Source organism: Legionella maceachernii (assembly GCF_900167045.1).
Classification (GTDB): domain Bacteria; phylum Pseudomonadota; class Gammaproteobacteria; order Legionellales; family Legionellaceae; genus Tatlockia; species Tatlockia maceachernii.
In genome coordinates, this window is record NZ_FUXJ01000007.1 from 1 (window position 1) to 115,343 (window position 115,343).

A 115,343-nucleotide genomic window follows, 5' to 3' on the forward strand; every position below is an offset into this window, starting at 1 on the left:
TAAAATGTCTGACGTGATTTCTGTTTGTGATAGAGAAGCCGATATTTTTGAATACATTCAGTATAAGTTAGACCATGCTCAACGTTTTATTGTTCGAGCGAGTCATAATCAAAAACTAGAGGAAGCAACGGTTATTTATTTCAGGTTTTATCGTCAGCAGTAACCTTGTGTACTTACACTATTGAAGTGGCTCAAAAAGCAAATAGAAAGAAACGCCAAGCGACCCTTGAGTTAAAAACAACAGCCGTTACTTTCTCGCCTTCTGAGCGAAGAGCCAAAGGACGTGTATTAAAACCAATCACTTTAAATGTAGTAATCGCTAAAGAAAAAAAGCATCTGAAAGCGATTGTCTTGAATGGATTCTATTAACAACAGAAGCTACCACAACATTAGAGTGCACCCGCAAAATAACGCGATATTATGAAATGAGATGGCGCATTGAGGATTTCACAATGCATGGAAATCTGGGGTTGGTGCTGAAGAGCAGCGCATGCAATCGATTGAAAATTTAGAGAAAATGATGGTCATTCTCTCCTTTGTAGCCATTCGATTACTCCAATTAAAAGAGTATTTGGAATACCCAACTACTCTAGACATCAATGATAGCAGTACTTATTGTGATGAATTGCTCTCTGATGCTGAATGGAAAGTCTTATGGAATAGTGTTGAAAGAACATCATTACCTGAAAAAATACCTACCGTTGCTTAGGCTTATAAAGCAATAGCCAAGTTAGGTGGTTGGACTGACTCTAAAAGGACTGGAAAAGCAGCTTGGTCTCCTATATGGAAAGAATAGTTCCGCTTACAGGAACGAGTAGAAGGGCTTAGAATACCTACCGAGTTGATGGAGATGTGATCAAGAGACAGCTTAAATGGGAAAGAGCCATAATTTTGGAATTTAACTTTTTGACATAACTTATTGATTCTCGTGGTGGCCAGAGGCAGAATCGAACTGCCGACACGAGGGTTTTCAGTCACCAATCAGTATTTAATTAATTGATTTTATAATAAATTTTATCGCAGGAAAACACTACAAATGGCATAGGATGTATAACTGTGTCGTACTCAAATACGCAAATTCCACACAAGGATTTTTATGAAATCTTTTAGAGACCCATCATTCAATTTGAATTATACCCAAATTTTGAGTACAATTAATTTATACAAGACCTTGGTGTAAAGAAGTGAATATTTACACGGTGGTAATTACTAAAAATGCTAAGCGCGATTTACAGAAAGTACCGTCCTATATTGCTTTAAAACTAGCAGCCTGGATTGAAGCAGTTTCACATGATGGTTTGCTGGAAGTGAGAAAAATACCTGGTTTTCATGATGAACCATTGAAAGGTAATAGGGTAGGGCAACGCTCGATTCGTTTAAGTAAAGCATACCGAGCCATATATGAAATAGATAACAATGGTGAAATGGAAATCGTGCAAATATTAGAGGTAAATAAACATGACTACTAAACAATCAACAGAGTCAATCGATTTCTTGGAATCATTAGCTAGTAAAAAACTTACTCTTGGGAGTTTCCTTCTGGCGATTCGACAGGGGGAAGAGCAAACCCAAGTAGAGTTTGCGCAAACCTTAGGTATATCTCGTCAAAATTTGTGCGACATTGAACATAATCGCAGGTTTGTAAGCCCCAAAATGGCCGCTGAATTTGCAGACAAATTAGGGTATTCCAAAAAGCAATTTGTACGACTTTGTCTGCAAGATATACTCGATAGAGATGGCTTATCATTAACTGTAGAGGTGGAGAGTGCTGCATAAAAATGCGTATATTTATGATGATAATTACAGAGTACACTAGAGAAAAACTGAAAGAAAGCGCTTATTACCTCGTTTCTTAGACATGATAAATGAGGCTTAAACGTAGTCCTTTTCAAACTTTGAATACCTTGGGAAATACCTTATTTAAATGGAAAGAGGAAGTCGCTAGAATGCTGCGGTTTACTAAAAACAATGGAATAACCGAAGGCTTTCATCGAAAAATGAAACTCATTCAACGTAGAGCCTATGGATTTAAAAACTTTGAAAATTATAGAACACGCGTTAGGGTGCTCTGTGGCTGATTAAAGATGCCCCCGGAAATGGGAAAGACCCAAAATAATGGAATAACTGAAGGCTTTCATCGAAAAATGAAACTTATTCAACGTAGAGCCTATGGATTTAGAAACTTTGAAAATTATAGAACGCGTGTTAGGGTGCTCTGTGGCTGATTAAAGATGCCCCCGGAAATGGGAAAGACCCCGATTGTAACTTATTGATTTTACTGAGTTCTCATGGTGGCCAGAGGCAGAATCGAACTGCTGACACGAGGATTTTCAGTTCTAATTTAAATGCTTTTAACCTCTCTCATTAAATCTTAAATTCCTTTAATACCTTTAAAATCAAGTATATTGGCTCCTATTCAGGTTTTTATATTTTTATTAGGTTTTAAATAATCTGTCTACATGGTGTCTACATGGGAATTAATCCTCAGTTCTCTCTGGAGAAGAGCATGGAAAATAATAAATCAGTGAAACTCACCAAATCAGTGGTTGATAAAATCAAACCTGAAGAAGGAAAAGATCAGGTATTTTATCGAGATGAGCAATTGAAGGGTTTTGCATTACGAGTTACCTCAGCTGGTGTAAAAAGTTTTGTTGTAGAAACTCGCATAGATAATAAGGTTAAACGCATCACTCTTGGTAAATATGGCCAGATCACTGCAGAAGAAGCGCGCAAACAGGCGAAGCATTTATTCGGTCAGATTGCAAAAGGGGACAATCTGTCGCTGAGAGAAAGGTAAATAAAATTAAATCCCTTACTTTGCAGGAAGTGTTTAACGATTACCTTAAAGCGCGTAAGGATTTAAAAGCACTGACTATCAAGGATTATCAGGGCATTTTAAAGCAAGTGATGCCTGATTGGCTTGGAAAACCGCTTATTAATATCACAAGAGAAATGATTGCTAAACGCCATGCAGAATATGGCCAAACGAATAGTAAGGCACGTGCAAATTATGCGATGCGGGTTTTACGGGCAATTTTCAATTTCGCTGTTCATGAATATCAGCTGGAAGATGGCCAACCCATTATTGCTATTAATCCGGTTGAGTATTTATCTCATGCGCGCAGTTGGTACAGGGTCGACCGTAAAAATAGTGTGATCAAAAATCACCAATTAATAGCATGGTATGAAGGATTAACAAAGCTCGGTGAACAGGAAGATTATCCTCAAGCAATGATGTGGAAAGATTACTTCCTGTTAATTTTATTTACTGGCTTGAGAAGAATGGAAGCAGCCTCATTACGTTGGTCAGACCTTGATTTCAAAGCGAAGACTTTTACTGTGCAAGATACGAAAAACAGGGAAGTACATACTTTGCCTATGACTGGTTTTCTTTATGAATTATTTCAAAGAAGAAAACAATTTAAATTTACTGAGTTTGTTTTTCCGGCACCGAGCAAAACTGGTCATTTGATGGAGCCTAGAAAGGCAATGCTTAAAGTGGCTGAATTATCTGGCGTAACTTTTACTGTGCATGATTTAAGGCGTACTTTTGCCACCACGGCAGAAAGCCTGGATTTACCAGCGTATGCTTTAAAGCGATTATTAAATCATAAAATGAATAATGATGTGACAGCTGGATATATTATGCGAGATGTAGAGCGATTAAGAAAACCATTGCAGCTAATTTCAGATTTTTTGCTGAAGCAAATGGGAGTAGAATTCGATTCAAAAGTGGGATGTGATCAACTCGCGGATAGCTGGTTATAAATTGGGATGAATCTTATGAAACCTTTGCGTATTTTTATTAGCAGTGTGCAAAAGGAACTTGCGGAAGACCGCATAGCTCTCCGTAATTGGTTAAATAACGATCCGCTTATGCGAAGATTTTTCGAACCATTTTTATTTGAAGATCTTCCGGCAGTTGATCGCAGTGCAGATAAAATTTACTTAGGAGAGGTTGCTGATAGTGATCTATATATTGGCATATTTGGAAATGATTATGGCTATGAAGACGCTAATGGAATCTCACCTACTGAATATGAATTCAATGAAGCTACAGCTCGTCAGAAGAACCGTTTGATTTTTATTAAAGGCTCTGATGATCAAAAGCGACATCCCAAGATGCAAGTACTAATAAGAAGGGTTGGAAACGAATTAGTTCGCCGTCGATATGATTCGATACCTGAGCTTATCAGTAATGTTTATGCTGCTTTAATTCAGTATTTAGAAGATCAAGAATTAATTCGTAATGGGCCATTTGATTCTTCACCTTGTCGTAATGCTACTATTAATGATCTTGATGAAGAGAGAATGGCCGCCTTTATACGCCATGCTCGTCAAGCACGTGGTTTTCCTTTATTAGAAGGTGCAACTGCATTTGAGTTACTCACCCATTTAAATTTATTGGATAATACCCGACCAACACACGCAGCTGTCCTACTGTTTGGGAAACAGCCTCAGCGATTTCTACTTTCTTCGGAAGTAAAATGTGCTCATTATCATGGAATAGAGGTTGCAAAACCTATTCCTTCTTATCAAGTTTATAAGGGAACGGTGTTTGATTTAGTCGATCAAGCAGTAGATTTTGTTTTGTCCAAAATTAATTTGTGGGTAGGTACAAGAGAATCGGGTACTCAAATTCCAGTAAAGTATGAAATTCCACGAGAAGTGATTGGGGAAGCAATTGTGAATGCTGTAGCACATCGTGATTACACTAGCAACGGCAGTGTACAAGTTATGCTATTTGCTGATCGGTTGGAGGTATGGAATCCTGGGACTTTGCCCGCTTCACTCACATTGGAAAAGCTACGTCATCCTCATGGTTCAGTGCCTCATAACCCATTATTAACAGAACCTCTGTACTTAACGAAATACATCGAACGCATGGGTACAGGTACTGGAGACATGATCCGTCGATGTCGTGAAGTTGGCTTACCAGAACCACAATTTTCTATTTCTGATGGGTTTTTAACTACTATCTGGCGTACAGCTAAAATAACAACTTTTCAGGTTACCGGGGAAGTTACCGGGGAAGTTACCGGGGAAGTTACCGGGGAAGTTACCGGGGAAGTCGAGCGTGTTCTATTAGTGGTAGAAGGGAAGATGAAACGCTCGGAAATTCAAGAAGCGCTTGGATTACGACATCAAGATCATTTTAGGCATGCTTACTTACTTCCCGCCTTAGAAGCAAACTGTATCGCAATGACCGTTCCAAATAAACCTAAAAGTAGCCAACAAAAATATTATCTTACAGATAAAGGGATTGAATTGAAGGCTGAATTATTAAAAAAGAAAAATTCATAAAGAGTTATATTAAAAATTTACTGGGACAATTGGGATAAATGGGACAGCCACATGAGCATTGAGTTTTAGATGTCCCAATGCAAAAAATTCAATTGGGACAAAGTTAACCCGCAGAGTGCTTTGTTAATAATTAATAACAATCAGTTCACATCAGGGCAAGCTACAATTCTTATTTGTACATTTTTCAAAAAATAAACGATAATAACACTAACAAAACCCGTCAAGGCTATGTTCATCTGAATACCCTCAAACCGACGGGTTACTTTTTTGAGATATTCAATAGAAATAGCATACTGGGTTGTATCGTTTGTTTATTCCGAAAAATCCAGACTGTTATCCCGAATTATCCAAGATCTTATTCCGAAATTTCCAGTTTATACAGTTAAATTAAAGTTGCATTGAATTACTGGTTTATATTTTTTTCTATTCAGTAACAAGCTATAAAAAAATCTGGGGGACACATAGGAAAAATTCAAACAGAGAAAATTTTCAGTATCAATTAATATCAAATAATATCAATGAGTTACGCAATTTTTAAAGCGCTTGACACTCTTTTAAAATCTAAGTAATACTGCGTTTGAGCTGTAATTTTTTATAGGATTGACCTCTTATAAAAGTAAAGGAAAATGAATATCAAAAGACTTTTTCCCTTAAGGGAACCGGCCGGAAAGTCAACTGATATTCATCGAGCAGGACGCCATTCTGTCGGCATTAAGCTGAATGAAAATCATTTGATGAGGGTTCCATATGAATAACAAACAAACGCGTTTACAACTGCTAAATGAATTTGACTCCGCACCACATACCGCATTGTTTAATCAGCAAACTTTAGCTGCCGTTTTAGATTGCTCTACTCAACTTTTAGAGCGTAATCGTTGGGAAGGAAAAGGAATTCCTTTTCTTAAAATTGGCCGTAAAGTTTTGTATCGCAAAAGTGATGTATTGTCTTTTCTACAGCAGCAGAAAGTCTATCGCTCTACGAGTGACGAAGGGCAGTTCCTTTCATTAGTCACCGAATAAAATAGATCGTTCAGGGGAAGATAAAGTTTATCTCTTTCATGAACTCTGCTGGAGAAAAGAGTCATGCTGCAAAATCAAATTATTAAATTAAAAAGCAAAAATGGTAATGACCCTATTATCTGTGAATACGCTGGGGGTTGCTTTAAATTAAATGAGCAGGGCGTGTCTTTTCTTGGAAAAGACAAAGAAGGCAATTCAATGGCACCACGCTGGATTTGTTCTCCCTTGTATGTGGTAGCTAAAACGCGTGATGCTAAAAGTGGCGAGTGGGGTCGGTTACTCGAATGGCAGGATGATGATGGAGTTATTCATCAATGGGCAATGCCTTTAGCTTTATTGCAGGGTGATGCCTCCGAGATCAGACGAGAGTTGGCAAGTCTTGGTTTAACTATCTCACCCAATAGAATTTGCCGGGATTTGCTAACGACCTATTTGCAGGTTTTTCCTGTAGAAGATCGCGCTCGTTGTGTGGATAAACTGGGATGGTATGAAGATAGTTTTATCACTGCTTCACAAACGATTGGTCATTCTTCCGAGAAAATCGTTTTTCAAAATAGGCATGCGGTTGAATCTGCAATGTCTGTATCCGGTACTGTTGAAGATTGGCGAGAATCAATAAGCCAGCTTGCCTCGGGCAATTCTCGGTTAATTTTTGCTATCTCTGCGGCGTTTGCTCCCGCTTTGGCAAAGATTGCGGGTGAGGATTCAGGAGGATTTCATTTCAGAGGCGCTTCCTCAAGTGGTAAAAGTACCGCGTTAAAAGTGGCTGCTTCGGTTTGGGGTAATCCTCAGGCTTATTGTCGATTATGGCGGAGTACAGCTAATGGTCTTGAGGGATTGGCTGCCTTGCATAATGATGGTCTTTTAATTCTCGATGAATTAAGCCAGTTGGATCCCAAAGAAGCAGGGGAGGCAGCCTATTTATTGGCAAATGGTCAAGGTAAAACACGCGCTTCTCGTCAAGGGACAGTCAAACCATCCTCTCGCTGGTCATTATTCTTTCTCTCTGCCGGAGAAGAGTCTTTAATGTCTTTAATGGCAAAAGCGGGGCAGAAAGCCAACGCAGGACAAGAAATCAGGCTAGCTGATATTGAAGCCGATGCTGGGTTTCACATGGGCATTTTTGAAACAATTCATAATCAGCTTAGTCCAGCTACTATGGCGTTATCTTTAAAAGAATACACCAGCAAGTATTATGGTGCTGTGGGCATGGCATGGTTGCAAAAGGTTGTTGCAAATCAACGAACCATTGCAACAAACATTGCTGATGCGATACAAGAATTTGTGAATAGTGTTGTTTTGCCAAATTCAGCAGGGCAAATTATCCGAGTCGCTCGCCGTTTTGCATTGGTCGCTGTTGCAGGCGAGCTAGCAAGCCAATATGAGTTAACCGGGTGGGATAAAGGAGAGTCTTTCAATGCCGCGTACAAATGTTATGGAGCATGGTTGGAGCATTTTGGCATTGAGGGTAATCGAGAAGACAGAGCGATATTAGCTCAGATCCGAGCGTTTTTTGAGTCTCATGGTGCCAGTCGATTTGATAATATAAGAACACCAAACAATGAGCGAATTCAGAATCGTGCTGGATTTTTTTATACCGATGATGCGGGTTATCGCGTGTATATGGTATTAACAGAAGTATTTAAAAAAGAACTATGTCAGGGATTTGAGCCACGAACAGTAGTACGGGTATTAATGAATGAAGGCTGGTTAAAGCCAGCAGCAGATGGAATGCCTACTCATAAGCCTCGAATCAGAGGAGTAGGAACACCTCGATTATATGTGTTTACGGATAAAATCTGGGGAGGGGAATAAGCTCTTCGAGAATCAGAAAATTTGTCCCATTCTTTTTAAGTTGTGGGACTTATTGGGACGATTTTAGCTCCGTATTTACCGGCTTGTTCCTGTGTCCCAATTGTCCCAGGAGGATGGCATTTCACCCATGGTATAAAGATCATCTATCATTTTACGAATCAAAAGCACGTTGTTTTCTTACTTTGTAACTGACTTGATTGGCTAGTTTGAAATATTGATTTGAAGTCTGTCTTAAGCTGTATTTTCTTCGTGTCATCCGAAATAAATCTATTTGCCCTGTCTTTGGTTTAGTGTTGGTCGAGCGGCTCACTCAAAGATGAAACCTGGCTAATGCCATAAAGCTCGAAGCAGGGGGCAAATCAATCGTTATAAGGCAAACGATCTCGCCGATTTACAACAGTTTTTTGGGGGTATTTCCTCCTTGTTTGATGATTAATAGAAACGACAAGACAATGGGTCTTGTCACACAAGTCCATGGTCAAATTGAGATAAATTGACTTAAACTCCCGAGGGAGTTGCCCTGTCGGATGACAGAGATTCCTAAGGGTTTCCCGACTGTACGTCCAGCCACAGGGTTAGGGAATGAAGTGGCTTTGCATAAGACATCGGTTGATGTTTCACCGGAATTTCGCCGGCTCTTCAGTTATGTTTGATTCCAAATTAGCAAAGCAGTCGTTGCTTCGCAAGGGTTTTTAGAAGGAATTTTGTCCAATCCCGATTGGCGGGATCGGACAAAATGGCCAAATGCGTTGATTTTACGCGGTAAAATCAAGATGGTTTTTCTGCGTCACTGCAGGAAAATTGCAGTGACGCAAAGAAATATTAATATTGTTTGATAAATAAAAAATAAAGCTAAAATGTAGGGTTACAAAGTTAGAGTTAATACTTTTTTCAGTTACCTCGGCTCCATCTAAAAGAAATTCACGATAAAAAATATTTGAGATGCTACTTGGTAACCTCGGCGTTGTCCTTAGCATTTGCTTTGAGTTGAAGGGAGCTCATTGTGTTATGGCAATATTGAACTTAAATATTGATAAAGATATGATGATTTACTGCAAGACCAGTTAGCTTGTTGAATATAAGATTTTTTAACTTCAAAATCGGATATGGGTATGTCAATTTATTTTAAAATGGTACAAACGATTTTGTTTTTCTATTTAATGGGCTTCACACTAACAAATTATAGTCAAAACGCAGAAACCAAATGTAGTATCAATGAAAGTTGCAAAGAATGTTGCTATAAAGAATATTCTTTTTGTACAATTCTTCCGGATGCAATTGGAGCGTTAGCAGCAACTCATAGTTCTCATGAAGATATCAGAAATTTTTTAGAGGATAAATTAGCGAATTCTAATTTTCTAGGTATAAAAATAAGTGGGAGACCCATTTTAGATATTTTAAATGTAAATGGTATTTATTATGTTGATATAAAGGATAAAAGTAATTTTAGAATAACTTTAAGAGATTTATGCGCAAAAATAAATACTAAGTGTACGCTAAGATGTGTAGCTTAAAAAAGTTTTTTAAAAAAAGAGGAGAGTTTTTACGTTCTTTCGTAGGATCATTTTTAGCAATATTTCTTGCAGCTTTTTTCAATTATTATTTCTTAAATAAATTTGAGGTAAATAAGAACTTATATAATTTCATTAATCTTTACGAAAAGAATTATGAGAAATTAATTGATTGTAAAGAGCTAATTAAGCAAAACACCCAAGCATTAACAAAAAATCTTTATTTAAACAATTCAAATATTTTATTTAGCATTAACCAATTTAAAAATACAGTTAATAATTGTATGGCGTCTCTTGTTTCGATGAAGCTTATCTCAAAACAATTACAAATAAATTATTCGGGCTTAACTTGTACATTAACAGTTATTAAAAATTATAATGAAAGTATAAAATCAGAAATAGAGAAATTTTTAAAAGATAGTAGAGATAATCCTCTTGAAACTATTGAGGCAAAATATCTAGACCTGTTCGCTGTTAATTGGGATAAGTGCCTAAATAAGTTTAATACTGATTTTGAAGATATCAATTCTTTCAATAATTGAGCTATACGTTTTTAATTAATCAATTCGCTTATTAAGATTGAGATTCCTCATTTGTCTTTTTACCCTGAGGATTTATTTTATAATAGTTTAAATATTGATAGCATATTTTTTCATGTGTATCGATAGTATCTTCTCTAAATGGTAGGCAAAATGACATTTCTCTAGCCCACATGTAAAAGCCTTTTATCTGCTCTATAAGATTTTCAGGATTATAGTTTGAATCAAACCACGTAAGCCATCTTGTGCTAAAAGGTTTCTGGTTTACTGGCGAAAAAGCTCTGGCGGATTTATGTACATAGATTCCGAAGGGCGGAGCTTTATTTTCTGATGAATATGCTTGTGTCATTGGTAATCCAAAAAGAAGCGAGCTTTTATATTCAGGCGGTATATGGGGCGATTGTATATCCCTTCCATGACCTAAAGGACCATAAGCTATGCAGGCTCTGATTATGGATTGGTATAAATGTTTATTTTTTTGTCCTTCGTTAATAAAATCGTTCGTGAGAGATTTAAAAACACTTTGTAAAAAATTTCTCAGAATATCTTGATCTCCTGTAGTTATAAAAGCCCCATCCATCACGGGATAAAGTGAAATTCCTTCGATTTTTGAATTAGATAGACAAAGGTGAAATTGACAGATTTTTATAGTACAAGTTGTCGGGGATCTATCCATTAAAGATTTCGTACCCATTAAATCCAGCCAGCAAACATATTCGTTATTTAAACTTGGAAGTTGATTCTTTGGCAGATAATTTTGAACCATAATTTATTAATAGAAGATAAGGTATGTTTAATTTTAGTCTAAATTTTTATTTAAATAGGTTCACCTTTGAAATGCGTCCTTAATAGAATTACAGATTCAGAGATAGTCTATGTAGCTAACTAAATGCTCCGTAATTGGGAAAGGCTCTATGCTTTATTTATCCGCTAATTAAAGTGAAATGGATAGTATTGAGGTGATTATGACGAAACCACTACCTAACAATGACTTTCGGGCAACAAGATATATTCTTGAGCCTGATGAATTTGCACTCTCCAATGATTCTCCCGACCCATCTACAAGTGATAAAATAGATTCTTCAACGTGGTCAGGTATAGTGGATTTACCTGATGATGTTGCGATACGCACTTCAGATCATCACGGTACTAATATCCGAAATCTTTATACTCTTTGGGGGGACTGGCTCAACTCTTTGGGCAAACTCAGAAACCATGATGAATTATTCAGTTGTATGCTAGATGCCTCAGATTGTTTTCAATGCGCTACATTTGAATTACTTCATGGATTTTATCGATCGTCTATATCAAATCTTCGTACCGGTCTTGAGCTTGTTATGATTGGTACTTTTGGAAATCTTTATCCAACCAATATTAATTATATAGAGTGGAAGAATGATAGTTATGAGCTTGGCTATTCATATTGTCGGAAAAAGCTGGAAAAAAAATATGAAAATCAAAAAATAGAATGGATGTTTAAGGATGGTGCTCTCTTACATCTAACATACAAGGAGTTGTGTAAATATACACATTCTCGTCCAAATGCCAGTGATGCAGCATTATGGAGCAGTAATGGTCCAATATATGATAAGGATGCATTTGCAAAAACATATGAATTTTTTTTATTAGTATATTCTGTGGCGTATTTACTAGTGAAAGTTGCTAGACCAAATTTTTCAAAACCTAAAAGATGTAAGATCCTTTTTAAATCGCAGTCTGACAGGCTACGAGCATTTAATTTGCTTTTCAATTAAAGAATTAACAATGAGATTCCACTAGAGCTTATGATTTTAGGAGTTTTGAAATTTATTTGTTTGTCTACATTGCGTCTACATGGAAATTCTGACCTTCTCGCGGATTCACCATAACTTATTGATTTATATGGTGGCCAGAGGCAGAATCGAACTGCCGACACGAGGATTTTCAGTCCTCTGCTCTACCGACTGAGCTATCTGGCCGCGAGAGGTTGCTATTAAACTCCGAGAATGGTTTTGAGTCAAGCGGAGTTTATGACTTTTTTATAAAAAATTATTTGGAGTTTGAAGGGTGGATTATTGATGATCTAACCGGCTTTATTTTATACTTAATTTACGGCATTTTCTCAGCAGAAAACTCGATTTGGAAGTCCCATTAGTATTAAATAAAGACATAAGATAAACTTATCACCCCCCTCTCTTTTAATGGGTGATTTATGGAAATGAATACACAAGTAACGATCGTCGGTGCTGGGCCTGTGGGTTTGAGTATGGCAATTGGTTTGGCTCGGATGGGTATTCAATGTGTTGTTATAGAAAAACATCCCTCGACAACCAATCATCCTAAAGCGCGTGGGGTAAATACCAGAACCATGGAAATTTTTAAGCTGTGGGGATTGGAAAAAGCATTGCGCCAGTATGAACTTCCTTTAGAGGCGCATCGATTTATTTGGTTGGAGTCGTTTCAGGGTAAAGAATTAGCCCGTATAAGCGCAAAGGCTCGACCTTCTTCTGCGAGCCCAACCTCCACTGCCTTAATATCTCAAGATTGGGTGGAGCACGAATTGCTTGTTGCTACTCAACAATACCCAGGCATTCATTGTTTGTTTAATACCACCATGCTTGATTTCCATCAAGATGCTAATGGTGTACGGACGACTGTTTGTGATAACACAACCGGCAACCAATTAATAATCAATTCGAAATTTTTAATAGGGGCTGATGGTGCTGCCAGTCCTATCCGTAAGGCGTTAAATATTGCAATGGAGGGAGAAGATAACCTTGGGAAGTTTTGCAATATTTATTGTGAGATGGATTTAGGGAAGTATGTGGAAGATCGCCCGAGTGTAGGGTTCATGTTTACCCGTAGGGATTTGATGGGAACCTTCATCTTGGCAAAAGACGGTGCGAAAAAATGGCTCATTGGAGTGCGTTATGACGGAAATCCAGCGCTTTCCAAAGAGCATTTTACGGACGATTTTTGCGTCGAATTTGTCAAACGGGTGGTCGGCGATGACTCAGTCCACGTTTCATTAATTAATAAGTCCTTTTGGACAATGGCGGCACTGGTTGCTCAAACTTATCGCCAAGGCCGAGTTTTCTTAGCTGGCGATGCGGCACATCGGTTGCCTCCTACTGGCGGTTTAGGGATGAACACGGGTGTCCAAGATGCTCATAATTTGGCATGGAAATTAGCTTTGGTATTACAGGGGCACGCTGAAGATACTTTGTTGAATACCTATTATGAAGAGCGAGCGCCTATTGCGGTTACCAATATTAACTGGAGCACGAAAAATGCGAAGCGATTTACGACTATTTTTACCGCTCTTTATGAAGAAGATTACGCCACAATGAATCGCGCATTGGAAGAGCAAAATGAACACTTAAATCAGATTGCTTTAGATATCGGTTTTCATTATGAACAAGGCGCTTTAATACCTGAGCAGGGCTCTTTTGCTATCACAAAAAATGACCAATATATCCCTTCCACTTTTCCGGGTAGTCGTGCACCGCATTATGTGTTGTATCGAAAGGATAAGCCTTTATCGACTTTGGATTTATTTGACGGATCTTTCATTCTTTTAAGTAGCGATAGCAACTCAACTTGGCATGAGGCTGCCTTAACGATAAAAACTTTTCCCCTAAAAAGCTATCGTATTGGCATCCAGGGGGAACTGCAAGATAAGGAAAATCAATGGCTTAAAATGTATGAAATCAATGAGATGGGGGCTGTTCTTATACGTCCAGATGGGCATGTTGCTTGGCGATCGAGAGGAGAAGTTGCGAATGCGGACTATTGCCTAAGGGAGGTATTAAGAAAAATGGATTGTGTGGTTTAGTGAGTGTTTCTGAATAACCTTCGTTTGATTCGTATAGCCTACGCTGTAGTCTTAGTCCCCATTCCTATGGCCTGGCTTGACTGCCTGCGAATTACGAAATTTCTCACTCTCTCTGTGGATCTCGCGGACAAGCCGCGTACACAAGGATAATGAGATTCCCTTATTTCTCTTGCTGATAAGCAACGGCAATTTGAGCCCCTAAAACGGCATTGCTTTTAATGAGTTCAATATTGGCTTGCAAACTCTGGCCTGCTGTCAGTTGGGCTACTCGTTGCAATAAGAAAGGGGTGATGGCCTTGCCATTAAGATTTCGGGCTTCCTTTTGCGCTTGTTTAATGATGGGCATGATTTGTTCATCGGGTATTTCAGCTGCTTTTGGAATAGGGTTTGCGATGACAATTCCATTATTAAGGCCTAATTGATATTGATAATGCATGAGGTTAGCCACTTCTTTAGGGGTATCTAAACGGTGGAGTAGGGGAATGCCGCTGGACTGACTAAAGAAAGCAGGAAATTCATCGGTGCGATAACCAATCACCGCAACACCATAAGTTTCTAACACTTCTAAGGTTTTGGGTAAATCCAATATAGACTTTGCGCCTGAACACACTACGGTCACAGGTGTTGAGCTTAATTCGAACAAATCAGCAGAGATATCAAAACTTTCGCCGACGTGGTGGTGTACCCCCCCGATCCCGCCTGTTACGAACAGAGGCAATCCGGCTAAATGTGCGCAAAACATTGTTGCAGCGACTGTGGTGCTAGCGGTTAGCTTTTTACTGAGTGCAAAAGCAATATCTCTTCGCGACGCTTTAATGACTTCCGAAGAATTGGCGATGGCTTCCATAACCTTATCATCAACACCAATATGAATTTTGCCTTCGTATAATGCGATGGTCGCGGGTACTGCACCGTTTTCGCGAATGAGTTGCTCGACCCCTTTCGCTGTGGCCAAATTATCAGGATAAGGCATTCCATGCGAGATGATGGTGGATTCAAGTGCCACGATGGGTCGCTGCTTTTTAATTGCCTCTGCAACTTCTTCGCCTAGGTGCAACAGTTCATGGACCATTTTATTTGCCTCATTCTTTAGGAACAAAACCGGCTGGTGTTGATGAACCTTCTCCAAAAAAATACTTTTTCATTTCTTCATGGAGAAATTCTCGTGCTTTAGGATCGATCAAACTAAGCCGATATTCATTAATAAGCATTGTTTGATGAGCCAACCACATTTTCCATGCTTGTTTGGAGACTTGGTTAAAAATTTTTTCACCTAAAGGCCCGGGAAAGGGGGCTGCCTCTAAGCCTTCGGCTTCTTGCTTTAATTTAGAACAAAAAACGTGTCTTGCCATGCTATACCTTAAGTCAAAAAAAAAAATCATAATTCATGATTATGCGATAATGAAATCCCTAAAGCTAGGTCATTTTATCTTGAGTATGCTAATCAGCACGGCATTTGGACTGCTGAGCCAAAATAATATGTTGTGAAAGTAATTGTTCTTGTTCTTTGTCCATTTCTTCGAATTGTACCGCAGTATGGTACTGATTTTCATTATAATATTGGCTATAAACTACTGAGGCATTTAATAGAATTGGAATCATCTTGGGTTTAGTGTAGATGATGATTTTCATGTGTGTTTTTTCTTTAATGCGTTCTTTTGTTTTGAATGCCATACCCCCCAAACTAAGGTTAATTTTGCGCAAATGAATTTTTTCACCAATCATAAGATGGCGAGCCAAGTATTCAATCTTTGCATTGATTAAATTCAAGTAATGAGCTAGTGCTGGTTCATGCACAGCAAGCGCTTGAGTGAGCTTAGAGATTTCATAATCGATGCTTTGAAAGTATTGGGTTGTTTCAAGATAGCGCTTACCACTTTGCCCCAAAAGTTCTTCAGTGATGAGCTTATCAGAATAAAGTTCGCCGGGTTCTACCAATTTATAATCAAAATAAACTTGATCTTCGATGCGGAAATGTTGACGTCTTTCATGTATTGGCATGTTTACTCCATAAATTCCATTTTAAGGGGTACCTGCTTACTAACGCATTTTACTAAAAAGATCTTACTACTCTAGCAGTTTATATCCTTAACTATAGACATAGATTTGCATTATTGGTAAAAAAAAAGCAAATTTTATAGCCACTTACTGAGAAGGTAGAGAGTGTATAAATGCAGGGGATAATAAAGATAAAAAAAATGACGAATACGAGGAATTTTCACGTCAATCTGCATTGCTAAAAAAATAATAATTAAGCTGACAAGCGCCCAATGATTACCATTGATATTATCAAGAAGCAGGTAGGCCGCAATGCAAGCTAAAAGGCGCAGTAAGGAGGGTTTTTTACAGTAGAACCAAACAGCGATGCAGAAGAAAACGCCTATCCAGCTGTATTCAACAAAAAGTCCGCCGAGTAAAAAAATAAAGACAGCGAAAATCCGATTTCGATTTCCTCCTAATTCTAAACAGTACAGGGTTGCGGTGGCTACCCCTAGCGTAAACAGGATGTTCAAAGGCCAAATGTATTGCAAATGACGCATGGCAATATACGCTGGAGTTGCAATTATGCCAAAAATGACTAAGCGAACTAAAACCCGGGTATAAAGTCCGCGAGAAAGAGCGTCTGGTCGAGCAAGATTATAGGCAAAAATAAACGCAAACAGAGGCATGGCAAGTCTGCCGATACAGTATAGGGTTTGAATCGAAGACCCGTAAAAAAAGCGATTGAGATGATCAAGAGTCATAGAGACTAAGCCTATCCATTTGACCAGCTCCATACTACCGCTGCTGATTTTAACTGGAGGATGATTATTCATTTTTTCCCAATTTAGGTTATCGCCCAATATGTCCTCTCCAACCCAACCAGTCGTTTAGTAGAAATTAATGGTACCCTTAATAAATGCGTTTATGGAATAAGTGATTGGAAAAATTTATCTGCGAACTAGAATCTATAATTAATAAGTCAAGGAAAATTGGATGTGAGTCTCCCTTCGTATTCAATAGGATATAGACATGTCGTCGAAAGCAACAATTCAAAAACAAAATTATGAGCGTGTCGCCTGTATTTTCCAAGGGGGAGGTTCCTTGGGCGCGTATCAGGTAGGGGCTTTTAAGGCGATCATCGAGCGGGGGTATAAACCCAATTTTTACGCGGGTGTTTCTATGGGAGCGATAAATTGCGCCATTATTGCAGGTAATCCACCTGAAAAACAATATGAACAATTAATCGCATTTTGGGGATCCCTTTCACCGCGCCTTTGGTCTATCAGCATGAGTAGCATCGAGGAGATTGACTTCTTAAATTACTTTTACAATCAAACCAGTGCACTGCACGCGCTGTGTTATGGCGTGGAAGGATTTTTTAAACCCCGTATTATTCCGCCTTTGGATTGGTTGTCCTACTCCTTGGATGAGTTGAGTTATTACGATATTTCTCCTTTGAAGAGCACGCTTGAAAAATTTGTTGATTTTGACCGGATTAATTCAAAAGAATTGGTATTATGCCTTGGTGCTGTAAAGGCTTCATCCGGTGAAGTCGTTTATTTTAATAATCAGGAAATTCGAATAGAACCTGAGCATGTCATAGCCAGTTGCTCTTTGCCCCCAAGCTTTCCCGCAATAAAAATTGAGGATGAATACTATTGGGATGGTGGGGTTTTTGCCAACACGCCTCTTTTTGCTGTAGTTGATCTTGAACCTTGTGTCGATACGCTTTGTTTTGCAGTGGATTGTTTCAGTTTGTCTGGCGAATACCCGCAGAACATGGAGCAATTACGTTTGCGCATAAAAAATATTCAAGCCGCTAGCCGTACGCGCCGTCTCACTGAGGCGCTCACTCGCCGAAGAAATTTGCAAAAAGTGATTAAATTTTTGGGAGAAAAGCTCCCTTTAGAAACTAAGCGGGAGCCTTATATTCAAAAATTATTGAAACTGGGAGAGGATAAACGATTAAGCGTTGTGCATCTTATTCATGCAGGCTTATCCAATGATAATACAACTCGAAGTTATAATTTTTCTCCCGCTGCAATCAGAAATCGTATCCTGGCCGGCTATAAAGAAGCAATTGCTGTGCTTAAAGATCCTCAATGGGAAAATATGCCCACAGGAAATGTACCGCCTATTAATTATGGTTTTTGTGCTGAATATTTTGGCGAAAAAAAGAAAAAATCGGACTTGAAATAGAGCGGCATTAAGTTGTTGGCGATACCCCGCATGACGAGTAATGATTGAGCTTCTAAGACGAATCTTGTCCTGTAATGGGAGTTTAATCGCAGTAGGATTCTAGTAACATTCACGGTGAGAATTACAGGCTTCGACGTTTTTACACACCGGAATGTCCTATTTTGGTCGGTACATTAATTCATTTTGGGTTATTCATTAAAATGCTCATGAACATTTCACATCAAAATATCTGCTAAAATTTTAGATGATATTTGTAGTTGGTGATGTGAGATGGAAAATTATCCGATCGACACTCTCGATAAAAATATTCTCAATGCCTTAATAAAGAATGCGCGTACTCCCTATGCAGAATTAGCCAAAAGCTTTGATGTAAGTCCAGGAACTATCCATGTGAGAATAGAAAAAATGAAACACGCGGGCATCATTACAGGAGTGTATGCTCAAGTTGATCCAAAGCAATTAGGCTATGATGTGTGTTGTTTCATTGGTATTATTTTAAAAAGGGCAAAAGACTATCCCTCCGTGCTGGCTAAATTGAAAAACATGGATGAAGTGGTAGAAGCTTATTACACGACAGGTTCTTACAGTGTTTTTATTAAAGTCATGTGTCGCTCAATTGATGCGCTGCAAAAAGTTCTGATTAATAAGATTCAAGCAATCGAGGAAATTCAATCCACGGAAACGTTAATCTCTTTAGAAAATCCCATTTTGCGCACAATTACGGCATAAATTGATTTTAAGAAGTCTTGCGTTTAATCCTCTTTTACTAAGAAAAAATAAATGAAGTCAAGACTGGTTTTTTATTATTTATTTGTTAAGATAGTCAACCCGATAGTCATTTCCATTATCGATAGAGCCTGTGGATATCTTTCTCAACTAAAACGTTTTCGAGTTGCTCCTATTTTTTCCATAAATTCAAATGTTCCTTACTCAACAAGAGGTTAATGCGTTTATTTGCAATTTTAGTCAAATCCTTTTATCCACAAATTCGGTGGATAACTCTGTGTATACACTGTCAAATAGCTTATAAAAAAAGGAGGTGACTGAAATGTTTAGGATTTCTACATTGCTCTTTTAAATTAAAGCGATTGAGATTTTATATGAGTCATCCAATCCAAAATTTGAGGCCATAGTTGTTGGTGAGCGAGCGGAGAAACAAGAGGACCTAAATGCTGAAGCATTGGGCCGCAATCGGCTTGATAGACGAGCATTTCGAGGGGTTGCGTTTGAGCAGATTGAAGGCCTTTAATCAATGAGTCAGGAGGGACAACACCGCCAATAGGGTTAATAATAGCCAAAGTAGGAGAGCGTAATTGGGCCAGACTGGTATAGCGGTTGCCGATTTTAAGATTGCCTTTAAGAAAGGCGTTTTTACGAAAAAGCTGCTCCACAATGTCTTCAAAAAGGTGCCAGGGTAAAGAAGATTCATCATGGGCCCAACGATTAACATGGATATGAATTTCCAATGCTTTAGGATTGAATGAACAAGCGACTAAATCAGATAACGTTTGAAAATGAAAAATTTCCGGTGCTGCGGCTAAACATAAGAGATTAATGAATGTGCCTGGGACCGCATTCCCCGCCAAAGAGTGAAATATTTTCACATCAGGAATTTTTGCTATAGCCTTCGCCAAAGGCCCTCCCTCTTCACCAAAAGCAAGAGGAGAGTCCACTAACACTAAAGCATACACTTTCTCGGGAAACAAAGTAGCAAAAATGGTTGCAAAGGTACCTCCTAAGGAATGACCTAATAATATGGGCGCTTGGCAATGGGTGTTGACTTTAATTGCTTCGACAGCAGCCAGCGGCAAAAGCTGAGCATATTCCTTTAAACCAAAGTCTTGTTGAGGAGGAGTAGTCCACTCCAAGAGAAAAACTTGCCTGCTTTGCTCTAGGCAGCGACGTATCACGCTGACATCGGGAATGAGATCCCAAATATAGGCGCGCTTAAAGGGGGCTGGAATGATAAGAATAGGAGAGCCGGATGTCTTTTTCCCCTCATATTTTCTAAGCCTTGCTCCCTCAAAAGTCGCAATAATTTGATAAGGGGCTTCATGGGGTCCAAAGCCCATGCTGTCTAAAATATTTCCAAAATGGCGTCGCGCATCATCAATCCATTCCATTTTAAGTTCCCTAATTTAGCGTCATTCTTGCTTTATGCATCCGCTGAGCGTGAATAGCAGCGGTTTCTTTTATCAATCCTATTTATTAAAAATATCACATCTCTAAATCCTTTGAGAAAGAAATTTTCCACAGAATCTGTGGATAACTGTGTGCATTGCCTGATAATGACTGTGTGGATTATCGGATCGGCTTGCTTATATATTCGAAAAATGAATTAGCTATATCTTGCCAAGCGGAATTTAACTACAATAGATCTTTTACAAATTACATTCCTTATGTTTAAGCCACTGGCACTTTATATTGGATTACGCTATACCCGAGCAAAAAAACGAAATCATTTCGTTTCCTTCATTTCGTTAAGCTCCATGTTAGGGATTGGGCTTGGCGTCATGGTATTAATTACTGTGCTCTCGGTCATGAATGGTTTTGATGACGAAATTCATAAGCGCTTTTTTGGAATGGCGCCAGAGATTACGGTAAGTGGTCGAGATGGTAAAATTGTCGATTGGCAGCCGCTACTCAATGAGCTTAAACACACCCCAGGGGTGATCGCTGTTGCACCCTACATTGGTGGACAAGGCTTGCTTACTCACGAAGGCCAGGTATTACCTATTGTACTCACGGGGGTTGATCCCGAACAAGAACAAGCCATAACGCACATACAAGATAAGTTACTGATGGGGGATATTGCTGATTTGCAGCATTTTGGCATTCTCCTTGGCCGTAACCTTGCTGACAGCTTAGGGGTTATGGTAGGGGACAAAGTGACCATCATGATTCCTCAAGCAACAATCACCCCAACTGGAATGATTCCCCGTTTTAAACGCTTTACGGTGGCTGGAGTATTCTCCGCAGGGACTGGGTTTAATTTTGATGCAAAACTTGCTTTCATTAATTTGGCTGATGCCCAAAAACTCATGCAACTAGGGGATGCAGTAACTGGGCTAAAAATGAAAATTACTAATATTTATGATGCGCCTAAACTCTCAGAACACTTAGCTGCTCGCTTGGGTGAACAATATGAAGTGGGTAACTGGACACAGCAATTTGGTCCTTTCTTTCACGCGGTTAAAATGGAAAAGACCATGATGTTTTTGATATTGCTATTAATTATTGCTGTGGCTGCTTTCAATTTAGTTTCCTCTTTAGTGATGGTGGTGAATGATAAGCAATCTGAAATCGCTATTTTAAGAACGATTGGTGCCACACCATCCACGATTCTTTGGATATTTATTGTGCAAGGAATGATGGTAGGAATAGTTGGAACTCTATTGGGGTTAATTGGTGGAATTATTTTGGCCTCGAATGCGACCTCCATCGTTAATTTTCTGCAGTCTATCTTCCATACTCAACTCCTTTCCTCAAACGTGTATTTTGTCGATTATTTACCCTCAAAAATCATGATGAGTGATTTAGGGAAAATTTGTGTTGCTGCTTTATTAATGAGTTTTATTGCGACCATTTATCCGGCTTGGCGTGCCTCAAAAACCGTGATAGCGGAGGCTTTGCACTATGAGTGATCTTATTTTTGATTGTCAAAATCTAGGTAAAACCTATCATGACGGGACTGAAGCAGTTGAGGTATTGAAAGGCATTAATTTTACCATTCGCCGTGGGGAGCGTATTGCTATTATTGGGCCTTCTGGATCGGGAAAAAGCACCTTATTGCATTTGTTGGGGGGGTTGGATAGACCGAGCACTGGAAGATTATTAATTCAAGATGTCAACTGGCAAGCACTCTCCGAAAAACAACGATGTAAGCTGCGCAATAAAGAATTAGGATTTGTCTATCAATTTCACCATTTATTACCTGAGTTCACTGCTTTGGAAAATGTGTGCATGCCGTTACTATTGGCAAATAAATCCGTTGCTGAAGCCCAAAAACAGGCGAAAATGGTCTTAGACCAAGTTGGCTTAGCGCACCGTTTAGGACATAAGCCTGCACAACTTTCAGGCGGAGAGCGCCAACGCGTTGCTATCGCTAGAGCTTTAGTGCATGAACCTCGGTGTGTTTTGGCGGATGAACCCACAGGCAATTTAGATAATGCCACTGCGTTAAAAGTGTTTGATCTTATGCTTGGTTTGAATGAACACTTAAAAACAGCGCTGGTTATTGTGACCCACGATCAACAATTAGCCGCACGCATGGATAAAACATTAACCATTCAAGACGGGTATCTGACTTAGCTTAAGTAGGTTGAGTAAATGCAGGATACCATAAACACAGATAGTCTAAAGAGTGTAAAAAGAGATACAGTCTTAGAATAGGAAGATGAAATACAGCAGAAATTGTAGTGAGGTAGCCTGGGTGTTTGCACCCGGGCTACAGGCTAATTTGGATTAAGGGATTTAATAATCCGCATGACCGGGAGTCCGTGGGAAAGGTATCACATCACGCACATTGCTAACTCCGGTAACGTAACTGATTAATCGCTCAAATCCTAAACCAAAACCGGCGTGCGGAACTGTGCCATAGCGACGCAAATCCCTGTACCATTGATAACTTTCTTTATTTAAATTGCATTCATCCATGCGTTTATCAAGAATTTCTAGGCGTTCTTCGCGTTGGCTACCGCCAATAATTTCTCCGATTCCGGGGGCTAATACATCCATCGCGGCAACTGTTTTTCCATCCTCATTTAAGCGCATATAAAATCCTTTAATGTCTTTGGGGTAGTCGGTAAGAATAACTGGTTTTTTGCAAAGTTCTTCTGCGAGGTAGCGCTCGTGTTCTGATTGCAAATCGAGTCCCCAGCTCACTGGAAATTCAAATTGATGATCAGCATTCTCCAGCGCTTTAATGGCATCAGTGTAAGACATGATTTCAAAATCAGAGGCAACGATGTGTTCTAGGCGCTCGATACACCCCGGTGCCACAAATTGATTGAAGAAATTCATGTCATCCGCGCGCTCTTCTAAAACGGTTTTACAAAGATGACGCAGCATGGTTTGGCTGAGTTCGCAAATGTCGTTCAAGGTCGCAAAAGCGACTTCAGGTTCAATCATCCAGAATTCGGCTAAATGCCTGCTTGTATTCGAATTTTCGGCACGAAAAGTAGGGCCAAATGTGTACACTTTTGACATTGCCAAACAATAGGCTTCCACATTTAATTGGCCTGAAACCGTCAGGAATGCTTCGCGTCCAAAGAAATCTCGAGAGAAATCAATTTGGCCTTGTGGTGTTTTAGGAATATTAAATAGATCGAGAGTGCTGACTCGAAACATTTCACCCGCCCCTTCGCAATCGCTTGAGGTGATAATGGGGGTATGAATCCAAAAATAGCCTCGTTCACTGAAAAACTGGTGTACTGCCTGAGCCAAACAGTGACGAATGCGAGTGACTGCGCTGATAGTATTAGTCCGTGGACGTAAGTGTGCAACCTCGCGCAAAAACTCAAGGGTATGGCGCTTTGCTTGAATGGGATAACTGTCAGGATTTTCCACCCAGCCAACCACCTCAATTGTCTCAGCTTGAATTTCAAACGACTGACCTTTACCTTGTGATAAAACGAGTTTACCTGACGCGATAATGGCGCACCCTGTAGTGAGTTTAAGGATTTCTTGGTGGTAATTGGACAAATGTTCAGTGGCTATAATTTGAATGGGCGCAAAACAAGAGCCATCATGTAAGCTAATAAACGATAAACCTGCCTTTGAATCTCGACGCGTTTTAATCCAGCCGCGCACGGTGACTGTTTCATCAACAGGAATTTCACCCTCTAAGCATTGTTTTACTGTGTAGACCTCTGTCATGATGTACTCCAAAATAAGCTGCTGTATTTATACCTAAGATACTTCCTGGGTATTATTACATATAATGTAAACAGGGGATAAAACTTTGGATAATACACCAAATAAAATCAATGGGGGAACATATGCTGCGGAGAGTTAAATTATTTTTTATGATTATGCTGCCGGTTTACTCATTTGCTGAAGATACTGAATTAAAATTATACCGTCCTTTTGCAGATGGCACTCCAGTGGTGATTAAAGAAGTAATTCCCGGGCAATGCTGGCAGCAATCTCAGCGCATCAGAAGAGAAGATGCTTGGCGCTGTGTTGCTGCTAACAAAGTTTATGATCCTTGTTTCGTGAAAGAGTACGGATCCCATAAAGAGGCGGTATGCCCTCAGTCCCCCTGGGTTGGGGAGAGTGTGCAAATTAATTTGTCCACACCGGTAGATAATAGTCAAAATGTCCCGTTGGATATGGCTGAAGCTTATCCTTGGGCTGTTGAATTAACGACGGGTGAAAAATGCCAGGCAGTGGATGATGGAGCAGTTTATGATGGGATGAAAGTACATTATCAATGTAATAGTCAAACACTTTTGATTGGAAGCGTACAACGCTGCGAAGCAAAATGGAGTATTTTACAGCGAAATGCCAGTGGAATCTCCACTGCATTAGTGGCAAAAGCCTGGTTCTAATATACTAAAAAATAGATCAGATTAAATCGACTATAATTGAATTAAGGGCAGTTCGTTTAAGGAAAAACAAATGAACGAAATTCATCTTCATTCTCTCATCCTAGCCCAGATTATCGGGCTCTATTTATTAATCATGGCCATTATTATGCTAATGAGACGAGGGCCGTACCTTGCGTTTGTCGAAAAACTCCAGCCTTCTTCTGGGGTTATTATTATGACCTCTTCATTGGCGCTTATTATCGGACTATTTTTAATTGTGATTCACAATCGCTGGACATTTGCGCCTGACGTTGTCATTACAATTTTAGGGTGGTTGATAACGATTAAATCCATTTTATGGTTAGCTATCCCTGAGAAAATGGTCACTTATGTGAGAGCAGCTTATGAAACGAACTGGTATTATTTTATCGTAGCTCTGATCGCTATTATTGCTATTTTTCTTATAACCATAGGCTTCTATCCTTTTATGAAGTAATTGCGAAGTAATCCGCTGGAATTTATTTTAAATAGTGATTGATTTGATGTGACCAAGCTGCGTAATAAACAGTGGTTCTAATTTATCCAGAGTATAGGTATAATCGCCCGCTTTTTTAAGCGGAAATTCAGATGGGAAAAAATACGTATCCAGCGCCTTATAAAGGTCAAAGTCAATCTATTTCTCCTAAGGAAATAATCAATCAAGCTAAAAAGGCATTTAAAAAAGCGAATTATGCAGAGGCAATTAGGCTCATTCAACTTCTCTCCGAAGAAGAAATAAAGAAGCATAGATTAGCCTCTAAAATTCAAGAAATTACCTTTCAAATTTCCAAAAAAATTGAGAAATTTCCGGTTAATCAAGTTTCTGGTACAGAGTTAAGTTGTGGTGAAATAGTCAGAAATGCGATTTGTACAGCTGGATATCAATCCCGCTTTTCCTCGCTACAAGCACAACATCAACAGAAGTTAAAAGCGGATTTTAAAGAACAAGTTTCCTGGGTTATCGAGCTCATTCAATTTATAGGTGAGAACTATAGGTCGGACAGCGCATTGCCTCCATTTATTGACCCGAGATTTTATGGGGATTCGGAAAAAGCGAAGCAATTACGATTTAATCAAATTGGCAGCTACGTATTTTCTCTTTTAAAAGAGTGGCGAAATGATTTTAGCAAACTTGTTGATCAGTTAGGTGTTAAAGTTTTTGCTGATGCCCCCACTGATATTGTTCTAAACGATGCAAAAGTCATTTTAAGAATGATGTTTGAATGCATTTACCATTTTCCACGCGCAGAAAGAGGAAAATTAATTAAGTATTTACCTTGGGGAGAAAATTCCTGGTATTTATTTGATTTTTGTGGGGCCTTGGTTATTGGCCGCGAGCAGCAAGGTTCAAAAATAAATGAAATAACTCTCCTCCCCTATGATTTTGAGGGGGACATTAAAAAACAACGGCTATTGCTTAAATTACAAGAATCAGTAACTGAGTATAGAAGCACAGTAAACCATGCGCTTGGCGATATTATTCGAAGTGATCTACCTATGCTGCACGATTTTTTCGTAAAAATTCATGCGCATTTAACGACCCCAAGTATGTCGATAAGCCCCATGCCAGATCTGAAGTACATGCGCACATTAATATGGTACGGAAAACAAACATTCAATGCATTAAAGCTTCTCGCTGTATTACCTTTCAATGAAGAAAATTGCATTTATGCAAACGAAATTTTAATGGAGCTTAGTACCGCCGCGGCGCAGCCGCTTGATTTACCTACGGGTGCTTTAAAAGAAAAAACAGGTCAAGATGGCCCCAGGAAAAATAGCCAAACTGCTATGCAAATACTTAGACCTTCTGTGCGCGAAAAATTTCAAAATGCTTGTCAAAACCGCCGCTTGTATCTTGGATTACTAAAAGATAGCAGTCAACTTACTCCCCATATGCGTTTACAACTTCCTCAAGAAATGGAGTATTCAGCTTTCACTTCATTAAATAGCTGCTTATCCTTATTACGGAAAATCCAGCTGACCGGTGAAATTTTTCTTCCTAGGAATTGGGGGCACCATTTAAAAACATTAAGTATCATTAATCCTGAATGCCTCTCAAAAATAAGAAATGGGCTTTGCCATGTCGAAGATTGGGATTATTTCCATGTCGCAGTATTGGTTGAAAATAGTCCTCATCTACTTAATCAGATTTATGAGGAGTTAAAGCAATTTAAACGTGCTGTGTATGAGCTTATTGTTGAAAGGCAAGGCCAGTTTAAGAATTGGGAAAAAATAGATACTAGTTCTGGATACAATAATTGGGCAAAAGAAATGGATTTGTATTGGCAAACGATTATCAGCTATTACAACCAAACTAAAAAGGATTTTACCCACTACTCTCCTAAGATCCCTTTGCTTGATGAGAAGGACTGCAAGGTGCTTTATGAAACGCTTACCCCAGCACATCCTCATTTTGAGCAGGTTAAAGCAGTTGTTGAGGGCAATATACCTTATGCGATCCCAGCCGACTTAACTCTGGGAATGGAGAAGGGAAGACGGCGAAAAGTAGACAAGTACTTAAAGAAAGCAGAAAAAAATTACCGGGAACATAAAAAAGAAGCCGTAAAGCAACACATGCAAGAGACTCAGAAGAACAAGAAGGAAATAAAAGCTAAACGCCAAGCCGCGATGGAAACCTATTTTCCGCTGTTGAATGCCTGGAGTGAGTTATATTATATGGCGGAAAGTGATCAGCCTCAAAACGTACCAGTGTCAGTTTTAGTGCAAACGACTATGGATAAATTGCTTAATCGTTTGGAATTATTGTTTTCGTTATTGGCAGAAAATGAGATTGACGTTACTCAATTCACCAAAGAAAAATTTCAACTGTTTCTTTTTGATTATATTAATGAAAATTTGAATTTTTCACTCAGTACTGGTTATTTGCTAGGGCAAATTATTTCTTTTATCAATAAGTTATCCTCTATAGTGGATTTGCAAGACATCAGTCCGCAACTTAAAGAGAGGCTGCCGGATTTAGTCGCCTTGCGTAATGCATTGGAGCATACTGATCCTATTCTAGAAAGCTCTGAGATTTCTTATTTCCAGATGGCAAGTAAAATACCCCAGCTTACGGCCTACGTGTTAGGAGAAATTATTTTCGACTACCATCAGCCAATTAGAGCTTTTGCAGCTAAAAAAAGGGTTGAAAATCCTGCTGTTGTTTCTGACTGTTCTGCCGCTGCGTCATCGGATTTAAGTGTCCCAACTTCCTCTAGTAGCGGTTTGTCGGGCGAGCGGCAGAGACAAACGAATGCTTTGCGATTATCAGGATTGACTTTATTTGACGCCGACAAGAAAGGAAAAAACGAGGGAGCGGTGCAAGAGGCTCAGCAAAATACTGCTGATAAATCTCCGCCCATAATCCGTTTTGGGTTCTTTGATTCCACTAAACAGGAAACGGAGATCCTCGACAAGGCTCTGTCTATTTTAACAATCAATGCTTTTTTTAAGGGGTAACACGATTGATGGTATGTTGGGCCTTGTTCAGCAAGGTCTTCATACCTTGTTGGACTTAGCCCAATCTATAATTAATTGATTAGGGGAAGGTTATTTTTCCGTGGCAGGCGCTGCTGCTTTAAACGGCTCTAGGGAGCAGCAATGGGAATAAATCTCATTAATTACGGGGTAGTTTTCCATGGAAAAGTTAAAACGATGCGCATTAAACACTTGAGGGATGAGACAGACATCAGCCATACTCACTTCATTACCATAGCATACTTTATTTTTGTGAGGCATGTCTTGGAGGCGGTTTTCCAATGCGTCAAAGCCTAATTTTAGCCAATGATGGTACCAATCAATAATTTGTTGCTCATTCGCATCTAATTCGCCGCGTAAACGCTCTAAAACCCGTAAATTGTTCAGAGGATGAATATCACAAGCGATAGCCAAGGCCATGCTTCGCACCTGTGCCCGCCCAAGAGGGGTCGGAGGCAATAGGGGGGGCGTGGGGCAGATTTCTTCGAGATATTCGATGATAGCCAAAGATTGACTAATGATATGGCCATTTTCATTTAAGGTAGGAACCAACCCTTGAGGGTTCAGTTGAAGATAATCCGGGTGATGCTGTTCTCCACCATTGTTGATGAGATGAACTGCCAACGTGTCATAACTGATGTTTTTAACATTGAGTGCAATGCGTACGCGGTAACTGGCTGATGAACGATAATAGTCGTAGAGTTTCACTTTGAACCTTTATAGTTAGTCAACGTTTGCTTAATAGCGCCGAAATACGATTGTCCTTCTGGACTTAGCATTTCGATACGAATACTGTCCCCATAATGCATAAATTCTGTTTTGGGTTTTCCTTCATCGAGAATTTCAAGCATCCGTTTTTCGGCAATACATGAAGAGCCTTTGCTGCGATCGCGATTGGAAACGGTTCCAGAACCAATAATAGTGCCGGCGGCTAAATGGCGAGTTTTCGCTGCATGAGCAATTAACTCGGGGAAAGAAAAAGTCATGTCGACGCCGGCATTGGGTTGACCGAATAATTGATCGTTTAAATAACTTAATAAGGGTAGATGTACACGCTGGCCGTCCCAGTGCTTTTCTAATTCATCGGGAGTAATGGCCACGGGTGAAAAACTGCTGGCAGGTTTGGATTGAAAAAAACCGAATCCTCTCGCAAGCTCACCTGGGATTAAGTTACGAAGCGACACGTCATTGACTAGCATGAACAATTTAATGTGCTGAGCAGCTTTTTTGCTGTCTATACCCATCGGTACATCATCGGTGATGATTGCAATTTCAGCTTCAAAATCGACCCCGTAGGCTTCATCAGCAATTTCGATGGGGTCATGAGGACCTAAAAACCCATCCGATCCTCCTTGGTACATTAAAGGAGTGGTCCAAAAATCGGCAGGCATCTCTGCACCACGCGTTTTTCTGACTAACTCCACATGATTAACATAGGCACTTCCATCAGCCCATTGATAAGCACGTGGCAGCGGAGCTGATGTTTTTTTTGTATCAAAAGGGAAGCTGTTGGCTATCGAATTTTGATTTAACGCAAGATAGACTTCGTTTAAGCGTGCTTCGACAGTACCCCAATGGTCCAAAGCCTCTTGCAACGTTTTGGCAATATACTCAACTTTTGTCGCCTTGGTTAAATCACGATTCACTACACAAAGTTCACCATCGCGATTTCCTATTGATTTTAAACTGGCTAATTTCATATTCGATCTCTCAATGTGCTTCGTGTAAAGTGCCTCGTTTGATTTGATCACGCTCAATAGCTTCAAACAAAGCTTGGAAATTCCCCTCACCAAATCCCTGATTTCCCTGACGTTGAATGATTTCAAAAAACACAGGGCCGAACAGGTTTTCAGTGAAAATCTGTAACAACAATCCTCCTTTTGGATCTTTATCTCCATCGATTAAAATCCGCTCTTGCTGCAGTTTAGCAAGAGGCTCTTTATGCCAGGGTATGCGTTGATCAATCATTTCGTAATAAGTATCCGGAACATCGAGGAATGCAACCCCATGGTTTCGTAATGTGTTGACTGTGGTGTAGATATCATCGGTATTCAGCGCGACATGTTGAATCCCTTCGCCGTGATAGTCATGCAAGAATTCTTCAATTTGGGATTTGTCGTCCTTTGATTCATTCAGTGGAATTTTAATTTTCCCACAAGGACTTGCCAAAGCTCTACTGATGAGCCCAGTCATCTGGCCAACAATATTAAAGAAGCGAATTTCATGGAAATTGAAAATGGACTCATAAAAACGCGCCCATTTATCCATGTTTCCGCGATAAACATTATGGGTTAAGTGATCAATAAAAGTCAGGCCGTAGCCTCGTTTTTCTTGAGCATAAACTTGTGCTGTTTGCCAGTGTGTGGCAAAGGGCTGATGGCTTTCATCAACAAAATAGATGACACTTCCGCCAATGGCTTGTATACCAAGAAGCCCATGATGAGCATGATGACAATCTTGAAAAGGAGTTGCACCGTGGCTTATGGCATGGTTATAAGCGTGTTGGGCGTCTTTTACACGAAAACCCATCGCGCAAGCCCCAGGTCCGTGAATTTTAGCATGTTCTTGCGCTTGGCAATTAGACGCTGCATTCACAATAAATTGGATACCTCCTTGTTGATAAAGGGTAATATCCTGGATTTTGTGTTGGGCGATTTTATGAAAGCCCATATCGGTAAATTGCTTATCGAGTAGGCTTTTGTCGGGGCCTGAGAACTCCAAAAACGCAAATCCGTCTAATCCACAAGGATTTTTAGCAGCACTTTCATTCATCGACTCACTCCTGTTGGTCTTTAGCGTATACTCGCCGTTTGTATTCAGTGTTAGGTCTAATTTATCCGTAAGCTAAAGACGTGGTTTGACTAGAAACAATCCATCCGCGATGGGTAAAAGACTCACATCAACCCGTTTGTCTGCCTTAATTAAGGCATTCAAGCGACGAATTTCGCGAGTTTGTCCACCCGTCTCCTGTTCATCAATTACTTTACCATCCCAAAAAATGTTGTCTACGGCAATGAGACCTTGAGGACTAATTAATTGCAGGGATAACTCATAATAATTCACATAATTCGTTTTATCCGCATCAATGAAGATAAAGTCAAAACGCTGGTTATAACCCTCTTTCAATAAATGATGGAGGGTATCGAGTGCAGGGCCTAAACGTAAATTAATCTTCTTTTCTTGCTTCGCTTCATGCCAAAAAGGGTGGGCTACTGAAGTCCATTCCGTATTAATATCACAAGTAATAAGTTCGCCGTCATCAGGCAAAGCCAAAGCCATGGCTAGGGCGCTATAGCCAGTAAACGTGCCTAATTCCAAAACCTTTTTTGCATTGATAAGGCGAATGAGAAACTGCATAAATTGCGCTTGCTCGGGTGCAACTTGCATGTTGGCAAGCGGAAGCTTTGCTGTTTCATCACGGAGCGCTTTCAAAACAGGATGTTCACGCAGAGAGACATCAAGCATATAATCGTAAAGCGCTGGAGTGAGACTTAAATGTTTCATTGAGGATGCCTTTTAATTTTATGCGCTAATGGCTTAAAATCACGATTAACGCTTTTATTTTATCCTAATGGACCGGTTGTAAGCCTAATTTTTCTTGAGCTAGGGTATCAGCAATTTCACTTGCTGGACGATTTTCACGCATTGAGCGAGAAAAAATAGCTAACAAGGAAGTGTGAATACCATCGATTTGATGATTCACTAATTGTTCAGGCGTATGTAAGTATTTGTTAGCAGCATAAATTAAGCCACCTGCGTTGATCACGTAATCGGCCGCATAAAGAATTCCCTTTTCGTGCAACAGTTGGCCATGGTAAGTATGAGCGAGCTGATTATTTGCAGCGCCTGCAATAATCGGCGTTTGTAATTGGCCTATTGTACGATCATTAATGATTGCGCCTAAAGCACAGGGTGCGAACACATCACAAGACACTTTATGAATGGATTCAGTGGACACCGCCTCAGCACCAAACTCTTTTACAGCGCGCTCGACCAGAGCAGGGTTGATGTCAGCAACAGTTAATTTAGCGCCTAATTCGTGAAGATGGCTCGCCAGTAAATAACCGACATGGCCTAAGCCTTGTAAGGCAATGTGAAGCCCCTCTAATTTATTTTTGCCCAATTTAAATTCAACAGCAGCTTGGATGCCCCTTAAAACCCCTTTCGCTGTGGATGGGGAAGGATCACCATTATGGCTTGATAGACTAGCAACGTACGGTGTATGTTGAGCAATGATGTCCATGTCGCTTAATTGTGTACCACTATCCAAAGCAGTGATATAACGACCGTTTAATTCATTAACAAATTTCCCAAAAGCATGCAAGTAAGCCTCTCGGTCAAACGGTTTGTTAGGTTTGATCACGACCGCTTTACCTCCTCCTAGAGGAAGATTAACCGAAGCAGCTTTATAGCTCATGCCTCTTGCCAAACGCATTGCATCATAAATGGCGCTCGTTGTATTTGGGTATTCAATAAAGCGACAACCTCCTAGAGCTGGACCTAATTTCGTACTATGAATGGCAATTATGGCCTTCATACCTGTTTCTGGATCCACTTTAAAATGCAGATCACCAAACCCATGCACCAGTGCATAATCAAGAAAATCATCTTGAACAGTGAGTGCTTCGTTTGGTTTTATTTGATTAACGGACATCATTGATAGTGCTCCAGTGAAATTGCATCCCACATGTTATAAATCCATTCCGAATCGAAAGCAATGTCGTTAAAGTAAAATTAACGCATCCATCCTATTATTAAGTTAAGCATAAAAGCTCTCGCTTTGTTCAGATAAGCCCTTGCTATAAGTGGAAAGCCAGTAAAGGCTAGTGTAAACTGCCTTTAATTGAATACCCTGGAGATACGTAATGAGAAAACTGGCTGCAATGGTAGTTGTGGCGGCGTTAAGCCCATTAGCAAATGCTGCTAATTTACCTCATAAGGTGATGCTGGATAAGGTGGTCTTTCAAGTTTCCGCTAAGCAGTGGGTTACAACCCAATCTGCATTGCTAACCGTGAACATCAATGCCACCTTGACGAATGCTGATCTAGTAAAAACACGTGCGGAGATAATGAGTAATTTAAATAAAATTGCTACAGGCCAATGGCAATTAACGCAATTTGATCGATCGCAAGACAGTTCAGGGCTGGAGAAACTGTTTGTTGCAGCGCAAGCAAGAGTGCCGCAAGCAGGCTTGACAGACATTTATCAAAATGCAAAAAACGTGAGTAAACCAGGCGCGACTTATGAGATCAATGGCGTTGAGTTTAAACCCAGCCTAGAAGAGTTTCAGCAGGTTAGAGCACAATTGCGGGATTATTTATACCAGCAGATTAATGGCGAATTAAATCGATTGGATAAAACCTACACGAATCAAAACTACAGTGTACATCGTATTTATTTCTTCGAAGGCGATCAAGTTATGCCCATGGCAAAAGCATATCAGCCACGGGCATTAAACACCATGGCGATGGAGGCTGTTTCTGCCCCGGCTCCTGCGTTAACGGTAAGTAACGAATTAGTAATGAATGCAATAGTCGAACTTGCTTCCAATCGACAAGAGGAAAATCCAAGTGCAAACACTTGAACGAATCATCGGTCATCGAGGTGCTTCTGCTTACGCACCTGAGAATACTATTGCTGCTTTTGACAGAGCCTTCGCAATGGGATGTCGTTATTTAGAATTCGATGTGATGCTGAGTGCGGATGGCGAGCCTTTTGTCTTTCATGATGAGTCCTTAAAGCGCACCACCAATGGTAAAGGCGAAATAGGTTTGGTGACTGCCGAGTATTTACAAAGCTTGGATGCAGGGAAATGGTTTTCCAGGCGTTTTCTCGGGGAAAAAATTCCTCATTTACGGGATGTATTGCAGTGGCTAACGTTTTCTGATGTGAAAGCGAATATCGAAATAAAACCTTACCCAGGTACTTCCGAGCAAACAACCGTTGCAGTGCTTTCTCACATTAATCGGTATTGGCCACAGTCCAAGCCCTTGCCGTTAGTCTCCAGCTTTGATCTTGCTGCCTTGACTCTATGTCATAGTTTATCGCCCGAAATGCCGCTAGGCTTACTTCTCGATGAGTGGGACAAAGATTGGTTGGTAAAAGCAAAAGAATTGCAATGTTATTCGGTGCATTTTAATAAACGAGCCCTTACTGCCGCTCGTGTTCAACAAATTAAAGAGCAAGGCTATGTGCTTTGTGTCTACACTGTGAATCGCAAGCGCCAAGCTAAAAAACTTTTTGACTGGGGAGTCGATGCTGTGTTCAGTGATTACCCTGATCTATTGTCATGAACCATTTAATTGGCCTGTGCCGTTTCAGGCGGATTATCTTTTTATTTTGCCTACTATTTTTTACTCTCACAGTGCAAGGAAAACCCATTGAAATTGTTCTATGGCATTCATTCGCCGGGCATTTAGGGGAAGAAATGAATCGGCTTGCGGCTGATTTTAATCGTACTCAACCGCTGTATGTCGTAAAACCGGTCTACAAAGGGGAGTACATTGAATCACTAACTAGTTTTGCTGCGGCTTTTCGAGCTAAGCAACCCCCTGGACTGATACAGGTTTTTGAGGTGGGCACGGCAACAATGCTGTACCCTAAAGGAATCATAAAGCCTGTTGAAACGCTTATGCAAGAGCAGAATTTATCTTTACCGAAAGAAGATTTTTTACCTGCAGTGCGCGCTTTTTACAGTGACGAAAATCGCTTACTTGCCATGCCTTTTAATACCTCAATTCCGGTTATTTTTTATAATGTTGATGCGGTGGAGAAAGCGGGGTATAACGCAAATGCCTTCCCTCAAACTTGGGATGAGCTGGAAATTTTAGCGGGTAAACTCAGGAAAGCAGGGCATCCTTGTGCCTACACAAGTGCTTACCCAGGTTGGATTCAAATCGAGTCGTTCTTAGCGATTCATGGATTGGCAATGATTGAAACCAATCCAATACGAGCTGTTTATAATAATAAAGCGATAGTTAATCATCTTGAGCGCCTGAAAAGATGGCAAAAGAAGCACTATTTTGAATACGGGGGAAGGGCGAGCGATGCAACTGTATTATTTACTAGCGGTCGCTGTCCGCTATTTAGTCAATCTTCAGGAAGTCATAACAGCTTAGCCGAGTTGGTGACGTTTCGTTTAGGGCTTGCAGTCTTACCACTGGATACCCAAATCAGTAAAATCCGTCATAACGATGTGGCTGGAGGTGCTGCGCTTTGGGCTGTTGCTGGACAATCTCCTCTTGTTTATCGCGGAATAGCTCAATTTTTTTCTTATCTTGCTCAACCCGAAGTGCAGTATCGTTGGCATCAGCGAACGGGCTATTTGCCATTAGGGACTAAGGGTATCTATTCTTTTCCGAATGAAGTCAATTATCCTATCTTGGCTCTCGCTCAAGCCGATTTAGGTAAGCAGCGCGATGACCAAGTACGCCTTCATATTGGTCCGCAGAATCAAATCAGAACGATTAATGATGAAGCGTTGGAAGCGATATTTGCTGGTCTTAAGACGCCTCAACAAGCGATGAATGAGGCTGTGAAACGAGCTAACTATGCGTTATTGCGTTTTGCTCGTAATACAGGTAAAGAGTAAAAGTAAATGGATAAGATATCCCCATTAAATCGTTGAGCGTAGCGGAATAAAAATGCGTAAGTACCTAGGGCGAATAAAAAGTTTAGCGTTCTCATTGTTTGTGAATAAGAGCGTGGGTGCACGATCGTTAGTCATTCGTGAAGGCAAGGTTTTGCTAATAAAACACACTTATGGCTTAGGATGGTATACAATTGGTGGTGCTGTCGACCGAGGGGAAACCCCTGTACAAGCAATACAAAGAGAGCTTTTGGAAGAGGTAGGGATCACGTGCTTAGCCTTGCCTAAACTGTTTGGTGTTTATCATAGTAACCATGAAAAACGCGATGATTACATTGTGTTTTATTTGGTTGAACAATTTGAAAAAAAGCCCGTTCGTTCTTTCGAAATTCTCGATGAGCAGTGGTTTGATTTAAAGAACTTACCTCAAGAGGTCACCCCTGCTACAAAACGAAGAATCGAAGAATACATGGGCAAACGAGCGATTGATGAACGTTGGTAAATGCACGAGTTATCGCAATTAAACGATCAACTATGCTGTATAAGCTTTTGCTGCCTCTACGACTCCATTGATGGCTGTCGACGTAACAGGAGCTTCTCTAAAAAAGCCAAACGCAGAGAGAGCACCTGCCGCAGCGCCACAGGTACCACTAACAGTAAGTAAAGTAACTGCAGCAGCAGAGCCCGTAGCGATACCAGTCAGCAAAGCGAAGGGTCCAGTCCATACACCCGCTGCACATCCTAGCGTAAAACCAATTACGAAAGCAAAAAAAGTGACAAGAGCCGCCGCTACGATCGCATCAATTGCTTTTTTGAGTTTTGAGGGTTCGTCTTTTAAAATGTCATGGCAATTTTTCGCAAACTTTTCGATTGCAGCGCCTCTTCTAGCAATGTCCTCTTCTTTTAAGCCATTTAGTAGTAGATTCCGTGCTTCTTCGCCCAACCTGTCAAATTGCTCTGTGGATAAATTCAATTCTTCAGCGATTAAAATAAACTGATCCAAGGCTTGATAAAGTAGCGAATTCGTAGGTAAAGTGTTTCTTGCTTTAAGGAGTAGGCAAGTTTGAGGCACCTTTTTAGCCACAATCGACTCAGCCCATGGGAAAAAATCAGCCAATGCATTGTCATCCTGTGAAACGGTAGTATATCCAGCAAATCCTTCAATAATTTCTCTATCGAGTTGACCCTGAATTGTATTGTGGATAGCAGCAATTTTTTCCTCAGCCCCTTCACATAAGTCTTTTTTGGTTCCTACTAAAATTAAGGGCGCTTTAGGGTTACATTTTCGAAATTTAATGATTTCTTTTTTAATCTCTTGTTCATTTTCTTCTTTGGTCAAATCCACACAATAAATACCTAGATTTGCGGGTTTGTAATAGGTAGGAAGAGTCGCTCCCTGTGATTGAGTATCATGCATGATCCATGTATCCCAGGCAGGCGAATTACTTGTTCTAGCGATGTGAACATATTCAAAAGGATCTGTCTTTAACTGAGAATGAGCTGTATTAGAAGAAGCGGATTCAGTAGCCCTCTTAGGTTTTATTTGGTGAATAAAGGTTGATTTACCTGCTTGTTTGGCACCGAATACAACAACACTAATAGTCATAAAAATACTAAATTAACAAATTTAGGGCATTATAAGGCATTGCTATTTCAAAAAACAAGAATAAGATTAACCCTTATTTGTATCAGTACGTCAAGTCCTCATGCATGGGAACAAATCCTTTTGTTCTTGAATGGGATGTCACTAAATAAAGAATCGATTGGTATCAAAATCTTTTTCTTGTGGATTCTCCGCACCCTCAGAGGTGGATGGATGTGTTGAAGGGAGCTGGGAAGCTGCTTCAGGCAGTGGGTTAAAATTGAAAGAATGCCTCGTGCTTGCTTGATGTCCACTATGATGTGTTGTCGCCGAGGTTTCCATTCGTTCAGGTGTGTTTTCTGGCGCATTTGTAAAAGCAAATTGCGCAGCAGCGGCTTCAGCAAGAGGGAAAAAGCGGAGTGGATACCCTGTGTTTGCAAAGGAGCGGTTTTCAGCATATTGACTTGCTGTTTCTGTTACATCAGGAATAGGGTTGATGACTTCTGAGCTGTCTTGATTGGTTGGGTGAGTGGTTGTTGCCTCGAAAGAGACTGGCGGCCAAGTAGGAAATCGTTGTTGTTCTGTTGCCCTGCTTCGCTCCTGTTCTTCAATCATAGGATAAGGTTCTCGCACGGGCAATCCTTCATCCGCTTTAAGCGCATCTTCTCGCTGTTCGTGAGGGGGAGAAAAAAAGAGTCGAGTTCTTTTGGTGGTGGATAATTTCCTTTTTTCCGCCTGCCCTCTTTCTTCAGCATGATTATTGAATTTTCGCTTACCTATTTGCATTTCCTTTTCAAGGCTGGATTCTTCAGCACGAGGTAATGGAGAGTCTTTTTCGGCTACTTCTCTCTCATGCGATTTCTGCCTTCCTCGCGCAAAGCCTTCTTTATAAGCACAATCATAGATCGCTTTTAGATGGCTTCTTATCTTTCGATCTGTGACCAGTTGAATATAAGCTTTCAAAGAACGTAGATCTTCGGGTAGATCTGTTCTTTTGGGAAGTGACTCATTTTTTAAGCCAAAAGCGATGCCTTTAGCTAGGCCAGTGGCTTTTACTTGAAGCTCCAATTTTTCGGCTGCAGTAGCAGGGCTCGTCTTTAAATTTTTTTCTAACTCCACTTCAATTTCTAATTGTTTTGTTATTCGCGTGAGCTTTGATTCCTTGGCAAAGTCTAGGATTTTTTTAATATCAAGTGGAGGGCGACATAAAATATAATCGTTGTAATGGAGGACATCTCTAATTAACCCTAGATAAGGGCGTCTCTTGCTCATCATTTCAAAAATAGATTCTTGCAAGTCAACATAGGGGAGCAAAAGATTATGCATGACTGAATTTACAGGTAAGCTGCAAATAATGGGCATGCGATCATATCCGAAGGCTGTATTAACCAATTCATGGGCATTAACGCCCGGTTTAGATAATATTTCATGGATAAGCTTGGTATCCTTTTTTTGAATGGCAACCTTAAAAATACGGCCGTTAACCTTTGCTCCGCTGTTTAATAAGAGAGTAATGCAACTGTCTCTCCAGAAGTCTGGGTTTTCGCGAATTGCTGTTTCAAGAAGCGTTAGTCCTGTAAAGCAAAGTCTATTGATATCTCCAACATCTAAAACGAGTAATCGTTCCAGTAGGGTTGATTCTTTAGTCACTACGATATCTCTTAACAATAAAAGATCAATCGGCTCCTTTCTTTCTTCTATAGCCCGCATGAGCATCTCGCCTACTTGAGAAAGACTGGTGAATACAGCTTGATCTTGAGGTCGCCGCTCGTCCTTTAAATCCCTAACCGCATAGCATAACGCCGACATGGCCGGTTGGGGATTTGCCTTTTGAGTCAATAAAAATTCCACAAGTTTGGGGTGGTGAGAAGTTGCTGCTGTTGATAACAGTGTACTCTTATCAGTTTGCAATTCGTCGTCAATATCAATGAACTGTTTTTCTAAAGCATATTTGATAATGTTCTTTTGACCTTGCTCTGCAGCGGCATGCATGGCTGTTTTAATTATTGAATTAAACTCTTTTTTTATTTGTTCGTACGCTTCAGTTGCTTCTATTTCTTTTTTTAAGGCCTCATCTGCATGATCTGGTTCTTCAAGCGAGGCTCGAGTTTGCTGAGCTGCAACTAAGGTTTGTTCTGCTTGGATTAGTTTTTGATAGAGTGCATGAACCTGCGGTTTAAAAACAGAAAAGACGCCATGACGTGCGGCAAGCGTGATACGACAGGGTAAATTCTTTGCTGCCTCGACGATTTTAGCGGAGTGTTCTTTTTCTGCGCCTAAGACGCGGCTTGTTTTTTCACGATGGTGGGCAATAAAATTATCCAATCCATGCAGCATTCGCATCTGCCCGCTTTTAGTTAGAGCGACAGATAGCTGGTTATACCCTTCAGTGATTGCGCTATTTTCCGGATAGTCTAAAAGATCGTTTAACAGAGCAAGATGGCCAAATTCGGCAGCAAGTAAGGTTGCTGTTTTTCCAGTTATCACCTCAGGTGAATTAAGAAGTGTAGGTAAATTCAAAATAATTTTATCGCGTTGGTTGCATCGCACAGCCCAATAAAATGGGATCATGAGAGCAACCCACCAGTCTGTTTGCTGGCCTACTTCTTTGACAAGGTTGTTAAGTCGCTGGTCGATTGATTGTGAATCTTGCTCCTGTTCGTTGCTCGGGACAGTCCGGACTGTTTCAGATAAATGATAAAAATAATCTAAGATATCTTGCCGGCCCAATCGGGCTGCTGTTTTGACTAAGATAAAATCGTTTTCCTTTAAGTTATTAAAGGTAAGGTTAGTTTCACGTAGTTGATCAAGATTACCTGTTGCAATGAAAAAAATAATCCTTTTAATTTCTGATGGATAATCACTATAATGCTCTAAGTACGATGTAATAAAAGCTTCTTTCCAATTAAACTCAATGGGCACCGAATGGGGTATTTCTTCGGGAAAATAGGTTCTGAATAATACTTTCCAGGGATAATTCTCATTCGCTAGGTAAGAAAATTTACGATCAACAAACTGTGCTCGAATAAGTGATTGAGGATCCAAATAGGCGAGGATGGCTACCCATATTTCTTCTGGCAATTCTATTGTTAGTTCTGAATCCAAACGATTTTCGTCTTTTTCTCTCATAAAGCTACCTTCCAAATCAATAAACGCATTAAATTATCTTTTTGCTTTAAAAAAATACAGTGAATTTTTTTAATTTTGATATTCCCAATTGGAAGTTTGTCGTCCTAACGGAGTGAGGGATCTCAGGTATTGTCGTCCTAAGCGAAGCGAAGGATCTCCTTGTTGGAGTTATTGCCAAGAGTTGGGAGGTCCTTCGCGTTGCTCAGGATGACAGTGGTGTTGTCGTCCTGAGTGAAGAGAGGGATCTCCTTGGGGGGTTATTGCCAAGAGTTGGGAGGTCCTTCGCGTTGCTCAGGATGACAGTTGTGTTGTCGTCCTGAGCGAAGCGAAGGATCTCCTTGGTGGGGTTAGTGCCAAGAGTCGGGAGGTCCTTCGCGTTGCTCAGGATGACGGTGGTGTTGTCGTCCTGAGCGAAGCGAAGGATCTCCTTGATTGGGTTAGTGTCAAGATTCGGGAGGTCCTTCGCTTCGCTCAGGATGAGGGTGGTGTTGTCGTCCTGAGCGAAGCGAAGGATCTTCTTGGTGGAGTTACTGCCAAGAGTTGGGAGGTCCTTCGCGTTGCTCAGGATGACAGTGGTGTTGTCGTCCCGAACGTAGTGAGGGATCTCCTTGGTGGGGTTATTGCCAAGAGTCGGGAGGTCCTTCGCGTTGCTCAGGATGACCGCTTTATTGGATACGTTAGAGAGGTTTCATAAATGAATGCAGATCGGGCTTCTGTTGCAAGCGATATTGGTATACTGCATAAAAAGCAATGATGTTTTTTAAATAATTACGGGTTTCATGCCAGGGTAAAGTATCTATCCAAATATCCATTTCTTTCGGAGGATGGTTTTTAAGCCAATAATTCACTTGAGTAGGGCCAGCATTATAAGCAGCAGCAACAAGAACTGGATGCTGATTATAGCGACGGATTAATTGCTTTAAATAAGCAACGCCAATGTTAATGTTTTTCTGCGAAGAAAAAAGTTCATCTTTATTGCCATAAGCAATTTTCTCATGTTTCGCTACAACGCTTGCAGTGGTCGGCATGACTTGCATTAAACCACGAGCACCCGCGGGTGAAACCACATCTTCACGAAAACCGCTTTCTTGACGAATAATGGCATAGATGAGCTCAGGGGAGACATGGTAGCTTTTTGCGAATTCCTTTACAGCGTTATAATGAATAATAGGAAACCGAAGTGAAAGCTGATTGTTCAACTCTTCGGTATTACTAAGATAGACGGATTTTCCATACCATTTGAGCGTCGTGGCTACCCAATAGATAAGTGCGCATTTTTCTTCTTTTGGAAGCTCACTAATGAAATCATTTAATAACCTTGACGCTTGTAAGGACTGTTTACTGAAATAAAGGGATTTAATGTAATCAGTAAAAGACTGATAAGGCTTTAGCACAGCTACATCATCCACTGGTCTTTCATTTTCAAAATTAGGTGTTTTATTTAAACGCAGGCTTGCTAAAAAACCGTAATAATGTCGATTCTTGGCGATGGTTTGATAAATATCTCTCGCTTTTACTGATTCTCCTTTCGCCTCCAAAGCACGAGCTAGCCAGTACTGCCAACAGGGTTTTTCTTTATCGGGTGAGTGATTGACTAGGTGTTCAACTTGGTCCCATTGCTGATTTTTAAGAGCAAAACGAATTTGCCAATCGAGGATGGCTTCGTTATAAAAAATGGGTTTTATTTTAGAAAACCAGAAGGGCTCATCATCATGGCCTCGCATTGCTTTATAGAGAACAAGATGAATAAGGAAAGACTGCTGCTGCGCTTCATTAAGGAATTGCTTGGTTTTAGCATCCTGCCAGTAGCGAATTGCTTGATTCATATTGCTGGAAATCATGCGTTTTAAGCCAAATAGATAGAAATAATCACGCAGTTCGCCAGGTTCAAGTTGAGCGATATGTGTAGGATTTTGATAAATGCTTGTTAATAATTGCTCGTCTTGAAGTCGAGGCTGCTTGTATTGTTTTAACAAATAACGTGCTAAACCAAGATTGCGCTTTTCTAAGGCGAGAATAATCCGTTGAGTAATTAAATGCTCATCAAAATTATCCATTTTTATCATGATGTCAAAAAGCACATTGCAGGGAGGAGGTTGGGAGTCACCCGTGAGCCATAAGAGGCGTGTCGCTTTGAGTGCTTCCTCCGATCGTCCTTCATTGAAGTTGGCAATTTGAGCAAAGCATTGCAAATTGACGTCTGTTGAGGGGCGATAGTATTTGGAATAATTTACCCAGTCTTTTTGTCGGGCCAATTGATATAACCATTTTTCACGAAGCTTTGTTGCCAGCGGTGTATCGCTGGCAACAAAGGCAAGAAAGTCCGGTCCAGGTTGCTGAGGTAAATTTTGACTCCATTGTGTGTAAGCCATAAATCGCTGCAAATAGGCTTGTCCCGAAGTGGCATGAGCCATTGCGGACAGGCTTAAAAGACATAAGAAGCACACTATTTTTTTCATAGTCTTTTCGTCGATAAAGTCACAAGAGTTCTCAATGAAAATGGACAGGTTAGGTTTTCATGCAAAACATATAGAAAACCACTGGGGGACGATAGCACTAGGTAAGAGCTAATTTCTCCCGCATGGTCTTAATAGTTTTAGCATAATCAGGGCTAGAAAATATAGCTGTGCCAGCAACAAATTCTGTAGCGCCAGATTGTGCCAAATTGGCAATATTATCTACACTTACTCCTCCATCAACGCAAATGGAGAGGGCAGGGTACTGTAGTTTGAGTAATTTGATTTTATCGAGAACTTCAGGGATTAATGTTTGACCGCCAAAGCCTGGGTTGACCGTCATTACTAAAATGAAATCCAAGCGATGAATACTCCAGCGAAGACAATCGATTGACGTGGCTGGATTCAAGACCAGACCGGCTTTACATCCTTGCTGCTGAATAAGTTGCAAACTGCGATCCAGATGCGTTGTTGCATCAGGATGAATGCTTATCCGTTTAGCGCCCGCTTTTGCGAATTGAATAATTAATTCGTCCACAGGACAAGTCATTAAATGCACATCAATGACATAATGAGGGAAGCGTTTATGTAAGGCCTGGCAAATAGGTGGTCCGAAGGTTAAATTGGGAACATAATGATTATCCATTACATCAAAATGGATCATATCCGCCCCAGCTTCCATGACAGCAAAAGCTTCGTCTCCCAATTTTGTCATGTCGGCTGAAAGCAATGAAGGGGCAATTAGATAAGTCATAGCAACCTTTATCAAAAATGTAAACTAAGGATAGTTCAGGCCAAGGTCTCACTACCATTCAGTTATTAATGTCACCACTCGCTGCCTACCTGCCGCGGCTCCTCAGGATCCAGCGATAACGAGGGAGAAGGCACAGGGGCATAGCCATAGTACCCGATTCCTTAAATTATGCTTCCATTAGTCAGAAAAATAATAATTAAAGTTCAAATTAAGGGTGTTTGTTTGTATGCGCGAATTAATGCTTGATATCGTTCTTGTCGTAATGTAGCGATAATCTAATCCAATCGAGAGATCATCCGAAGCATAATAGCTTATACCCAGTATGGCTTGGCCAATAGGGGCGCTTTCGTTTCCTTTTACGTTCAAACTGAAACTGTTAACGTAAAGATAAGGTAGCGAAAAGGTAACTGAATTCCTTACGTAAGCATAGCCTATCCCTAATCCTAAATAAGGTACCCACGTAGGATCATTTTCTTCATCATAGAAATCATAATAGCCGTTAATTAATCCTGCACCAACTACTGATTGACCACTTAGACGAATAGGATTGGTAAGAGTCACATGCCTTTTAATGGAGACTCCTCCAATTTTTACTTGGGATAGAGGAGCATAATTGAAGACTAATTCTCCCTCAGCGCGGAAATTACAAATGCGGTATCCAAGCTGAGTACCAAAATTTCCTCCAACCTTATACTCTAAGCTTCCATTCATTGTGGGAGTAAAAGCTGAGGAGACAGTAGCATAGCTTAGGCTAGGATGAGCTCTATTGACTATAGGTAAACCAGTTACATAAGAGACAAAGGTACTGTTTGAAGTGACTGGAACAGGGTTAGGATTAATAATTTGATTTATTTGAAGAAATGGTAAAGGATTAGGCCCTGAAATATCTATACTGGGAGTATAACTAAGACCACCCATTAACCCCCAATACCAGCCTTCTGATGGAGTTGCGGCGAAGACTGAGTTAGCAAGGAATAGACTGGTTAAAGCGAATTGACTAGAACGTTTCATGTTGCTCCCTTACTTATAATTGTATTCACTAAAGCGATAAACCACGCCTATGCTAGCTAAACTACCCTGTAAAACCTTGCCATATGCGCTTATACGGCTAGAACCCACATAGCGATAGGCAAGATTGAGGGCATAATTTTCAGTAAAATTGTAAGTCAGACCGGCTGTTCCTTGATAAACAAATGCACCACTTGATGCAGAGTAATGAAGCCGATTTTGAAAAAAAGGATTTTGAAAAAGAGTCGGGTTAAGCGCAAAATTCGGGTTTAAGAGAAGATTCCGTTTGTGGGAAAGATCATTATGAAAATTAGCATTAAACCAGCCATAACCTATACCTACTCCTAAAAAGGGGGCGATGCAGGGAACCATTTCTGGGAAATCATAATAAAGATTGGCAGCCCCAATAACCATGTTATTTTGTCCACTGACATCACGTACTCTTATTGGATCAAAGCCTAAGTTTGAGAGTAAGCCGAATCGGAAAGAATTCAGTGTCGTGCGAATATAAGTAAGCTCCCCTTCGTAGCGCCAATGATTGGTTTGGTAGCCAAAACGCCCACCGGCATTAAAACCATTATCGAAGACAGCATGATCAAATTTAATACCGTCCTGAAGTTTGTCTAAGTTATCAGGGACATAGCTATACCCACCAAATAGGCTCCCATATAACCCATCAATAGGAGTTGCAGCAGACACCAAGCTAGAAAAAAGCAACATGGTGAAAAAAAATACAATTCTCATGGAATCCCTTGTTATTATTATTCTTAGCAACTCAATGTTAGCGATTTACTTTTATTTTGCAAGCGGCTTTTGTATCAAACCGCTTTGTTCAAGCTCAATCGCCTAAGTTTTGTTCAAACATTATCTCTTTGGTTATTAAAAAAGGAGATTTATTCCTGAGAAACTGATCTTTATTATCCTTTTTTACTTTGAGTTATTAATACCCCGATGTAATCGGATACCGCCAATCGCGTCCGAAAGCGCGAATACTGATTTTAATCCCAGGTGGTGCTTGGCGCCGTTTATATTCATTGCGTTTAATAAGTCGGATGACTTGATTGACAATTTCAGGAGAGTATCCCTTTTGGATAATGTCAGTCGAAGCGAGATCATTTTCCATGTAATCGGTAATAATGGCATCCAAAACACTATAGTCAGGTAAGCTATCTTGGTCGGTTTGATTGGCTCGTAATTCTGCAGAGGGTGCGCGAGTAAGAACGCGTTCAGGAATGACGGGCTCTAAACGATTCCGATACCGTGCGAGAGTGTACACTTGTGTTTTTAAAACATCTTTTAAGACGGCAAAACCACCTGCCATATCGCCATATAAAGTAGTATAACCAACGGCTGTTTCACTTTTATTGGAGGTGGTTAGTACCATTTTGCCGCTTTTATTGGACAATGCCATCAATAACATACCGCGAATCCGTGCTTGCAAATTTTCTTCGGTCACATCAGGTGTTGATTCTTTAAAAATAGGAGCAAGACTGTCAAGAAAGCGATTAAAGATAGATTCTATGGGAATGAGCGTGCTTCTAACTCTCATCGCATTAATTTGCAATTGTGCATCTTCAAGACTCATCCCGGCCGTGTAGCGTGAAGGCATCATGATCGCGTGGACTCTTGCTGGACCCAATGCATCTACAGCAATGGCTAAAGTGAGCGCTGAATCGATTCCTCCTGATAATCCGATAAGCACACCATTGGAAAAACCATTTTTTTCGATGTAATCCCGAGTGCCACACACTAACGCTTCATAAATCAATTGATCTTGTTCGTAAGCAGGAATAATCTCCGAAATGATCTTGTGTCCCTCTAAAATAACGGGGTGTAAATGTTCTTTAAAAGCAGGGGCTCGTGCACAAACAATCCCTTCACGATCAAGTGCCATCGACTGACCGTCAAAAACCAATTCATCCTGGCCACCGATTTGATTCACATAAATAAAGGCAACCCCTTGTTGGGCATAATCTCGCAATAAGTTTTCGCGCAGATCGGGCTTAGGGTAATCAAAGGGAGAAGCATTGATACAAAGGATGGCATCTACTCCCGTAGCAATAATTCGATCCACGGGGCCTTTTTGCCATATGTCTTCACAGATACAAAGCCCTAAGCGATAGTTTTTAACTTGAAAAATACAGGTTTCAGCAGGCCCATGAATAAAATAGCGCTCTTCATCGAAAACCCCATAGTTGGGCAGAGCTTGTTTGAAATAACGCGCAACGCGTGTTGCTTGATAAAAAACGGTTGCTGCGTTAAAGCAATCCTCTTGGACAAGGCAAGGATGGCCCACAATCACGTGACAATCGGCCGTTATTTTTTCAATGGCCAATAACGCTTCGGCGACTCTCTGGTGCAGTTCTTTACGAAAAAGTAAATCTTCAGGAGGATAGCCCGTAATGGCCAACTCGGGAAAAATGATGACATCGTGTTGCTGTTGCTCTTGTTGAATAATATGAATGATTTTATTCGTATTGGCTTCAATGGCGCCTACGGTTGGGTTAATTTGCGCCATAAGTAGTTTTAATGATTGATGCATAGCAAAATTAAATCTCTGCAAAAATAATTTATTCTATAACAATTATGAAGTATATACCCGTGATCCTTCAAAATGCTATGTTTTGGGCAACTTGATTTTTTTGGCTGGGATTATTTTAAAAACGAGTAATAGCAAGCCCTATTGCGAGTTTTTAAAATAATCCCAGGCGGAAAAAGCAATAGACCAAAAATAGTATTTTGAAGGATCACGGGTATATATGAGTTATTCTCGATGAAAATTTGCTATAATCGCAGGTTAGATCGTTAATTAGTTGTAGGTCATGTATGCTAAAAGAGGCATTGTCACGGATGGCGAATGTTTTTTCACCTTCTGTGTTGATGCGAGGACAGGAATACCAGCAGAAAGGGTACGTATTAAATATCCGATTAAGTGAAGGGCTATTAAAGGCGCGGGTTAAAGGGCGTTCAAGCCAGATTTACGACGTGCATCTCGATTTAAAAAATTGGCCTTCAACCCCAGCACGCTGTAGCTGTCCTTATACCATTAATTGCAAGCACGCTGCTGCAAGCTTGTTTTCTTTGCAACAACGAGAAAATTATGAAATTCCCGCACCTGTTCCAAATAAACTGAATCTCTCCCTCAACGCGTGGCTGGATTCGTTGCGTGAAAAAGAGTCTGATGAGCATCAACCCGACACTAGTCATGAAATCATTTATTTGATTGAGCCGCAATTTGGTGATTTTGAACATCGACTTGTGGTAAGGCTCGCGATGGCCAAACGCCTAAAAAAAGGGGGATTGGGTAAAAAATCCATTTTTAATACCATAACTGAGAGCAGGAAACAGTATTTCACAGGCAAGGACGAGGAAATAATAGCCTCTTTGCTCTTTAAAAACACATCTCAAGGATGGTTTGATCGTCTCTATTTACGCAACAGTGAATTACTTGAAAAGATTCTTGCGACCAATCGAGTTTATTTAGCAAATGATAAAGAGTCCCTTCTTACCTTGAGCGAAAATTTATCCACGAAATTAAATTGGCAATTAGCAGCCAACGGAACCCAATATTTAGTATTAGAAGAAGTCGAAGGCGGGGGAGGCATTTTACCTCTTCTATTAGATAGGGTTTGGTATTTGGATCAAGACAAAAGCCGAATGGGTTATTTAACTATACCTTATAGTCCAGGGCAATTAAGAAATTTATTGAATGCACCACCTATTGAATTGGATCAAGCCTCTTTAATTGCTAAACAATTGGCAGAAACTCACCCCGAGTTGCCTGAACCCAAAATCTACAAAGAACGAATTATTCATACGAATCAACCTCATCCTGTTCTTGTTTTTGACGCCATTGAGTTACATAAAAATTACCTTGAATCGGAAAATGATTACTTATTTATTGTGGAGTTATTTTTTGATTATGAAGGGGTACTCGTTGCTAAAAATGAGATTCATAATATATTGTTTCGCTCAGAAGAAAATAAATTAATTGAAATTCATCGGGATTTATCTTTTGAAGAAGAAAAAATAAACGAATTAAAGCAAATTCTTGCCGTACGCAGTCCAAGAATTTCTGAAAAATTATCTGCTGAGGTCGAGTTGCAGAATGAAATGGTTTTAATTCATTACAAAAGGGAAGAAGATTTACCTCGTTTATATAATCAAGTTATCCCTCTACTAAAGAGTAAAGATTGGCGCGTGGAATTTGCTCATTCTATTTATGAGGAATTTATTGATGCGGATGAACTGGAGTGGTTTTCCGAACTTGAGGAAAAAGAAAATGATTTTTTCTCTTATCAATTGGGGATTTTAGTAGACGGAAAACCGGTCAATATTGTCCCTTTGGTTGCTGAGCTGATTACTCGGCTGGGTAAGGAGACTATTGATCATTTATCCGAGCAAGAGCGTGTTAAATTGCCTTTGTCAGAGGGGAAAACATTGCATGTCAGTTTGGGGCGAATCAAGCCATTACTGCGCTTCTTGTTACAGTACGGTCTTCGTCACCTCAAGAATGAAAAATCGCTGCAAATCAATCGATACCAGTTAGTGTTAATGCAAGAAACTGAACAAGCGATGGCTTCTATTTCTGCCCGTTGGCAAGGCAATACTCTATTGCAGAAACAATTACAGCAATTAACTCATTTAATTCATCTTCCTGCGACAGAAACTCCCCGAGGATTAAAAACCACGCTTCGTGATTACCAACATCAAGGACTAAATTGGCTGCAATTTTTGCGAATATGCCGTTTTGGTGGCATTTTGGCTGATGACATGGGATTAGGGAAAACAATACAAACATTAGCGCATTTGCAAGTTGAAAAAGAGCAGGGGCGTTTGACAAAAGCAAGTCTTATTGTAGCCCCTACCAGTTTGGTGGGTAACTGGTTCGAGGAGGCAAAACGTTTTACTCCAGAATTAAAAGTTTTTGTTTTTCACGGCTTAGAACGTCACAATGACAATTTTGATGATTATGATTTAATTATTTCGACTTATGGCCTTATCCAGCGCGATAAAACGCGTTTTGTCGATTATTCGTTTTATTATTTAATTCTTGATGAAGCCCAATCCATTAAAAATGCTAAAACCAAGACCACACAAATCGTCCAACAAATTCAAGCCATGCATCGACTTTGTTTATCGGGAACCCCTTTGGAAAACCATTTAGGTGAATTGTGGTCGCTGTTTCATTTTTTAATGCCCGGTTTATTAGGGGATGCAAAGCAATTTCGCCAATTTTTTAAGACCCCCATCGAAAAATTCAATGATGCTGAGCGACGAACTTTACTGGCAAAACGCGTGCAACCGTTTATGCTGCGACGCAGTAAAAATCAAGTGGCAAATGAATTACCAGAAAAAACAGAGATGACGCGCAGCATTGAGTTAACAGGCAGTCAACGTGATTTATATGAGGCAATACGCATGAGCATGGAGAAAAAAGTGCGTGAGGCGATTGCCAAACAAGGCATGGGTAAAAGCCACATCGTTCTCCTTGATGCGTTACTCAAATTACGACAAGTCTGCTGTGACCCTAAGCTGTTGTCCATGCCTGAGGCAGAAATTGCTCACGGTACTTCAGCTAAAATGGATGCGCTAATGGAATTACTCGATGGTTTAGTGGATGAAGGGCGTCGAGTACTGGTGTTTTCACAGTTCACTTCCATGTTGGAATTAATTGAAGAGCAGCTGATTAGCCGAAATTATGCTTATTTGAAATTAACCGGGCAAACGCAAAATCGCCAAGTGTTGGTGAATACTTTTCAAGAAGGTCATACCCCTATCTTTTTAATTAGCTTAAAGGCGGGTGGGACTGGATTAAATTTAACCCGAGCCGATACAGTCATTCACTATGATCCTTGGTGGAATCCTGCTGTCGAGGATCAGGCTACGGATCGCAGCCATCGGATAGGTCAAGAAAACCCTGTTTTTGTTTATAAATTAATTACCATAGGGACAGTGGAAGAGGCCATTTTGACGATGCAAAAGAAAAAGCGCCAGTTGTTTGATGGTATTTTATCGGACAATGCGGGCGGTATGATTGGTTTGACAAAGAATGATATTGAGCAATTTTTTATGCCTCTACCCAAAGAGTGAATTGCAAACTGCACCGCCATAGCCTATCCTGGGTCGAACCATTTTTAGGGAGAAAATCTCATGAAGCAATTGAAGGCCTTTTTGATGTGTCTTGTTACTCTGGTTGGCATGTCTACGGCTCTAGCCCAATCACCCGTAGGTACCTGGACAACGATTGATGATAAAACGGGTCAAAAGAGAGCGATCGTGCATATCAGTGAATCAAAAGGTATGTTAACTGGGACAATCGCTGATGTATTCCCACAACCGGGTGATACTGGCCTTTGTGAAAAATGCCCAGGTCAATTTCAAGGAAAACCGGTAAAAGGACTGACCTTTGTTTGGGGATTAAAAGACAAAGGGGACGGTGTTTGGGATGGTGGCCAGATTCTTGACCCTAAAAGCGGTAAAATTTATCGCGCTAAAATGACCTTAGAAGGCAATAAACTTTATGTACGTGGGTATATCGGTGTTTCGGCATTAGGTCGAACACAAGTATGGGTGCGATAGTAACCGCCCTGTCATCCTGAGCACAGCGAAGGACCTCCAGACTCTTGGAACTAACCTGATTCAGGAGGTCCTTCGCTGTACTCAGGATGACTAGAGGTTTGTTTAAAGGCCTCACTTAGGTACAATACCTTCCAAGACTCTAGAATGCGTTAGTAGCTATGACCGAAGTTCAAACACGAAAAAAAACAATTGACCCCCTAAAACGGCCACCGCATTCTGCCGAGGCAGAGCAGTCAATTATTGGTGGGCTGATGCTCGATAACCAAGTATGGGATAAAATCAGTTCAAAGCTATGTGAAGCTGATTTCTATCGTACCGAGCATCGTATTCTTTTTCGAGCTATCGCTGAACTGGCCAAAAAAAGTCAACCATTTGATGTGGTCACTTTGCTCGATATTTTAAAGTCGACTAATGAGTTGGATGATGCAGGTGGTGAAACGTATCTCTTCGAGTTAGCAAACAATACACCCAGCGTGGCAAACGTCTCTGCTTACGCGGATATCGTACGCGAAAAATCAGTACAACGGCAACTCATTACTGTTGCCAATGACATTGCTGATTCAGCCTATAATCCGGGAGGTAGAAACGTCACTGATTTGCTTGATTTTGCTGAAACGAAAGTTTTTGCCATTGCTGAGCAAACAGGGGGAGAGGGTGGGCCTGAAAGTATTAAATCAATTTTAGTCAAAGCCGTGGAGCGAATTGATGCGCTTTATCATAACGGTGAATCCATTACAGGTCTGGCAACGGGTTTATCGGATTTGGATGAAATGACTTCAGGTTTACAACCTTCCGATTTGATTATTGTAGCCGGTCGTCCGTCCATGGGTAAAACGACGTTGGTAATGAACATGGCTGAGCATGCGGCAATCAAAGCAAACAAGCCAGTCTTGGTTTTTTCGATGGAAATGCCCTCAGATTCTTTGGCTATGCGGATGATGTCTTCTTTAGGTCGTATTGATCAACATCGAATTCGTACGGGAAAACTGGATGATGAGGATTGGCCGCGTGTGACTTCCGCGGTGCATATGCTTTCAGAAGCGCCTTTATTTATTGACGATACGCCAGCATTAAGTCCTGCAGAAATGCGGGCTCGTTGTCGACGTTTAGCGAAAGAGCATGGGAAATTGGGGCTTATCGTGGTGGATTATTTGCAACTCATGCAAGTACCCGGCTTTAAAGGGGATAATCGCACTGCCGAAATTTCTGAAATTTCTCGTAGTCTCAAATCATTGGCTAAGGAATTAGAAGTACCGGTCATTGCCCTATCCCAGTTAAACCGCAGCCTCGAACAGCGCCATGATAAGCGTCCGGTTATGTCTGATCTGCGTGAATCAGGAGCAATTGAACAAGATGCCGATTTAATCTGCTTTATTTATCGTGATGAAGTTTATAATGAGGACAGCCCAGATAAAGGCACGGCTGAAATTATTGTCGCAAAACAACGAAATGGTCCAATAGGCAAAGTAAGAGTCGCTTTTCTGGGCAAATACACGCGTTTTGAAGATTTGGCGTTTAATGGTTATCAAGGGGTAGATTGACGTGACTAGACCCACTCGCGTGCAAATCGACGAAAATGCGCTTTTGCATAATGTCAATCAAGTAAAGCATTGCGCACCAAACAGTAAAATCATCGCTATGGTGAAAGCCAATGCTTACGGTTGTGGTATACCTGCGGTGGTTCCTGTTCTCGAAGGCCATGTTGATGCTTTTGGTGTGGCTTGCTTAGAAGAGGCCATGGCCATTCGCGCACTTGGGGTACGTAGTGATTGCGTGTTGTTTCAAGGGGTATTTAGTGCCGACGAATTGCGTGTGGCAGCCTTACAGCATTTTCAATGTGTTATTCATCAGCCTCATCAGCTGCAGTGGTTATTAACAACACCGCTCCCCAGTAAAATAAAGCTATGGGTAAAGGTGAATACAGGAATGAATCGTTTGGGTTTTGCGCCTCAAGATGTTTATGACATTCTGTCAGCTGTGGCGAATTGTCCTTGGATTGATACAAAAATTGGTCTGATGACGCATTTAGCTTGTGCTGATGAGCCTGAGCATTCGGCAAATCAAAATCAATTGCGCGCTTTTAGAGAATTGAATTTGCCTGAAGGACAATTTATAAAAAGTATCGGCAATTCCGCGGCTATTCTCGCATTACCTGATACCCACGCTGATGTCGTTCGTCCTGGCATCATGCTTTATGGTGTCTCTCCTTTCGCTCATCAAAGCGGTCACGAATTGGGATTGATGCCTGTCATGCGCTTTGTTTCCGCGATAAGTGCCATTTTCCACTGCTCTGCACAAGCGCCTATTGGTTATGGAGGGACTTGGCAAACCAGTAGACCCTCTACCATTGGTGTGGTTGCAGCAGGTTATGGTGACGGTTATCCCCGACATATTGCCCAGAATACGCCGGTTTGGGTTAATGGTCATGAAGTACCTATTGTCGGGCGAGTCTCGATGGATATGTTAACCGTGGATTTAACTGATTGTCCGGAAGTGAAAATTGGAGATGCGGTTGAATTGTGGGGTAAACACATCCCTGTGGAGACCATCGCATTGTCCGCAGGAACCATCGCGTACGAGTTGCTCTGCCAATTTTCTCCTCGAGTACGCCATGACAGGTTTTTGCCATAGTTCTGCTGTTATTGTTCTCAATGAGGGGATAACAGTATAGCAACGCAAATGACCAAAGCGGGTGCTCTAAACTGCGTATAAATGTGGATAATATGTAAGCGTGATGGTAGAATGGCAACCTATTTTATGAACCATTACACAGGTGAACTTAAAATGAAAAAAATAGTGTTGGTATCATCCCTTTCCCTCGCAGTTTTACTGACAAGTTGTGCTCAAGTAACCAATGAAGGTGTAGGGACTGTGACTGGAGGTGTGGTTGGTGGTCTTTTAGGCAGCCAATTTGGTGGTGGTTCAGGAAAATTTGCTGCAGCTGCTGGTGGTGCGTTAATAGGGGCGTATCTTGGTGGTAACATAGGTCGTACTATGGATCGCCTCGATCGACTGGAAATGCAAAAAGCCTTAGAAACAGCGCCCACAGGTCGTGTTGTTACGTGGTCAAACCCTGATACGGGTAACCGCTATACTGTACAACCAACAAGAACCTATTACACGGATCAGCAACCTTGCCGCGAATACATTACTAAAGCAATTATCGGTGGTAAACCCCAGCAAATTTATGGCAAAGCTTGCCGTCAAGCCGATGGTTCTTGGAAAGTAGTAGGATAAAATAGAGTTTACTTGATTGTTATTGAACGTTGTAACCTGGATGAAGCGAAGCTGCATCCAGGTATTAAGAGCTGCGCTAGAATCTTCTAAAAACTACAATTAAGGATTCACTGTTTACTGTGGAATCAAGTCGTTAGACTTATTTCTATCTTTTGTAGTGCATAGACTTAATAATTTCTTAAGAAATCATTGATACTATGCTTAAAGTCCGATAAGAGGATTGTTTTATGACATTTTTAGAGTTAGCTGGCCGACTTATACCTGGATACGACTTGCTGCCTTTACCCGCTCGCACTGAGTTTGAAAGTAGTCAAGTTGCTCGATCCTTTGTTGCTGCTATTAAAGCAGCAGAAGAATCTATCGACACAATTCGCCAACGCAGCACTAAGTGGTCGAGACTCCGCGGACATACCGACGGAGAAATTGAGGCTGTAATCAAAGAATTACCCGATAAAGCAATCACCCACGAATTAGTGATTTCCCCAGAATATCAAAGCCTTATTAGCAAAATTACCTTTATTATCCTTCCCCTTGCCTATCCTGACGCGGGTTTGCTTGATAATGAACAGAAACGACTTGTGGCAGAAGCTGAGTATTCAGGAATTTTACAAAAAGAGTATATTAAAGCCGATAATGCGTATAAAGCGCATCATCAAAAATACACAAAAGCTTGGGTTGTGGATATAGAGGATGGGTTAGAGGATAGTAGACTTGAAAAAATAAGGCATTCTATCGTTGAAAAATGGTATGAGCATTTTTTTGCCGATCCACGGATGTCAGCGATGCGAACCACCATTGGAGAGCGAAAAGCAGTTCATCGCGCGCAGAGATTAGGGGCTTACTTTCCCTTTTTAAATGATCCGCATTGGAGTCATAGTACACCACTTATTAGTAGACTGTTGGATGACTATAATGCCGAAGTGGAAAGTGCAGAGAGCGAATCCAGACCACTTGATTTAGAAACAGTAGAAAAAGCCTTTTTAGCTGACTTGTTATACAGACACTTAAACGATGAAACAACCCATTCCCTTAATTTTATTAACTTAGAAGCGTTTAATCAAAAACAAGCTCGGCTTTTAGCTGAAAAAATTCTGCAGGCGTTTAATGACGGCAAAGCTTTGACAATGAAGAAATGGCTTGATGATTATCAGAATGAATTAATCGAATACATTCGTCAGCAAATTACACTCATTGATGGGAAAGAGTGGCAAGAATCGACGGTCGACCTTACTAATCATGCAGCGAATGCCTTATCGTATCTTTGGGATACCAGGGCTACACAGTGGACAAACGATTTTCTAAATCGCATAGGTGATGCCTATTCTTTTCTCCAGTACATGGGGGCCACGGCGCAAAATGACAATTTTGTCTTTTCAATTATCGACGTCTACAACTTATATCGCAATTCACGTGGATTAGCCGAGTCCAAAAGTATTTTATTGAGTTTGTTTAAACCGTTTTTGCCGCTGTATCAAGAATACAAAGAAATCGCGAAATTCGAAAAAAGTTTTTTTCGAAAAGTCTTCCGGACAGTCATGCCCTTGGTGATTATAGCGGGTTTTGTGATTTTAGTTGCTGTTTTATTACCAACAGGTATTCCTGAGTTAGCTTTCATTATTGCTGCTATACCTACTTTATTTATAGGGATTGCATTAGCAACCAAATACGTCACTTGGAAAAATAGTCTTTCTCAATTCTTGTATGAATGGTATTACGGTGGTCCTTTTGCAACCCCTGAGTTTGCTGTCAATGAACGCATGATTGAAACGTTTGGGACGTCCGAACGGGCGGAAGAAATTCGTTCCATTTATATTAGCGAAATTCAGCGTTGTAATGATCAAGAAGATTCATTTAAAGCGAATGAAAGCCATTTAAATAGTGATCAGCAAAAAGAAAGACAAGACAATCTTGATAGAAGGCTCATCTTACTTTTGGAGTGGTATGACATTCATAGCAACTCTAATCTTGCAGTGGATATTGTTCAAGTCATTGTGGAAAAACAATTGACACAAATTGGCAACGCAGGGTCTCAAGCGGTACAAAAGAGCCTTAATGGTGAGGAGGGAAGGGAAATCACCAAGCGAGTTCATGAATTAGTCAAGCGTTTAAAAGACAATTTATCGCCAAGGACTGTTCCTTTGGTGCTTGATTTAGAATCGGGACCTCGAAGAGAAATGCCTGAGCCTGTCATTGCTGCAAGAAGACCAACCCAACCCACCGCTATAAGTGCACATGCATTCCCCACTCAAGACGGTCTGGAGTTAGGGGATGAAGGCGTTAACGAGGAGGAAGAAAATCCCTCTTCGCATCGTCTTCTCCGTACTTCTTCTCGAGCATCTGCACATTCACCCCATTTTTTTACGTCGTTAAGTTGTATACAGGAACATCGTAGAGTTCAAAGGGCTAATCAAGCGCTGACCCACATCCGCCCCCCTGCGGCAGAGGAATTTGATCAGACGGACTTTGAAAGGACTGTACCTTTGAATGTTTTGGCCCTTTAGGTCTAGAGGAGGGCACATTTAGCTCGTGCAAGGTTTGGTAATTATTTGTGCTATATTTAAACTGCACAGAGTGTATTTTTTAACCTGGCCTCGCACGAGTTGCAATCTAATTGGATCGATTTGCGACTCCAATGAGGGAAGCTATTGCAGGAGGAAGCATGGCTCATCTAATTTATTCAGCGCTACCTCAGCCGAGGCGTCCAATAGTTTATGTGAACCCAAAGATTACTGTTGCTCAATGCATTGATATTATGATCAAGGAAAACATTGGAGCTGTTGTGGTGTTCGAGGGTAAAAATCTTATGGGCATGGTCACTGAGCGAGACATTGTGAGGTCCTGTCTACAACAAGCCTTAGACCCTAATAAAGCCACAGCGGCTGATGTCGTTTATACCGATGTCAGCGTATTAAACCTTTTCGACCCGGTTGAAAAGGCCATGGAAACAATCACTGAAACCAAACGACGCCATGTTTTAATCGAGGAGAATGGAGAAATTGTTGCAATTCTTTCGATTGGGGATTTGCTTTTTCATTTACTTGAAGATAAAACGCGAGTCATAGAGCAGCTGGAAAATTATATTCATACGTACTGATTACTCGAAAAGGTAATTGCTCACGCCCTCTTCTTACTCTTACGTTCCGCGAACAAGCCGCGGAATATAGAGAGGTGAGATATTAGGAAAAATAATTCCTATAATTGATTGTAGATTGTATAGTTAACGAATCATGATATAGGAAATACTAACATGCGCGCTTTGTTAAAAAGTACATTGCTCCTCCTCCTGCTAACTTTCACTAGCGTGAATTGGGCTGACACAAATCTATCTTCATGGTTTAGTAAAGGACCCAATAATCAAATTAAGTTGCGAGTCGATTTATTTTTATCTTCTACTTGTCCCCATTGTCAAAAAGCGGACGCTTTTTTCAGTACCCTCGAAACACAGAAACCCTGGCTTGACGTACATCGATACCTCATTAACCAGGACAAAGCGGCATTAGAAATGTTTCATCAAGAATTGAAGCAGGTCAAAATCGATGACTATGCTGTACCAGCCATCTTCTTTTGCAGTTCGCGATGGGTAGGTTTTGATGAAGCAAACACAACGGGCCAAAACTTATTACGCGGACTGGATTATTGCTATCAAGAAATTAGCAAAACCGGTAGCCTCACTCCCCAGACCGCTCATGTACTGCATCAATTATCGAACGCGAGCTGGTTTGACGCCAGTATGACAAGTCAACCTTCTTTGCTGTTATTTACATTGACAATGGCCATGACTGATGCCTTTGGTCCTTGTTCACTTTTTATTATTCTCGCTTTATTTTCTTTTCTCTGGCTGTATAAAGAACGAGGAGTCATGATAGGGCTTGCTGTTTTATTTCTACTCTCTGTCATGGTAGTTCATCATTTTCAACAAGATCACACTATCTTCTTTTATCAGGTTTTGAGTGTATTTCAGATTCCTGCTGAATTGATTGGCTTAGGGTTAATTATTTATGTTTTGGTCATTTATTTTAAAGGAATAAGGGTTCGACCTGGTTTTACCATTCCTGTTTTAGTCGTTTTAACTGCCTCAGCAGTGCAAGCCTATCAGCAGAACTGCACGCCAAATTTTGGCTTAATTTATCAACAGTGGCTTGATGGACAAGGGCTTACGACTATTCAAGGTGAATTAATTGAAATCGGTTATCAGCTACTTTATATTCTGCCATTGGCACTACTTGCTTTCCTGCTTATCTATTTCCGCAATCATGAACGCTTAAAAAAATTTGAGCGTATTTTAACCTATTTTTCCTGGTATTCACTGTTCATTATTGGGATTCTTCTGATCATTTTCCCGCATGGCTTTTCTTATTTCATCGTATCAATAGCAACCATTGCTTTAGCTTTACTTGCAGGATGGTTAACGATAAAAAAATTAACTCGGTTTAGGCAATGACCAAGAAAGCCCCACTGCCATTTTTCCCCATTGCTTACGACGTGGAAGAGGGAAAAACGTATTATTGGTGCAGTTGTGGAAAGAGCAAAACCCAACCTCTCTGTGATCATCCAATGGATTGTGGTGATAAAGCTGTTCCCTATGACGCAACGCTTACCGAGACAGTGTATTTTTGTGGTTGCAAAAAAACCAATGATCCGCCGCTATGTGACGGTTCCCATGCCAAAGTGCTTATGGAATATCTAAAAGAGAAGAAGTGAGCGGCTAAAGCAAAATTAACTTGATCTCGCTGGACTGATTTGGGATTATCAGTGCATTAGGTATTATTGGTAAAAGCATGAGTAAACTCATTGACATTCCAGTTATTGTTGAAAGCGGACATAAATATAAAACTGCACAAGGTATAACCGCAATTAAAGACGGGGTTAAAACAACAGAATCCCCTGCCGAGCGTCTACCAAAACCGAAATGGTTGCGCATAGTCAATCACACCACTCCCGCATACAGTAAAGTCAAAGATCAGGTGACAAAACATCGATTGGCCACGGTTTGTGAAGAAGCAAAATGCCCCAATATAGCTGAATGCTGGTCTCATGGTACTGCTACGATCATGTTGATGGGCGCAGTGTGCACGCGGGCTTGTCGTTTTTGCTCAGTCGACACAGGCAATCCTCATGGCTGGTTAGATTCTCAAGAGCCCGAGAATACCGCAAACACAGTTGCTTTAATGAATCTTGATTACGTGGTATTAACTTCAGTGAATCGTGATGATTTGCCCGATGGAGGAGCGAAGCATTACGCGGATACTATTCGCGCAATTAAAGCCCGTTGCCCTCATACTAAAATAGAGGCATTAACTCCTGATTTTCAAGGAGTGGAGAACGATGTCGCGACCCTTTTAGACAGCGGTGTGGATGTTTTTGCGCAAAATGTCGAAACGGTGGAACGGTTGACGCATCCTGTTCGTGATAATCGTGCCGGCTATTGGCAAACCTTAAAAGTGTTAGCATTTGCCAAGCGGTATCGTCCGGATGTTTTAACCAAAACAAGTCTAATGTTGGGGCTTGGGGAAACCAACGAAGAAATCATCAAAACCATGGATGATCTGCGCGCACAAAACATAGACATCCTGACGTTAGGACAGTATCTCCAACCCACAAGAAATCATCTGCCTGTTGCGCGTTATGTCACGCCAGAAACGTTTATGGAATTACGCGAAATTGGTTTAAAAAAAGGCTTCTTTGAAGTAGCATCTGGCCCGTTAGTGCGCTCAAGTTATCGTGCTGACCGGGTTTTCAAACGAGATAATTTAGGTTTGTAAGGAAATATTAATGCGTTTAATCCCAATAATTTTATGTGGTGGTGCTGGATCAAGGCTTTGGCCTGTTTCCCGCGAATTACATCCTAAGCCCTTCATTCATTTAGCCGATGGGCAAAGTTTATTGCAAAAAACCTTTTTACGAGGTGCGCAATTACCAGGCGTTAAAGAAATTCTCACCGTAACGAATCGTGATTTATTTTTTAAAACAACCGACGAATACCGTGAAACCAATCAAACTGGATTATCACTGTCCTATATCTTGGAACCTTTTGGTCGAAATACGGCTGCTGCTATTATTGCTGCTGCTTTACAGATTAAGCAAACCTATGACGATGAAGAGGCACTGATGCTGGTATTGCCTGCCGATCATTTGATTACGGATCAAGTCTCCTTTGCCCGGGCAATTGCAGAAGCAACCAAATTGGCACAGCAAGGAAAACTTGTCACATTTGGCATTCAGCCTACTAGCCCCGAGACAGGGTATGGTTATATCGAGGCAGAAGGGAACGAAGTCTTAAGGTTTGTTGAGAAACCGAATTTAGAGAAAGCGCAAGAATACTTGGATTCTGGGCGCTTTTTATGGAATTCAGGGATGTTCTGTTTTAATGTCAAAACATTGCTCCAAGAAGTGGAATTACATTGCCCAGCTATTTTTTCTGCCACTAAAGCGTGCATGGACGTTTCAGAGACGGCAATGGGTAAAGATTTTATTCAGATTGAATTAAATGCGGAAACGTTTAATGCGGTTCCAGAAGATTCAATTGACTATGCCCTTATTGAAAAGTCAAAACAAGTTGCGGTTGTGCCTTGCCAAATTGGCTGGAGTGATATTGGATCATGGAGTGCTTTAGGCGAATTGATTGAATCGGACAGCAAAGGAAATCGCATTGAAGGTGAAACGCTACTCCATGAAGTGGCGAATTGCTATATCCGTGGTAAAGATAGACTTATTGCTGCCGTGGGGATCGAAGATCTCTTCATTATTGATACAGCTGATGCACTTTTGGTTGCTGATAAAGCGCGCGCGCAAGATATCAAAGCAATCTATAGTCAATTAAAAAAACAGGGGCACGAGACTCATAAAGTACATCGCACTGTTCATCGACCCTGGGGAACTTATACGGTATTAGAGGAAGGAGCCCGTTTTAAAATTAAGCGCATTGAAGTAAAACCTGGGGCAAGCCTAAGCTTGCAAATGCATTATCATCGTAATGAACATTGGATTGTAGTGAGTGGTGTAGCCAAAGTCATTAATGGTGACAGAGAAATCATGGTGAATACCAATGAATCCACTTATGTGCCGGCAGGACACAAGCATCGTTTGGAAAACCCTGGTTTGACGAATCTCGTGATGATTGAAGTGCAAAGCGGCGAATACATGGGCGAGGATGACATCGTGCGTTTTGAAGACGTCTATGGCCGGGTAAAAGCTTAGTGTCCGCTTAAGGACAAGCTCTGTTTCCCTTTAGCTTGTCCATACTCTTCGCGTTCTATACCTCAATCAATGATTATTTCATTTCAAAATAGGAACAGCTGAAGAGCGTCGGCAAAGAAGTCAGGTTGACGATTACCCAATAATCAAAGTTAGCGGACAACAGGCCCTGTATCATCGCTGGCTATTCTTTCTACCTTAATGGATTCGGTTGGCACAACCGCTGGCAAGCTGGAGAAGATGAGCGACAATTTCGAAAGAGACTCTTTCATAGCAGTGAGAGCATTCTTTATATCGGTAAGTGAATTCTGAAGGTTGTGGTATAAAGGCAACAGACCCGATGATTTACCAGCCGTCAGCTTGCTGTATTTCCTTTGAAAAGTTTGGAGTTCGCTGATTAATGTGCTTTGAGTATTTTCAAGATCTTTTAGCCAGTTAGGAATTTGACTGCCTCTAGTATAGTGGGTCCCTTGCAGTTTCTTTTGTACATCATAGAGTTCGCTTTGCTTTCTAATCATGGTAAGGCAATCATGCAGGTATTCAATCATGTGTTTTTTGAAAGTTTCGTAGTCAATCGCTTTAAGGTCAATATGCTTACTTAGGGTGGTAATGTTATCCACATAGTGGGTAATGCTTTGGCTTTGCTGGATACGTCTATCTTTTGATTTTTTTAAGTACTCTTTGGTTTCAAGGTCCACTTGCTTACCTAAAGTAATAATCTCGCTATCGAATTGTAATGCGTTAAGAAATCCATTCAAATCATTGCTATCTTCCTTGATTTGATCAACGCTATTCAGAATCTTTTCTTGCAATGGAGTAGGAAGCTCTTTAAGGGTAAGAAGTTTTTTTATTTCAAGTTCATAGAATTGAATCATCTGGATAAATTCCAGCGATTGAACTTCATTGAGATTTCTTTCATGGATATAGCGTTTAAGATCGGCAATCAAGATTTTATAGAATGTAATGGAATCTATGGTCTGTTTTCGATTGGCTGCTAATGCAGGCATCAAAGGATGATTAGTCGAGGAAAATAGAGGATGTACTAAGGCGGGGCCATTTTCTCCCCTGACGATGACGGAAGCGCCATACTTGATTAAGACAGAGAGGCAATCCACCATTGGCGTAGCGCCAGAGTCTTTACTAAAGCAGTAATGGACTGCTGATGGATAAAGTATCCCTCTAATAGTTAAGGGCTGGTTATTAAGAGCAAGGTCGCAATTTTCAAGAATAAAATCGAGCAATTCGTGGTTTCTTTCCCTCAAAGCCTGAGTAAAATGTTGAAGGTTTAAAAGGTAATGGAAAGCACGGAGATTTTTCGCTAAACCAAATTCATTTTCCTTTAATAAAGTATTCAATAAAGCTTTTCCTGTTAGATGGACCTCATCGTGAAGTGTTTTTAAGTTCTTTAAAACTGCTAATGAAGTGGGCTGGGAATTGCTTTCTAATTCCAATTCAAGTGCTAATCCACAGAGACGAGAATTAAGATCGGTGAGAGTTATTGTTTGCTCAATACGAGATAACGTGCCTAATTGGGCAAACCGTGTAGCTAACTCTTGCAATTCTTTCGCATAATTGGTGGGGGAAACCGTTTTTTCTGTTTTATTAGGCTTTCGGAATAGCATGTTCCTATGGGCTAAAGCGCGATTATTTCCACGAGAAGGGGCAAGCGAGTCTGAGGTTGAATTTTGTATGTCGTGGCTTATTTTCGCTTTTTCTTTTTTAATTCCACTCATTTTTTTTACTAATTCACTGACAAAACGACTAATGTGTTCATATTGTTGATGTCTTACGAGTGGCGTTAATAGAGCCGCTTTTCTTTGTACTTTATTTAAGGCTTGAATGTAGGCTTGAGGATCATCTCCTAAATTATCTGCTAGTGCCGCAGCTTGATTTTCTAGCGCATTATAACTGTCTTCTAATGACGAAATTTTACGTGCCAATTGTGCTCTTAACTCTCTCATAATCATTTCGACGTTAGAGATTGCTAAATCGATAAATTGCCCCTCAAGTTGGTCAGCTTTTACAGGGCTAAACGTTTTGGTATTTTCATCTTGAGCACAAAAAATAGGGGGCATTGTTCGTTGGTCATTATGATCAAAATACACGTGTAATTGATACATTTTGCCCGCTTCATCATGAAAATAAGCAGTATAGTGGTATTGGCTGAGTGTTGGATTATCTGCTTTTTCAGTCTCATAGACACTGATATGATGATTGATTAATTGATACCGCTGACTGTTGTTAATGAATAAAAAGGGTTTATTCAGTAAATCAAGGTGATAAAAATAACTCCCTTTTTGGTTTTGTTTCACTTCAATTTTTGTGACATCAGGTAAGGTTAATTCGCGAAAATAAGTATTGATGAAATTAAAGAGAGTATTTTTAGCCATTTCACATTAATTTTTGATCAGAGTAGGCGAATTATATTCTGTATGCTCAATATATAAAAGTAATGTTGAAAATGAATAGTAGGATTTAAGCTAAGCTGATCCCTTTCTTTTTAAGCCGAGTTTGTACTACATAGGCTAACCCCAGCATGATTAAACCCAACCCTAAAGTACAAGCCCCCATGAGCAGATAATAGCGCTGATAAATAGCTAAACTTTCTACCGCAGAAGAGAGATTATTGGGAAGGGCAACAAAGCCTGCTAATTGGCCGGAAATGGTATTCGACAACGAAGCGGCTAAATACCATACGCCCATGGCAAAAGCGATAGCTTCGCCATCACAGTACAGGCCTATCATACTTAAGCCAATGGCTGAAACCCACAGCTCAGCGAGGGTAATTAAGAGGTAGGTAAGGGCTAAGTAGTTACCATTCACATACCCATTCGATGCTTGGGTAGCTGCAAACGCCATGAGTAGAAGTGCGCAACCCGCCAATAATGTTCCCGAGGCAAATTGAAGAGGAATAGTAAATTGGGGGAAAAATCGGTAAAAGCGGGGTAATTGCGTGCCAATAGCAATAATAAGAAGAGGGTTCAGCAATTGATATTGGGCGGGTGAAATGTGGAAGGTTAGCAGTTCTAAATTAGAGTTATTTTTAGCAAATAAGACTAACGTGCTGTTCATTTGGTTATAGATAATGAAAAAAATAACGGCTTCAGCAATAAGAAGCAGTGCGACTAATTGTTTGGAGCGTGCGGTGCCCGACAGGGCTAAAGTTTTAAGTAAAAACCAAAGAATGCCTAAAAGGCAACCCACACTGATGATAATACAGCCAATATAGACATGCGAATAGGCAAAAAGGGTGAAGCTGTAGATACCCAGGATATAAAAGAAAAGCTGATATTTACTTTTAAGTGGCAAGCTCGCTCTATCTTTTCCCCACACAACCTCATCATACAGGGAATACCGTTTTGCAAAATTAAGGGCGGCGATGGATTTCCCTGCAAAAGACAGCGCTAAGACCGATAAGGGCCCGTATCGGCTATCCAAAAGCGCAGGAGAAATGAGGATAGCCAATAATGCACCCACATTAATGGCCATATAAAAGTAAGTCATGGCTGCTTTCGCCTTAACCGCATCATCGGAATAAATGTGAGAAACCATGGATGAGGTCGTTCCGATTAATAGCGAATTGGTAGCAGGAAGAAGCGCATAAGCGGCAATAAATAATGTATCGCCATACGTATTAAGCGTAAAGCCACTTAACATGACTAATAAATAAGCTGTGGCAACTAAAAGGCTTCCCCATAGAATTGCACGCCGCACCCCTAATACCTTATCGGCCATAAATCCACCTAAAACGGGCATAAGATAACCCGTGGCTTGACTAACACCAATGAAAGCATAGGCGGTGGTTTGGTTATAGCCTAAACCATGATCGAGAATAGGGCGCGTGAGGAAGAGAATTAATATCGTGTTCAGCGCATAAACTGAAAATTGACTCCAAAAAGTAATCAGCACGATATTAGTGGTTTGCTGCTGGCGAATATCCCATCGAGGTAGGTAATTTTTAATCGTTTGATAACTCACCATTTAGCCTCCTTGGTCGACGACCTTATTTCTTCGCTAACACGACGTCAATAATATGCGTATCTTGGTAAGGGAAAGTAAAAATTTGGCTAAATAAACGCTTTAAACGTTGAATCAAAAAATTTTTAGGTAACATCCGCATGGATACACTGTTTAAAAACCAAGTACCGTCAATACCAAACTGAGCAAGTTCGTCGATATTTTGGATGGTGATTGGAATATGCAAGCGCTGATGTTGAACGACTTTGAATTTGTGCTGTACGAAAATATTCATCAACTCATCAAGACCCGAAGCAACCGTGGTGTTTTTTACCATGGCCTTATAATAATGACCTACCACACTGCTTAAGATCGTCCCTTGTTCGATAAATTGGGCTAAATGCTGCTGAGCAATTGGAAACGATTCGTAGGTTGTGGTGATTAACGAAAAATGACCAGTCGCCCGCGTAAGAAGATCGGCCTCATGAAAAAGGGTATGAATGGGTATATAAGCATTAATGAAATGGGCTAGCACTAAATCTTGGCTATGGTGCGGCAGGTAATGACTTGCTTCTGTTGCACTGGCTTCAATGGTTGTTAGGGGCACGAGTTTACGGGCATGGGCTAACATTTCTTTCGAAATATCAATGCCGGTAAAATCAGCGTCAGGCATGTAAGGCTTTAGCTTTTTTAAAAAAGAGCCATTACCCACCCCAAAATCTAATACCTTATAGCGGGGTTTCAAACCTAAGTGCGCTTTTCTAATTTGTTCTATTGCAGCAAGATGGCTGGTACTTATTGAGCCGAATCGATCTGCAGTAGCGTAATGTCCTGCAATTTCGTTATACATGGCCTTTAAGGACATGTAGCCTTCCGATTTATGAACATTCGAACAGTATATCTCCAATTACCCTAAATTTGCGAATATTCTTTTTAGAGGAGGGCGATTAACATTGCGGTTTTTAGTCGACGCAGGACGTTGAGAATGATGAAAAACTTAAAAAACGCAGTTTTTTAATTCCTTTTAATGGACAGTCATCGCATGACAAAGAATGCTTTTTGCACCTCGCACCCAGTTTATGTTTTGCGAAAATTAATGCTATTATCCAGCGTCTCGATCGAATTTGATCAACCGTAATACGAGGGGGAGTAGACGTGCAACCACTAAAGGACGCATCCATTCATCATGAAATGAATTTAATCGATTTTTTGCACACGCTTTGGAGACAAAAATTACTGATTCTACTAGTAACGGCTTTCTGTTTGTTCCTAGGCATAGCTTATCTTTTACTAAGCCATCCTGTCTATGAAGCGGTCACCATTATCTCCCCACCTTCGCAAGGCGATATTGCGACTTTAAATCAGGGGCGCTCATCAGCCAAAAATTCACTGTTAAAGCCTTATCAGGTTAAAGAAGTCTATGCTATTTTTACAAAAGCCCTGCAAGCTGAATCCACAAAACGATTGTTCTTTAACACGGTTTTTTTACCCTCATGGAAAGAAAAGACTGCTGCAAATTTGTACCCTCTCTTTTCGAATTCATTAATAATTAAAGAAATTAAATCCCTCTCGAATGCCTTTGATCCACCACCTTCAAATTATATAGTCGCTATTCGCGGTGTGTCTCCAGAACAAGATGCTCAATGGTTAAGCAAATATATTGATTTAGCTAAGCGGAAGGCGCTTGAAGAAGTAATGACGGACGATAAGCGTCAACGCAGTAGTGTATTGCGCGATTTGCATGATCGAATTGATTCAATTAGGGAAGTTGCTAATGCCCAACGACTGGATCGCATCCAACAATTAAAAGAAGCCATTAAAGTGGCGCACGCGGTTGACGCGAAAGGAAAGACTGTGGCTTCTGGAATAATTGCTGATGCAGAAGTGATGAATAATCCCAGCATGATGTATTTGCGGGGCAGTGCAGCATTGAAAGCGGAATTAGATAACATCGAACACAGAGGGTCTTCCGATGCGTTTGCACCGAAAGAACTTAAGCTGCGTGAAACACAATCGCGGTTCGATTTCTACAAAAAAGCTGCAATTAATTCCAACAATGTGCTGATGTTTCAGCAAGATGGTGAAGTGATAAAACCTGATTCCCCTATTGCACCTCGCAAGAAATTAATTTTATTGTTATCCCTTTGTGCAGGATTGGTGTTGGGGATTATGGGGGCGCTGACTCGGAAAGCGCTTTCGCTGGTTTTTAGACCCTCATTGTCATCCTAAGCGAAAGCAAAGGACCTCCTGACTCTTGAGCTAACAATAGGAGGTGATGTTATCGGGACCACAGCAATGGAGATTCACTTTTAACGATGAAAATTCTTCTTCTTGGAAAAAGAGGGCAATTGGGTTGGGAATTACAACGCGCTTTATCGCCTCTCGGTGAATTAATTGCTCTTGATCGACAAGGTAATGACACCTTTTGTGGGGATTTAACTAATGGGCTTGGTCTTGCTCAAACCATTCGTACCCTCGCTCCAGATGTCGTCGTTAACGCAGCAGCGTACACCGCGGTTGATAAAGCGGAAACTGAAAATGAGGAAGCAACCCGGATTAATGCGCAAGCTCCTGAGATTTTAGCACGTGAGATTGCCGCTCTCGATGCTTGGTTGGTGCATTATTCAACGGACTATGTGTTTGATGGAAGTGGATATACCTCATGGAGTGAATGTGATAAACCCAATCCACTTAACTATTATGGCCAAAGCAAATTAGCCGGTGAGCAAGCAATTCAAGCTTCGGGCTGCAAGCATTTAATTTTTCGCACAAGTTGGGTGTATAGCACTCACGGTCATAATTTTATCAAAACCATACTGCGTCTTGCGCAAGAACGAGCCACTCTCAATGTCGTTGCCGATCAAATTGGCGCGCCCACAGGAGCAGAATTGCTCGCGGATCTGACTGCGCATGCGCTACGCACAGCATTAGTAAACCCTACGGTGAGTGGGTTATATCACGTCGCTTCCCAAGGTGAAGTGTCTTGGTATGATTATGCGAATTTTGTAGTGAATGCTGCCTCAACGCTTGGACAGGTGTTTCCACTTAAAAAGATTCTCCCAATTCAAAGCAGTGATTACATAACTCCAGCAAAACGCCCGCATAATTCACGTTTAGCAACGACCAAATTTGTCGATACGTTTTCTCTGAAGTTACCTCATTGGGAGTATGGAGTTAACCGAATGCTTAACGAACTGCTAAGGAATGACTGATGAAATATACCTGTTTTTCACCCATCGCAGAGATCTAACATGAAATTAATTCAGACTGATATCCCGGATGTCGTTGTCGTCGAACCTACCATATTTGAAGATGAACGAGGTTGGTTTTTAGAAAGTTTTAATGAGAAACGATTTTATACCGAACTAAAGCGTCTAAATTTATCAGTTCCTAAAAAATTTGTTCAAGACAATCATTCTTTATCGCGTAAAGGGGTTTTGCGTGGGCTTCATTACCAGCTCTCTCCTTACGCACAGGGTAAATTAGTCCGGGTTGTCCAAGGTGCAGTTTATGATGTCGCTGTCGATATTCGTGAAGGTTCACCTACTTTTGGACGATGGGTAGGCCATGAATTGAGTGCTAAGAATAAAAAAATGGTCTGGATTCCTGTGGGATTTGCACATGGTTTTCTAGCACTGGAAGAGGATACGCATTTTTTATATAAAACAACTGATTTTTATCATAAAGAGTCGGAAGCTTGTGTACGCTGGAATGATCCCAGTTTGAACATTGAGTGGCCTTTGTTGGCAGAGGGGATCATTTTAAACGAAAAAGATGCTCATGCTCCCTTTCTGGAAGACATGATTAAAATGCCTTATTGCAAACACGCAAAAATGGGTGAGTTAATTGACATCGAGGTGATAGGCGACTCCCGAGGAAGCTTAATTGTTATGGAACAGGGCTCCAATATTCCTTTTATTTTAAAACGTGCTTATTACATTTTTGACAATAAATCGGATGTAAGCCGTGGATTTCATGCGCATAAAAATCTTCAGCAGCTGGCGGTCTGTGTTGCTGGACGCTGCCGCATAGTTCTCGATGACGGTAAAAATAGACGCGATTTTTGGTTGGATTCACCGACTAAAGGGTTGCCGATAGAAAGTATGGTTTGGCGAGAAATGCATGATTTTAGTGACAATTGCGTATTGGTGGTGTTTGCCAGTGAAGAATACAATGAGTCGGATTACATCCGTTCTTATCAAGAATTTAAAAACATGGTGAGTTAATGAGTACAGCTGACTCTTTAGAGAATGGATTAAATTCTGCGGATAATAGTTCGATAGAAACCGTTTCCTTCCTGAATCTAAAAAAAATCAATCAGATGATGCGAGCTGAGCTCATCGCTGCTTGTAGCGAAGTCATCGATTCGGGTTGGTATATCGTGGGCTCTGCGGTGGAGGATTTCGAAAAAGCGTTTGCCCATTATTGCAAGACCGAGTTCTGCATCGGTGTCGGGAATGGGCTTGATGCATTGACACTGACTTTACGGGCATGGAAAGAACTTAAGTTGCTCAAAGAAGGAGATGAGGTCATCGTCCCCGCAAATACCTATATCGCTAGTGTATTGGCTATCACTGAAAACCGGTTAATACCCGTTTTTGTTGAACCAGAAATGCTGAGTTTTAACTTAAATCCCGAAGCGGTTGAAAGAGCAATTACCTCCAAGACGCGAGTGATTTTGCCTGTGCATTTATACGGACAGTTAGCCGATATGCCGACAATACTTGATATAGCCAAACGGCATCAATTACTCGTTCTAGAAGATTCAGCACAAGCGCACGGGGCTAGTATGAATGGCCGTAAAGCAGGAAATTGGGGAGATGCTTCGGGATTCAGTTTTTATCCGGGTAAAAATTTGGGTGCTTTAGGCGATGCAGGTGCTGTCACCACCCATGATCCCGAGTTAGCGCACCTGTTGCGCGCGTTGCGTAACTACGGTTCGCAGGAAAAGTATAAAAATCATTATCAAGGCGTCAATAGTCGTTTGGACGAAATACAAGCAGCCATGTTGCGCGTCAAACTCAAGTATTTGGAAACGCAAAATGGCCATCGACGACAGGTTGCGCAAATGTACCGTCAAGGCATTAACAACGCAGCTATACGATTGCCGAGTGTGGCTAAAGAAGAACAGCATGTGTGGCATTTGTTTGTGATTCGGTCAGCCCATCGCACCGCATTGCAGCAGCATCTTAAGCAGCAGGGTATCGAAACATTAATTCATTACCCTATCCCTCCGCATCAACAACATGCTTACAAAACCTACAATCAACACGCCTACCCATTGACTGAACGCATGCATCAAGAGGTATTGAGTTTACCCATCAGTCCGAGTATCTCGTTTGCAGAGGTGAAGAGAGTCATCGATGCTTGCAATGCATTTGAACCAATAAGTGAGTGAGTATGACTTTAATCAAAACCAGCTTGATGAATGCAATGGCGGTAGGGGTTAAGATCCTAAGCCTGCTGGGTATCAATAAGTTACTTGCTCTTTATGTAGGACCCACGGGGTATGCTGCGTTAGGGCAATTTCAAAATGCAATCACCATGCTAACGACCTTTGCAAGCGGTGCAATCAATACTGGGGTCGTTAAATACACAGCGGAATACTATGAAGACGAAGAAAAGCAACGCGCAGTGTGGCGAACTGCGGGAACCATCGCATGGGTAGGCTCACTATTCACTTCTCTGTTGATGATTTTATTTCGTAAGCCGTTAGCCTCCTGGTTTTTGAACGATAAGGCCTACTCATCCGTTTTTCTTTGGTTTGCAGCGACTTTATCTTTTTTTGTTTTTAATGCACTTTTCCTTGCTATTATGAATGGTAAAAAGGAAATCAAAAGTTATGTTGTTGCCAATATCGGAGGGAGTATAGTTGCTCTTCTTGTCACTGGCATTTTAGTGATTTGTTTTGGACTCTACGGTGCGTTAGTCGCTTTAGCGGTGTTTCAAGCCTTCGCTTTTTTTGTCAGCTTCTTCATTGGTTATCGAGCTAAATGGTTTAAATGGACTGATCTCTTAGGTAAATTTGACAAAAAAATTGCTAAGAATTTAGCGAAATACACCTTGATGTCTTTGACCACAGCGGTTTGTATTCCTATTAGTCATTTATTTATTCGTCACCACTTAGGCGTAACCCTCGGATGGGATGCCGCAGGGTACTGGGAAGCAATGGTACGCTTTAGTGCAGCTTATCTTTTATTCATTACAACCACATTAAGTGTGTATTATTTACCACGACTTTCGGAGCTAATTCATCCTGATGAGTTAAAAAAAGAAATCCTGCAAGGTTACAAAATTATTTTGCCTGTGGCCATTTTGGGCGCTTTGCTCATGTATTTGCTGCGGGATTGGATCATCAATTTACTATTCAGCACTCAGTTTTATTCAGTCAGAGAGTTATTCTTAGGGCAGGCGGTGGGTGATGTGTTAAAAATAGGAAGTTGGATTTTAGCTTACACCATGCTCAGTAAGGCGATGACAAAGTGCTTTATTTTAACTGAAATCCTGTTTTCAATAAGCTTGTATTTTGCAGTAGTGTTCATGACGGATCGCTGGGGTTTACCAGCGGCCACTTGGGCTTATGCAGTGAATTATTTAATTTATTGGATAGTCATGTATGTTCTTATTTTTAAAAACCTTGAAAGTGATATTATTTTATGTCCCCAGTCATAAGCTATTTAGTACCAAGTTATAACCATGAGAACTATTTACCGTTTCTTTTGGAAAGTCTTTGCGTGGATATTAAGCAATTAAAGGTATCTGCGGAAGTCGTTATTGTGGATGATGGATCGGCTGATCAGTCCTTTTCAATCATTCAAGCTTGGGCTGAGGCAAATCGCAATTCCTTTCCGATAACCTATATTGCTCAGAAAAACAAAGGAATTGCGGCTGTGCTTAATCGGATGATTGACTTAGCCAGAGGACAGTATTTAAGGGTATGTGCTTCAGACGATGTAGTTATTGGAGGTAGTACTCAACGCCTCTATGAGCAATTTATACAGCGACCTAATTTAGTTTGTGTGTTAGCGGATGCAAAAGTCATCGATGCTCAAGGGGCACTGATTCATCCAAGTTCAATTGTTTATCATGGAGGCCGAATTAAACGCCTGGTCAAGCCTCTCTCTTTGCCCAAAGAAATTATCCAACACTGGTGTGTTGCTGGCCCCACTCATCTTCTAAAAAAAGATCACCATCAGCGCATGCGCTACGATGAATCATGCCGAATCGAAGATTACGATTTATTTCTCTCTTTACTGGAAATTCCGGAGTCCGTCATTTTTATCAACGAAACAGTAAGCCTTTATCGCATACACACAACGAATGTTTCGAAAACAAACGACATAAAGCGAAGAATTGACAACATAAAGACGTTTTTATCCATCATTGAGCGTTATATGGATAGACCTATTTTGGCAGGTTATTTAATTTCTGTTAAATATAAAACTGTTGCCAAAATCAACTACTTACAGAAAAAATACTTAAGCTGTTTGTTCAATTTATGCTTAAGTACATTTTTTAAAATGAGAAGCGAGCTTATAAATTGAAAAAATTAATCAATTCAATTGGCTTTTATTTCTTATTCCCCATTTATTTTGCGCTTGCATTACTGTTTACCTTTTTCAACGTACCACAAGAATATTATTTTAGCTTATTCATTCTCTGTGCAATCATCACGGTTCCTGTGTTATTAAGCTTAAGCCTATTCCCTTTAAAAATGCGGATAAATGAATATTATAGACACCTTTTGGTTCATCCGAAGTATCGATTTATTACGCTATCACTCTGTTTTTTTATTTTTATTTGCGGGCCTGTTGATGTGTACGTGAATGGGTTTAAGCTACTCAACCCTTCAACTTATGCAGAGACTAATGGCATTGGTCGGTATATTCGCCATATAACTACATTATGTTGGATTTTTGTTCCTGTTGCTTTCCTTTTTCTTAAATCTCGTGGGTATAAGTTGCTTTTTATCAGTTATGCTCTTTTATTTCCTATTGTGATCATTGATCGCAATCGATTTTTTCTTTCTGGCTATTCTTTATTTCTTTGCGCAGTACTCGTTTTTAATGCATCCGACTCCCTTCGTCCAAAGAAGGGGAGTAAGCTGTTATATTGGTTTATACCCCTTATTTGCCTATTTATTTTTTCGCTAATCGGCCATTTCAGAAGCGGAGCGGCCTTCATTGTGCCTTCTTCAGGATCGGTGGTGCAAGCGGGTGCCTATCCACTAAAAGCCTCTTTTGCGTCTCTTCCTGCGTTGTTACAGCAAATCATCTTGTACATCACTACGCCCATTTTTAATTTTGCAACAATTGCGTCAGAAAATTTTATCAATCAACATTTTTTGATAAGCCAATTTTCCCCTTTTAGCCGAGAAAATTTAGAAAGTTATCTCTATGCTCCCACGCTTGTTGCCCGATATACAGTGGGAACAGAGTTTTACCCTTTTTTACTTTATGGCGGTCTTGCTTGGGTCGCTTGGGCTTTTGTTTTCATGTTGATTGGCTTTATTCTCGCTTGCTCTTTATTTAAGAAATGCCCTAATGTGTTTACTTTTCTAATTTTTATAAAAATCTCATACAATGCCTTATTTATGGGGTTTGCACCCCAGTTTTATATTTTGCTAAATTTAATCTTTTTATCGATGATGTTTTTTTTGTGGTTTTTTGCGGAACTTATTCGGATTTCAAAAATACTCACGGTAGACAAAGCAATCAGTGGTCATGATCTTCTAGCTCAAGGTCTCGTTTGTTCGCCAGAACTCGCGGACAAGCTGCGGGGCGTTGGAAGCTGATTTGGTACTCGATAAAATCTAGGGATGACTGTAAGTTTGCGCAGTCTATAAAAGAGGAGCTATTAGTTTTGGTTTTGGCGCGTGTAAATGCATCCCCCCAGTGTGCGGTGCTTTTGGCCGTATATAACGGCATGCAGTATCTGGAAGAGCAGGTTGACACTATCCTCAATCAACAGGATGTGCATGTTAGCCTGTTTGTCAGTGTGGATCTATCCACAGATGGTAGCCTAGAGTGGTTTTATGATTTATCTGCCCGTGATTCGAGAGTGATTGTTTTACCGTACGGTGAAAAGTTTGGTGGCGCAGCGCGAAATTTTTTTCGCCTCATTCGAGATGTTAATCTCTCACCTTTTGATTTTGTTGCTTTTGCCGATCAAGATGATCATTGGTATCTCAATAAACTTTCTCGAGCTATCCACACCATCAGTGCGTCGCACTATGATGCGTATTCAAGTAATGTTATTGCTTTTTGGGAAGATGGGAAACGCCTCTTAATTAATAAATCACAATCGCAACGCCGTTGGGATTACGTTTTTGAGGCTGCGGGACCTGGCTGTACTTATGTCATGACGGCTAAACTGATGTGTGCAATAAAAAATCATTTATTGCACATTTGGGATCCATTACAAAGTGTGAGTTTACATGATTGGTTTTGTTATGCCTTCGCTCGAGCAAACGGTTTTAAATGGTATATTGATGACCAACCTTCAATGCTTTACAGGCAACATGCGAACAATCAAGTAGGCGTTAACTTAGGCCTCAAGGCGTATGCGAATCGCTTCAAAAAAATTAGGAATGGTTGGTGGCTAACTCAAGCATTGTTAATTTCTGAACTTATAGGGATAAGTGAAAGTCGTTTCATTCGGAGTTGGTCAAGATTAAGACGAATCGATTTATTGCGTTTAAGCCTTCGTGCTTTACAATGCCGTCGACGCTTGCCAGAACAAATTTTCTTTTTTTGGGTGTGTTTAGTACTTTGTCTGACGGGTAGTTTGCGTTCAAAGCCGTGAGGGGCGCTCTCTTAAGGCAAATGCCCAAGCGTCGGGAGGTCCTTTGCCTTGATCAGGATGGCAAGGATTGAGGTAGGCATGTCGTCCTGAGCATCAATAAAACCTAAGCTGCTTTTTTTCTTTTATTCAACTTCAGTTGCATTTTTAAATAATGCATCAATTCTTTTAAACGATAAGCGTCCTCGTCAGACAATATATTCTTTGCTTGACGAAATAGACTACCTTCCTCTTCTTTTACATGATGATCGACAATCTCTTTAAGTTTTTTTACTTTTTTAACCCATTCACTGTCTAATTTCTTTGTAGTTTGTATTCTCTTAATTTGTTCTTCAATTTCTCTATGCTCTTTTTTGCTGTGCTGCACGAGCTTAAAAGTTTCATCGCGAAGCAGGGCTTTATAAAAGGTTTCTTGCTCTGCATGAGCATGAAGAAGTAGTTCATCAATCAATAAGTCTGCTATCTGTTTTCTGTGTAATGAGTAATCAGAATTTTCAAATAATTCGAAGAGATGAGTCACATGCTCATGATCTAATTTTAAATAGTCATAAATATCCATAGCTACTCCTTAAGGGGTCATAACGACTTTAATGCAGCCATTACTTCGTTCATTGAACGTATGATACGCATCGGGAGCTTTATTCAGCTTAATACGATGGGTAATGATTTTTGAAGGGTCTATTTTTTCATCTAAAATAGCTTTGAGCAGTAATTTTAAGTAGCGGGGAACATGGGTTTGCCCCATTTTAAACGTTAAACCCTTATTCATCGCAGCACCTAGAGGAATGTTATCTAAATTTCCTATGTAAACGCCAGGAATAGAAATAGTTCCCGCTTTTGCACAGCATTTAATCGCTTCCCGCAACACATGTGCTCGGTCTGTAGCAAGATAGGTTGCTTGTTTAACTCGATCAATAATGGAGTCTAACTTAGGTCCAACATGAGCCTCACAACCTACCGCATCAATACAATGATCGGGACCTTTCCCTTTAGTCATTACCATTAATGCTTCATACACATCTTCTTTTTCAAAGTTTATGGTTTCTGCTTGAGCAAGTTTCTCAGCTAGTTTTAATCGTTCAGCAATACAATCAATGGCAATAACACGTTCTGCACCTAACATTCTGGCGCTTTGCAAAGTAAATTGGCCTACTGGACCACATCCCCAAACAGCCACTGTATCACCAGCTTTAATGTTGCAATTTTCTGCAGCCATATATCCTGTGGGGAAGATGTCACTTAAAAATAAAACTTTTTCATCGGGTATCTCTTTGGGTACAACAATAGGTCCTACGTCGGAAAAAGGTACTCTTGCATACTCCGCTTGTCCTCCTGAAAATCCACCTAACAAGTGAGAATAACCAAACAGACCGGCGGGACTTTGTCCTAATTGTTTTTTCGCTAATTCGGCGTTGGGATTTGAACATTCGCACAAAGAATAAAGGTGTCGTTTACAATAAGAGCACTTGCCACAAGATATAGTAAAAGGGACGACGACTTTGTCGCCGATTTTTAATTTCTTATTCGATTTATGGACATCAACCACTTCTCCCATAAATTCGTGACCGAGAATATCACCAGATTCCATGGTAGGCATTAGGCCATTATAAAGATGCAAATCAGAACCACATATTGCTGTTGCAGTAATCTTAACGATTGCATCACGTTCGTTAATCATTTGAGGATCGGGAACATTCTCAATTTGAACGTCATGTTTTCCATGCCAACACAGAGCTTTCATATTAATTCCTTTTATAAAAAATAAAATTTCAATATTTTAAATTTTTTCAAATGAATGGATCGCGTCAATAAAATTCAATACCAAGAATAATACTCTTGGTATTGCAAAAAATTATTTATTATCATGGGAATTTTTGCCGACTTTGCGTCGATCTTCATCGGTCAAATTAGCTCCGCGACCGGCTCCGGTGTGGGCTTTGTTTCCTTTACTACTGTGAGAATGTTCTCCACCTTTTTTTCTGTCTTCATCTGATAAATTTGAGTCTCTGCCGCCGGTCATATTGTAGTTGTTCATAAAATCTCCTTATAAAAATTGAATCCATTTTTCTGTCATTAATATGACATATTTAGCGTAGTATAAAATTATTTTGTTGTCCAAACGCATTTTTAAATTGCGGGAGAAAAAACGATATTTTTATTAATTAATAAATAATAAAATAAGTGAAATTTTATTTATTAATTTATTTATGCCATTACAATTATTTTTGCTATTTTTTTAAAAATATAGTTATAAATTCAAAATGAAAATCATTAAAATATTTTTATTGTTTATCTTTAAATTGAAATTAAAATATAATTGTTTTTCTATTATTTAATCGTGGTATTATTTATAGAATGAAAAGATAACGCTTAAATAGTGTGTTAGCCCATAGGTTCATAATAGTGAATAATGGATGAACATTACCCAGTTAAGGTTATCATTCCTGGTAGCGTATTAGGCTTTTTTAGACAAGATTAAATCTTGTCTAAAAAACTTCAGGGACATTGCTTAATTATCAGCTAATCAACTCAGCTCTCCAGGCATGAATCCCGTTGTGCAAACTCATCGAGTATGATTCGAGTAGCCGATGCAACAATGTCTCCTCGTTTGGGCGCTTCTTTGTTATTTGAAGTGTAATAAACTGCCATAACAATTGGTGCACATTTAGGAGGCCAGATAATCGCAATGTCATTTGTGGTGCCATAATAAAAACCACTCCCTGTCTTGTCTCCCACTAACCAACCTTGAGGTACCCCCGCTCTAATACGCGAATTACCTGTGGTATTGGCTCTTAACCAGGTGAGTAATAACTCCCGCTGAGGTTTGGCTAAAACATCAGTAAATGCCAATCGTTTTAAGCTGTTTGCCATCGCTGCTGGTGTAGAGCTGTCATCGCTATTGTGTTGTCCGCCTGACATGGCCTCTCCGGGCCAATCATGCGTTTGCTGAAACATGTCATCGTGGATTGTACGTGCAAAAGCGTTCATGCCTTTTACTCCACCTAACTGTTTAAGCAAAAGATTCATTGCAGTATTGTCGCTGTAACTGATTGCTGCAGCACATAACGCTTTAACACTCATCCCTGTATTTAGATTTTTTTCAGTGATAGGAGCCCAATTCGTTAAGTCGCTTTTCGTATAGGTTATTTTTTGTGCGAGAAGTGACTTATCCTTCATGCTTTTTTTAAGCACTGCTGCAACACCCATGACTTTCGAGGTGCAGGCCATGGGAAAACGTTCAGTTGCACGATATCCTAAATGAGTATTATTCGCAGTGTTAATGGCATAGACACCAATTCTTCCACCCGAAGAGGATTCAAGTTGTGACAGTTTTTGGTTAATGGAAACGGATTCGGCTGATTTCTGAATTTCTGCAAAAGAAGTGCTGCTTAAGCTTAATGCAATAATAAGAGAGGACAAAAATTTAATGGTTGAAAACATGTTGATTATTTTTAGGTGAAATTGCACTTATTATACAGCTGTCGAGTTCTGGCGTCATCTCACTAAATCGAGTTTATTGCGGGATAGGCAACTCAGGCGGAAGGATTGTCTGTTTCTTATTCATGAATTTTGTATTTAGATAACTTCTCAATCGATTCTCAACAAAATGATGTGAGATTGTGGAAATAATGAGGAGTATTAGGAACGCAAACAGTGCTAAAGTGCAATGATTAGCGAATAAGGAATAGTGACTTACGATGAAGCCATGTTGGGTCACAATAGTCATTAATATCAACGCTTGGAAGGAATAAAAGGAGTAACTTATACGGCCTAAATAAACAAACTGTCTGTTTGTCATAAAACGATATAATCGACCTGAGGTCGTGGAAGCAATGCTAAAAATGAGAAGAGTAATCAGGGGAACCGTAATAAAATTTTGTGCAATCGCAATATGACCATACGCTGGTCCCCAGGCGAAATGTCGATACAATTGGAGAAGACAAAGAATAGCGCAAGCGCTAGGATGAATAACCCTGACATCGCGTGTAAAAAGAAGGCCGCAAATAACGCCAATAATGAATTCCGAAACCCGAAATATTGGAATGGAATAAAACACAATGTGATTGGGTATTGGATGAAATAAGAGTAGTGAGATTCCAGGCAAAGAGGAGGACAAGTACAACATGCAGAGGGCAAAAATAAGTTGTTTATTGGTTAATTTTTTTAAATGATAAATGATAAAGGGGAATAGGGCATAAAAAAACATTTCCGTACAAAGTGACCAGCTTCCCCCGTTATTCCAGATAGTAAAAAGTTGCGGCATCCATGCCTGAATCATAAAGAGATTTGTAAAAATGACATAGCCATAACGTAACATCTGATGCGAATCGTCAAAGGATAAAGAAGTGATTAACCAAGGTGTGGTGACGAGGGCTGCTAAAAAATAGGCAGGATAGATACGGGTGAGGCGATCGAAAGCATATTTTTTATAATCTGGGACACCATTATGGAAGCGATAACCAAGTACAAAGCCTGATAAGATAAAAAATAAACTCATTCCGCAAGCCCCTTCACTCAAAAAACGAGCTACTCCACCGTGATTAAAGAGGGGGATATAGAGTTGAATGTGGAATAGGAACACGTAAAAGGCAGCAACGAACCGCAAGCTTGTTAATGTCAAAATTTCCTTTTGCATAATTTTAGTCTTTACATCGATTTATGATAATCCCTTACGAATTAAGCTGAGTTTAAATGATTGTTAGATAAATAGGAACTTTACAGGGAGATCTTGTTTTATACAAAGGAAAGGGTAATGTTTTAAAAGATTTGGGCTAAGGCTCGGCAGCACTATTGAACGATAGATTAGATGTTTACTTTGGCGTAATAATGCAGATAAAATGATAGATTGTTAGGCGAGTTATTAATTATCTATTCATTAGTAAATTTGGGACCTCATGAAGATACTCCATGTTTATAAGACATTTTTAGGCGATGCTTTTGGTGGGGTAGAGCGCGTTATCGCGCAAATTGTTCGTAATCCGCAATCCAATTTTCATCATACGATTTTGTCTCTTTCTCCTGATCCTGAACCAAAAGAGCTAGAGTATTTGGGGATTAAAATAATTCGCTATAAAGAAAGTTTGAATATTGCATCGAACAGTATTTCCTTTTCTTTATTGAAAGATTTTCGCAAAATCGCTCAGCAAGCTGATGTTATTCATTATCATTTTCCTTGGCCTTTTGCCGATGTTTTACATTTATTTTCAAGAACACAAAAGCCTGCTATTGTCACTTACCATTCTGATATTGTCCGACAAAAATTTTTATTCTATTTGTATCGCCCATTGATGCACCATTTTTTAAAATCAATAGACACCATTGTTGCTACCTCACCAAATTATTTTTCCACAAGCCCTGTACTGCAAAAATTCCGGGAGAAAGTCACTGTGATTCCAATTGGTTTAAATAAAACCAATTACTCAATGGTAACCGATGCGCGTCAAGCTTATTGGCGCAATCTCTATGGCGATAAATTTTTTCTATTCATTGGGGTTATGCGCTATTACAAAGGACTTCACATTTTGTTGGAGGCGGCCCAAGGGACTTCTTTCCCTATTTTAATTGTGGGATCAGGGCCCATAGAAGAAGAGTTAAAAATGCAGGCAAAGGAATTAGGGTTAACCAATATCCATTTCTTAGGTCGATTAGCTGAAGAAGATAAGATTGCTCTTCTGCAATTATGCCTTTCAGTGATATTCCCCTCTCATCTGCGCTCGGAAGCATTTGGAGTTTCCCTTCTTGAGGGGGCAATGTTCGGTAAGTCCTTAATTTCTTCCGAGATTGGTACTGGCACAAGCTACATCAATGTGGATGGCGAGACCGGACTTGTTGTGCCTCCTGGCGACTCGCTAGCCCTACGAAACGCAATGCAATTCATTTGGGATAATCCTGATAAAGCAACAGTAATGGGTGAAAAAGCTGCAGAACGCTATTGGTCTCTTTTCACTGCAGATAAAATGGTGGCAGAATACGAGCGACTTTATCGAGGCATTGCGAATAAAAAACAGGGTGATTCAATGTTAGTGAATAAAGATTCAATGACCAATCAAAATGTGTGAAATAAGAAACAGGAATAACTCATTCGATTTAATTAGGCATTTTGCCGCTTTTTTAGTGCTTTTTAGTCATCATTTTGCTCTATCAGGTCTGACTGAACCAATCTTTCTTCATTGGGATACCTTTGGATTTGTTGCAGTTGTTATTTTCTTTGCGATATCCGGTTATTTTATGCCTAGAAGTTTCACTCATTCAGGCAATTTTGTGGTGTTTATGGCAAAACGTTGCCGACGCATATTTCCAGGACTTATCGTCTGTTCTTTTTTGATGGTATACCTTATTGGAACTCTTTTTACTTCAGAACCTGTGTTTCATTACTTATTTAGCTTATCGACACTTAAGACAAGCATTATGTATATCGCTTTCTCAAGCAGGCCGATTCCTGGTGTTTTTTCTGATTTTTTCTGTAAAGGGGTAATTAATGGCAGTTTATGGACTTTGCCTGTCGAATTTGCCAGTTATGTCATCATTGGAATCGTTCTTTCCTATATGAATAGTTGGAAATCAGTGCTACCTCTGTTGCTGTTATGTATTGTGATAACTCTAGTTTTAACCAAGACTGGAAAGAATTATGGATTTTATTCAATTCCTTTAAATTATTTGGCTCTCTTTGGCATCGCATTTACTGGTGGAGCGCTAATGTCTATGACGCAAAATCATTGGTATGAGAAAAGAGCTTATCTGGCTATCGCTGCGGTGGTGGTCGTTATTGTTTTACAGGGTCGTTTGGAGATGCAGGTCTTGGGTACACTAAGCCTTGCAGCACTAACAATCATTGTTGGTGTTTCATTTCAAGATAAATTGATCAATGGCAAATTCGACATTTCTTATGGTATATACATTTATGCTTTCCCGATCCAACAACTGGTGATTAATTTACTCACTCCACATTTTGGGCTTAGCATGGTGATCGCGTTGGCAATAACCCTTTGTGTCGCTTTTTTGTCGTATCGCTTTGTTGAAAAACCCTTTTTAAATGCCAGCGTGCATAAAGCAGATGCTAAGAAGTTAGAGGTAATTGAATTCTCACCTTCAGCTTCAATTCATTGATGAAAGGAAATGGTATGTTAAATGGACATATTTTATTGACTGGTGCAACGGGCTTTGTCGGGCGGCCATTGGTTAAGCGACTTATTAACGACACTAAAGCGTCTTTAAAGTTGGCAATACGTTCTTCGACAGAGCAGTTTACAAATCCGCGCATCACCGTTTTTGCACCCATTGATATTTCAGGAAGCACAGATTGGAGCACTGTTCTTAAAGATTGTGAGGTTATCATTCATATGGCGGCTCGTGCTCATGTATTGAATGAAACCGCAGAGGATCCTATAAGTGAGTTTAGAAAAGTCAACACGGAAGGAACCTTAAATTTAGCTCGGCAGGCAGCTCAATACGGTGTGAAGCGTTTTATTTTTCTTAGCTCCATCGGCGTGAATGGAAATGAAACGGTGCGTGATCAAGTATTCTCAGCAAATGATTTGCCAAATCCAAGCAATCCTTATGCGTTGTCTAAACACGAAGCAGAACAAGGTTTACAACGTCTCGCTGAGGAAACTCAGATGGAGGTTGTTATCATTAGGCCACCTCTAATTTATGGAGTCGGAGCAAAAGGAAACTTTCATCGCTTAATACAATGGTTACAAAAAGGGGTTCCATTACCTTTAGGAGCTATTAACAATAAACGCAGTTTCGTAGCCATCACTAATTTGTTGAGCCTTATTATGCGATGTATTGATCATCCCGCTGCTGCGAATCAAGTTTTTCTTGTGAGCGATGGCGAAGATCTATCAACTACGGCGCTCTTGCGAAAAATAAGCCAAATTCTGAAACTCCCGGCTCGGTTATTACCTATCCCCCAACGTTTATTGGCCCCCATCGCAACTCTTTTAGGCCGAAAAGCAGATTTACAGCGCTTATGTGGGTCGTTACAAATCGATATTAGTAAAACCTGCGCAACACTTGAATGGGAGCCTGAAGTGACAATGGACGAAGCATTGCGCCTTATGTTAGATCAAAAGCACAATGAATAAAGATATTTTATATTATAAGTATCGTTTTACGAGTGTTGTGTTATTACTTGGGTATGCCTTTATCCATACCCAACTTTCCGGAATTTATAGTGAGGTTTCTTTAGAACAACTAATCCATTTTTCTGCGCAGTTGCCTTTCGGGCAACGTCTACTTGTTCCCGCCCTGGTTAATGGGTTGACTTATGTTTTCCCATTTACAATTGATGAGCTCTTCTTTTTACTGGAATGGTTATTTATCAGTTTATTTTATTTCTGTTTGTACCAGTTGTTACTCCTTGAATTTAATTCAAGACAAGCAAGACTGTTAAGCTGGTTGTGTATTTTGCTTTTGCCCTTGGTGACCGTTATTAATTATCGTTACCGCGTTTTTGGGGGAGCTCCTTTTTTTTATCCTTCAGATACCGCCTCTCTTTTTTTTATGACTTTGGGTTTTTTATTCTGTCTTCGGGAAAAATGGATTTATTTTGTGCCTTGGGTATTTATCTCCACTTTAAATCGAGAAAGTAGCATTCTATTGGTGTTACTGGTTCCAGCGCTTTACTGGCATAAAGTCCATACTGTAATTAAGCCTATTTTTGGGGCTCTATGCGCTTATTTGTTCGCACGTATTGTTGTTCTTGTTCTTTTGCGCGATGCCGAAGGACAAATAATGGATTGGTATTTCCATATGTCCACGCACACCCATTTTGAAGTGAATTTGCTTTGGTTATTAGAAGGGCAAAATGTCCTATTGCTTGTTTTTGGTCTTGCTGGATTGCCTTTATTATGGTTTGTTTTATTTGATTACATTCCCTTACAGTTTAGACCGCTGCGCTATGTTACTCTTTTTTATTTCTTAGCGTTATTATTAGTTGGAAATGTGATGGAGCCTCGAATTTTTAGCGAAATTTTAGTATTGCTTTATTTCCCTGTTTGCCTAGCGATAAGAAACTGGCTGTCTAAACAACCCCTTATTTTCCCCAATAAACTAGGAATAGCTTATTACATAGATCGGTATGCTATTTTAGGCATATTCTGTTTTGTCATTTTATTTCGCCAATTTTTAAATCATTCGCTTATAACTTTCTTTATTCCAAAATAGCTGTTACACCAAAGCAGGGTGGCGTTGACTATCAAATATCGCTTTTTGGCGTTTTGCGCTTTCAACACCGGGTTGATCAAATGGATTAATATTCCAAAGTACACTTTGAACATAAATTTTATGTTCATACAGCGCAATTAAAGCGCCCAAACAGAAAGGGGAGCATGACTCCAAATGAATGTGATTAATTGGCATACCTCCAGGAATATAACCGTTAGGATCAGCTGGGGGATTAATGCCTTCGCTTAGAACACGAATTTTGGCATTGCAGAAAGAATCAATAAGGTCGCCCTGGAATTCTTGTGTCGAAATAAAATCAGCCGCGACTTTATGAGTCCCTTGGCAAAGCAATTGATAATAACTGTGCTGAGCTTGATTTCCTAATCCTCCCCACACGATAGGGCCTGTGGCGTGATTAACAGAGCGCCCATGATTATCAATTGATTTCCCATTGCTTTCCATATCCAGTTGTTGAATATAAGGAACTAATTGTTCTAGCTGCTTAGCATAAACCAACATGAGTAAACTCGAGCTATGCAGAAAATTAATATTCCATAGTCCAACCAACGCCATTATGACAGGGATATTTTCATGGAGGGCTTTTGCGGAAAAGTGCTCATCCATGGAATGGGCGCCGGCAAGCAACTCATTAAAGTGATCGTAACCTACAGCAATACAAGTGATTAGGTTAATTGCAGAACAGAGTGAGTACCTACCACCTACCCAATTCCATATGGGTAAAACAGTAGAGATACCTAATTCTTTTGCTTTATCGACATTCGCGGTAACGGCAATAAAATGTTTATCCCAATGAGGGTAATTATTTATCCACGAAAGTGCTTTTTTCGCGTTGTATAACGTTTCTGTGGTCGTAAACGATTTTGAAGAAATGATAAATAGCGTTGTTTCGGGTTTAAGTTTTTCAACTGCGGTTTCAAAAGCCTTGGGGTCGGCATCGGATACAAAATGAAACCCTAAATCCGGTTTCACATAATCCTTAAGCGCGCTCAGGCAAAATCGCGGACCGAAATCAGATCCGCCGATTCCTATATTAACCACGTCGGTGATTGGTTTTCCAGAATACCCATACCACTTTCCGTCCCTAATCTGTTGTGAGATGGCCCCCATTTCTTCCCGAGTGGCAATAATGTCGGGCATGATATTGTTTCCATCAACCCAAATTGGTTTTTCACCTGGAGCGCGAAGAGCCGAATGCAGTGCCGGTCTGTTTTCACTTGGATTAACGATAGCACCATTTAAGAGGCCATTAATTTTATCTTTAAGTTGGCGCTCATTGGCTAAGGCAATAAGCAATTCAAGTGTGGCTTCATTAAGGCGCTGATAAGTGAAATCAACGCTAAGGCCTTCTGCGTGTAATTTAAATTGATTATTTTGAGAATTGGTGCTTTTTTTTAAAGCATTAAGTGAGAATAAGCACAGGGATTCAGCATGTTTCTCAAGTGCTATCCAAGAGTTGAGTTCGGTAAGTTGCTTCATGCTAATTGTTGTCAATTTTTGGGCCTTAAGATATCACTTATGAGCCTTCGTTGAAAGCAAGAGAATAAAAATTTTAGATATTCTTTTTATTTAGCGTATAATCAACACCTTTTCATAATACTCGGAGCGACACATACCTCTACCGGTAATGAGGTAGATGCTGGAGAAATGATGATCTGGTTATATTGTCTCTTAATTTTTAGCTTGTCTTGTACTTTGACGTGGATATTACGTCGCTATGCTTTGGCTACTAACATGCTCGACATCCCAAATCATCGCAGCTCACATGTCATAGCCACCCCAAGAGGTGGTGGATTATCTTTTGTTATTTGTTTTTTATTCACCGTTTTTTCATTACTCTTTCTTAGCTTGATCAGTTACCCTTTAGCGGGCGCATTGCTGATCTCAGGATCGCTAATTGCTCTTATCGGGTTTTTAGATGATCGCTATAATATTCCTGCGAAATGGCGTTTGCTCGGTCATTTCGCTGCGAGTTGTTGTGCACTATACCTAATAGGTGGAATGCCAGCTATCCCTTTTTTTGCGTGGACATTTTCGAATGGATTGATTGCAAATACGGTGGCTGTTTTTTATCTAGTCTGGTTATTAAATTTATATAATTTTATGGATGGTATTGATGGTATTGCCGCAACAGAAGCCGTAACTGCTTGCCTTGGAGGAGTGGTACTGTATTACCTTCAAAATAACATTAGCGCAACCTATTTGCCCGTTGGCTTGGCTTTTGCTGTCGGGGGATTTTTAGTTTGGAATTTCCCTCCGGCGAGAATATTTATGGGCGATGCAGGAAGCGGTTTCCTAGGACTTATTCTTGGAATTTTGTCAATCCAGTCTGCGAAAATAAATCCAAATTTTTTTTGGGCTTGGGTAATACTTTTAGGTGTTTTTATTGTCGATGCTACGGTAACATTATTGGGTCGAGGAATGCGTGGTGAAATTATTTTTGAAGCACATCGCAGTCACGCTTATCAGCATGCTTCACGCTATTACGGTAAGCACTTACCTGTGACACTAGGAACTTTAGTCATTAACATGTTATGGCTATTACCCATAGCAATAGCAGTGGGGATTGGTTTTATTAGCAGTGGTTTAGGTTTGCTGATTGCTTACTTTCCGCTAGTTATCATCGCTTTGAAATTTAAAGCGGGACAGAAAGAGTGATTGGTATTTTTTTATCCATTAAAAACACCAAAATTTAAGTTAATTTAATATTTTGTTAAGAATGGTTGTGTAAAATGACAATCGTGAAGTAAATTTTGGTTGTGTTTTACACAAAGTGTAGTTGCCTGAAACACCATGGAGGCTTTCTATGGACTGAGAGGGTAACTGTTATGTAGAAGGGAGATTGATATGTTGATTTTAACTCGCCGAATCGGCGAAACATTGATTATAGGTGATGATGTCAATATCACTGTTTTGGGGGTGAAAGGAAATCAAGTGCGTTTAGGTATTAATGCACCAAAAGACGTTTCAGTACACCGCGAAGAAATTTACCTAAGAATTCAACAAGAAAAAGAAGCACCAGGCACAGAAGAAGAGGCTGTATAACAAACCGGATTCATTCGCAGTCGTTCAGTCCCGAGTAGACAGGAGGTTCTCAGCTCGGGACAAACCTCAAAAGCGCAGCGCTAACCTTCCAAATAGCATCAATAAAGTCCAATAATCCCTTGATTTACTTATTATAAATTTTCTGTTTTCAATGACGTATCGCCAGAAGAGAGATAATGCCGTTTTCCCTCATCATCTTGGAGGCATAATTGACCTAATTCATTGACACCACAAGCATATCCACTCATAACGCCAGTGGGTTGTGAAACTTTAATGAATTGGTTTTCTAAATAATCCACTTTTTGCCAATCAGCGGTAAATGCAGCAAAACCAGCGGCTAAAAACTGATTCAAGTGCTTGTCCAAATGATAGATAAGATTGGCGAGTATACGATTGCGATCGAAGTACTGGCCTGTTATTTCATATAAAGAACACCACGGTTTATCGGGAAGAAGCTGTTCTTGAGTGGCCGTATTGATATTCATGCCAATTCCGATAATCACTTGAGCGCAGCTGTTTGTCTCAGCAATCACCTCAATAAGGATGCCGCACAATTTTTTATTACCCCACATCACATCGTTAGGCCATTTTATGCGGATGTCTTGTTGAATAGGAATCGTTTGCAAACTCGCTAGAATCGCTAGACCCACAACAAGGCTTAATCCCGATAGACGAGATAAACAACAGTTTAATTCCCAGCGGCTGGAAAAATAAATATTCTCGCCAAAAGGAGAAACCCACTGACGCCCAAAGCGTCCACGACCATGGGTTTGTTTTTCTGCACAACAAATATCAATGGAAGAGGTCGGGGCTAATTCTTTTAAAAATTGATTTGTAGAATCGACCGTTGCAAAAAGATGAAAGTTGATTTCTTTATTCCATTGCTGATTCTTCAAATGTTGACGAATGAATTGCTCCTCAAGAAGGATCAATGGGTGAGTTAATTGGTAGCCCTGTTGTGGAATTCGTTGAATCGCTAAACCTAATTCTTCCAGTTGAGTTATCTGTTTCCAAATTGCCGTGCGTGACACACCTAATATTTCAGCAATTAATTTACCACTGTGGCAATGCCCATCTGAAAGCTGGCGAAGAAGTTCTAATTGGATCTTACTAAACTGTCTCATTTTCACCTATTATCTCTAACCGAAATCTCCTTCTGAATGCACCGATCTCCCGCTTTAGGATGATCAGGAGAGCCCTCACTACGTTCGGGACGACAAGACCACTCACAGTCATCCTGAGCAACGCGAAGGACCTCCAGATTGAATGCACCGATCTCTCGCTTTAGCCTGATCAGGAGATCCCTCACTACGTTCGGGACGACAAGACCATTCACTGTCATCCTGAGCAAAGCGAAGGACCTCCAGATTGAATGCATCGATCTCTCGCTTTAGCCTGATCAGGAGAGCCCTCACTACGTTCGGGACGACAAGACCACTCACAGTCATCCTGAGCAACGCGAAGGACCTCCAGATTGAATGCACCGATCTCTCGCTTTAGCCTGATCAGGAGATCCCTCACTACGTTCGGGACGACAAGACCACTCACAGTCCTCCTGAGCAAAGCGAAGGACCTCCAGACTCTTTGCAATAACTCTATCAAGAAGATCCTTCGCGGCTATCAGGACGACGAGCGAGTGCGCTATACGCTGCGGCGAATTCCAAGAGCAAGAAAAATGTAAGTCCAGCCGTCCACAATCATTTCAATAGCAATAAATAAACCGATAACCCATAATCCACTGATAGGCCATTTCAACAGAATCATTACTCCTAAAGCAATAGCAACAATCCCCGCGAGTAATAACCAAACCCATCCTGAAGAGCCTTTGAGCTTTAATGCCATAATAAAACGAGTGAGGCCAATAATAATCAATACACCGCCTAATAAGGCCGTAATTAAAATAGAAGCCAGGAATGGATCATAAATCACTAACCCGCCGCCGATAATGTATAAAACCGCAATCAACGCGTGCCAAGCAACAGCGTTCCATTTTTTAGCTTTAAAAACATCCACGAATTGTGAACATCCGGCAATTATAAGGAGAACGCCGAGGAAAAGCATGCTCGCAAGCGTTAAACCCACTACCATCCCTAAACCAATACAGCCTAGAATAATGAATAAAATACCTAAAGCGAATAACCAACCCCAACTGCGCTTTAATTCGGCAGCTTCCTGCTCTAAATCAGTTTTAGCCTTTGTCATAAAATGCCCTTACTGTCCTTGTCTCAATTTGAGTATATACCCAAATTTATCCATTAAAAAGAATAGCAGGATTATCAAGCCGTACGTACCGTAACTCCTTAATCTCAGGATGGTGACAAAGCGCAGCGCTACAGGCTATGCGAGGCATAAATGAACGCATTAGCCATTGGCAATGATGGATAGAGTCAGTGATGAGTTCAGTGTCTTTGGAGAAAATCGGAACGGTGAAAAATTGGGTTGGGTAACTAAGTCCTAAGCCACTGGCTTTGATGAATGCTTCCTTTTGTGACCAAATATGAAAAAAGACCTGCGGCTTTAAAAAGGTTGGGAGGCCCAAGAAAGTCTGCAACTCGCGCTCTGAAAACAGGTTTTTAGCAATGCCTTCATAAGGCCTCGCTGAAAAAAACTCCAGATCGATGCCAAGAGGGAGCTGATATCCTATTGCTAATAAAGCAAGCTCACCTGAATGGCTTAAGTTAAACTGCAGTGCTTTAGAATGATTGACCTGAGGCTTACCATGGGTGCCATAGCTGAAGGTCAATTGCTTTCCTTCCTCATGAAGATAACGCCCAAGAATAAGGCGTAAGCTAGCTCGAGCAATGGTGAAACGCCGTCTATGGCGATCAAAATAATAACGATTAGCGCGTATTAATTCAGTTTTATTGAGCAGGGTATTGGCCTGATTAAAGGGTTTATTCAGGGGAAATTCCCAGATATCAATGCGTGTGGTTTTTAAATGACAGTCGTTTATGGACATCAATTGGGCATTTGTTAACATAGAATGCGAGGGAACGGTAGCGTCAAAAAGCAGTTACAGGTATCATAGCGCATGAAAATAAATTCTCCAAACGAGTAAGTGAATGAGCCGACAATTTTTGGATTTTGAACAACCTATTGAGGAGTTAAATCAGAAAATTCAAGCACTGCGCATGGTAGGCAGTGACAATGAAGTGAATTTAACCGAAGAAATTGCACGTCTAGAAACCAAATGCCAAGAATTAACTGCCAATATATTTGCTAATTTGGAACCTTGGCAGATTGCGCAAATGGCAAGGCATCCATTACGTCCCCAAACAACGGATTACATTGAAAATATTTTCACTGATTTTCAAGAGTTGCATGGGGATAGACATTATTCAAGTGCGCCTGCCATCATTGGTGGGCTTGCGCGATTAAATGGTGAGCCTGTTATGATTTTAGGCCACCAGAAAGGTAAACGGACCAAAGAAAAAGTGTATCGCAATTTCGGTATGGCTCGCCCCGAGGAATACCGCAAGGCATTGCGTTTAATGAAAATGGCTGAAAAATTCAAACTCCCTATTTTTACCTTTATTGATACGGCAGGGGCTTATCCGGGAATTGGTGCAGAGGAACGTAACCAATCGGAAGCCATCGCTAGAAACTTGCTTGAAATGGCGAAACTAAAGACGCCTATTATCTGTACGGTCACTGGTGAGGCTGGATCAGGGGGGGCTTTGGCAATTGGTGTAGGAGACAGGGTCTTAATGCTTCAGTATGGGATTTATTCAGTGATTTCCCCAGAAGGTTGTGCTTCCATTTTATGGAAGGACGCGGCGAAGGCAAGTGAAGCTGCACGTGCCATGGGCATTACAGCGGATAAAATTCTTGAGGCTGGTTTAATTGATGAGGTAGTGGAAGAGCCTTTAGGTGGAGCGCATCGTAATGTAGTAGATATGACTTCACGCCTGAAGCGAATATTAACTGAAGAATTGAACGCTTTAAAAGTGATTCCTGCTAACGAACTGTTACAACAACGTTACGAAAAATTCATGGCCATGGGTGCTTGTGACTAGATCACTGTTAGACACCGAGTGGCTAAAACGACTGAGTCTCTATCAGAGACTTTTTATTGGCTTTAGCGGTGGACTTGATTCCACCGTTTTGCTACATAATTTAATTACCCATTCTTCATTTGCTAATAAATTAACTGCTGTACACATTAATCATGGGCTTAGCCCTAACGCGCTTGCGTGGCAAAATCATTGTCAGCAATTTTGCAGCGAATATAAAATTCACTTTGTGGTCGAACAAGTTGAATTTGAGCGGCAGGCGAATATTGAAGAAGAGGCGAGAAAAGCAAGATACCAGGCGTTTGCCCTGTTACTTGAGGACAAGGATGGTTTAGTGTTGGGTCATCATTTAGATGATCAAGCTGAAACCCTCCTTCTGCAACTTTTTCGTGGCACTGGCATTGAGGGATTAGCTGCGATGGCGCCCGTAAAGAAATTGGCTCAAGGTGAACTATTAAGACCTTTGTTGCACCATTCTCGCCAAACCTTAGAAGAGTACGCTCAGTTTTATAAGTTAAAATGGGTTGATGACGAAAGCAATCGCGATATTTCTTTCACGCGGAACTATTTAAGACACCAAGTGTTGCCCCTGTTGCGCCAACGCTGGCCCACTATGGTGAATAACCTAGCCCGCACGGCTCAACATTGTCAACAAGCTCAAGCCAATTTGGATGATTTAGCGCGAATCGATTGTCCAACACTGAATCAGCCTTCAAAGACACTGCCTGTCACGCCACTCCTTGTTTTAAATCACCATCGTTTGAGTAACGTATTACGCCTATGGCTGAAATCTAACCAGGTTCAATTACCCAGTACATCAACCTTTAATCGTGTGATCAAAGAAGTGATTCACGCCAAAGAAGATGCTAAACCGCTTGTTGCTTGGAGGGATGTTTGCATAAGACGCTATCAGCAAATGCTTTATATCATAAAAAATGAATCCCGAACTTGCTTTCAGGCTAAAAATTGGGGTTCTTTTCCTAATCCTCTCATTATTGAAGGTCTTGGCAAAATTGAGACTAAAAAAGGCAATAAAGGTCTAGTGCTTCCCGAGCAAGCCCAGATTGAAATTCGCTTTCGCCAGGGAGGGGAATCATTTCATTGGCACGGACAGACAAAGCCATTAAAAAAGCTATTCCAAGAATGGCAGATTCCTCCATGGAAGCGTGATTCTATTCCTTTGCTCTACGTTAATTCCCATCTAGCCGCAGTAATCGGTCATGCCATCGCTGACTGTTTTTACAAGGAAGATCCTTGCAATGCCTATCAATTATTTTTTAGCCCATCCCAATAAAGTGGAATGTAGATACTTCTTTGAGAAGATCACATTCTGTTAACCTGATAATTTTAAATAATTAATGAAAGATTGCTCTGCCTCGGGTATCCTAATGAAGATTAATTCGATAGAGTCTTCGGCAAAGGAAATGTACTTAGTGTATTGGTCCCAAATCAGAATAATTATTGCGATCATTTTACTTTCAGTTTGCCTGTCAGCCTGTATGGTTGGCCCTAATTTTCGCACGCCTAGTGGATTTAAAGTTAAACGGTATACCGAAACGCCGCTTCCAGCAAAGACAGCGAATGCGCCAGGACCTGGTGGTCAAACACAAAAATTCATCACGGGAAAAGACATTCCCGAATTGTGGTGGGAATTATTTCATTCCTCAGCAATCAACGCATTGATTCGTAAAGGATTAGCAAATAGTCCAGATTTATCTTCAGCCATGGCTGCCTTACGTCAGGCTAAAGAAAACTTAAATGTACAAATTGGCAATACACTTTGGCCCGCGATTGATGCATCTGGTTTTGCGCAAAGGCAACGCTATTCGACAGTAAATATTGGCGATGTGACTGGGAATAGAGCATTTACGTTTAATCTCTATAATGCTTCGATCAATTTATCTTACACGGTGGATGTTTTTGGTGGGGCTAGACGTGAAATTGAATCACTGCGGGCAAAAGTCGATAATCAGCAATTTGAAGTGATTGCTGCCTACCTTACACTAACTTCGAATATTGTTACCACTTCGATAAGCATCGCCTCAGTCAAAGCACAGATTAAAGTAACTCAGCAGCTTATTGGAGAGCAACAAACATTGCTCAATATTCTAAAGCAGCAATATCATTTGGGTGGTGTTTCTCAGGCTAATGTATTAACACAACAAACTTTATTGGAGCAAACGAAAGCCACCTTACCACCTTTACAAAAGAGCTTATCGCAAAATAAACATGCGCTTGCTGTTCTCGTGGGTTCTTTTCCTGAGGAATCGTTACCCACCGTTGATCTTGACCAATTAAAATTGCCAGTGACTTTACCTGTCAGTGTGCCTTCTTTGCTTGTACGTCAGCGGCCAGATGTTCGTGCTGCCGAAGCTTTACTTCATTCAGCTTGTGCAGAGATTGGCGTGGCGACAGCTAACTTGTTTCCAAAGTTGGATATCACGGGTTACTATGGTTGGATAAGTACTTCTTTATCGAATTTGTTTTCTGCACAAAACAATATCTGGAGTATTATGGCACAGGTGACGCAGCCTCTTTTTCATGGTGGCGCGTTATTGGCTCAGCGCCGAGCTGCTATCGCGGCCTATCAGCAAGCGGATGCGCAATACCGAAAGACGGTGTTGCAAGCGTTTCAAAACGTCGCGGATGTTTTGCGTGCGCTCGAAACGGATGCTCGCGCACTGCAAGCTCAGGCGCTAGCTGAAGAATCAGCGCGTCAATCACTCCAGTTAACAATGGCTCAATATCGCTTAGGGGGTACGAGTTATATTAATTTGTTAAATGCGCAGCAGCAGTATTTGCAAACACGAATCAATCGAATTCAGGCGCAAGCGACGCGGTTTGCGGATACCGCTGCATTATTTCAAGCATTGGGCGGAGGGTGGTGGCATAAGCCCTGGTGTGTTAAAGAGTGTTTGTGATTTAATGATGAAGGGTTGCGCTCCTAATGCAATTAGGAAAATAGGGAGATAATCGTGTCGTCTCGAAGGCAGTGAGAGATCTCCTTATGTCGTAAAGAGTATCCATTTATTTTGCCTTTTAGGAGAGGGATTTTATTGAAAAAACAAATGATCATCATGCTGATTTGCGTAGGTCTTTTGTTTGGCTTCATTTTTGGCTGGAAGACATTTAAATCAGCAATGACCAAAAGATATTTAGCCTCCGCTCAAGAACCTGCGGTAACTGTCTCAACGATGAGAGTGGAGTCGTCGCTTTGGCAACCCAACTTAAAGGCAGTGGGTAGTACGCGCGCGCGCGTTGGTGTTAATGTAACAACAGAGCTTGCTGGAATGGTACAAACCATTTATTTTACGCCGGGTTCCAGAGTTGAAAAAGGAACCGTGTTAGTGCAATTAAATGCAGGAACAGAGCTGGGACAACTGCATTCATTACAAGCTCAAGTTGAGCTCGCTAAAATTACCTATTTACGCGATAAAGCACAATTCAAAGCGCGTGCTGTGAGTAAACAAACTGTAGATACGGATTTGTGGACGCTTAAAAATTTGGAAGCTCAAGTCGAACAACAGCTCGCTACAACAGAAAAGAAAACGATTCGTGCCCCATTCTCGGGTCAATTAGGTATCAATAATGTTAACCCTGGACAATATCTTAATGTGGGTGATACTGTCACCTCTCTACAATCGCTGGATCCCATTTATGCTGATTTTTATCTACCACAACAAGTTTTAGCCAGATTAAAAATGGGGCAAGTTGTTACTACGGTGGCAGATACATTTCCTGGACGAATATTCAGAGGAAAAATAACGACAATCCAACCAGTAGTGGATACCGACACACGTAACGTTCTCGTAGAGGTGACTATTCCTAATCCAGATTACAAATTAAAACCTGGCATGTTTGTCAATGGTGAAATTGATACCGAAATGCCAAGAACTTATCTGACTTTGCCCCAATCGGCAATCAGTTTTAATCCCTATGGGGATATCGTTTACGTGGTGAAAAACAGCGGTAAAACGGACAACCAAAATCAACCCATTCTCATTGTCCAACAGGTTTTTGTGGAGGTAGGTGAAACAAGAGGGGATCAAATTGCTGTGCTAAAAGGACTAAATTTGGGAGATATTGTTGTCACGAGTGGTCAATTGAAACTTAAAAACGGTAGTCGTATCAAAATAAATAATACGATACAACCCAGCAATCAGGCAGCGCCTACGATAGTTGAAAGATAACCATTTCAGGAATCGCTCGTTATCACTAAAGCTCGCGTACACATCGCGGGAAGAAAAACTGAGCTATTACGATGTGATTTAAAACTTAAAAGGACCGTGGCAGATGCAGTTTACGGATATTTTTATTAGACGGCCGGTACTAGCGACAGTAATAAGTCTGTTGATTTTAGTCTTAGGTCTGCGTTCGATTAATCTACTGCCCGTTATGCAATATCCTTTTACTGAAAATGCAATCGTTACGGTTACTACAACCTATACGGGAGCAGATCCTGCGGTTGTTGCAGGTTTTATTACCACGCCCTTAGAGAATTCGATTGCCCAGGCTGGTGGTATCGATTACATGACCTCAACCAGTACGCAGGGAACCAGCACCATTACCGTCAATCTTCTTCTGAACTATGATCCGCTAAAAGCCTTATCGGATATTACCACTAAGGTTAATGCTGTTCTTAATCAGTTGCCAGCAAATTCTCAATTACCCGTTATTACAGTCTCTGTTGGGCAAACAATTAGTTCAATGTACATCGGGTTTTACAGTGATGAGCTTCCTATCAACAAAATAACTGATTATTTGATACGCGTGGTTCAACCGAAGCTACAAGCTGTCAATGGCGTGCAAAATGCGCAGATTTTAGGAAATCAGACTTTCGCTCTACGGGCGTGGTTAGATCCTGTAAAACTGGCCGGTTTCGGTATTTCTGCTGCAGAAATTGGTGCTGCTCTTGCTAATAATGATTTCATTTCCGCAGTGGGGCGGACAGATGGACAAATGTTTATTCAAAACTTTACAGCAAACACTAATTTAACGGACGTTGATCAATTCAAGAAAATGGTGATCAAAGCAAAAAATGGCGCAATTATTCGCTTAGGAGACGTTGCCAATGTTGAGCTTGGTGCGCAAAACTATAATTCGTCTGTAGGTTTTGATGGCCGAACCGCTGTTTATATTGGTATTACTGTGGCTCCTTCTGCAAATCTTTTGACGGTAATTAGCAACATTAAGAAAATTTATCCTAGTATTCAAGCCCAGTTGCCTCAAGGGTTGGGATCAAACATCACCTACGATGCCAGTCTCTTTGTTGATTCTTCCATTCGCGAAGTGATTAATTCTTTAATGGAAGCATTTATCATCGTTACTGTGGTTATTTTTATTTTTTTAGGTTCCATCCGTTCGGTCATTATTCCTCTTGTAGCCATTCCGTTGTCACTTATTGGAACATTTTTCATCATGTTAGTCTTTGGGTATTCAATCAATTTACTAACGCTTTTGGCGTTAGTCTTAGCGATCGGGCTCGTGGTTGATGATGCAATTATTGTGGTCGAAAACGTGCAACGTCACATTGAGGAGGGGCAAACTAAGTTTAAGGCAGCCATTCTAGGTGCTAGAGAATTAGCCAATCCTATCTTGGCTATTACAGTAGTGCTTATCGCAGTTTATGCACCGATTGGATTCATGGGAGGATTAACCGGTGCTTTATTTACTGAATTTGCTTTCACTCTCGCTGGTGCCGTAACAGTCTCAGCGGTAATTGCGCTGACTCTTTCCCCCGTCATGTGTGAAAAATTCCTTAAGGTCGGATCCGAAGCGACTAAAGGTCGCATTATGACACAAGTCGACCATTTATTTAGAAAATTGGAGCAGGGCTATGATAAAACGCTGGCTAAGTCATTAAATTACCTTCCGGTGATTGCTGTTTTTGCGATCATCATTTTGTTGAGCAATTATTTTCTCTTCATTTCTTCAGACTCAGAACTTGCTCCGCAAGAAGACCAAGGGATCATTATTGCGCAAATTACTGCTGCAGCGAATGCGTCGTTAGATCAAACGAAACTTTATTCAAAACAAGTCAATGATCTATTTAAAAAATACCCCGAAACCGATCACACTTTCCAAGTGGATGGTAATGGCGGGTTAAATAAATCCATCGTTGGGATGGTTTTCAAACCTTGGGATCAGCGAACCCGGACCACCAATGAGCTCCAACCTATTATTCAGAAGGAACTGGATAAAATTGCAGGGGCTAAAATTGCGGCTTTCCAATTGCCTTCTTTACCTGGGGGAGGAAGCGGTTTACCCATTCAATTCGTTGTTACGACGACAGAAACGTTTGAAAATTTAAATCAAGTGCTTGAGACGATTCTCACAAAAGCACGAGCTGCTGGGATTTATGCCTACCTCGATCCTGATCTGAAAATCGATCAACTGCAAACGAAAGTAATGATCGATAGAGATCGAGTAGCGCAATTTGGATTAACCATGCAAGATATTGGCAATCTTTTTGGTTCAGCGCTTAGTGAAGGTTATATCAATTATTTTGATTTTGCGGGACGTTCTTACCAAGTTATTCCTCAAGTGCGGCGGGATACACGTTTAAATCCAGAGCAGGTACTTAATTATTACATAAGGACGGCTGATGGTTCCTCGATACCGCTTTCAACAGTCGCCCATTTAAAAAGAGAGGTTGTGCCTGAATCCTTAAATCATTTTCAGCAACTGAATTCGGCGACTATTTCAGCAGTGGGTTTTCCTGGTGTATCCATGGAGCGTGCTTTAACCACTTTTGCAACGATTGCAAAAGAAGTATTACCACAGGGCTATTATATTGATTATGCCGCGCAATCTCGTCAATTTATCCAAGAAGGATCGAGTCTCGTGCTTACTTTTTTCTTTGCCTTACTGATTATTTTCTTAGCATTAGCTGCTTTATTCGAAAGTTTTCGTGATCCATTAATTGTACTCATCAGCGTGCCCATGTCAGTTTGCGGAGCAATGATCTTCGTTAGTCTTGGTATTGGCCATGCAACTCTGAATATTTATAGCGAAGTGGGATTAGTGACATTAATTGGCTTAATCAGTAAACACGGTATTCTCATTGTGGAGTTTGCTAATGAGCTTCAAATCAATGGTAAGAAAAAACGAGAAGCTATTCAACAAGCAGCAGCAATTCGCTTACGTCCCATTTTAATGACCACGGCGGCGATGGTCTTGGGTGTAATCCCGCTCATTCTTGCTACAGGTGCAGGCGCTGAAAGTCGGTTTAATATCGGTCTGGTTATCGCGACGGGCATTTCCATTGGTACTCTTTTTACTTTGTTCGTTGTGCCTGCAATGTACCTCATGCTTGCAGCCGATCATACTAAGAAAAAAGCAATTGGCAAAATGGAGGATGAAGAGCTATTACCATAACCGTATGCAACATCGTTTCGATTATTAACTTTTCGTTAAAATATATTTACTATTTCCTGCATTTATTAGCTTTTTGTTAATTATTATACTAATAGCCATGGTGATAACCCCTAAGGTTGGGCCTTGGCCCAAGATTGTAGATCATCGGGGGTATCTGATGTTGGACCGAGGTCCAATCAACAACTTCCCCTTAAATGATTAGAAGGAGACTGTTATGATTTCAAATCTCCGGGTTGCCTGGTTACTTAGCTATATTTCAATTGCTTCTTTTTCAGCGGCTATTGTGACCCCAGCCTTGCCCTTTATTCAAATCCAGTTTGGTTTACGAACGGGACAAGTTGAATGGATGATTTCTGCTTTTCTTATCGGTTATGTCATTGGTCAATTAATTTATGGACCACTTGCCAATCGTTGGGGTAGGCTTTATGCCTTGCGTATTGGATTATTGATTAATTTAAGTGGAATTTTGCTCTGTCTATTGGGTTTAGCATTCAGTGCATATTGGTTACTGATCGCGGGGCGGTTAGTCAGTGCTTTAGGAGCTGCGAGTGGTTTGTCATGCACTTTCATGTTGATTAATGAGTGGTTGGCTGAAAAGCAACGAAAAACAGCCATGTCTTATACCATCTTATCGTTTACTTTTGGAATTGGCTTAGCTGTCACTTTAGGCGGATTGATGACTGAATATTGGAATTGGACATACTGTTTCCTGTTTTTACTTATTCATGGAGTGGTGATGCTCTGGGGGACGCAGATTTTTAGTGAAACCTTGAAAAAGCCACAACCCATGCATTTAAAGGCCATTCTGCACAGCTATAAGATAGCCCTCTCTTCAAGAACTTTAGTCGTTTACGCTTTAGTAGTAGGTCTTTGCTCTGTAATTGGTTATTGCTTTTCAGCCGCAGGGCCTCAGATAGCTAATGAGGTATTACGTATCTCTGCTGCGCAATACGGTTATTGGAATTTACTCAACATGTTAGGCATGCTACTGGGTGGTTTGTGGGCTAAAGTGCTATTAAACCGAATGGTTGCTGCTCAAGTGGTTATGATGGGCTTAACGGGTTGTGCATTAGGCATTGCAAGCATTTTAATGATGATGGATTGCAATTCCACTTCCACTGCTTGGTTTTTCTTAAGCACCTTCGCCCTGTATTTGTTTGGGGGATTATTGTTTGCAGGTGGCTCATTGATTGCTTCGAACGCGTTAACGGATAAGGCCAGTTGTTCTTCAATGATGAGTTTTATCAATATGTCCACAGCGACATTGGCTGTCATGATAATGGGCTATCTGAGTAATAGGCCTTTGCAGGCTTTTGCGGAAATTCTCACAGGGACTTGGTTGATGATCGTGGGTTTATTGCTGATCAATGTGCTTTCAAGAGAAAAAATATCCCGCATAGCCAGAACCTAATGGAATAGAGCTCTTTAACATTCGGGAAGATTCACTGCCAAGCCACCTAAGGAAGTTTCCTTATAGATGCTTTGCATGTCTTCCCCTGTTTTTTTCATGGTTTTGATCACCTTATCTAATGAAATTTGGTGTTGACCATCACCTATAAGGGCCATTCGTGAAGCATTCACTGCTTTCACTGAGCCCATTGCATTTCGTTCTATGCAGGGAATTTGAACTAAGCCTAAAACGGGATCACAGGTCATGCCCAGATGATGTTCCATCGCAATTTCAGCTGCATTTTCTATTTGTGCAATAGTTCCACCCAGCACAGCAGTTAAGCCCGCTGCGGCCATTGATGAAGCAACACCCACTTCGCCTTGACAACCGACTTCAGCACCTGAAATCGAAGCACCTACTTTATAGAGAATGCCGATTGCTGCAGCGGTTAAAAAGTAAGTATAGATATCTTCTTCATTGAGGCGATCATGCGCTTCTTGGCAATATTTAAGAACAGCGGGAATAATACCTGCCGCACCATTGGTAGGTGCTGTGACAATTCTTCCGCCAGCCGCGTTTTCTTCATTCACGGCCATAGCATATAAATTGAGTCGATTCATGATGTCCGACTGTTCAAAAACGCTGGTTACTCCTTTGTGTTCAATGAGTTTTTTATAGAGATCTGGGGCGCGTCGCTTTAAATTTAATCCACCGGGTAAAATCCCTGGATGTTTGCAGCCATTTTCAATGCATTCATTCATGACCTTGGCAATACTAAGAATCCCTTGCTGAATTGCCGCTTTGCTGCGCCAAGTCAGCTCATTTGTCATCATCAACTCTGCAATAGTGAGATGATTGTCTTGACACAGCTTCATTAACTCACGTGCAGTAGAGAAAGGGTAGGGAGGAGGAGCGACAGTTGTTGAAGGGTTGTCAAATTCTTCTTCTGTGGTTATGAAACCCCCACCTATGGAATAATAAACCTGCCTTATTTGAACTTCTCCCGAGCTATCGTAGGTTGTAAATCGCATGCCATTACTGTGTTTCGGCAATATTTCTTTTTGATACAGTAAAAAATCACTTTGTTCATGAAAAGGAATGGTTTTTTTCTCGCCAAGACTGAGTGTACCTGAGGAAATAATTTCTTGCATACGAGGTACCATACTTTCAGGTGCGACAGTCTCAGGTGATTTTCCTTCCAAACCATTTAAAATAGCTTTGTCAGTGCCATGCCCTTTACCTGTTAAAGCGAGAGAGCCATAAAGCTCAATTTGAATGCGGGCTACTTGATTGAAATATTCTTTTTTCTCTAATAAATTCAAAAAAGCATTGGCTGCAAGCATAGGGCCTACTGTGTGTGAGCTCGAGGGGCCAATACCAATAGAAAATAAATCAAATACACTGATACTCATGGTACAAAACTCTGTGTCTAAATAATGTCAAGTTTAGAAGGAAAACCATGCATTAACAACAGGTGGTCGTATGTTGATGCTAAATATTGTTTAAATCTAGTAATTTTATTTAAATTTAGGCAGAATGGTGGAGCATTTTTGCAAAGTTCTATTCTGAAAAGACAAAAGGGGATTGTTTATGAAGATGAGATTGGTCGCTGCAGCTGCCATGGGTTTGGCAATGTCAACGACAATAGCTGCAAGCGCTACTACCACTGATACAGCAACTTCTGCACCAGCTACATCATTGGCTACAGACACAGAAAAACTTTCTTACAGTATTGGCGCTGATTTAGGTAAGAATTTTAAAAAGCAAGGAATAGAGATTAGTCCTGCTGCAATGGCAAAAGGTTTACAAGATGGAATGAGCGGCGGGCAATTGTTGCTGACTGATGAGCAAATGAAAGAGGTGTTAAATAAGTTTCAAAAAGATCTCATGATGAAGCGCAGCGCTGAGTTCAATAAGAAAGCTGAAGACAATAAGGCAAAAGGAGAAGCGTTTCTTAATGACAATAAATCAAAAGAAGGTGTTGTTAGCTTACCAAGCGGCTTACAGTACAAAATCATTGAGCGCGGTGATGGTGCTAAACCTACTAAGGAAGACGTCGTTACTGTGGAATACACAGGTAAATTGATCGATGGTCAAGTGTTTGATTCTACTGATAAAACTGGCAAACCAGCAACCTTCAAAGTTTCACAAGTGATTCCTGGTTGGACAGAAGCCTTGCAATTAATGCCAGCTGGTTCTACTTGGGAAGTCTATATTCCTGCTAATCTGGCTTATGGTCCACGCAGTGTCGGAGGCCCGATTGGACCTAATGAAACTTTAATTTTCAAAATTCATCTGATTTCAGTGAAGAAATCTGACGCATAAAATGCTAATCCCAGTCTCATGAGACTGGGATTAGTCCTAATTTAAATTCTATCGAGTAGTTTTAAGCATGAACAAACGCCTATTCATTGTTTTTTTGCTGGGCTTTTCTTCAGGGCTTCCTTTAGCGCTTACCAGCAGTACTTTACAAGCTTGGTTTGCCGAATCAGGTATGTCTGTCTTGGCAACGGGTATGTTAAGTTTAGTCGGTATGCCTTATGTGTATCGTATTGCTTGGGGACCAATACTTGATCGCTATTCGCTTTTACGTTTAGGTAAACGCCGAAGCTGGATGATAGTGATGCAAGTGGCATTACTGCTAGGTTTTAATAGTATGGCCTGGCTAACACCCAACCAGTTTCCAGAATTAATGGCTATTCTTGCCTTTGCTTGCGCCTGTTTTTCAGCCACTCAAGACGTCGCAATTGATGCCCATCGAGTGGAGTATTTGCCCACCAAGGAGCATGGGTTAGGAGCTTCTTTAGCCACATTTGGTTATCGTTTAGCTTTACTTATTGCTGGTGGATTTGCGCTCGTTATGGCCAAACACCTTGGCTGGGCTTACACTTATCGTCTCATGGGGATTTTAATGCTCGTTGGGGTAATAGCAACGCTATGGAGTAGCGAGCCATCCACACCCGAAGGGAATCAGACGACTGGTTTTATTGAGTTTGTTGTAGCGCCTGTGAAAGAGCTTTTTACCCGCCGTGGAGTCGTCCCTCTATTCTTTTTTATCTTATTTTACAAGTTAGGCGAAGCATTTACAGCAACCACTAGTGGCATTGTCATGCCCTTTTTAATACAAGGTGTTGGTTTTTCAATTGATACTATTGGCTATGTCAATAAAATGATGGGGATTAGTTCCATATTGATAGGTGGATTAGTTGCCGGAGTTTTACTCATCCGCTGGTCCTTATTCCGCGCTTTATTTGTGTTTGGTCTTCTGCAAGCGTTAACCAATCTTTTATTCGTCGCTTTGGCGATCGTTGGGAAAAATTTATCGCTGTTCGCTGTTGCCGTGGTTTGCGACAATTTCGCCGCAGGAATGGGTTCTACAGCGTTGGTCGCATTCTTTATGAGGCTTACGAAACAACCTTATACGGCTACACAATTTTCACTTTTGGTTGCTATCGCCGCATTACCTCGTATTTTTTCAGGCCCTATTGCGGCGATGTTACAAATGAGAGTAGGGTGGGTCGGTTTGTATCAGCTATCGTTTATCTTTGCACTCGGTTTTATTCCTTTTCTTATCAAGATCCGTAATTGCACTAAAATTATTCATGACCAGTTTCTTGAAGAAAGAGAGGGAGTCCAAACGGCAAAGGTGCTGTAGTCAATTTGATTTTTTATCTAATAGAACAATTAAATGATTAAAAGAGGTTTGAGTTTGCTGCAATAAAGGAGAAGCCGGCATGCAAAAAGGGCATCAGCTGCAATTTTTTATGGAACAAAATGAACGACATGGAAAAAAACCGCTTTATGAATGGCTCATCGAGGTTGCACGAGAGCGTGGTATTACTGGAGCGACTGCATTTTTGGGCACAATGGGATTCGGAGAACATCGTAAAGTGCATAGCGCACATTTTTTTGAACTTTTAGATCAACCTGTTGAAGTGAGTATGATTGTGACCGAGGAAGAAACGGATAAATTGATTCAATTTCTTCGTGAAGAAAAGGCAAACCTCTTTTATGTTAAAACCCCAGTCGAATTCGGGCGATTAGGTAGCGAATAGCGGTGCTATTTGGCTCACCCAATCTTGTTTTCAGCAAGTAAAAGAAGAGTGATAGAGATCTTCGGGAATGGATGAGGGTTCAATGCCCTGGGTAAGCCCTAAATCCTCAGCGGCATGCAAGTACTCGTGTGGCTGCTTTAAAAGCCTAGTCACTAGTTTCATTGCGGCCTCCTGACAGGATAGGTCTTGAACAGAGCCTGAATTAACGCCAAAGATAGACTTTTCTGTTGCAGCATTACAATTGCCAGCACGAATATATCGATCACCGCAAGGATGAACAAAACTAAACAAGGTGTAAGGCTCTTGCAGACCTCGTAAATTTTCCACATTATCTCTATATGAAGTAATACTCAATCCTAAGCAAGAAAGTATAGGAATAGCATGGATAAACAGAGGATATTCCGGAACAGCTGAGGCGCGCTTGAACCATTGCAAGATTTCTTCTTGAACAGAAGGATAGCAGGGTGAAAATAATCGAGTTGTTCTTTCTTGATTTTTAAAGCGAGGATCCGGAACACAATTACGCTCTCCAATCATAGAGGTTGTGTCAGGTCTTTTACTCATTGAGCAGGCTATTTCACCTCGTTCGTCAATGACGGATGAAAAGTTGTGCCCTGGGTAAATGCAATCGTCATACTCGCTTTTTAAGCGTAGAGTTGGTGTTGTCCAAATCAGTAAACTGTTTTTATTATTTTTTGATATTTGGTCTGCAACTTCAAGGATAGTTTTTGATTGAGCAGATTGCGTGGTCACATTTATTTTGAGCAACTTACCTAGATGAGGAAGTTCTGCTGACATTTTAAATTGTCTTATCTTAATTGACAGTGCGTCTAATGTGTATATTACCGGTTGGCTAGAGCGATTTAAGGCCTTGCTCATGCTAAAAAATTTGCCCATAGGTATTCTCCAAACTTGAGATTAACAGGATATTTTTGATTCGCTAAGAACTCGTCCCCTTGAAGGGACCGTATCAAAAAATCATCCTCTTCAAGGGTAAAGAAAGGCAGGTAATTACAAGCACAATAAGAGAAAAGGAATAAAGGGTAGAAAAGAGAATGCCATAGGCAGATAAGTTTCTTATTAAAGAAACAGCTTCAGTCTGCTTGGTTTTTAAATGACGATTCATTCGTTTTCTAGCCTAGTGGTATTTTTTCTGCACATTAGCACATTGTTTAGGCTCGATGCAAATTTATTAGAGAAATTCAAAGTAAATGCATCTAATTTTTGAATAAATAACTCTCTTTTTTCTCAACTTCCCACGTTTTATGCCGGAATCTATAAACTCCAATCAGGAAATTAGTCTTAATTTTGCATAAAAAGTGCGAAACATGATCTTTGGGTTTTATATAGAACTATTGGATATGTTTTCCTTGGAGAAATGAAGATTCAACCCGTTTATAGTTTGCTGTGAAATCGCTGTTTCATGACGTCTCGAACGTGGTGAGGGATCAGCGAAGATGGTTATTGCCAAGAGTTAGAAGGTTCCGTTTTCCCTCATGACGCAGTGTTTATCGAGATGTACGTAGAATGTACTATACTAGTTTTGGGTTTCTTTTTTATTGTACGAGGGTATAACCATGAAAAAAGAGGATCTTATTAAAGACTTGGTGTCTCAATTTGAAAATCAAGTGCGTAAACTAACACCAGAACAGCTTGAAGGATTAGAATCCGGGAAATTTGAGATCAGTTTGACTTCCCCAGTGGGCAAAGAATCTGGCGGCAGATTTAATCATTGGCAGCGATTGGGTGACGAATTTAAAAGGCGCAAATGAGTTAGAGAACGCTAAAAATCGATTTGGTACCGAGGGTGGGACTCGAACCCACACGGTGTCACCACCACCGGATTTTGAATCCGGCGCGTCTACCAATTCCGCCACCCCGGCACAGGCGGCCATTATAACAAAGATGGGTTATGAAACAATGGGAGAATTAAAATTATTTACGATGCTTGTGTATCACTTCCATTTGGTTAAAAATAGTATCATTTGTAATGGTGCAATAGCCTTCTTATTTGAAATAGAGTGAGCTGGGGATGAATAGAATAATTGGGGCAAGTGTGATTCTTTGCCTTATCAGCTTCGCCTGCCAAGCTGAAATGAAAACTTGCCCTGATCCAAAGACAACTTCACTCCAATGGGGGGAACCACCTAGCCCTTGGGAAATCAATCCTTTCTCGCCTAACCCTCCACAAGCTGACGAAAATGCTCGCTTTGTTCAGGCGAATATTTTAGTAGCTGGTATGGGACAAGGCGTGTCCTGTACTTATAAAACTGCTACAGGTCTTTATTCCATTTGGTGGCAAGTCAGAGTAATGATTCCTGCGCGAGAAGATTATCGTTGGATTTATACCTTTGGTGGTTTTGTTTGTACCAACTCTTTGCAAGACTGTGAATTTAGTGTGGTAGAAGAATAAATCATTAAAATTAGCAAAATTTGAATTAATCAGCTAGGCTCAGATAGTGCAATGCAACAATAGGGAGATAAAAAAATGAATCAGGATTATTTAAAGAGTTGGACAATGATATCAAATGAAATGCAGAAACCATTTCAAGCGATGATGGAACTTCACGTCAATACGTTAAAAAATTTAAGGTTTTTAAGACCCGAAGAATTATCAAATCTACATCAGCCTGCAGAATTATTGAATAGACAGCTCGCTCTTGCAATGGAGAATAGTCACAATATTCTTAACTATATGCACAAGTCCTTTCAGATTTTTGAAAACGTGTTCTTATCCTTATCCAAGGATATGAGCGATAATGCGAGACAGTCCTTTAGACCAATAAAAATTGAGATAGAAGATGAGGAAGAAAGGCCTGCTAGTCGTAAGCCAACAGCAAAAAAAGCATCCTCGACTAAAGCAATGAAAGCCACTAGCCAAAAACCTCAAACTAAAGCGAAGACTGTTGCTTCTAAAATTGCTTCCACTCAAAGTAAAACCGCCACTGCCTCCAATGCAAAAAGCCCGGCAAAGAAAGTGAGTACTTTGACGACAAAAAAAGCGCAACCGGCTAAAAATAAAACGGAAGCTATGCATAAAATTTCTCCACAGGAAAGGAAAACCACTTCAGCAAAAAAAGTATCCACAATGGAGAAAAAGGGTGCAGCTAAAGCAGCACCAAAGAAAAAAGTGGCATTAGTCTCTAAAAAGCCGCCTCTTGCAAAAAATATAGGTTCCTCTAAGCATGAAACAGGGTTGCCTGAAAAGAAGGTCCTGGAGGAAAAAATGGCCATACCCAAAGCAAGCACACCTTTAGTAGACCCCAAAATGAATTTTTCTCCAGATAAAATGCCAGAACCTAAGCTAAATATGCCTCGGGGGAATGCTCACCCCACAGAGGGTAAAATGATGGGAACGGAATCTGCATCTAATCGATTTCAAGATAAAAATCCTTTCCGCAAGTAAAACTTTGTGACGTTATCATAGGCACAGCCGCGACTTAAGAATGGGAGAAATTCTGAGTTACGGCTACGCCTACCTTGGCAATTTTGGTCGAAAAAATCATCTCTTTAGGCCGCCGTCCATTGGTAACTGTTTGCTCACGCAAAAATTGCTTTTCATTGTTTTAATCGTCTAGGAGTTTAGTTTTGGCAAAAAAAGAGAATCTGATCATTTGTAGTGAGAATCTTTCTCTTGATTACTTTCCCTTTTTTTTCAGTAAAGACAAAGCGGACTACTATTTTCATACTCTTTTACGGAGTATAGATTGGCAAGAAGAAACGATTCTCATTTTAGGTAAGCGTATCACCGTACCTCGATTAGTCTCGTGGTATGGAGATGAAGAAACCATTTATCATTATTCTGGGGTTAAGCATGACCCCAAAAAATGGACTGAAGTATTGTTAGAAATAAAAACATGCTTACAAATGCGTCTTGGTGTCGAATTTAATTCGGTATTAGCAAATTTATACCGTAATGGTCAAGACAGTATGGGGTGGCATGCGGATAATGAACCGGAGCTGGGTGAAAAGCCAGTCATTGCATCAGTAAGCTTTGGCGTCGTGAGGAAATTTTGTTTGCGCCATAAAAAGCAAAAAACAGCATTTACGATTCCACTCCGCCACGGTTCCGTTTTGTTGATGCATGGAGAAACCCAACATTATTGGAAACATGCTTTACCGAAAATGAAGCGAGTCGATGAGCCAAGAATTAATTTGACATTTCGTAGCGTCTATTCCGCAGAGCGTAAGTAAGAATAGGTTTAATTTATTAGTATTTTTCTATTCATTCAGGGGGTGAGCTTGATTCTTAATGAACGGTTGATTTGCCTTTAAATACAACCGTTCTTGGAATAGGTATGAACGCTCGGTGCTTCTAGCCCTCTGCTGCCTCACTTAAAATCAGATTTGAAGTCAGTTCCTCATGCGCTTTGCTATCAACAAGCACATATTGAGAAAAATGAAGTACGATGATACTAATAGGTAGAATAATTAAAAGATCGATGGGGAATTCTAGGCGATGAATACCGCCAAAAGCACCCAGATAAGAGACGGTCAACATGCTGATCATATAAAAGGCAAACCAATACATGCTGGGGCCCCAATGAGTGAGGCTACGCTTTTGGTAGGTGAGATTAATGATAAATCCAATCAGTAAGGCTAAGTCGAGTTTCCATAAAATATCAAATCCACACCAATACAACATTAAATTACATGCATAGAATGCAGCATGGCAAAAGAACAGACTGGCCGAAAGTTTAAATGGTCTTTCACGATTGGGTTGCAATTTACGCATAGCCAATAAACAAATGGGACCAATACCATAGGATAAGATACTGCAAGAAGAGAGAAAGGCGACCATCTTTTGCCAACCTGGAAAGGGTAAAAAAGAGAGCATACCGACCAATAGGTTGGCGTAAAGGGTAATATAAGGGATTTTGTGACGATTGAGTTTTGTAAAGAATTTAGGCAAATGATTGTTTAAACTCATACCATAAAGGATACGTGAGGTTGCAGCAGTATAGACTAGGGTGGTACCAAAGGGTGAGAATGCGGCGTCAAACATAAGAAGCATAGCAACCACACCTAAACCCACGAGTAAAGTTAATCCAACCAAGGGACCACTTTCTCCTGGAAAACTTAAATTCTGCCAACCCTGGCTTAAATAAGACTGAGGAACAGCGGCTAGAAAACTAAGCTGCAGCATGAAATACAAGACAAAACCAATCAGCACGGCTCCTAAAATGGCAATTGGAATATTACGCTGAGGATTTTGTACTTCTCCGGCAAGCATTAAACCATTTTGAAAACCAGTAAAAGCAAAGGCAACTCCGCCTGCAGAAAGTGCAGTAAATATTTGCACCCAGGCTTCCTTAGTCGATAAATTTAACTGAATATTGCTCATTGAAGGCGCTGTATAAAGCAAGGAAACAATGGCAATGCTGGGAACTAAAAATTTAATGATACTCGCGAATTTGTTACATTCGGCCAGCATTTTAATTCCATAGGAGTTTAATAGGACGACAAAAAGCATTATTCCTGTTGCGACCACATAACCCACCCCTGAAAGAGTAAACGTCGCTGCCTCCTTTGATACTAAGCTAGGAAAGAAATGACTTGAGTATTGCAAGATGGCTTGAATCTCAATGGGGGTCATGACCACATAAGATAGCCAAGATGTCCAAGCAAATAAAAAACCAACATCATTGCCATGAGTAAAGCTTGGGTAATTGGTCATGCCTCCTGAAATAGGGAACATTGCACCGAGCTCACAGAGAGGTAATGCGATAAACAACATGAAAATGGATGCAATAACCCAACTCACTAAAGCATTCGCACCGGCCATTTGGGCGCTAATAAAGGGGCTGAATAACCAGCCTGAGCCAATCATGCCGCCAGCCGCAGCGATCAACACATTTGTCCGAGAAATATCGCGTTTTAGCATCCTTTTTTCCTTGTTGACGTTAGGGAGGGGGATCTGTCGATCATGACCAACCACACAACATTTTATACTCAAGATAAGATAAAATACTAGGTTTAGGGGACTTGATTTCGCTAGGGTGACACCAGTTTTATAAACGTTCTTCAGTGATAAGAATCATCATTTCCAGTGCTTTCTTTGCATTATCAATGATCCATTGCTGATCGGTTTTTTGTAATCGCTGACGAGTGCCGGTAAATTCATTGACTAGATCACCCGGTTTGACTTCGTTGTAGGCCATCACTTTTCCTTGTCTTAGAAGATCAACCAATCCAACTAAGTGCGGTGGATCATTGCGTGACATGGTAGCACAGCCACAACCCATGCCTTTCTCATGATCTTTTTTAGGGGCTTCGGCAAGATTCACCACCTCAATTCCTAGGCTTTTACAATACTGTTTTAGGTTTTCCACCATGTGATTTTCCGTGCCAATAGCATAATGCTGAGTATTGGCTCTATCATTAACCACATAATCCCAAATAAACGCGGTTGAGCCTGAATGCTGGGCAACGCGAATCACGGTATTGCGGCATTCTGGATGTACAATCGTGGTATAGCCTTGCGATTGCCAATAGTCGCACATTTCAGGTTGATAGTGGGTATGCACCGCACACTCACTCGAGAATAAGATTAATTCCGCTTGATCAAATTGCGTTAACGTTTCCTGCGATTGAGCCGCCAATGAATATTGTGCACCTGCTGTGCCGCCCGGCCAATAGGCAAGGTTGTGAATACCTAGCCAGTACGCAACGTTTTCTCCCATGTGCCGATCAGGGATGAAAAGGATTTTCTTATTTTGTTTTCGCGCCCATTCAAAAATTTTTTTCACGTTTGAGCTCGTACATACCGCACCACCTTGAGCGCCAGTCATTGCCTTAACGCGTCCTGAAGTATTCATATAGCAAACCGGTAAAATGTTTTCCGCACCATAGCGTTCATTCAGATCTAAGAAGGCAGGCTCTACCATAAAGTCTTTGGCTAGCATTTCCATGGTACAACCCGATTTGGGATTAGTTATGTAAACCTGCTGATTATTATTCGCCAGAATACTAATTGATTCTGCCATGAAATGGACGGCAGATTCGATAATGACGGATTTTTCTGGATGATTGGCTGCCATTAAAGCTAGCTGGTAAGAATCACCAATTTGCCCACCGAATTGCTCGACTAATCTTACAATGTCTCCGCCCATGTAATAATGGGCCAGTAGAAGCAATTGATCTCCAAAATGTGCTTTCGCTTTTTGCATGTACGGTGCCATCCATGCAAGAACGGTGGTTAATTTACGATCCGGTAAAGCCTGATACTCTTCGGCATAAGGAATGAACTCTTCTTGGTACCAATCCAGTGGATAATCGGCCTGACAAATACTCATGTCATTGCGAATTTGCATGAGGGTTTTTTCGGGTTGATAATGGGTCGAATTACTATCAAACATGGGTTACAGCCTCGTTAAATAAAAGGGTTTTGCGGTGAGTTAAGGCGCGCAATGCTTTCCTGTGGACTGTCATTCTTAAAGGGAAAATCTTCACGATAATGCCCACCTCGTGATTCTCTGCGTGACAACGCTGCTCGAACAATAAGTTCTGCGTTTAATACAATATTACGTAACTCAATAAAATCTCGTGTAATACTGTGTTTCCAATAATACTCATCGATAATTTTTTTTCGTTTCATAATCAATTGTAGTAGATCTTGCAGACCTGCTTCAGTACGCACGATACCAGCATAAGATGTCATTTCACCGCGTAGGCCCCGCCAGTGCGCGTTAATTTGGCTAGCACGTCGTGCATTGACCTCACCGGGTGAGCTCCAATTAGGAATGGTTTCAATGATTTTATTAGGGGTTGTGATGTCTTTTAATGAGCTACAGGCTGCATTACTTGCCATGACCAACGCTTCAAGTAACGAGTTGCTGGCCAAACGATTAGCCCCATGTAAACCAGTAAAGGCCACCTCACCAATAGCGTATAATCGTTTTAAATCAGTGCGGCCGTCCACATCTGTCAATACACCACCACATTGATAATGCGCGGCGGGAACAACCGGAATCATATCCTGACTCATATCAATGCCGATAGAGAGTAGGGTAGTGTAGATGTGCGGAAAATGTTTTTTTAGAAAGGATTTGGATTGATGAGTAATATCTAAATACACAAATCCAGATTGGCTTTGCTCAATCTCACTGAAAATCGCGCGGGCAACGACGTCACGTGTGGCTAATTCGAGCTGCTGAGGTGCATAGCGCTTCATAAAGCGCTCATCTGTGTCGGCATTTTTTAGCAAGGCTCCTTCACCGCGGACTGCTTCCGAGATTAAAAAATTATTTAACGAGTGATGATGGAGTACCGTAGGATGAAATTGGTAGAACTCCATATTTCCTACTCGAGCTCCTGCACGATAAGCCATCGCCACACCATCGCCGGTGGCGATCATCGGATTTGTCGTGTAACGATAGGTTTTACCCGCTCCACCTGTCGCAAGGACAACACAGCGCGCGACAAAGGTGTCAATGCGATTACGATGACAATCGAGAATATAAGCGCCTAAAACTTCGCCTTGGTTATCTGTACGGTGAGGGTGGTAATGGCTAATTAAATTTACCGCAATATGGTGTTCAAAAATTTGGATCTGGGGTTGTTGGGTGACAGCCTTGAGCAAGGCTTCAGTCACGGTTAAGCCTGTGTGATCGCTGCTATTAAAAATTCGTCGATGGGAATGCCCTCCTTCTTTAGCTAAAGCATACTCACCATCCGGTGATTTGGTGAAAGGAATTGAATAGGATAGCAAATCGTTAATAACCTCAGGACCTTGGCGAATAATGAATTCAACGGCCGGCTGATAGCATAATCCGTCTCCCGCTTGCAATGTGTCAGCAATGTGAGACTCGAGTGAGTCTTCAGGTAAAACTGCGGCGGCAATTCCTCCTTGCGCGTAACGACTATTGCATTCACCCACTTCTGCTTTGCTGACTAAAGCAATCTTGATGTTGGGCTGTATTTTTAACAGCTGTAAGCAATAATTTAATCCAGCGAGTCCAGTGCCTATCACTAAGGCATCAAATTCCAAGGCCTTGCCTTGTTGCGATAAACGGGTATTCATGAAAATGCTTTGACTAATTGTGCAGCAAGCCCCGTGTATTTTTCCGGAGTTAAATCCATGAGCTGAATTTTAACCTCTTCAGGGATGTTCAGAGCCTTAATGAAATTTTTCAAACTCTCGCTGCTAATGCCCTGACCGCGAGTTAACGCTTTTAATTGTTCATAAGCATCAGGCACTTCATAGCGACGCATCACCGTTTGAATCGCCTCTGCTAAGACTTCCCAATTCTCATTAAGATCTTGTTTTAAAGCATGTTTGTTGATTTGTAGTTTATCATTCCCTTTTGCAATGGCTTGATAAGCAATCAGTGTGTAGGCAAATGCAACACCCATATTGCGCAATACGGTCGAATCGGAGAGATCACGCTGTAAACGAGATTGAGTAAGCTTATGAGCAAAATGGTTAAAAAGAGCATTAGCTAGACCTAGATTGCCTTCGGCATTTTCGAAGTCGATAGGGTTTACCTTATGAGGCATCGTTGATGAACCGACTTCTTCGGCAATGGTTTTTTGCTTGAAATAATTAAGCGAAATGTAGGTCCAAATATCACGAGTGAAGTCAAGCAATATATTATTAATGCGGATCATGATATGCGATACTTCAGCAATGCCGTCATGCGGCTCAATTTGCGTGGTATAGGCACTGAAAGAAAGCCCCAGAGAACTCACAAAATTAGCACAATGCTTGCGCCAATCGACTTGAGGATAGGCAATAATATGTGCATTATAATTGCCAACTGCGCCATTAAATTTTGCAGGGATTAAGACTTCAGCGAGCTGCTGCTGCGGACGCTTTAAGCGGGCGACAAAATTAACTATTTCTTTACCCATGGTAGTAGGTGTAGCGGGTTGGCCATGCGTCCTTGATAACATGGCGACATCTGCGTGCTGTTTGCCTAAGAGCATGATGCTACCAATAATTTCCGCAAGGGTAGGTTGAATGACCTGAGCGATGGCTTCTTTGATCATTAAGGCATAGGCCACGTTGTTAATATCCTCAGAAGTACAGGCAAAATGAATAAAAGCCAGATATTGGCTTAAAACCTCATGCCCACTGAGTTTATCTCGGAGATAATATTCCACCGCTTTCACGTCGTGGTTTGTCTGTTTTTCGTAAGCTTTAACTTTCTCTGCTTCGACTTCATCAAAATTAACGAGTAGCTCCGCTAAGTAAGCTTTGGCATCATTATCAAACTCTTCTACCTCAACGATGTCCTTATTAGCGCCCAGTGATTCGAGCCAACGAATTTCGACCATTAAACGGTAATAAATGAGAGCGAATTCACTGAAATAGGGACTCAATGCACTTGTCTTTTTAAGATAGCGTCCGTCAATGGGAGAAATAGCATTTAAAGAAGTTAACGTCATAAGTAGGCTGCCCCGTTCGGAAAGTCTATATAATATTAGATGCAGGGACAGATGTGAATGATTGTTAGCACTTATTGCCTGATTCAGGGGATCCTTTCCTGTACTGCGGATGACAGTGTGGATCTCGACATGCGTATTGACGTATTTACCCTAAGTGATACAGTATCTGAACGACGACACAATAAAGGCAAGGGACTTGCACTATGCTAAAGGTTTTTATATTAGTATTGTGTTTTCTGCTTAGTTCCTGCCTAGTTGGACCTAATTATAAAGAGCCAGAGAAAAAAGTGGCTGAACGGTGGTTAATTAACGATCCAACAATAAAGAAAGCTGCCATTCAGAATGCCAATTGGTGGCAAGTCTTCCAT

At 40.7% G+C, this 115,343-nt stretch carries 97 protein-coding genes, 2 tRNA genes and 5 pseudogenes (1 of these 104 running past the window's edge); 64 read left to right on the plus strand and 40 right to left on the minus strand.

The window, feature by feature from the left end; all coding sequences use genetic code 11:
• The 8 genes and pseudogenes from B5D33_RS06970 to B5D33_RS07010 form a co-directional block, all read left to right on the plus strand.
• Nucleotides 1–796: pseudogene (locus B5D33_RS06970) on the plus strand (IS4 family transposase); the annotation flags it as partial.
• A gap of 388 nt (nt 797–1,184) precedes the next feature.
• Nucleotides 1,185–1,469: a type II toxin-antitoxin system RelE family toxin gene (locus tag B5D33_RS06975; protein ID WP_058452613.1), complete on the plus strand. Its 285-nt coding sequence runs from the start codon at nt 1,185–1,187 to the stop codon at nt 1,467–1,469.
• Entirely contained in the window at nt 1,459–1,776 is a 318-nt protein-coding gene (locus B5D33_RS06980) for a helix-turn-helix transcriptional regulator (protein ID WP_058452612.1), read from the plus strand. Before B5D33_RS06975 ends, B5D33_RS06980 begins: the two co-directional genes overlap by 11 nt.
• Before the next feature lie 58 nt (nt 1,777–1,834).
• Nucleotides 1,835–2,225 (plus strand): annotated as a pseudogene (locus B5D33_RS16830) (transposase); the annotation flags it as partial.
• Between the two features lie 281 nt (nt 2,226–2,506).
• Nucleotides 2,507–3,768, plus strand: a pseudogene (locus tag B5D33_RS06995) (tyrosine-type recombinase/integrase).
• 15 nt (nt 3,769–3,783) lie between these two features.
• A complete protein-coding gene (locus tag B5D33_RS07000; protein ID WP_078767370.1) occupies nt 3,784–5,304 on the plus strand; it encodes a Fic family protein in 1,521 nt (506 codons plus the stop codon).
• Nucleotides 5,305–6,051: 747 nt separating this feature from the next.
• Nucleotides 6,052–6,324 (plus strand): helix-turn-helix domain-containing protein, encoded by a 273-nt coding sequence (locus tag B5D33_RS07005; protein ID WP_058452609.1) that lies wholly within the window; start codon nt 6,052–6,054, stop codon nt 6,322–6,324.
• 63 nt (nt 6,325–6,387) lie between these two features.
• Nucleotides 6,388–8,139 (plus strand): DUF927 domain-containing protein, encoded by a 1,752-nt coding sequence (locus tag B5D33_RS07010; protein ID WP_058452608.1) that lies wholly within the window; start codon nt 6,388–6,390, stop codon nt 8,137–8,139.
• Between the two features lie 105 nt (nt 8,140–8,244).
• Here the strand turns inward: B5D33_RS07010 and B5D33_RS16985 are convergent.
• A pseudogene (locus tag B5D33_RS16985) lies at nt 8,245–8,395 on the minus strand (integrase); the annotation flags it as partial.
• 271 nt (nt 8,396–8,666) lie between these two features.
• Here B5D33_RS16985 and B5D33_RS16945 point away from each other — a divergent pair.
• The 3 genes from B5D33_RS16945 to B5D33_RS07040 all read left to right on the plus strand — a co-directional run bounded on the left by B5D33_RS16945 (nt 8,667) and on the right by B5D33_RS07040 (nt 10,192).
• Nucleotides 8,667–8,792, plus strand: a complete 126-nt coding sequence (locus B5D33_RS16945) for a hypothetical protein (RefSeq protein WP_267889331.1) — start codon at nt 8,667–8,669, stop codon at nt 8,790–8,792.
• A 459-nt stretch (nt 8,793–9,251) separates the two neighbouring features.
• On the plus strand, nt 9,252–9,653 hold the full coding sequence (locus tag B5D33_RS07035; RefSeq protein WP_058452606.1) for a hypothetical protein: 402 nt from the start codon (nt 9,252–9,254) through the stop codon (nt 9,651–9,653).
• The gene (locus tag B5D33_RS07040) at nt 9,641–10,192 is read left to right on the plus strand and encodes a hypothetical protein (RefSeq protein WP_058452605.1); all 552 of its coding nucleotides are present in this window, start codon (nt 9,641–9,643) and stop codon (nt 10,190–10,192) included. The genes B5D33_RS07035 and B5D33_RS07040 overlap by 13 nt, the downstream gene beginning before the upstream one ends.
• 31 nt (nt 10,193–10,223) lie before the next feature.
• Here the strand turns inward: B5D33_RS07040 and B5D33_RS07045 are convergent, their stop codons facing one another.
• Nucleotides 10,224–10,955, minus strand: a complete 732-nt coding sequence (locus B5D33_RS07045; protein WP_133140948.1) for a hypothetical protein — start codon at nt 10,953–10,955, stop codon at nt 10,224–10,226.
• A 199-nt stretch (nt 10,956–11,154) separates the two neighbouring features.
• Between B5D33_RS07045 and B5D33_RS07050 the strand changes: the two genes are divergently transcribed.
• A complete protein-coding gene (locus tag B5D33_RS07050) occupies nt 11,155–11,943 on the plus strand; it encodes a hypothetical protein (protein ID WP_078767371.1) in 789 nt (262 codons plus the stop codon).
• A 128-nt stretch (nt 11,944–12,071) separates the two neighbouring features.
• Here the strand turns inward: B5D33_RS07050 and B5D33_RS07055 are convergent.
• Nucleotides 12,072–12,147 (minus strand) — tRNA-Phe (locus B5D33_RS07055).
• A 239-nt stretch (nt 12,148–12,386) separates the two neighbouring features.
• Between B5D33_RS07055 and B5D33_RS07060 the strand changes: the two genes are divergently transcribed.
• The gene (locus B5D33_RS07060) at nt 12,387–14,003 is read left to right on the plus strand and encodes an FAD-dependent monooxygenase (RefSeq protein WP_160158666.1); all 1,617 of its coding nucleotides are present in this window, start codon (nt 12,387–12,389) and stop codon (nt 14,001–14,003) included.
• A 160-nt stretch (nt 14,004–14,163) separates the two neighbouring features.
• Here the strand turns inward: B5D33_RS07060 and B5D33_RS07065 are convergent, their stop codons facing one another.
• The 4 genes from B5D33_RS07065 to B5D33_RS07080 form a co-directional block, all read right to left on the minus strand.
• On the minus strand, nt 14,164–15,075 hold the full coding sequence (locus tag B5D33_RS07065) for a pseudouridine-5'-phosphate glycosidase (RefSeq protein WP_058452601.1): 912 nt from the start codon (nt 15,073–15,075) through the stop codon (nt 14,164–14,166).
• 10 nt (nt 15,076–15,085) lie between these two features.
• Nucleotides 15,086–15,355, minus strand: a complete 270-nt coding sequence (locus B5D33_RS07070; RefSeq protein WP_058452600.1) for an oxidative damage protection protein — start codon at nt 15,353–15,355, stop codon at nt 15,086–15,088.
• A gap of 88 nt (nt 15,356–15,443) precedes the next feature.
• Nucleotides 15,444–16,004: a PilZ domain-containing protein gene (locus tag B5D33_RS07075; protein ID WP_058452599.1), complete on the minus strand. Its 561-nt coding sequence runs from the start codon at nt 16,002–16,004 to the stop codon at nt 15,444–15,446.
• A 134-nt stretch (nt 16,005–16,138) separates the two neighbouring features.
• On the minus strand, nt 16,139–16,819 hold the full coding sequence (locus B5D33_RS07080; protein ID WP_058452615.1) for a TraX family protein: 681 nt from the start codon (nt 16,817–16,819) through the stop codon (nt 16,139–16,141).
• 196 nt (nt 16,820–17,015) lie between these two features.
• On the opposite strand from B5D33_RS07080, the gene B5D33_RS07085 reads away from it, so the two are divergent.
• Both B5D33_RS07085 and asnC read left to right on the plus strand, forming a co-directional pair.
• Nucleotides 17,016–18,185: a patatin-like phospholipase family protein gene (locus B5D33_RS07085; protein ID WP_058452598.1), complete on the plus strand. Its 1,170-nt coding sequence runs from the start codon at nt 17,016–17,018 to the stop codon at nt 18,183–18,185.
• 270 nt (nt 18,186–18,455) lie between these two features.
• The gene (asnC, locus tag B5D33_RS07090) at nt 18,456–18,914 is read left to right on the plus strand and encodes a transcriptional regulator AsnC (protein ID WP_058452597.1); all 459 of its coding nucleotides are present in this window, start codon (nt 18,456–18,458) and stop codon (nt 18,912–18,914) included.
• A gap of 350 nt (nt 18,915–19,264) precedes the next feature.
• Here asnC and B5D33_RS07095 read toward each other — a convergent pair whose 3' ends face one another.
• Nucleotides 19,265–20,308, minus strand: coding sequence for an alpha/beta fold hydrolase (locus B5D33_RS07095; RefSeq protein WP_058452596.1), 1,044 nt, complete (start codon nt 20,306–20,308; stop codon nt 19,265–19,267).
• 276 nt (nt 20,309–20,584) lie between these two features.
• Between B5D33_RS07095 and B5D33_RS07100 the strand changes: the two genes are divergently transcribed.
• On the plus strand, nt 20,585–21,829 hold the full coding sequence (locus tag B5D33_RS07100) for a lipoprotein-releasing ABC transporter permease subunit (protein WP_058452595.1): 1,245 nt from the start codon (nt 20,585–20,587) through the stop codon (nt 21,827–21,829).
• A complete protein-coding gene (lolD, locus tag B5D33_RS07105; RefSeq protein WP_058452594.1) occupies nt 21,822–22,496 on the plus strand; it encodes a lipoprotein-releasing ABC transporter ATP-binding protein LolD in 675 nt (224 codons plus the stop codon). Before B5D33_RS07100 ends, lolD begins: the two co-directional genes overlap by 8 nt.
• Nucleotides 22,497–22,658: 162 nt before the next feature.
• Here the strand turns inward: lolD and asnS are convergent, their stop codons facing one another.
• Nucleotides 22,659–24,062, minus strand: a complete 1,404-nt coding sequence (asnS, locus tag B5D33_RS07110) for an asparagine--tRNA ligase (RefSeq protein ID WP_058452593.1) — start codon at nt 24,060–24,062, stop codon at nt 22,659–22,661.
• 122 nt (nt 24,063–24,184) lie between these two features.
• On the opposite strand from asnS, the gene B5D33_RS07115 reads away from it, so the two are divergent.
• From B5D33_RS07115 to B5D33_RS07125, 3 genes are all read left to right on the plus strand, one after another.
• Nucleotides 24,185–24,736 carry a hypothetical protein gene (locus B5D33_RS07115; RefSeq protein WP_065240017.1) on the plus strand — a complete coding sequence of 184 codons (552 nt, stop codon included), beginning with the start codon at nt 24,185–24,187 and terminating at the stop codon, nt 24,734–24,736.
• A 70-nt stretch (nt 24,737–24,806) separates the two neighbouring features.
• Nucleotides 24,807–25,211 carry a hypothetical protein gene (locus B5D33_RS07120; protein WP_058452592.1) on the plus strand — a complete coding sequence of 135 codons (405 nt, stop codon included), beginning with the start codon at nt 24,807–24,809 and terminating at the stop codon, nt 25,209–25,211.
• A gap of 131 nt (nt 25,212–25,342) precedes the next feature.
• Complete coding sequence (locus B5D33_RS07125; RefSeq protein ID WP_058452591.1) at nt 25,343–28,213, plus strand: hypothetical protein; 2,871 nt, start codon at nt 25,343–25,345, stop codon at nt 28,211–28,213.
• A 90-nt stretch (nt 28,214–28,303) separates the two neighbouring features.
• On the opposite strand, the gene maiA is transcribed toward B5D33_RS07125, so the two are convergent.
• The 5 genes from maiA to B5D33_RS07150 form a co-directional block, all read right to left on the minus strand.
• On the minus strand, nt 28,304–28,939 hold the full coding sequence (maiA, locus tag B5D33_RS07130; protein WP_058452590.1) for a maleylacetoacetate isomerase: 636 nt from the start codon (nt 28,937–28,939) through the stop codon (nt 28,304–28,306).
• Nucleotides 28,936–29,931 (minus strand): fumarylacetoacetate hydrolase family protein, encoded by a 996-nt coding sequence (locus tag B5D33_RS07135; RefSeq protein ID WP_058452589.1) that lies wholly within the window; start codon nt 29,929–29,931, stop codon nt 28,936–28,938. The genes maiA and B5D33_RS07135 overlap by 4 nt, the downstream gene beginning before the upstream one ends.
• Nucleotides 29,932–29,941: 10 nt before the next feature.
• The gene (gene hppD, locus B5D33_RS07140; RefSeq protein ID WP_058452588.1) at nt 29,942–31,003 is read right to left on the minus strand and encodes a 4-hydroxyphenylpyruvate dioxygenase; all 1,062 of its coding nucleotides are present in this window, start codon (nt 31,001–31,003) and stop codon (nt 29,942–29,944) included.
• Between the two features lie 72 nt (nt 31,004–31,075).
• Nucleotides 31,076–31,735, minus strand: a complete 660-nt coding sequence (locus B5D33_RS07145) for a class I SAM-dependent methyltransferase (RefSeq protein WP_058452587.1) — start codon at nt 31,733–31,735, stop codon at nt 31,076–31,078.
• A gap of 64 nt (nt 31,736–31,799) precedes the next feature.
• Nucleotides 31,800–32,888 (minus strand): Leu/Phe/Val dehydrogenase, encoded by a 1,089-nt coding sequence (locus tag B5D33_RS07150; protein WP_058452586.1) that lies wholly within the window; start codon nt 32,886–32,888, stop codon nt 31,800–31,802.
• A gap of 208 nt (nt 32,889–33,096) precedes the next feature.
• Here B5D33_RS07150 and B5D33_RS07155 point away from each other — a divergent pair, with 208 nt between their 5' ends.
• The 4 genes from B5D33_RS07155 to B5D33_RS07170 are packed head-to-tail and all read left to right on the plus strand — an operon-like array spanning nt 33,097 to nt 36,322.
• On the plus strand, nt 33,097–33,816 hold the full coding sequence (locus B5D33_RS07155; RefSeq protein WP_058452585.1) for a hypothetical protein: 720 nt from the start codon (nt 33,097–33,099) through the stop codon (nt 33,814–33,816).
• Nucleotides 33,803–34,525 carry a glycerophosphodiester phosphodiesterase gene (ugpQ, locus tag B5D33_RS07160; protein ID WP_058452584.1) on the plus strand — a complete coding sequence of 241 codons (723 nt, stop codon included), beginning with the start codon at nt 33,803–33,805 and terminating at the stop codon, nt 34,523–34,525. Before B5D33_RS07155 ends, ugpQ begins: the two co-directional genes overlap by 14 nt.
• Nucleotides 34,522–35,823, plus strand: coding sequence for an extracellular solute-binding protein (locus B5D33_RS07165; protein WP_058452583.1), 1,302 nt, complete (start codon nt 34,522–34,524; stop codon nt 35,821–35,823). The genes ugpQ and B5D33_RS07165 overlap by 4 nt, the downstream gene beginning before the upstream one ends.
• A 52-nt stretch (nt 35,824–35,875) precedes the next feature.
• Nucleotides 35,876–36,322, plus strand: coding sequence for an NUDIX domain-containing protein (locus B5D33_RS07170; RefSeq protein WP_058452582.1), 447 nt, complete (start codon nt 35,876–35,878; stop codon nt 36,320–36,322).
• A 30-nt stretch (nt 36,323–36,352) separates the two neighbouring features.
• On the opposite strand, the gene B5D33_RS07175 is transcribed toward B5D33_RS07170, so the two are convergent.
• The 7 genes from B5D33_RS07175 to B5D33_RS07205 all read right to left on the minus strand — a co-directional run bounded on the left by B5D33_RS07175 (nt 36,353) and on the right by B5D33_RS07205 (nt 47,291).
• The gene (locus B5D33_RS07175; RefSeq protein WP_058452581.1) at nt 36,353–37,426 is read right to left on the minus strand and encodes a GTPase domain-containing protein; all 1,074 of its coding nucleotides are present in this window, start codon (nt 37,424–37,426) and stop codon (nt 36,353–36,355) included.
• A 141-nt stretch (nt 37,427–37,567) separates the two neighbouring features.
• Nucleotides 37,568–40,531 (minus strand): ankyrin repeat domain-containing F-box protein, encoded by a 2,964-nt coding sequence (locus B5D33_RS07180; protein WP_058452580.1) that lies wholly within the window; start codon nt 40,529–40,531, stop codon nt 37,568–37,570.
• 677 nt (nt 40,532–41,208) lie between these two features.
• Nucleotides 41,209–42,990, minus strand: coding sequence for a lytic transglycosylase domain-containing protein (locus tag B5D33_RS07185; protein WP_058451518.1), 1,782 nt, complete (start codon nt 42,988–42,990; stop codon nt 41,209–41,211).
• Nucleotides 42,991–43,087: 97 nt separating this feature from the next.
• On the minus strand, nt 43,088–43,741 hold the full coding sequence (gene rpe / locus B5D33_RS07190; RefSeq protein ID WP_058451517.1) for a ribulose-phosphate 3-epimerase: 654 nt from the start codon (nt 43,739–43,741) through the stop codon (nt 43,088–43,090).
• Between the two features lie 177 nt (nt 43,742–43,918).
• Complete coding sequence (locus B5D33_RS07195; protein ID WP_058451516.1) at nt 43,919–44,752, minus strand: outer membrane protein; 834 nt, start codon at nt 44,750–44,752, stop codon at nt 43,919–43,921.
• A 9-nt stretch (nt 44,753–44,761) separates the two neighbouring features.
• A complete protein-coding gene (locus tag B5D33_RS07200) occupies nt 44,762–45,493 on the minus strand; it encodes an outer membrane protein (RefSeq protein WP_065239978.1) in 732 nt (243 codons plus the stop codon).
• Nucleotides 45,494–45,689: 196 nt separating this feature from the next.
• Nucleotides 45,690–47,291: an NAD+ synthase gene (locus B5D33_RS07205; RefSeq protein ID WP_058451514.1), complete on the minus strand. Its 1,602-nt coding sequence runs from the start codon at nt 47,289–47,291 to the stop codon at nt 45,690–45,692.
• A gap of 284 nt (nt 47,292–47,575) precedes the next feature.
• Between B5D33_RS07205 and B5D33_RS07210 the strand changes: the two genes are divergently transcribed.
• From B5D33_RS07210 to B5D33_RS07260, 11 genes are all read left to right on the plus strand, one after another.
• On the plus strand, nt 47,576–50,842 hold the full coding sequence (locus B5D33_RS07210; RefSeq protein ID WP_058451513.1) for a DEAD/DEAH box helicase: 3,267 nt from the start codon (nt 47,576–47,578) through the stop codon (nt 50,840–50,842).
• 60 nt (nt 50,843–50,902) lie between these two features.
• On the plus strand, nt 50,903–51,331 hold the full coding sequence (locus B5D33_RS07215; RefSeq protein WP_058451512.1) for a DUF2147 domain-containing protein: 429 nt from the start codon (nt 50,903–50,905) through the stop codon (nt 51,329–51,331).
• A gap of 158 nt (nt 51,332–51,489) precedes the next feature.
• Nucleotides 51,490–52,872: a replicative DNA helicase gene (gene dnaB / locus B5D33_RS07220; protein ID WP_058451511.1), complete on the plus strand. Its 1,383-nt coding sequence runs from the start codon at nt 51,490–51,492 to the stop codon at nt 52,870–52,872.
• A 1-nt stretch (nt 52,873) separates the two neighbouring features.
• Nucleotides 52,874–53,962 (plus strand): alanine racemase, encoded by a 1,089-nt coding sequence (gene alr, locus B5D33_RS07225; RefSeq protein ID WP_058451510.1) that lies wholly within the window; start codon nt 52,874–52,876, stop codon nt 53,960–53,962.
• Nucleotides 53,963–54,115: 153 nt separating this feature from the next.
• A complete protein-coding gene (locus B5D33_RS07230) occupies nt 54,116–54,568 on the plus strand; it encodes an RT0821/Lpp0805 family surface protein (RefSeq protein WP_058451522.1) in 453 nt (150 codons plus the stop codon).
• Nucleotides 54,569–54,795: 227 nt separating this feature from the next.
• On the plus strand, nt 54,796–57,069 hold the full coding sequence (locus tag B5D33_RS07235) for a hypothetical protein (protein WP_058451509.1): 2,274 nt from the start codon (nt 54,796–54,798) through the stop codon (nt 57,067–57,069).
• A gap of 158 nt (nt 57,070–57,227) precedes the next feature.
• A complete protein-coding gene (locus tag B5D33_RS07240; protein ID WP_058451508.1) occupies nt 57,228–57,662 on the plus strand; it encodes a CBS domain-containing protein in 435 nt (144 codons plus the stop codon).
• A 153-nt stretch (nt 57,663–57,815) separates the two neighbouring features.
• A complete protein-coding gene (locus B5D33_RS07245; protein WP_058451507.1) occupies nt 57,816–59,009 on the plus strand; it encodes a hypothetical protein in 1,194 nt (397 codons plus the stop codon).
• Nucleotides 59,006–59,269, plus strand: a complete 264-nt coding sequence (locus B5D33_RS07250) for a CDGSH iron-sulfur domain-containing protein (protein WP_058451506.1) — start codon at nt 59,006–59,008, stop codon at nt 59,267–59,269. Before B5D33_RS07245 ends, B5D33_RS07250 begins: the two co-directional genes overlap by 4 nt.
• A gap of 77 nt (nt 59,270–59,346) precedes the next feature.
• Nucleotides 59,347–60,330, plus strand: a complete 984-nt coding sequence (gene lipA / locus B5D33_RS07255; RefSeq protein ID WP_058451505.1) for a lipoyl synthase — start codon at nt 59,347–59,349, stop codon at nt 60,328–60,330.
• A gap of 10 nt (nt 60,331–60,340) precedes the next feature.
• Entirely contained in the window at nt 60,341–61,765 is a 1,425-nt protein-coding gene (locus B5D33_RS07260) for a mannose-1-phosphate guanylyltransferase/mannose-6-phosphate isomerase (RefSeq protein ID WP_058451504.1), read from the plus strand.
• A 149-nt stretch (nt 61,766–61,914) separates the two neighbouring features.
• Here the strand turns inward: B5D33_RS07260 and B5D33_RS07265 are convergent, their stop codons facing one another.
• The 3 genes from B5D33_RS07265 to B5D33_RS07275 form a co-directional block, all read right to left on the minus strand.
• Complete coding sequence (locus B5D33_RS07265) at nt 61,915–64,152, minus strand: hypothetical protein (protein ID WP_058451503.1); 2,238 nt, start codon at nt 64,150–64,152, stop codon at nt 61,915–61,917.
• Nucleotides 64,153–64,237: 85 nt separating this feature from the next.
• A complete protein-coding gene (locus B5D33_RS07270) occupies nt 64,238–65,743 on the minus strand; it encodes a peptide MFS transporter (protein WP_058451502.1) in 1,506 nt (501 codons plus the stop codon).
• 22 nt (nt 65,744–65,765) lie between these two features.
• Nucleotides 65,766–66,584, minus strand: a complete 819-nt coding sequence (locus tag B5D33_RS07275) for a class I SAM-dependent methyltransferase (protein ID WP_058451501.1) — start codon at nt 66,582–66,584, stop codon at nt 65,766–65,768.
• 290 nt (nt 66,585–66,874) lie between these two features.
• Between B5D33_RS07275 and B5D33_RS07280 the strand changes: the two genes are divergently transcribed.
• The 9 genes and pseudogenes from B5D33_RS07280 to B5D33_RS07315 all read left to right on the plus strand — a co-directional run bounded on the left by B5D33_RS07280 (nt 66,875) and on the right by B5D33_RS07315 (nt 75,523).
• Entirely contained in the window at nt 66,875–67,948 is a 1,074-nt protein-coding gene (locus B5D33_RS07280) for an LPS O-antigen chain length determinant protein WzzB (RefSeq protein ID WP_058451500.1), read from the plus strand.
• An 86-nt stretch (nt 67,949–68,034) separates the two neighbouring features.
• Nucleotides 68,035–68,931 (plus strand): dTDP-4-dehydrorhamnose reductase, encoded by an 897-nt coding sequence (rfbD, locus tag B5D33_RS07285; protein ID WP_058451499.1) that lies wholly within the window; start codon nt 68,035–68,037, stop codon nt 68,929–68,931.
• A gap of 39 nt (nt 68,932–68,970) precedes the next feature.
• Nucleotides 68,971–69,513, plus strand: a pseudogene (gene rfbC / locus B5D33_RS16835) (dTDP-4-dehydrorhamnose 3,5-epimerase); the annotation flags it as partial.
• A 39-nt stretch (nt 69,514–69,552) separates the two neighbouring features.
• A complete protein-coding gene (locus tag B5D33_RS16840; protein WP_174223996.1) occupies nt 69,553–69,945 on the plus strand; it encodes a sugar 3,4-ketoisomerase in 393 nt (130 codons plus the stop codon).
• The gene (locus B5D33_RS07295; RefSeq protein WP_078767373.1) at nt 69,945–71,117 is read left to right on the plus strand and encodes a DegT/DnrJ/EryC1/StrS family aminotransferase; all 1,173 of its coding nucleotides are present in this window, start codon (nt 69,945–69,947) and stop codon (nt 71,115–71,117) included. The genes B5D33_RS16840 and B5D33_RS07295 overlap by 1 nt, the downstream gene beginning before the upstream one ends.
• 2 nt (nt 71,118–71,119) lie before the next feature.
• A complete protein-coding gene (locus tag B5D33_RS07300; protein ID WP_058451497.1) occupies nt 71,120–72,391 on the plus strand; it encodes an O-antigen translocase in 1,272 nt (423 codons plus the stop codon).
• Nucleotides 72,376–73,263 (plus strand): glycosyltransferase family 2 protein, encoded by an 888-nt coding sequence (locus B5D33_RS07305; protein WP_058451496.1) that lies wholly within the window; start codon nt 72,376–72,378, stop codon nt 73,261–73,263. The genes B5D33_RS07300 and B5D33_RS07305 overlap by 16 nt, the downstream gene beginning before the upstream one ends.
• Nucleotides 73,260–74,513 carry a hypothetical protein gene (locus B5D33_RS07310; RefSeq protein WP_058451495.1) on the plus strand — a complete coding sequence of 418 codons (1,254 nt, stop codon included), beginning with the start codon at nt 73,260–73,262 and terminating at the stop codon, nt 74,511–74,513. Before B5D33_RS07305 ends, B5D33_RS07310 begins: the two co-directional genes overlap by 4 nt.
• A 68-nt stretch (nt 74,514–74,581) precedes the next feature.
• Nucleotides 74,582–75,523, plus strand: a complete 942-nt coding sequence (locus B5D33_RS07315) for a glycosyltransferase (RefSeq protein WP_202972383.1) — start codon at nt 74,582–74,584, stop codon at nt 75,521–75,523.
• Nucleotides 75,524–75,626: 103 nt separating this feature from the next.
• Here B5D33_RS07315 and B5D33_RS07320 read toward each other — a convergent pair whose 3' ends face one another.
• The 5 genes from B5D33_RS07320 to B5D33_RS07340 form a co-directional block, all read right to left on the minus strand.
• Nucleotides 75,627–76,079: a hemerythrin domain-containing protein gene (locus B5D33_RS07320; RefSeq protein WP_058451494.1), complete on the minus strand. Its 453-nt coding sequence runs from the start codon at nt 76,077–76,079 to the stop codon at nt 75,627–75,629.
• A gap of 9 nt (nt 76,080–76,088) precedes the next feature.
• Nucleotides 76,089–77,261 carry a zinc-dependent alcohol dehydrogenase gene (locus tag B5D33_RS07325; protein WP_058451493.1) on the minus strand — a complete coding sequence of 391 codons (1,173 nt, stop codon included), beginning with the start codon at nt 77,259–77,261 and terminating at the stop codon, nt 76,089–76,091.
• 111 nt (nt 77,262–77,372) lie between these two features.
• On the minus strand, nt 77,373–77,555 hold the full coding sequence (locus B5D33_RS07330; protein ID WP_058451492.1) for a hypothetical protein: 183 nt from the start codon (nt 77,553–77,555) through the stop codon (nt 77,373–77,375).
• Nucleotides 77,556–78,049: 494 nt separating this feature from the next.
• Nucleotides 78,050–78,961, minus strand: a complete 912-nt coding sequence (gene bla, locus B5D33_RS07335; RefSeq protein ID WP_065239977.1) for a class A beta-lactamase — start codon at nt 78,959–78,961, stop codon at nt 78,050–78,052.
• Nucleotides 78,962–79,034: 73 nt separating this feature from the next.
• Entirely contained in the window at nt 79,035–80,156 is a 1,122-nt protein-coding gene (locus tag B5D33_RS07340; protein ID WP_058451491.1) for an acyltransferase family protein, read from the minus strand.
• Nucleotides 80,157–80,415: 259 nt separating this feature from the next.
• Between B5D33_RS07340 and B5D33_RS07345 the strand changes: the two genes are divergently transcribed.
• From B5D33_RS07345 to B5D33_RS07360, 4 genes are read left to right on the plus strand one after another with little or no spacing between them, the layout of a single operon-like run.
• On the plus strand, nt 80,416–81,579 hold the full coding sequence (locus tag B5D33_RS07345; protein ID WP_058451490.1) for a glycosyltransferase family 4 protein: 1,164 nt from the start codon (nt 80,416–80,418) through the stop codon (nt 81,577–81,579).
• Nucleotides 81,572–82,627 carry an acyltransferase family protein gene (locus B5D33_RS07350; protein ID WP_058451489.1) on the plus strand — a complete coding sequence of 352 codons (1,056 nt, stop codon included), beginning with the start codon at nt 81,572–81,574 and terminating at the stop codon, nt 82,625–82,627. Before B5D33_RS07345 ends, B5D33_RS07350 begins: the two co-directional genes overlap by 8 nt.
• Nucleotides 82,628–82,641: 14 nt before the next feature.
• Complete coding sequence (locus B5D33_RS07355; protein WP_058451488.1) at nt 82,642–83,607, plus strand: UDP-glucose 4-epimerase family protein; 966 nt, start codon at nt 82,642–82,644, stop codon at nt 83,605–83,607.
• On the plus strand, nt 83,600–84,688 hold the full coding sequence (locus B5D33_RS07360; RefSeq protein ID WP_058451487.1) for a hypothetical protein: 1,089 nt from the start codon (nt 83,600–83,602) through the stop codon (nt 84,686–84,688). The genes B5D33_RS07355 and B5D33_RS07360 overlap by 8 nt, the downstream gene beginning before the upstream one ends.
• A gap of 3 nt (nt 84,689–84,691) precedes the next feature.
• Here B5D33_RS07360 and pgi read toward each other — a convergent pair whose 3' ends face one another.
• A complete protein-coding gene (pgi, locus tag B5D33_RS07365; protein ID WP_058451486.1) occupies nt 84,692–86,185 on the minus strand; it encodes a glucose-6-phosphate isomerase in 1,494 nt (497 codons plus the stop codon).
• Between the two features lie 168 nt (nt 86,186–86,353).
• On the opposite strand from pgi, the gene B5D33_RS07370 reads away from it, so the two are divergent.
• The gene (locus B5D33_RS07370) at nt 86,354–87,364 is read left to right on the plus strand and encodes an MraY family glycosyltransferase (protein ID WP_058451485.1); all 1,011 of its coding nucleotides are present in this window, start codon (nt 86,354–86,356) and stop codon (nt 87,362–87,364) included.
• Between the two features lie 189 nt (nt 87,365–87,553).
• Nucleotides 87,554–87,751 (plus strand): carbon storage regulator CsrA, encoded by a 198-nt coding sequence (gene csrA, locus B5D33_RS07375; protein ID WP_058451484.1) that lies wholly within the window; start codon nt 87,554–87,556, stop codon nt 87,749–87,751.
• Nucleotides 87,752–87,882: 131 nt separating this feature from the next.
• Here the strand turns inward: csrA and birA are convergent, their stop codons facing one another.
• From birA to B5D33_RS07400, 3 genes are all read right to left on the minus strand, one after another.
• Nucleotides 87,883–88,875: a bifunctional biotin--[acetyl-CoA-carboxylase] ligase/biotin operon repressor BirA gene (birA, locus tag B5D33_RS07380; protein WP_058451483.1), complete on the minus strand. Its 993-nt coding sequence runs from the start codon at nt 88,873–88,875 to the stop codon at nt 87,883–87,885.
• A gap of 517 nt (nt 88,876–89,392) precedes the next feature.
• Nucleotides 89,393–89,953 (minus strand): HdeD family acid-resistance protein, encoded by a 561-nt coding sequence (locus tag B5D33_RS07395; protein WP_058451028.1) that lies wholly within the window; start codon nt 89,951–89,953, stop codon nt 89,393–89,395.
• Between the two features lie 46 nt (nt 89,954–89,999).
• The gene (locus tag B5D33_RS07400; protein ID WP_058451029.1) at nt 90,000–90,731 is read right to left on the minus strand and encodes a 4'-phosphopantetheinyl transferase family protein; all 732 of its coding nucleotides are present in this window, start codon (nt 90,729–90,731) and stop codon (nt 90,000–90,002) included.
• Between the two features lie 82 nt (nt 90,732–90,813).
• On the opposite strand from B5D33_RS07400, the gene B5D33_RS07405 reads away from it, so the two are divergent.
• The 6 genes from B5D33_RS07405 to B5D33_RS07430 all read left to right on the plus strand — a co-directional run bounded on the left by B5D33_RS07405 (nt 90,814) and on the right by B5D33_RS07430 (nt 100,552).
• The gene (locus B5D33_RS07405; protein ID WP_058451030.1) at nt 90,814–91,767 is read left to right on the plus strand and encodes an acetyl-CoA carboxylase carboxyltransferase subunit alpha; all 954 of its coding nucleotides are present in this window, start codon (nt 90,814–90,816) and stop codon (nt 91,765–91,767) included.
• The gene (gene tilS / locus B5D33_RS07410; RefSeq protein WP_058451031.1) at nt 91,760–93,058 is read left to right on the plus strand and encodes a tRNA lysidine(34) synthetase TilS; all 1,299 of its coding nucleotides are present in this window, start codon (nt 91,760–91,762) and stop codon (nt 93,056–93,058) included. The genes B5D33_RS07405 and tilS overlap by 8 nt, the downstream gene beginning before the upstream one ends.
• A gap of 94 nt (nt 93,059–93,152) precedes the next feature.
• Nucleotides 93,153–94,685 (plus strand): efflux transporter outer membrane subunit, encoded by a 1,533-nt coding sequence (locus B5D33_RS07415; protein WP_234802480.1) that lies wholly within the window; start codon nt 93,153–93,155, stop codon nt 94,683–94,685.
• Nucleotides 94,686–94,820: 135 nt separating this feature from the next.
• Complete coding sequence (locus tag B5D33_RS07420; protein ID WP_324610532.1) at nt 94,821–95,954, plus strand: efflux RND transporter periplasmic adaptor subunit; 1,134 nt, start codon at nt 94,821–94,823, stop codon at nt 95,952–95,954.
• 103 nt (nt 95,955–96,057) lie between these two features.
• Nucleotides 96,058–99,141, plus strand: a complete 3,084-nt coding sequence (locus B5D33_RS07425) for an efflux RND transporter permease subunit (protein ID WP_058451034.1) — start codon at nt 96,058–96,060, stop codon at nt 99,139–99,141.
• 214 nt (nt 99,142–99,355) lie between these two features.
• Complete coding sequence (locus tag B5D33_RS07430; RefSeq protein WP_058451035.1) at nt 99,356–100,552, plus strand: MFS transporter; 1,197 nt, start codon at nt 99,356–99,358, stop codon at nt 100,550–100,552.
• A gap of 14 nt (nt 100,553–100,566) precedes the next feature.
• On the opposite strand, the gene B5D33_RS07435 is transcribed toward B5D33_RS07430, so the two are convergent.
• Nucleotides 100,567–101,943, minus strand: coding sequence for an L-serine ammonia-lyase (locus tag B5D33_RS07435; RefSeq protein WP_058451036.1), 1,377 nt, complete (start codon nt 101,941–101,943; stop codon nt 100,567–100,569).
• A gap of 178 nt (nt 101,944–102,121) precedes the next feature.
• Here B5D33_RS07435 and B5D33_RS07440 point away from each other — a divergent pair, with 178 nt between their 5' ends.
• From B5D33_RS07440 to B5D33_RS07450, 3 genes are all read left to right on the plus strand, one after another.
• Entirely contained in the window at nt 102,122–102,856 is a 735-nt protein-coding gene (locus B5D33_RS07440) for a BamJ family beta-barrel-assembly machinery protein (protein ID WP_058451037.1), read from the plus strand.
• A gap of 67 nt (nt 102,857–102,923) precedes the next feature.
• A complete protein-coding gene (locus B5D33_RS07445; RefSeq protein ID WP_058451038.1) occupies nt 102,924–104,186 on the plus strand; it encodes an AmpG family muropeptide MFS transporter in 1,263 nt (420 codons plus the stop codon).
• Between the two features lie 79 nt (nt 104,187–104,265).
• Complete coding sequence (locus B5D33_RS07450) at nt 104,266–104,586, plus strand: DUF190 domain-containing protein (protein ID WP_058451039.1); 321 nt, start codon at nt 104,266–104,268, stop codon at nt 104,584–104,586.
• A gap of 30 nt (nt 104,587–104,616) precedes the next feature.
• On the opposite strand, the gene B5D33_RS07455 is transcribed toward B5D33_RS07450, so the two are convergent.
• Nucleotides 104,617–105,483 (minus strand): hypothetical protein, encoded by an 867-nt coding sequence (locus B5D33_RS07455; protein WP_058451040.1) that lies wholly within the window; start codon nt 105,481–105,483, stop codon nt 104,617–104,619.
• Nucleotides 105,484–106,163: 680 nt separating this feature from the next.
• On the opposite strand from B5D33_RS07455, the gene B5D33_RS07460 reads away from it, so the two are divergent.
• A complete protein-coding gene (locus B5D33_RS07460; RefSeq protein WP_058451041.1) occupies nt 106,164–106,358 on the plus strand; it encodes a hypothetical protein in 195 nt (64 codons plus the stop codon).
• Nucleotides 106,359–106,382: 24 nt separating this feature from the next.
• On the opposite strand, the gene B5D33_RS07465 is transcribed toward B5D33_RS07460, so the two are convergent.
• Nucleotides 106,383–106,469: transfer RNA gene (locus B5D33_RS07465), tRNA-Leu, on the minus strand.
• Between the two features lie 149 nt (nt 106,470–106,618).
• Between B5D33_RS07465 and B5D33_RS07470 the strand changes: the two genes are divergently transcribed.
• From B5D33_RS07470 to B5D33_RS07480, 3 genes are all read left to right on the plus strand, one after another.
• Nucleotides 106,619–106,999, plus strand: coding sequence for a DUF3757 domain-containing protein (locus B5D33_RS07470; protein ID WP_058451042.1), 381 nt, complete (start codon nt 106,619–106,621; stop codon nt 106,997–106,999).
• A gap of 75 nt (nt 107,000–107,074) precedes the next feature.
• Entirely contained in the window at nt 107,075–107,992 is a 918-nt protein-coding gene (locus B5D33_RS16610; protein ID WP_065239966.1) for a hypothetical protein, read from the plus strand.
• Between the two features lie 182 nt (nt 107,993–108,174).
• The gene (locus B5D33_RS07480; protein WP_065239967.1) at nt 108,175–108,780 is read left to right on the plus strand and encodes an alpha-ketoglutarate-dependent dioxygenase AlkB family protein; all 606 of its coding nucleotides are present in this window, start codon (nt 108,175–108,177) and stop codon (nt 108,778–108,780) included.
• Between the two features lie 121 nt (nt 108,781–108,901).
• On the opposite strand, the gene B5D33_RS07485 is transcribed toward B5D33_RS07480, so the two are convergent.
• From B5D33_RS07485 to purB, 4 genes are all read right to left on the minus strand, one after another.
• Complete coding sequence (locus tag B5D33_RS07485; RefSeq protein WP_058451043.1) at nt 108,902–110,470, minus strand: APC family permease; 1,569 nt, start codon at nt 110,468–110,470, stop codon at nt 108,902–108,904.
• A 127-nt stretch (nt 110,471–110,597) separates the two neighbouring features.
• Nucleotides 110,598–111,944, minus strand: a complete 1,347-nt coding sequence (gene nadA, locus B5D33_RS07490) for a quinolinate synthase NadA (RefSeq protein WP_058451044.1) — start codon at nt 111,942–111,944, stop codon at nt 110,598–110,600.
• 14 nt (nt 111,945–111,958) lie between these two features.
• Complete coding sequence (nadB, locus tag B5D33_RS07495; RefSeq protein WP_058451045.1) at nt 111,959–113,608, minus strand: L-aspartate oxidase; 1,650 nt, start codon at nt 113,606–113,608, stop codon at nt 111,959–111,961.
• Entirely contained in the window at nt 113,605–114,975 is a 1,371-nt protein-coding gene (gene purB, locus B5D33_RS07500; protein WP_058451046.1) for an adenylosuccinate lyase, read from the minus strand. Before purB ends, nadB begins: the two co-directional genes overlap by 4 nt.
• A 203-nt stretch (nt 114,976–115,178) precedes the next feature.
• On the opposite strand from purB, the gene B5D33_RS07505 reads away from it, so the two are divergent.
• Nucleotides 115,179–115,343, plus strand: the beginning of a protein-coding gene (locus B5D33_RS07505) for an efflux transporter outer membrane subunit (protein WP_058451047.1). 1,389 nt of this gene lie beyond the right edge of the window; the window shows 165 of its 1,554 coding nt (coding positions 1–165); the start codon lies at nt 115,179–115,181; its stop codon lies beyond the right edge, outside the window.

What these genes read in the sequence shown, in the direction of transcription:
- B5D33_RS07170 (WP_058452582.1), top strand. Translation starts at nt 35,876, where the DNA reads ATGCGTAAGTACCTAGGGCGAATAAAAAGTTTAGCGTTCTCATTGTTT.
- B5D33_RS07185 (WP_058451518.1), bottom strand. Translation starts at nt 42,990, where the DNA reads ATGAAAAAAATAGTGTGCTTCTTATGTCTTTTAAGCCTGTCCGCAATG.
- B5D33_RS06980 (WP_058452612.1), top strand. Translation starts at nt 1,459, where the DNA reads ATGACTACTAAACAATCAACAGAGTCAATCGATTTCTTGGAATCATTA.
- B5D33_RS07230 (WP_058451522.1), top strand. Translation starts at nt 54,116, where the DNA reads ATGAAAAAAATAGTGTTGGTATCATCCCTTTCCCTCGCAGTTTTACTG.
- rpe (WP_058451517.1), bottom strand. Translation starts at nt 43,741, where the DNA reads ATGACTTATCTAATTGCCCCTTCATTGCTTTCAGCCGACATGACAAAA.
- B5D33_RS07340 (WP_058451491.1), bottom strand. Translation starts at nt 80,156, where the DNA reads ATGCAAAAGGAAATTTTGACATTAACAAGCTTGCGGTTCGTTGCTGCC.
- lipA (WP_058451505.1), top strand. Translation starts at nt 59,347, where the DNA reads ATGAGTAAACTCATTGACATTCCAGTTATTGTTGAAAGCGGACATAAA.
- B5D33_RS07000 (WP_078767370.1), top strand. Translation starts at nt 3,784, where the DNA reads ATGAAACCTTTGCGTATTTTTATTAGCAGTGTGCAAAAGGAACTTGCG.
- B5D33_RS07450 (WP_058451039.1), top strand. Translation starts at nt 104,266, where the DNA reads ATGCAAAAAGGGCATCAGCTGCAATTTTTTATGGAACAAAATGAACGA.
- B5D33_RS07075 (WP_058452599.1), bottom strand. Translation starts at nt 16,004, where the DNA reads ATGCCAATACATGAAAGACGTCAACATTTCCGCATCGAAGATCAAGTT.
- B5D33_RS07350 (WP_058451489.1), top strand. Translation starts at nt 81,572, where the DNA reads ATGTGTGAAATAAGAAACAGGAATAACTCATTCGATTTAATTAGGCAT.
- B5D33_RS07005 (WP_058452609.1), top strand. Translation starts at nt 6,052, where the DNA reads ATGAATAACAAACAAACGCGTTTACAACTGCTAAATGAATTTGACTCC.
- B5D33_RS07100 (WP_058452595.1), top strand. Translation starts at nt 20,585, where the DNA reads ATGTTTAAGCCACTGGCACTTTATATTGGATTACGCTATACCCGAGCA.
- B5D33_RS07345 (WP_058451490.1), top strand. Translation starts at nt 80,416, where the DNA reads ATGAAGATACTCCATGTTTATAAGACATTTTTAGGCGATGCTTTTGGT.
- B5D33_RS07415 (WP_234802480.1), top strand. Translation starts at nt 93,153, where the DNA reads ATGAAGATTAATTCGATAGAGTCTTCGGCAAAGGAAATGTACTTAGTG.
- B5D33_RS07035 (WP_058452606.1), top strand. Translation starts at nt 9,252, where the DNA reads ATGTCAATTTATTTTAAAATGGTACAAACGATTTTGTTTTTCTATTTA.
- hppD (WP_058452588.1), bottom strand. Translation starts at nt 31,003, where the DNA reads ATGAATGAAAGTGCTGCTAAAAATCCTTGTGGATTAGACGGATTTGCG.
- B5D33_RS07235 (WP_058451509.1), top strand. Translation starts at nt 54,796, where the DNA reads ATGACATTTTTAGAGTTAGCTGGCCGACTTATACCTGGATACGACTTG.
- B5D33_RS07250 (WP_058451506.1), top strand. Translation starts at nt 59,006, where the DNA reads ATGACCAAGAAAGCCCCACTGCCATTTTTCCCCATTGCTTACGACGTG.
- B5D33_RS07165 (WP_058452583.1), top strand. Translation starts at nt 34,522, where the DNA reads ATGAACCATTTAATTGGCCTGTGCCGTTTCAGGCGGATTATCTTTTTA.
- B5D33_RS07325 (WP_058451493.1), bottom strand. Translation starts at nt 77,261, where the DNA reads ATGAAAGCTCTGTGTTGGCATGGAAAACATGACGTTCAAATTGAGAAT.
- B5D33_RS07065 (WP_058452601.1), bottom strand. Translation starts at nt 15,075, where the DNA reads ATGGTCCATGAACTGTTGCACCTAGGCGAAGAAGTTGCAGAGGCAATT.
- B5D33_RS07300 (WP_058451497.1), top strand. Translation starts at nt 71,120, where the DNA reads ATGACTTTAATCAAAACCAGCTTGATGAATGCAATGGCGGTAGGGGTT.
- B5D33_RS07085 (WP_058452598.1), top strand. Translation starts at nt 17,016, where the DNA reads ATGTCGTCGAAAGCAACAATTCAAAAACAAAATTATGAGCGTGTCGCC.
- B5D33_RS07305 (WP_058451496.1), top strand. Translation starts at nt 72,376, where the DNA reads ATGTCCCCAGTCATAAGCTATTTAGTACCAAGTTATAACCATGAGAAC.
- B5D33_RS07265 (WP_058451503.1), bottom strand. Translation starts at nt 64,152, where the DNA reads ATGGCTAAAAATACTCTCTTTAATTTCATCAATACTTATTTTCGCGAA.
- B5D33_RS07205 (WP_058451514.1), bottom strand. Translation starts at nt 47,291, where the DNA reads ATGCATCAATCATTAAAACTACTTATGGCGCAAATTAACCCAACCGTA.
- B5D33_RS07215 (WP_058451512.1), top strand. Translation starts at nt 50,903, where the DNA reads ATGAAGCAATTGAAGGCCTTTTTGATGTGTCTTGTTACTCTGGTTGGC.
- B5D33_RS07180 (WP_058452580.1), bottom strand. Translation starts at nt 40,531, where the DNA reads ATGAGAGAAAAAGACGAAAATCGTTTGGATTCAGAACTAACAATAGAA.
- B5D33_RS07455 (WP_058451040.1), bottom strand. Translation starts at nt 105,483, where the DNA reads ATGGGCAAATTTTTTAGCATGAGCAAGGCCTTAAATCGCTCTAGCCAA.
- pgi (WP_058451486.1), bottom strand. Translation starts at nt 86,185, where the DNA reads ATGAAGCAACTTACCGAACTCAACTCTTGGATAGCACTTGAGAAACAT.
- B5D33_RS07405 (WP_058451030.1), top strand. Translation starts at nt 90,814, where the DNA reads ATGAGCCGACAATTTTTGGATTTTGAACAACCTATTGAGGAGTTAAAT.
- B5D33_RS07135 (WP_058452589.1), bottom strand. Translation starts at nt 29,931, where the DNA reads ATGAAATTAGCCAGTTTAAAATCAATAGGAAATCGCGATGGTGAACTT.
- B5D33_RS07120 (WP_058452592.1), top strand. Translation starts at nt 24,807, where the DNA reads ATGAACGAAATTCATCTTCATTCTCTCATCCTAGCCCAGATTATCGGG.
- B5D33_RS07095 (WP_058452596.1), bottom strand. Translation starts at nt 20,308, where the DNA reads ATGGAATGGATTGATGATGCGCGACGCCATTTTGGAAATATTTTAGAC.
- B5D33_RS07070 (WP_058452600.1), bottom strand. Translation starts at nt 15,355, where the DNA reads ATGGCAAGACACGTTTTTTGTTCTAAATTAAAGCAAGAAGCCGAAGGC.
- B5D33_RS07460 (WP_058451041.1), top strand. Translation starts at nt 106,164, where the DNA reads ATGAAAAAAGAGGATCTTATTAAAGACTTGGTGTCTCAATTTGAAAAT.
- B5D33_RS07435 (WP_058451036.1), bottom strand. Translation starts at nt 101,943, where the DNA reads ATGAGTATCAGTGTATTTGATTTATTTTCTATTGGTATTGGCCCCTCG.
- B5D33_RS07210 (WP_058451513.1), top strand. Translation starts at nt 47,576, where the DNA reads ATGCTAAAAGAGGCATTGTCACGGATGGCGAATGTTTTTTCACCTTCT.
- B5D33_RS07485 (WP_058451043.1), bottom strand. Translation starts at nt 110,470, where the DNA reads ATGCTAAAACGCGATATTTCTCGGACAAATGTGTTGATCGCTGCGGCT.
- B5D33_RS07050 (WP_078767371.1), top strand. Translation starts at nt 11,155, where the DNA reads ATGACGAAACCACTACCTAACAATGACTTTCGGGCAACAAGATATATT.
- B5D33_RS07320 (WP_058451494.1), bottom strand. Translation starts at nt 76,079, where the DNA reads ATGGATATTTATGACTATTTAAAATTAGATCATGAGCATGTGACTCAT.
- purB (WP_058451046.1), bottom strand. Translation starts at nt 114,975, where the DNA reads ATGACGTTAACTTCTTTAAATGCTATTTCTCCCATTGACGGACGCTAT.
- nadB (WP_058451045.1), bottom strand. Translation starts at nt 113,608, where the DNA reads ATGAATACCCGTTTATCGCAACAAGGCAAGGCCTTGGAATTTGATGCC.
- B5D33_RS16840 (WP_174223996.1), top strand. Translation starts at nt 69,553, where the DNA reads ATGGGTGAGTTAATTGACATCGAGGTGATAGGCGACTCCCGAGGAAGC.
- B5D33_RS07370 (WP_058451485.1), top strand. Translation starts at nt 86,354, where the DNA reads ATGATGATCTGGTTATATTGTCTCTTAATTTTTAGCTTGTCTTGTACT.
- B5D33_RS07155 (WP_058452585.1), top strand. Translation starts at nt 33,097, where the DNA reads ATGAGAAAACTGGCTGCAATGGTAGTTGTGGCGGCGTTAAGCCCATTA.
- B5D33_RS07045 (WP_133140948.1), bottom strand. Translation starts at nt 10,955, where the DNA reads ATGGTTCAAAATTATCTGCCAAAGAATCAACTTCCAAGTTTAAATAAC.
- B5D33_RS07425 (WP_058451034.1), top strand. Translation starts at nt 96,058, where the DNA reads ATGCAGTTTACGGATATTTTTATTAGACGGCCGGTACTAGCGACAGTA.
- dnaB (WP_058451511.1), top strand. Translation starts at nt 51,490, where the DNA reads ATGACCGAAGTTCAAACACGAAAAAAAACAATTGACCCCCTAAAACGG.
- B5D33_RS16610 (WP_065239966.1), top strand. Translation starts at nt 107,075, where the DNA reads ATGAATCAGGATTATTTAAAGAGTTGGACAATGATATCAAATGAAATG.
- lolD (WP_058452594.1), top strand. Translation starts at nt 21,822, where the DNA reads ATGAGTGATCTTATTTTTGATTGTCAAAATCTAGGTAAAACCTATCAT.
- B5D33_RS07260 (WP_058451504.1), top strand. Translation starts at nt 60,341, where the DNA reads ATGCGTTTAATCCCAATAATTTTATGTGGTGGTGCTGGATCAAGGCTT.
- B5D33_RS07080 (WP_058452615.1), bottom strand. Translation starts at nt 16,819, where the DNA reads ATGAATAATCATCCTCCAGTTAAAATCAGCAGCGGTAGTATGGAGCTG.
- B5D33_RS07195 (WP_058451516.1), bottom strand. Translation starts at nt 44,752, where the DNA reads ATGAAACGTTCTAGTCAATTCGCTTTAACCAGTCTATTCCTTGCTAAC.
- B5D33_RS07360 (WP_058451487.1), top strand. Translation starts at nt 83,600, where the DNA reads ATGAATAAAGATATTTTATATTATAAGTATCGTTTTACGAGTGTTGTG.
- nadA (WP_058451044.1), bottom strand. Translation starts at nt 111,944, where the DNA reads ATGTTTGATAGTAATTCGACCCATTATCAACCCGAAAAAACCCTCATG.
- B5D33_RS07145 (WP_058452587.1), bottom strand. Translation starts at nt 31,735, where the DNA reads ATGAAACATTTAAGTCTCACTCCAGCGCTTTACGATTATATGCTTGAT.
- B5D33_RS07175 (WP_058452581.1), bottom strand. Translation starts at nt 37,426, where the DNA reads ATGACTATTAGTGTTGTTGTATTCGGTGCCAAACAAGCAGGTAAATCA.
- B5D33_RS07330 (WP_058451492.1), bottom strand. Translation starts at nt 77,555, where the DNA reads ATGAACAACTACAATATGACCGGCGGCAGAGACTCAAATTTATCAGAT.
- B5D33_RS07470 (WP_058451042.1), top strand. Translation starts at nt 106,619, where the DNA reads ATGAATAGAATAATTGGGGCAAGTGTGATTCTTTGCCTTATCAGCTTC.
- B5D33_RS07125 (WP_058452591.1), top strand. Translation starts at nt 25,343, where the DNA reads ATGGGAAAAAATACGTATCCAGCGCCTTATAAAGGTCAAAGTCAATCT.
- B5D33_RS07115 (WP_065240017.1), top strand. Translation starts at nt 24,185, where the DNA reads ATGCTGCGGAGAGTTAAATTATTTTTTATGATTATGCTGCCGGTTTAC.
- B5D33_RS16945 (WP_267889331.1), top strand. Translation starts at nt 8,667, where the DNA reads ATGACAGAGATTCCTAAGGGTTTCCCGACTGTACGTCCAGCCACAGGG.
- B5D33_RS07040 (WP_058452605.1), top strand. Translation starts at nt 9,641, where the DNA reads ATGTGTAGCTTAAAAAAGTTTTTTAAAAAAAGAGGAGAGTTTTTACGT.
- B5D33_RS07010 (WP_058452608.1), top strand. Translation starts at nt 6,388, where the DNA reads ATGCTGCAAAATCAAATTATTAAATTAAAAAGCAAAAATGGTAATGAC.
- B5D33_RS07275 (WP_058451501.1), bottom strand. Translation starts at nt 66,584, where the DNA reads ATGTCCTTAAAGGCCATGTATAACGAAATTGCAGGACATTACGCTACT.
- rfbD (WP_058451499.1), top strand. Translation starts at nt 68,035, where the DNA reads ATGAAAATTCTTCTTCTTGGAAAAAGAGGGCAATTGGGTTGGGAATTA.
- B5D33_RS07150 (WP_058452586.1), bottom strand. Translation starts at nt 32,888, where the DNA reads ATGATGTCCGTTAATCAAATAAAACCAAACGAAGCACTCACTGTTCAA.
- B5D33_RS07200 (WP_065239978.1), bottom strand. Translation starts at nt 45,493, where the DNA reads ATGAGAATTGTATTTTTTTTCACCATGTTGCTTTTTTCTAGCTTGGTG.
- asnS (WP_058452593.1), bottom strand. Translation starts at nt 24,062, where the DNA reads ATGACAGAGGTCTACACAGTAAAACAATGCTTAGAGGGTGAAATTCCT.
- B5D33_RS07270 (WP_058451502.1), bottom strand. Translation starts at nt 65,743, where the DNA reads ATGGTGAGTTATCAAACGATTAAAAATTACCTACCTCGATGGGATATT.
- csrA (WP_058451484.1), top strand. Translation starts at nt 87,554, where the DNA reads ATGTTGATTTTAACTCGCCGAATCGGCGAAACATTGATTATAGGTGAT.
- B5D33_RS07440 (WP_058451037.1), top strand. Translation starts at nt 102,122, where the DNA reads ATGAAGATGAGATTGGTCGCTGCAGCTGCCATGGGTTTGGCAATGTCA.
- B5D33_RS07400 (WP_058451029.1), bottom strand. Translation starts at nt 90,731, where the DNA reads ATGTTAACAAATGCCCAATTGATGTCCATAAACGACTGTCATTTAAAA.
- B5D33_RS07395 (WP_058451028.1), bottom strand. Translation starts at nt 89,953, where the DNA reads ATGACAAAGGCTAAAACTGATTTAGAGCAGGAAGCTGCCGAATTAAAG.
- birA (WP_058451483.1), bottom strand. Translation starts at nt 88,875, where the DNA reads ATGAGACAGTTTAGTAAGATCCAATTAGAACTTCTTCGCCAGCTTTCA.
- bla (WP_065239977.1), bottom strand. Translation starts at nt 78,961, where the DNA reads ATGTTTTCAACCATTAAATTTTTGTCCTCTCTTATTATTGCATTAAGC.
- B5D33_RS07245 (WP_058451507.1), top strand. Translation starts at nt 57,816, where the DNA reads ATGCGCGCTTTGTTAAAAAGTACATTGCTCCTCCTCCTGCTAACTTTC.
- B5D33_RS07060 (WP_160158666.1), top strand. Translation starts at nt 12,387, where the DNA reads ATGAATACACAAGTAACGATCGTCGGTGCTGGGCCTGTGGGTTTGAGT.
- B5D33_RS07445 (WP_058451038.1), top strand. Translation starts at nt 102,924, where the DNA reads ATGAACAAACGCCTATTCATTGTTTTTTTGCTGGGCTTTTCTTCAGGG.
- B5D33_RS07240 (WP_058451508.1), top strand. Translation starts at nt 57,228, where the DNA reads ATGGCTCATCTAATTTATTCAGCGCTACCTCAGCCGAGGCGTCCAATA.
- B5D33_RS07295 (WP_078767373.1), top strand. Translation starts at nt 69,945, where the DNA reads ATGAGTACAGCTGACTCTTTAGAGAATGGATTAAATTCTGCGGATAAT.
- B5D33_RS07430 (WP_058451035.1), top strand. Translation starts at nt 99,356, where the DNA reads ATGATTTCAAATCTCCGGGTTGCCTGGTTACTTAGCTATATTTCAATT.
- B5D33_RS07355 (WP_058451488.1), top strand. Translation starts at nt 82,642, where the DNA reads ATGTTAAATGGACATATTTTATTGACTGGTGCAACGGGCTTTGTCGGG.
- asnC (WP_058452597.1), top strand. Translation starts at nt 18,456, where the DNA reads ATGGAAAATTATCCGATCGACACTCTCGATAAAAATATTCTCAATGCC.